At 40.9% G+C, this 115343-nt stretch carries 96 protein-coding genes and 1 riboswitch (1 of these 97 running past the window's edge); of the genes, 62 read left to right on the plus strand and 34 right to left on the minus strand.

Going from position 1 to position 115343, the window contains the following annotated elements; translation table 11 throughout:
* Window positions 1-191 precede the first annotated feature (191 nt).
* Window positions 192-416 (minus strand): tyrosine-type recombinase/integrase, encoded by a 225-nt coding sequence (locus tag IFO69_RS12280; RefSeq protein ID WP_317173459.1) that lies wholly within the window; start codon window positions 414-416, stop codon window positions 192-194.
* Window positions 417-1229: 813 nt separating this feature from the next.
* On the opposite strand from IFO69_RS12280, the gene IFO69_RS12285 reads away from it, so the two are divergent.
* Together IFO69_RS12285 and IFO69_RS12290 are read left to right on the plus strand one after the other, a co-directional pair.
* Window positions 1230-2663 carry a sulfatase gene (locus tag IFO69_RS12285; protein ID WP_192010416.1) on the plus strand — a complete coding sequence of 478 codons (1434 nt, stop codon included), beginning with the start codon at window positions 1230-1232 and terminating at the stop codon, window positions 2661-2663.
* A gap of 112 nt (window positions 2664-2775) precedes the next feature.
* The gene (locus IFO69_RS12290; protein ID WP_192010417.1) at window positions 2776-2955 is read left to right on the plus strand and encodes a hypothetical protein; all 180 of its coding nucleotides are present in this window, start codon (window positions 2776-2778) and stop codon (window positions 2953-2955) included.
* Between the two features lie 55 nt (window positions 2956-3010).
* On the opposite strand, the gene IFO69_RS12295 is transcribed toward IFO69_RS12290, so the two are convergent.
* On the minus strand, window positions 3011-3349 hold the full coding sequence (locus IFO69_RS12295; RefSeq protein WP_192010418.1) for a hypothetical protein: 339 nt from the start codon (window positions 3347-3349) through the stop codon (window positions 3011-3013).
* Window positions 3350-3588: 239 nt separating this feature from the next.
* Between IFO69_RS12295 and IFO69_RS12300 the strand changes: the two genes are divergently transcribed.
* From IFO69_RS12300 to IFO69_RS12320, 5 genes are all read left to right on the plus strand, one after another.
* Window positions 3589-4164: a uracil-DNA glycosylase family protein gene (locus tag IFO69_RS12300; protein WP_192010419.1), complete on the plus strand. Its 576-nt coding sequence runs from the start codon at window positions 3589-3591 to the stop codon at window positions 4162-4164.
* 238 nt (window positions 4165-4402) lie between these two features.
* On the plus strand, window positions 4403-5023 hold the full coding sequence (pnuC, locus tag IFO69_RS12305) for a nicotinamide riboside transporter PnuC (RefSeq protein WP_192010420.1): 621 nt from the start codon (window positions 4403-4405) through the stop codon (window positions 5021-5023).
* Complete coding sequence (locus tag IFO69_RS12310; RefSeq protein WP_192010421.1) at window positions 5007-5537, plus strand: AAA family ATPase; 531 nt, start codon at window positions 5007-5009, stop codon at window positions 5535-5537. The genes pnuC and IFO69_RS12310 overlap by 17 nt, the downstream gene beginning before the upstream one ends.
* Before the next feature lie 235 nt (window positions 5538-5772).
* Window positions 5773-6840: a fatty acid desaturase family protein gene (locus IFO69_RS12315; RefSeq protein ID WP_192010422.1), complete on the plus strand. Its 1068-nt coding sequence runs from the start codon at window positions 5773-5775 to the stop codon at window positions 6838-6840.
* A 63-nt stretch (window positions 6841-6903) separates the two neighbouring features.
* A riboswitch (TPP riboswitch) is annotated at window positions 6904-7000 on the plus strand.
* A gap of 82 nt (window positions 7001-7082) precedes the next feature.
* Window positions 7083-9470, plus strand: a complete 2388-nt coding sequence (locus tag IFO69_RS12320) for a TonB-dependent receptor (RefSeq protein ID WP_192010423.1) — start codon at window positions 7083-7085, stop codon at window positions 9468-9470.
* Window positions 9471-9539: 69 nt separating this feature from the next.
* Here the strand turns inward: IFO69_RS12320 and IFO69_RS12325 are convergent, their stop codons facing one another.
* Both IFO69_RS12325 and dxs read right to left on the minus strand, forming a co-directional pair.
* Window positions 9540-10304 (minus strand): alpha/beta fold hydrolase, encoded by a 765-nt coding sequence (locus tag IFO69_RS12325; RefSeq protein WP_192010424.1) that lies wholly within the window; start codon window positions 10302-10304, stop codon window positions 9540-9542.
* A gap of 112 nt (window positions 10305-10416) precedes the next feature.
* Window positions 10417-12339 carry a 1-deoxy-D-xylulose-5-phosphate synthase gene (gene dxs / locus IFO69_RS12330; RefSeq protein ID WP_192010425.1) on the minus strand — a complete coding sequence of 641 codons (1923 nt, stop codon included), beginning with the start codon at window positions 12337-12339 and terminating at the stop codon, window positions 10417-10419.
* Window positions 12340-12532: 193 nt separating this feature from the next.
* Between dxs and IFO69_RS12335 the strand changes: the two genes are divergently transcribed.
* The 3 genes from IFO69_RS12335 (at window position 12533) to IFO69_RS12345 (ending at window position 14674) form a co-directional block, all read left to right on the plus strand.
* Window positions 12533-13279: a segregation and condensation protein A gene (locus IFO69_RS12335; protein WP_192010426.1), complete on the plus strand. Its 747-nt coding sequence runs from the start codon at window positions 12533-12535 to the stop codon at window positions 13277-13279.
* A 5-nt stretch (window positions 13280-13284) separates the two neighbouring features.
* Window positions 13285-14334, plus strand: a complete 1050-nt coding sequence (locus IFO69_RS12340) for a lysylphosphatidylglycerol synthase transmembrane domain-containing protein (protein WP_192010427.1) — start codon at window positions 13285-13287, stop codon at window positions 14332-14334.
* A gap of 106 nt (window positions 14335-14440) precedes the next feature.
* Window positions 14441-14674: a Kazal-type serine protease inhibitor family protein gene (locus IFO69_RS12345; RefSeq protein ID WP_192010428.1), complete on the plus strand. Its 234-nt coding sequence runs from the start codon at window positions 14441-14443 to the stop codon at window positions 14672-14674.
* 36 nt (window positions 14675-14710) lie between these two features.
* Here IFO69_RS12345 and IFO69_RS12350 read toward each other — a convergent pair whose 3' ends face one another.
* Window positions 14711-15133 carry a nucleoside-diphosphate kinase gene (locus tag IFO69_RS12350; protein ID WP_192010429.1) on the minus strand — a complete coding sequence of 141 codons (423 nt, stop codon included), beginning with the start codon at window positions 15131-15133 and terminating at the stop codon, window positions 14711-14713.
* Window positions 15134-15326: 193 nt separating this feature from the next.
* Between IFO69_RS12350 and IFO69_RS12355 the strand changes: the two genes are divergently transcribed.
* Genes IFO69_RS12355 through IFO69_RS12370 form a run of 4 tightly spaced genes read left to right on the plus strand, consistent with a single transcriptional unit; the run spans window position 15327 to window position 18429 of the window.
* Window positions 15327-16367, plus strand: coding sequence for a DHH family phosphoesterase (locus IFO69_RS12355; RefSeq protein ID WP_192010430.1), 1041 nt, complete (start codon window positions 15327-15329; stop codon window positions 16365-16367).
* Complete coding sequence (locus tag IFO69_RS12360; protein ID WP_192010431.1) at window positions 16354-17298, plus strand: FKBP-type peptidyl-prolyl cis-trans isomerase; 945 nt, start codon at window positions 16354-16356, stop codon at window positions 17296-17298. The genes IFO69_RS12355 and IFO69_RS12360 overlap by 14 nt, the downstream gene beginning before the upstream one ends.
* A 4-nt stretch (window positions 17299-17302) precedes the next feature.
* Window positions 17303-17845: an FKBP-type peptidyl-prolyl cis-trans isomerase gene (locus IFO69_RS12365; protein ID WP_192010432.1), complete on the plus strand. Its 543-nt coding sequence runs from the start codon at window positions 17303-17305 to the stop codon at window positions 17843-17845.
* A 17-nt stretch (window positions 17846-17862) separates the two neighbouring features.
* Window positions 17863-18429 (plus strand): FKBP-type peptidyl-prolyl cis-trans isomerase, encoded by a 567-nt coding sequence (locus IFO69_RS12370; RefSeq protein ID WP_192010433.1) that lies wholly within the window; start codon window positions 17863-17865, stop codon window positions 18427-18429.
* 149 nt (window positions 18430-18578) lie between these two features.
* Here IFO69_RS12370 and guaB read toward each other — a convergent pair whose 3' ends face one another.
* From guaB to IFO69_RS12390, 4 genes are all read right to left on the minus strand, one after another.
* The gene (gene guaB / locus IFO69_RS12375) at window positions 18579-20057 is read right to left on the minus strand and encodes an IMP dehydrogenase (protein ID WP_192010434.1); all 1479 of its coding nucleotides are present in this window, start codon (window positions 20055-20057) and stop codon (window positions 18579-18581) included.
* 206 nt (window positions 20058-20263) lie between these two features.
* The gene (locus IFO69_RS12380) at window positions 20264-21451 is read right to left on the minus strand and encodes an RsmB/NOP family class I SAM-dependent RNA methyltransferase (protein ID WP_192010435.1); all 1188 of its coding nucleotides are present in this window, start codon (window positions 21449-21451) and stop codon (window positions 20264-20266) included.
* A gap of 97 nt (window positions 21452-21548) precedes the next feature.
* A complete protein-coding gene (locus IFO69_RS12385; protein ID WP_192010436.1) occupies window positions 21549-22709 on the minus strand; it encodes a homogentisate 1,2-dioxygenase in 1161 nt (386 codons plus the stop codon).
* A 93-nt stretch (window positions 22710-22802) separates the two neighbouring features.
* Window positions 22803-23597, minus strand: coding sequence for a formyl transferase (locus IFO69_RS12390; RefSeq protein WP_192010437.1), 795 nt, complete (start codon window positions 23595-23597; stop codon window positions 22803-22805).
* Between the two features lie 331 nt (window positions 23598-23928).
* Here IFO69_RS12390 and htpG point away from each other — a divergent pair, with 331 nt between their 5' ends.
* From htpG to IFO69_RS12470, 16 genes are all read left to right on the plus strand, one after another.
* Entirely contained in the window at window positions 23929-25812 is a 1884-nt protein-coding gene (gene htpG / locus IFO69_RS12395; RefSeq protein ID WP_192010438.1) for a molecular chaperone HtpG, read from the plus strand.
* 140 nt (window positions 25813-25952) lie between these two features.
* Window positions 25953-26369 (plus strand): RrF2 family transcriptional regulator, encoded by a 417-nt coding sequence (locus IFO69_RS12400; RefSeq protein WP_192010439.1) that lies wholly within the window; start codon window positions 25953-25955, stop codon window positions 26367-26369.
* Window positions 26370-26442: 73 nt separating this feature from the next.
* Window positions 26443-26685 (plus strand): DUF2061 domain-containing protein, encoded by a 243-nt coding sequence (locus tag IFO69_RS12405; RefSeq protein ID WP_192010440.1) that lies wholly within the window; start codon window positions 26443-26445, stop codon window positions 26683-26685.
* A 10-nt stretch (window positions 26686-26695) separates the two neighbouring features.
* Window positions 26696-27397: a phosphoadenylyl-sulfate reductase gene (locus IFO69_RS12410; protein WP_192010441.1), complete on the plus strand. Its 702-nt coding sequence runs from the start codon at window positions 26696-26698 to the stop codon at window positions 27395-27397.
* A 9-nt stretch (window positions 27398-27406) separates the two neighbouring features.
* A complete protein-coding gene (gene cysD, locus IFO69_RS12415) occupies window positions 27407-28306 on the plus strand; it encodes a sulfate adenylyltransferase subunit CysD (RefSeq protein ID WP_192010442.1) in 900 nt (299 codons plus the stop codon).
* 81 nt (window positions 28307-28387) lie between these two features.
* Complete coding sequence (locus IFO69_RS12420) at window positions 28388-29647, plus strand: sulfate adenylyltransferase subunit 1 (protein WP_192010443.1); 1260 nt, start codon at window positions 28388-28390, stop codon at window positions 29645-29647.
* A gap of 67 nt (window positions 29648-29714) precedes the next feature.
* Window positions 29715-31817 carry a HEPN domain-containing protein gene (locus IFO69_RS12425; RefSeq protein ID WP_192010444.1) on the plus strand — a complete coding sequence of 701 codons (2103 nt, stop codon included), beginning with the start codon at window positions 29715-29717 and terminating at the stop codon, window positions 31815-31817.
* The gene (cobA, locus tag IFO69_RS12430) at window positions 31814-32578 is read left to right on the plus strand and encodes a uroporphyrinogen-III C-methyltransferase (RefSeq protein ID WP_192010445.1); all 765 of its coding nucleotides are present in this window, start codon (window positions 31814-31816) and stop codon (window positions 32576-32578) included. The genes IFO69_RS12425 and cobA overlap by 4 nt, the downstream gene beginning before the upstream one ends.
* Before the next feature lie 77 nt (window positions 32579-32655).
* A complete protein-coding gene (locus IFO69_RS12435) occupies window positions 32656-33231 on the plus strand; it encodes a precorrin-2 dehydrogenase/sirohydrochlorin ferrochelatase family protein (RefSeq protein WP_192010446.1) in 576 nt (191 codons plus the stop codon).
* A gap of 472 nt (window positions 33232-33703) precedes the next feature.
* Complete coding sequence (locus IFO69_RS12440; protein WP_192010447.1) at window positions 33704-36850, plus strand: SusC/RagA family TonB-linked outer membrane protein; 3147 nt, start codon at window positions 33704-33706, stop codon at window positions 36848-36850.
* A gap of 33 nt (window positions 36851-36883) precedes the next feature.
* Window positions 36884-38356: a SusD/RagB family nutrient-binding outer membrane lipoprotein gene (locus IFO69_RS12445; protein ID WP_192010448.1), complete on the plus strand. Its 1473-nt coding sequence runs from the start codon at window positions 36884-36886 to the stop codon at window positions 38354-38356.
* 130 nt (window positions 38357-38486) lie between these two features.
* A complete protein-coding gene (locus tag IFO69_RS12450) occupies window positions 38487-41015 on the plus strand; it encodes a phosphocholine-specific phospholipase C (protein WP_192010449.1) in 2529 nt (842 codons plus the stop codon).
* Window positions 41016-41143: 128 nt separating this feature from the next.
* Complete coding sequence (locus tag IFO69_RS12455) at window positions 41144-41527, plus strand: RidA family protein (protein WP_192010450.1); 384 nt, start codon at window positions 41144-41146, stop codon at window positions 41525-41527.
* Between the two features lie 23 nt (window positions 41528-41550).
* Entirely contained in the window at window positions 41551-42042 is a 492-nt protein-coding gene (locus IFO69_RS12460; RefSeq protein WP_192010451.1) for a hypothetical protein, read from the plus strand.
* A 229-nt stretch (window positions 42043-42271) separates the two neighbouring features.
* The gene (gene fumC, locus IFO69_RS12465) at window positions 42272-43672 is read left to right on the plus strand and encodes a class II fumarate hydratase (RefSeq protein ID WP_192010452.1); all 1401 of its coding nucleotides are present in this window, start codon (window positions 42272-42274) and stop codon (window positions 43670-43672) included.
* Between the two features lie 146 nt (window positions 43673-43818).
* Complete coding sequence (locus tag IFO69_RS12470; protein ID WP_192010453.1) at window positions 43819-44442, plus strand: SPOR domain-containing protein; 624 nt, start codon at window positions 43819-43821, stop codon at window positions 44440-44442.
* 15 nt (window positions 44443-44457) lie between these two features.
* On the opposite strand, the gene IFO69_RS12475 is transcribed toward IFO69_RS12470, so the two are convergent.
* A complete protein-coding gene (locus tag IFO69_RS12475; RefSeq protein WP_192010454.1) occupies window positions 44458-45045 on the minus strand; it encodes a peptidylprolyl isomerase in 588 nt (195 codons plus the stop codon).
* 79 nt (window positions 45046-45124) lie between these two features.
* Window positions 45125-46006 carry a DUF2167 domain-containing protein gene (locus tag IFO69_RS12480; protein WP_192010455.1) on the minus strand — a complete coding sequence of 294 codons (882 nt, stop codon included), beginning with the start codon at window positions 46004-46006 and terminating at the stop codon, window positions 45125-45127.
* 280 nt (window positions 46007-46286) lie between these two features.
* On the opposite strand from IFO69_RS12480, the gene IFO69_RS12485 reads away from it, so the two are divergent.
* From IFO69_RS12485 to IFO69_RS12495, 3 genes are read left to right on the plus strand one after another with little or no spacing between them, the layout of a single operon-like run.
* Window positions 46287-48056: a single-stranded-DNA-specific exonuclease RecJ gene (locus IFO69_RS12485; protein ID WP_192010456.1), complete on the plus strand. Its 1770-nt coding sequence runs from the start codon at window positions 46287-46289 to the stop codon at window positions 48054-48056.
* A 1-nt stretch (window position 48057) separates the two neighbouring features.
* Window positions 48058-48789 carry an LPS export ABC transporter ATP-binding protein gene (lptB, locus tag IFO69_RS12490; RefSeq protein ID WP_192010457.1) on the plus strand — a complete coding sequence of 244 codons (732 nt, stop codon included), beginning with the start codon at window positions 48058-48060 and terminating at the stop codon, window positions 48787-48789.
* 4 nt (window positions 48790-48793) lie between these two features.
* Entirely contained in the window at window positions 48794-50314 is a 1521-nt protein-coding gene (locus IFO69_RS12495; protein ID WP_192010458.1) for a GH3 auxin-responsive promoter family protein, read from the plus strand.
* A 64-nt stretch (window positions 50315-50378) separates the two neighbouring features.
* Here the strand turns inward: IFO69_RS12495 and hflC are convergent, their stop codons facing one another.
* The 3 genes from hflC to IFO69_RS12510 form a co-directional block, all read right to left on the minus strand.
* Complete coding sequence (hflC, locus tag IFO69_RS12500; protein ID WP_192010459.1) at window positions 50379-51317, minus strand: protease modulator HflC; 939 nt, start codon at window positions 51315-51317, stop codon at window positions 50379-50381.
* Window positions 51314-52294 (minus strand): FtsH protease activity modulator HflK, encoded by a 981-nt coding sequence (gene hflK / locus IFO69_RS12505; RefSeq protein ID WP_192010460.1) that lies wholly within the window; start codon window positions 52292-52294, stop codon window positions 51314-51316. Before hflK ends, hflC begins: the two co-directional genes overlap by 4 nt.
* A gap of 77 nt (window positions 52295-52371) precedes the next feature.
* A complete protein-coding gene (locus IFO69_RS12510; RefSeq protein ID WP_192010461.1) occupies window positions 52372-52983 on the minus strand; it encodes a cytochrome c oxidase subunit 3 in 612 nt (203 codons plus the stop codon).
* A gap of 203 nt (window positions 52984-53186) precedes the next feature.
* On the opposite strand from IFO69_RS12510, the gene mfd reads away from it, so the two are divergent.
* From mfd to IFO69_RS12530, 4 genes are all read left to right on the plus strand, one after another.
* On the plus strand, window positions 53187-56537 hold the full coding sequence (gene mfd, locus IFO69_RS12515) for a transcription-repair coupling factor (RefSeq protein ID WP_192010462.1): 3351 nt from the start codon (window positions 53187-53189) through the stop codon (window positions 56535-56537).
* Between the two features lie 169 nt (window positions 56538-56706).
* Entirely contained in the window at window positions 56707-57936 is a 1230-nt protein-coding gene (gldJ, locus tag IFO69_RS12520) for a gliding motility lipoprotein GldJ (protein WP_192010463.1), read from the plus strand.
* Between the two features lie 207 nt (window positions 57937-58143).
* On the plus strand, window positions 58144-60531 hold the full coding sequence (locus IFO69_RS12525; protein ID WP_225444141.1) for an alpha/beta hydrolase family protein: 2388 nt from the start codon (window positions 58144-58146) through the stop codon (window positions 60529-60531).
* Window positions 60532-60722: 191 nt separating this feature from the next.
* The gene (locus IFO69_RS12530; protein ID WP_192010465.1) at window positions 60723-63524 is read left to right on the plus strand and encodes a YCF48-related protein; all 2802 of its coding nucleotides are present in this window, start codon (window positions 60723-60725) and stop codon (window positions 63522-63524) included.
* A gap of 156 nt (window positions 63525-63680) precedes the next feature.
* Here IFO69_RS12530 and pafA read toward each other — a convergent pair whose 3' ends face one another.
* A complete protein-coding gene (gene pafA, locus IFO69_RS12535) occupies window positions 63681-65306 on the minus strand; it encodes an alkaline phosphatase PafA (protein ID WP_192010466.1) in 1626 nt (541 codons plus the stop codon).
* Window positions 65307-65512: 206 nt separating this feature from the next.
* On the opposite strand from pafA, the gene IFO69_RS12540 reads away from it, so the two are divergent.
* Complete coding sequence (locus IFO69_RS12540) at window positions 65513-67117, plus strand: aminopeptidase P N-terminal domain-containing protein (protein WP_192010467.1); 1605 nt, start codon at window positions 65513-65515, stop codon at window positions 67115-67117.
* A 234-nt stretch (window positions 67118-67351) separates the two neighbouring features.
* On the opposite strand, the gene IFO69_RS12545 is transcribed toward IFO69_RS12540, so the two are convergent.
* Window positions 67352-67999: a carboxypeptidase-like regulatory domain-containing protein gene (locus IFO69_RS12545; protein ID WP_192010468.1), complete on the minus strand. Its 648-nt coding sequence runs from the start codon at window positions 67997-67999 to the stop codon at window positions 67352-67354.
* 134 nt (window positions 68000-68133) lie between these two features.
* Here IFO69_RS12545 and IFO69_RS12550 point away from each other — a divergent pair, with 134 nt between their 5' ends.
* The 4 genes from IFO69_RS12550 (at window position 68134) to IFO69_RS12565 (ending at window position 72259) form a co-directional block, all read left to right on the plus strand.
* The gene (locus tag IFO69_RS12550) at window positions 68134-68514 is read left to right on the plus strand and encodes an ArsR/SmtB family transcription factor (RefSeq protein WP_192010469.1); all 381 of its coding nucleotides are present in this window, start codon (window positions 68134-68136) and stop codon (window positions 68512-68514) included.
* 12 nt (window positions 68515-68526) lie between these two features.
* Entirely contained in the window at window positions 68527-69222 is a 696-nt protein-coding gene (locus IFO69_RS12555; protein WP_192010470.1) for a YjjG family noncanonical pyrimidine nucleotidase, read from the plus strand.
* 86 nt (window positions 69223-69308) lie between these two features.
* Entirely contained in the window at window positions 69309-70940 is a 1632-nt protein-coding gene (pruA, locus tag IFO69_RS12560; protein ID WP_192010471.1) for an L-glutamate gamma-semialdehyde dehydrogenase, read from the plus strand.
* 200 nt (window positions 70941-71140) lie between these two features.
* Complete coding sequence (locus IFO69_RS12565; protein WP_192010472.1) at window positions 71141-72259, plus strand: DUF4221 family protein; 1119 nt, start codon at window positions 71141-71143, stop codon at window positions 72257-72259.
* 167 nt (window positions 72260-72426) lie between these two features.
* Here IFO69_RS12565 and IFO69_RS12570 read toward each other — a convergent pair whose 3' ends face one another.
* From IFO69_RS12570 to IFO69_RS12590, 5 genes are all read right to left on the minus strand, one after another.
* Window positions 72427-73089 carry a porin family protein gene (locus tag IFO69_RS12570; RefSeq protein WP_192010786.1) on the minus strand — a complete coding sequence of 221 codons (663 nt, stop codon included), beginning with the start codon at window positions 73087-73089 and terminating at the stop codon, window positions 72427-72429.
* A 76-nt stretch (window positions 73090-73165) separates the two neighbouring features.
* Complete coding sequence (locus IFO69_RS12575; RefSeq protein WP_192010473.1) at window positions 73166-73369, minus strand: hypothetical protein; 204 nt, start codon at window positions 73367-73369, stop codon at window positions 73166-73168.
* Between the two features lie 51 nt (window positions 73370-73420).
* Window positions 73421-74962 carry a glutamate--tRNA ligase gene (gene gltX, locus IFO69_RS12580; RefSeq protein ID WP_192010474.1) on the minus strand — a complete coding sequence of 514 codons (1542 nt, stop codon included), beginning with the start codon at window positions 74960-74962 and terminating at the stop codon, window positions 73421-73423.
* Window positions 74963-75346: 384 nt separating this feature from the next.
* Window positions 75347-76582, minus strand: a complete 1236-nt coding sequence (lysA, locus tag IFO69_RS12585; RefSeq protein ID WP_192010475.1) for a diaminopimelate decarboxylase — start codon at window positions 76580-76582, stop codon at window positions 75347-75349.
* A gap of 102 nt (window positions 76583-76684) precedes the next feature.
* Window positions 76685-77341: a hypothetical protein gene (locus IFO69_RS12590; RefSeq protein WP_192010476.1), complete on the minus strand. Its 657-nt coding sequence runs from the start codon at window positions 77339-77341 to the stop codon at window positions 76685-76687.
* Window positions 77342-77549: 208 nt separating this feature from the next.
* Between IFO69_RS12590 and IFO69_RS12595 the strand changes: the two genes are divergently transcribed.
* Both IFO69_RS12595 and IFO69_RS12600 read left to right on the plus strand, forming a co-directional pair.
* Window positions 77550-79250, plus strand: coding sequence for a sensor histidine kinase (locus IFO69_RS12595; protein WP_192010477.1), 1701 nt, complete (start codon window positions 77550-77552; stop codon window positions 79248-79250).
* Entirely contained in the window at window positions 79247-79945 is a 699-nt protein-coding gene (locus IFO69_RS12600) for a response regulator transcription factor (RefSeq protein WP_192010478.1), read from the plus strand. Before IFO69_RS12595 ends, IFO69_RS12600 begins: the two co-directional genes overlap by 4 nt.
* A gap of 69 nt (window positions 79946-80014) precedes the next feature.
* On the opposite strand, the gene IFO69_RS12605 is transcribed toward IFO69_RS12600, so the two are convergent.
* The 3 genes from IFO69_RS12605 to ruvB form a co-directional block, all read right to left on the minus strand.
* Window positions 80015-82735 (minus strand): non-ribosomal peptide synthetase, encoded by a 2721-nt coding sequence (locus IFO69_RS12605; protein WP_192010479.1) that lies wholly within the window; start codon window positions 82733-82735, stop codon window positions 80015-80017.
* Between the two features lie 288 nt (window positions 82736-83023).
* Window positions 83024-83959, minus strand: a complete 936-nt coding sequence (gene queG / locus IFO69_RS12610; RefSeq protein ID WP_192010480.1) for a tRNA epoxyqueuosine(34) reductase QueG — start codon at window positions 83957-83959, stop codon at window positions 83024-83026.
* A gap of 55 nt (window positions 83960-84014) precedes the next feature.
* Complete coding sequence (gene ruvB, locus IFO69_RS12615; protein ID WP_192010481.1) at window positions 84015-85052, minus strand: Holliday junction branch migration DNA helicase RuvB; 1038 nt, start codon at window positions 85050-85052, stop codon at window positions 84015-84017.
* Between the two features lie 165 nt (window positions 85053-85217).
* Between ruvB and IFO69_RS12620 the strand changes: the two genes are divergently transcribed.
* Both IFO69_RS12620 and IFO69_RS12625 read left to right on the plus strand, forming a co-directional pair.
* On the plus strand, window positions 85218-86279 hold the full coding sequence (locus tag IFO69_RS12620) for an FAD:protein FMN transferase (RefSeq protein ID WP_192010482.1): 1062 nt from the start codon (window positions 85218-85220) through the stop codon (window positions 86277-86279).
* A gap of 6 nt (window positions 86280-86285) precedes the next feature.
* Window positions 86286-87017: a ZIP family metal transporter gene (locus IFO69_RS12625; protein WP_192010483.1), complete on the plus strand. Its 732-nt coding sequence runs from the start codon at window positions 86286-86288 to the stop codon at window positions 87015-87017.
* A gap of 11 nt (window positions 87018-87028) precedes the next feature.
* Here IFO69_RS12625 and IFO69_RS12630 read toward each other — a convergent pair whose 3' ends face one another.
* The gene (locus IFO69_RS12630; RefSeq protein WP_192010484.1) at window positions 87029-87415 is read right to left on the minus strand and encodes a hypothetical protein; all 387 of its coding nucleotides are present in this window, start codon (window positions 87413-87415) and stop codon (window positions 87029-87031) included.
* Between the two features lie 257 nt (window positions 87416-87672).
* Here IFO69_RS12630 and IFO69_RS12635 point away from each other — a divergent pair, with 257 nt between their 5' ends.
* The 5 genes from IFO69_RS12635 to IFO69_RS12655 all read left to right on the plus strand — a co-directional run bounded on the left by IFO69_RS12635 (window position 87673) and on the right by IFO69_RS12655 (window position 94722).
* The gene (locus tag IFO69_RS12635; protein ID WP_192010485.1) at window positions 87673-87930 is read left to right on the plus strand and encodes a DUF4212 domain-containing protein; all 258 of its coding nucleotides are present in this window, start codon (window positions 87673-87675) and stop codon (window positions 87928-87930) included.
* Between the two features lie 26 nt (window positions 87931-87956).
* Window positions 87957-89660 carry a sodium:solute symporter family protein gene (locus tag IFO69_RS12640; RefSeq protein WP_192010486.1) on the plus strand — a complete coding sequence of 568 codons (1704 nt, stop codon included), beginning with the start codon at window positions 87957-87959 and terminating at the stop codon, window positions 89658-89660.
* 271 nt (window positions 89661-89931) lie between these two features.
* Window positions 89932-91830 carry an acetate--CoA ligase gene (gene acs, locus IFO69_RS12645; RefSeq protein ID WP_192010487.1) on the plus strand — a complete coding sequence of 633 codons (1899 nt, stop codon included), beginning with the start codon at window positions 89932-89934 and terminating at the stop codon, window positions 91828-91830.
* A 270-nt stretch (window positions 91831-92100) separates the two neighbouring features.
* Window positions 92101-94047 (plus strand): DUF294 nucleotidyltransferase-like domain-containing protein, encoded by a 1947-nt coding sequence (locus tag IFO69_RS12650; protein WP_192010488.1) that lies wholly within the window; start codon window positions 92101-92103, stop codon window positions 94045-94047.
* 45 nt (window positions 94048-94092) lie between these two features.
* Window positions 94093-94722, plus strand: a complete 630-nt coding sequence (locus IFO69_RS12655) for a 3'-5' exonuclease (RefSeq protein ID WP_225444124.1) — start codon at window positions 94093-94095, stop codon at window positions 94720-94722.
* Between the two features lie 73 nt (window positions 94723-94795).
* Here IFO69_RS12655 and IFO69_RS12660 read toward each other — a convergent pair whose 3' ends face one another.
* On the minus strand, window positions 94796-96184 hold the full coding sequence (locus IFO69_RS12660; protein ID WP_192010490.1) for a DUF4403 family protein: 1389 nt from the start codon (window positions 96182-96184) through the stop codon (window positions 94796-94798).
* Between the two features lie 217 nt (window positions 96185-96401).
* Here IFO69_RS12660 and ytxJ point away from each other — a divergent pair, with 217 nt between their 5' ends.
* From ytxJ to IFO69_RS12695, 7 genes are all read left to right on the plus strand, one after another.
* Window positions 96402-96740 (plus strand): bacillithiol system redox-active protein YtxJ, encoded by a 339-nt coding sequence (gene ytxJ, locus IFO69_RS12665; protein ID WP_192010491.1) that lies wholly within the window; start codon window positions 96402-96404, stop codon window positions 96738-96740.
* 224 nt (window positions 96741-96964) lie between these two features.
* Complete coding sequence (locus IFO69_RS12670) at window positions 96965-99850, plus strand: outer membrane beta-barrel protein (protein ID WP_225444125.1); 2886 nt, start codon at window positions 96965-96967, stop codon at window positions 99848-99850.
* A 92-nt stretch (window positions 99851-99942) separates the two neighbouring features.
* Entirely contained in the window at window positions 99943-100638 is a 696-nt protein-coding gene (locus IFO69_RS12675; protein ID WP_192010492.1) for an SDR family NAD(P)-dependent oxidoreductase, read from the plus strand.
* Window positions 100639-100651: 13 nt separating this feature from the next.
* A complete protein-coding gene (locus tag IFO69_RS12680; RefSeq protein WP_192010493.1) occupies window positions 100652-101152 on the plus strand; it encodes a TspO/MBR family protein in 501 nt (166 codons plus the stop codon).
* Window positions 101153-101266: 114 nt separating this feature from the next.
* Window positions 101267-101758, plus strand: coding sequence for an SRPBCC family protein (locus IFO69_RS12685; RefSeq protein WP_192010494.1), 492 nt, complete (start codon window positions 101267-101269; stop codon window positions 101756-101758).
* Window position 101759: 1 nt separating this feature from the next.
* A complete protein-coding gene (locus IFO69_RS12690) occupies window positions 101760-102851 on the plus strand; it encodes an FAD-binding domain-containing protein (protein WP_192010495.1) in 1092 nt (363 codons plus the stop codon).
* Between the two features lie 43 nt (window positions 102852-102894).
* Window positions 102895-104370: a cryptochrome/photolyase family protein gene (locus IFO69_RS12695; protein ID WP_192010496.1), complete on the plus strand. Its 1476-nt coding sequence runs from the start codon at window positions 102895-102897 to the stop codon at window positions 104368-104370.
* Window positions 104371-104498: 128 nt separating this feature from the next.
* Here the strand turns inward: IFO69_RS12695 and IFO69_RS12700 are convergent, their stop codons facing one another.
* The 7 genes from IFO69_RS12700 to IFO69_RS12730 form a co-directional block, all read right to left on the minus strand.
* Window positions 104499-105221 carry a hypothetical protein gene (locus tag IFO69_RS12700; protein ID WP_192010497.1) on the minus strand — a complete coding sequence of 241 codons (723 nt, stop codon included), beginning with the start codon at window positions 105219-105221 and terminating at the stop codon, window positions 104499-104501.
* Window positions 105222-105278: 57 nt separating this feature from the next.
* A complete protein-coding gene (locus tag IFO69_RS12705) occupies window positions 105279-105704 on the minus strand; it encodes a hypothetical protein (protein WP_192010498.1) in 426 nt (141 codons plus the stop codon).
* A 205-nt stretch (window positions 105705-105909) separates the two neighbouring features.
* Window positions 105910-106593 (minus strand): tRNA (5-methylaminomethyl-2-thiouridine)(34)-methyltransferase MnmD, encoded by a 684-nt coding sequence (gene mnmD, locus IFO69_RS12710; protein WP_192010499.1) that lies wholly within the window; start codon window positions 106591-106593, stop codon window positions 105910-105912.
* A 1-nt stretch (window position 106594) separates the two neighbouring features.
* A complete protein-coding gene (gene ispF, locus IFO69_RS12715; protein WP_192010500.1) occupies window positions 106595-107080 on the minus strand; it encodes a 2-C-methyl-D-erythritol 2,4-cyclodiphosphate synthase in 486 nt (161 codons plus the stop codon).
* Window positions 107081-107200: 120 nt separating this feature from the next.
* Window positions 107201-108442, minus strand: coding sequence for a M16 family metallopeptidase (locus tag IFO69_RS12720; RefSeq protein ID WP_192010501.1), 1242 nt, complete (start codon window positions 108440-108442; stop codon window positions 107201-107203).
* A gap of 176 nt (window positions 108443-108618) precedes the next feature.
* Complete coding sequence (locus IFO69_RS12725) at window positions 108619-108816, minus strand: heavy-metal-associated domain-containing protein (RefSeq protein ID WP_192010502.1); 198 nt, start codon at window positions 108814-108816, stop codon at window positions 108619-108621.
* Window positions 108817-108841: 25 nt separating this feature from the next.
* Window positions 108842-111040: a heavy metal translocating P-type ATPase gene (locus tag IFO69_RS12730; RefSeq protein ID WP_192010503.1), complete on the minus strand. Its 2199-nt coding sequence runs from the start codon at window positions 111038-111040 to the stop codon at window positions 108842-108844.
* Between the two features lie 221 nt (window positions 111041-111261).
* Between IFO69_RS12730 and bshC the strand changes: the two genes are divergently transcribed.
* The 4 genes from bshC to IFO69_RS12750 all read left to right on the plus strand — a co-directional run bounded on the left by bshC (window position 111262) and on the right by IFO69_RS12750 (window position 115141).
* Window positions 111262-112827, plus strand: coding sequence for a bacillithiol biosynthesis cysteine-adding enzyme BshC (bshC, locus tag IFO69_RS12735; RefSeq protein WP_192010504.1), 1566 nt, complete (start codon window positions 111262-111264; stop codon window positions 112825-112827).
* A complete protein-coding gene (locus IFO69_RS12740) occupies window positions 112820-113392 on the plus strand; it encodes a 5-formyltetrahydrofolate cyclo-ligase (RefSeq protein WP_192010505.1) in 573 nt (190 codons plus the stop codon). Before bshC ends, IFO69_RS12740 begins: the two co-directional genes overlap by 8 nt.
* A 27-nt stretch (window positions 113393-113419) precedes the next feature.
* Window positions 113420-113905: a hypothetical protein gene (locus IFO69_RS12745; RefSeq protein WP_192010506.1), complete on the plus strand. Its 486-nt coding sequence runs from the start codon at window positions 113420-113422 to the stop codon at window positions 113903-113905.
* Window positions 113906-113992: 87 nt separating this feature from the next.
* Entirely contained in the window at window positions 113993-115141 is a 1149-nt protein-coding gene (locus IFO69_RS12750; RefSeq protein ID WP_192010507.1) for a sugar phosphate isomerase/epimerase family protein, read from the plus strand.
* A 28-nt stretch (window positions 115142-115169) separates the two neighbouring features.
* On the opposite strand, the gene IFO69_RS21650 is transcribed toward IFO69_RS12750, so the two are convergent.
* On the minus strand, window positions 115170-115343 hold the 3' portion of the coding sequence (locus tag IFO69_RS21650; RefSeq protein ID WP_225444126.1) for a hypothetical protein. The gene runs 15 nt beyond the window's last position; the window shows 174 of its 189 coding nt (coding positions 16-189); its start codon lies beyond the right edge, outside the window; the stop codon is at window positions 115170-115172.

Raw genomic sequence — 115343 nt, forward strand, 5'->3', positions numbered from 1 at the left:
AATTTAGTGTAAGCAACTGATATTAAACCTATTAAAGCTTTAAAAATCAAACAACTACCGACGTAGGAGGTTTTGTTCAACGAGTGGCTAAACGCATTGCGTTTATATCTCTTATATTTTGATCTGAAAACCTACAACTAATAATTTAAATATCCAATCCTTTTAAAGGGCTTTTAATAGAAGAAAAGCCCTTAGTCGTCACATGTATAAATTTGGGTAGTTTTCGGACTTTTATGACCTAGCAAACTTTGGATATACCTAATATCTGTCCCGTTTTCCAGTAAATGGGTAGCAAAGGAATGCCTTAGTGCATGTGCAGTTACCTGCTTCTTGATCCCCATTTTATTTACAATCTTCTTTAAAACGTGCTGAATATCCCACCAACATTTGGCATCATTAAATAGGGATAAAGTCATGACTTGCTAACAATAAGTCTCAATAAGTTATGCCGCTTCCCTACACCAGTCAGGCATTAACCTTACCCTTCCTAGGGATTGATCAGGGAACAATTCCAAATTATCTTCGGATTTCACTCGGGTATTTCCGAGCTTGATCCGAAGGTGATCCGAAGGAGATCCAAGAGTGATCCGAAGAATATTCTGTTTTCCCCCAAATGGAAGTAAGGTCAGCTTAAGGACTATAAGGGAGTTGGGGGTAATAAGACGGAAGGATAGGTAAGGATTCTGTGTCGGTATTGGTCTTTAGAAAAAAGGATCAAATTCACTCAACATTCCTCTCGTACCTAGATTTCGTGGAGTTTCACCTACCAAAGGTTAGGCTTGCCCACCTTATATGGTTTATCCATATGGTGAACTTGGCTGTTCCAGCTGTCAGAACGCTTAGTTTGTAGGTAGTTTTTTATTCAAAAAATCCATTTATTTCGTTACCCATTATTTCCCCCCCGTTCACGTACACGGTAATTGTGCCGGCCAATAACAGAAGTGTAACAGGAGTTAGAACAACAATAAGAAATAACCTTTTAAATCCACTGAAAGTCATTTCTATCTAAGTACTTAGGACAAAGAACTATTACAAAGTGCACAAAAAACTTTGAGATCTCTGTGTCCTTTTTTGGTTTAAAATTATTAGCCTCGAAGGACGCTAGGGCTTCAACATTGCCTCAAGGGTGTTTTATTTTGTTTCAGAATTGCAAGCTAGTTTTTTTGGTGGTATCATTGGTTAAGAAAATACCCTGACCTTCCTAATTTAAAATTTTCATTGTATCGAGGATGAAGTTCAAGTCTTTTTTTGGCCTGGTACTGCCATTGTTATGCTTATTTTCTTGTGAAAGTCAGCAGCCAAGTGCTCCCAATTTTGTGTTTATTTTGGTAGATGACCTGGGCTGGGCGGATTTGGCCTGCTATGGCAGTGAGTTTTATGAAACGCCGAATATCGATAAGTTGGCCGCACAAGGCATGCGTTTTACCCAGGCCTATGCAGCCTCTCCTGTTTGTTCTCCTACCAGGGCTTCCATTTTGACGGGAAAGTACCCGAGTAGGCTGAATATTACGGATTGGATTCCTGGAGATGATCCTCAGAATCGGTCTTTGCTGGGACCGAACGATCTTGATGCATTGCCTTTGGAAGAAGTGACGATGGCAGAAATGTTAAAGTCAAAAGGGTACAAGACCTTTTTTGCTGGCAAATGGCATTTGGGGGATGAGGGATTTTTCCCGGAGGACCAAGGTTTTGATATCAATATTGGTGGTTATCACAAGGGAAGCCCAGTGAGTTATTATGCCCCTTACCATAATCCCAAATTGAAGGACGGGCCGGAAGGGGAATACCTCAGCGATAGGCTGGTGGATGAATCCATCCAGTTTTTGAATGCGCACAAAGAAGCCCCTTTTCTGCTTTACCTTTCTTTTTATAATGTCCATACGCCCATTCAAGCCAACAGAAAGCATGTGGAGCACTTTAAGCAAAAAGCGGAGCGTTTGCCAGATATTGGAGAGGCTGGCTATCGGGTAGAGGGCGATGGATTGACCAAGCTAAGACAGGACAATTATGCCTATGCTTCCATGGTGGCGGCCATGGATGAGAATGTGGGCCGACTTATGGCGCACTTGGATCAGTTGGGCCTCTCTGAAAATACAGTGGTGATCTTCACTTCAGATAATGGAGGCCTTTCCACCTTGGAAAAGAACCGCAAGGCCCCTACTTCCAATGAGCCTTTGAGGGCTGGTAAAGGCTGGTGCTTTGAAGGAGGAATTAGGGTTCCTTTGATTGTCAAAGGTCCAAATATTCCTGCTAAGGCCACTTCAGAAGTTCCCGTGATAAGCATCGATTACCTGAATACCATGGCCGAATTGGCGGGAATTGATCAAGAGAAAATCCCAAGCAATGACGGGGAGTCTTTGGTTCCTTTACTGCATCAAAAGGGCAACTGGAACAGGGAGGCTGTTTATTTCCATTATCCCCATTATCATGGAAGTGCCTGGAAGCCTGGTTCGGCGGTGCGAAAAGGTGACTTGATGTATATCGATTTTTTGGATGAGCAAAAGGCAGCGCTTTATAATCTGAAAAATGATCCTTCCGAAACGAATGATTTATTGGAAGAGAATCCGGAAAAGGCCCAAGAGCTGAAAGGGATTTTGGCCAAATTCCATAAAGAAACCCATTCAAAGCTTCCCAGTGTAAATCCAAATTTTAGAAAGGAATAGGGGGCTTTTTCATAGGTGAACGTTCAATGCGATCCCGTACAATAGTCGAGAGAAGCATTTGCAAGGAAAATATGCTGAGATCACTTCGCTCGTGAGGAAGTAATTGCCTTTTTTGAAACAGCCTCTTGGCAGCAACTTCATCCTTGGTGATGTCAATGCTTTTGACATCTTACTTCTTGGTGATGGCCTCTTCTTTATTGCCAAATGTGACTACATTGAGAAATGGGATCTTTTAAGGCTACGAGAGGATCCAATGGTTTGGATGAAAAGGATGAACACAGATGTAAGATAATCTATCAATCACATCTGTGTTCATCTGTATTTAGTTTTGGGTCAATAAGTTATTGCTACAGGAACAGCCTTTTGGTAGCAACTTCATCCTCGGTGATGTCATTGCCTTTGACATCGTACATCTTGGTGATGGCTTCTTCTTCTATCCCAAATATGACTTCATAATGCACTTTGCCTTTGGTTCCGGTTACTTCGTAGGCCTTGGATATGGGGGAGGACTTGGTTTCTTCACTTTCCAAAATGGTGTCCTTCACATCTTCGGGAAGATCCATGGGTTTGATCTCTACCCGGTCCAAAACACTTTGTGTGATCACCGTATTTTCAATTGAAGTGCTAGCTTGTGCACCTGCGAAAGCGAAAATACCTAATGCGAATACTAATGCTAACTTTTTCATGGTAATTAGTTTTTGTTGGTTAAATCCTATTTTTAATGCTATCGGAAATAATTTTATATTTCGGATAGGTCTAACTAATTTCACTAACTATGCCATAGGCCCAAAAGGCTTAATCAGGCCGTTTTCAAAAGCTTATAAACTGGAAATTGCTGTTTTTATGGTCAAAATGTGGAAGGTTTGTAATAGGATTTTTGAAATGCAAGACATCATGCTACCTTATTTTGGATGTAATTTGTAACATGAAGGAGCTTTTAAAAGAAATAAGGAATTGTACCGTATGTACTGAAAGTCTTCCCTTTGGCCCTAACCCAGTGGTAAGGGCAAGTGCCAAAAGCCAAATCCTGATTATTGGCCAGGCACCGGGAAAGAAGGTTCACGAAAGCAGTATCCCTTGGAATGATCAAAGCGGTGACAACCTGAGGAGGTGGTTAGGGGTGGGCGAAGAAACTTTTTATGATGCCAGTCAAATCGCATTGGTTCCCATGGGCTTCTGCTATCCAGGGACAGGAAAATCAGGAGACTTGCCTCCCAGACCTGAATGTGCTCCACTATGGCATGAGCGATTGTTGAAGCTGATGCCCCTCTTGGAACTGACCATCCTGGTAGGTAATTATGCGCAAGCTTATTATCTAAAAGGCAACATTAGAAAAACACTGACAGAAACGGTGAAGAATTATGAAAGCTACTTGCCAGCATACTGGCCTTTGCCGCACCCTTCTCCCAGAAATAACATCTGGCAGGCGAAGAACCCCTGGTTTGCCAAGGAGGTCTTGCCCAATTTAAAAAGCAGGGTGGAGGGAATATTGAAGTTGTGAAATTTGAATCTTAGGGCATCGTGCAAAAGAATAATTCATTTATATCCGCAATTTTAACAGTAGAGATTAAAAGCGAGTAGAAACGACCCTTTTGATTAAAATGACCGCTTTGGTCTTCAGACTTCAGACTCCTGGCCATTTTAACAAAGGATTTAAGGTTACTGCCAACATTGCGGATAATCAGATAATATATTACCATACTTTTCCGATTAATTGATTTTTACCTTTATTTCGGGGCATGGATTGGCAATGGATCATGGATGGCTTTGTAGCTGGGCTCCAACAAATGAGCTGGCTGGAAGCAATAGCGGTAATTTTTGGAATATTGAGCGTGTTCTTTTCCATGCGCGAAAATATTTGGGTCTACCCCACAGGGATCATCAGCACCTTGATTTATGTTTGGATTTGCCTGGAAGTAAAACTTTACGCGGATATGGGCATCAATGCTTATTATTTCTCCATGTCGATTTTTGGCTGGTACGTTTGGACCCATCCCAAGGAAGGCAAAGCGGTGCTTCCGGTCACTTGGCTGAAATGGAAAGGCTGGGTTTATGCCATTGCCCTTTTGTTGGTTTCGTATGGCGTGCTCTATTTTGTGCTTTCCAAATTCACCGACAGTGATGTTCCTTATTGGGATTCATTTACGACTTCTTCGGCATTTGTAGGCATGTACCTGATGGCCAAAAAGAAAGTGGAAAACTGGATCGCCTGGATCATCACCGACTTGGTGTCTGTTCCGCTGTACTTTTACAAAGGTTTGGTATTGACTTCTTTTCAATTCTTTTTCTTCACCATCCTGGCCACATTGGGTTTGATTGCTTGGATAAAATCAGCAAAGAGCTATGCAGCAGGAGCCTAAGAAGGTGGTGGTCATTGGCCCCGAATCCACTGGCAAGAGCACGCTTACCGAAGCTTTGGCATCTCATTACGGGGTGCCTTGGGCGAAGGAATATGCACGTGAGTACATTGAAAACCTGAACCGTGAATATACTTATGAGGATCTGCTGGAAATTGCCAAAGGACAGGTTGAGGGGGAAGAGCAGGCAGCAAAAGAGGCCAATGAATTGCTCATTTGTGATACAGATCTTCATGTGATCCACATCTGGAGTGAGCACAAATACCGGAAGACGGATCCGTGGATTTTGGCACAGGTCCAGCAAAGAAAATATGACCTATATCTCTTACTGGATATCGATATCCCTTGGGAAGAGGATCCCCAGCGGGAATATCCGGACTTGGGCATGCGTCAGTTTTTTTATGATTGGTTTGAACGATTGCTGTCGGGTAGTGGAGTTCCGGTAGTGAAAGTATCGGGAGATTCTGCTCAGAGAAAGGCGATGTCTATTGAGGCCATAGACAGCTTGTTGTCTTAAAGAATGTTAAAATCTTATTAAGTTTTTTCTATCACTTTGAGATCAATGCTCTTCTGAGGGCAAATAGGCCTATTTATTTAGGAATAAAAAAGAAACATGACCAAATTCATATTTGGCTTGGACTGGGAGACACAGAGAATCCCCTTTAATTGTCGTACCTTTAGCAGAGGTGTCTTGAATTGTTCCGTAAGGTTCTACTCAATTTCCCCGCATATTAAACATCAAATATAACATTATGGCTACGCCAAAATTTTCAAGACCTGATATTTCGTTTCATCTTGAACTCAAAAAAAGAATCAGCGATTACTTCAAGGAAGTTGGCTATTCTCAAACAGGAAATTCACAACTATTTATAAAGGCAACTGTTCTTGTTGTTGCTTTCTTGGCATTTTATGTTCACCTCGTTTTCTTTACCCCTCACTGGGCGTTTGCACTTTTGGAGTGTGTGATTCTAGGTGCCTTGACGGCTTCTATTGGTTTTAATGTCATGCATGATGGAGCGCATGGGAGTTTTAGTCGGTACCAATGGCTCAACAAAGCGGCAGGCATGTCCATCAATTTCTTGGGTGCAAATGTATTCATGTGGAAAACCAAGCACAATGTGGTCCACCATTCCTATACCAATGTGGAAGGGGTAGATGATGATATGAATGCAAGGCCATTCCTAAGACTTTGTCCAGCACAAAAGCGCTATAAAATCCATCGATTCCAGCATTACTATTTTCTGTTAACTTACTCCTTGTTGTATTTGTACTGGGTGTTTTTTACGGATTACAAAAAGTATGTCACCCAAAGGGTTGGCTTGGTTCCAATTCAGAAAATGAAGGTGATGGACCATATTTCTTTTTGGGGTTTTAAGTTGATTCATGCTGCGTTATTTATTGTATTGCCCATTTATGTAGTAGGTTTTTTGCCATGGCTCGTGGGCTTCACCGTATATGGCTTATTTGCTGGGTTGATGTTGACAGTGGTTTTCCAGTTGGCACATAGCTTAGAGGAGACCGCTTTTCCCTTGCCGGATGTTCAAACCAATAAGTTGGAGGATGAATGGGCGATTCACCAACTGAAGACGACCGCTAATTTTGCCACCAACAATAAAGTCATTTCATGGGTTTTGGGAGGCTTAAACTTTCAAGTGGAGCATCACTTATTTCCAAAGATTTCCCATGTCCATTATCCTGCTATTAGCAAGATTATCAAAGAGGCCTGTTGTGAATACAATATTCCTTACTTGGAACATGCCAAGATGAGGTTGGCTTTTTGGTCACATGTAAAGCATCTTAAGATGCTGGGCAGGGCCTAGCTGGGACTAAATTTCAATAGTTTTTCTTTCTAAGATAATCCTTCTACATTTGCATTAGCAAAAAGATCAAATAAGGGGTGCCCTAAAGAAACGGGCTGAGATCATACCCATACTACCTGATCCGGGTAATGCCGGCGAAGGGAAATGCGATTTCCGAAAAAAGGAAAGTTACGGGTGAACAATAAACAGGGTAGTCTCCCCTAGACTACTTTGATGTTTAACCAAATTAAATTCATTGCATAATGAAACGCTTATTGATGACCGCAGTTTGTTTGTTGGTCGGTTTTGGTGCTATGGCACAAAATCAAGTTAATGGCCGCATTGAGGATGCGGAAACAGGAGAAGTACTGATTGGCGCCAATGTAATACTAGAAGGCACCGGTAGGGGAAGCACTGCTGATGTAGAGGGAAATTTCTCTATCAAAAATGTGCCGAATGGAACATTTACACTTAAAGTCTCTTTTGTGGGCTACGAAACTTTTAACCGGGAGATTCAGGTGCCTGTAGGTCAGCTGGACATTTCTTTGGAGAGGAATAGCCTGCTGACGGAAGAATTTATTGTGTCGGCTACCAGGGCCTCTGAAACCACCCCAACCACCTTCCAGACTATCACCAAAGAGGAATTGGCCAAAAATAATTTAGGCCAGGATATCCCGCTGTTGCTGAACTATACCCCGTCCGTAGTGACGCACTCTGACGCTGGAGCTGGAATTGGCTACACAGGACTTAGGATAAGAGGCTCTGACCAAACCCGCATCAATGTGACGGTGAATGGAATTCCCATGAATGATGCGGAATCCCATGGGGTATTTTGGGTAAATATGCCCGACTTTGCCAGCTCGGTGGACAATATCCAGATCCAACGGGGGGTAGGAACTTCCACTAATGGAGCAGCTACTTTTGGCGCAAGCATGAATATTCAGACTGACACCAAAAAAGAAGAATCCTATGCGGAAATAGCCAATTCTTATGGCTCTTTCAACTCATGGAAGCACACGGTAAAGGCAGGGACTGGCTTGCTCAACAATCGGTGGGCAGTAGATGCAAGGCTCTCCCAGATTAGTTCTGACGGATATGTGGACAGGGCTTTTTCTGATCTGAAGTCTTATTTTGTTTCTGGTGGATACTATGGTGATGACCATGTTTTTAAAGTAAATGTATTTTCAGGAAAAGAGCAGACTTATCAGTCTTGGTATGGCTTGCCAGAATCCAAGCTGGAGGATGACCGGACTTTCAATTATTATACCTATGATAATGAAACCGACAATTACCAGCAAGACCACTATCAGTTCATTTATACCGGTAAGTTAGGCCAAAACTGGAAAGCCAATGCAGCTTTGCACTACACCTACGGCCGGGGCTACTATGAGCAATACCGTGCGGATGATGATTTTGCCAGTTATGGTTTGGAACCAGTAGTGATTGGAGACGAGACCATCGAAAGCACTGATATCATCAGAAGAAGGTGGTTGGACAATGATTTTTTCGGTGGGGTATTCTCTTTGAACTATGTGTCCGATGATGGACGTTGGGACGCCATTTTAGGTGGTGGTGCCAATCGCTATGATGGAGATCATTTTGGAGAAATCATCTGGGCCAGGGTAGCTGGTGATACGGAAATCAGGGATCGCTATTATAATAATAATGCAGTCAAAGACGATCGAAATATTTATGCCAAGGCCACCTATGAAGTAGCAGAAAGATTGTATCTTTTTGGAGACCTCCAATTCAGACAGATTGATTACCAATTTCAAGGCGTAAATGATGATCAACGGGTAGTGGATGGTCAGCAGCACTATGATTTCTTTAATCCAAAAGTGGGCATCAGCTATGAATCAGGCAATGGAAAAACATGGTATGCCTCCTATGCGGTGGCCAACAGGGAGCCTGTCAGAAGTGATTTTACAGATAATCCTATTACAGAAATTCCTAGACCGGAAAGGCTCAATAACGTGGAGGCCGGTGTCAGGGTGAAGCAGGGTAATTTCAGCTATAATGCGAACTTCTACTACATGGGCTACCATGACCAGTTGATCCTTACAGGTCAAATCAATGATGTAGGCGCCTATATACGCGAAAATGTGGAAAACTCCTATAGAGCGGGGATTGAATTGGATGGTGCTGTAAGGTTATCCCCTATGTGGACTTTAGGGGGAAATATTGCTTTCAGTAAAAATAAGATTGACGAGTTTACGGAATATGTGGATGATTATGCGGCTGAGGAGTTTCAGCAGGAGTCTTTTAGTTATACTGATACAGATATTGCCTTTTCACCAAATATAGTTGGCTCGGCGATGATTGATTTCAGACCGATCAAAAACATGGAGATCAGCTGGATGACCAAATATGTGGATGACCAGTATTTGGACAATACCCAAAACGAGGGCCGAAAGCTGGATGCTTACATCACCAATGACGTAAGGTTCGTTTATACGCTTCGTCCAAGGTTTGTGAAAGCATTGGAGTTCAATGTTAAAGTGAACAATATATTTAATGAAATGTATGAGCCCAACGGCTATACTTTCAGCTATTTCATTCCGGGTGGCAATGGTCGAGAGTTGGTCACTGAGAACTATTACTACCCTATGGCCGGAACCAATTTTATGGCCGGGGTGAATATTAAGTTTTAGGCGTAGATACTAGAAAATCCCATGGTGAATTGCCATGGGATTTTGACTTTGAAAATATAATTCACTTGATCAAGCTTCCAGAAACTCCTTGATCATTTGTAGGGTATCTTGTTCTTGTTCGAACATCCCCATATGGCCAGCATTGGGGAGTTCATGATAATAATCCACATAAGATTGATGTTTTCGGCTGGCTTCAATTTTAACCGCCCCATCCAAAACTCCAGCAATCATCAGTTTTTTACCGCTGAAATCCCGTAGTATATTCATTCGGTCTTTCCTGTCCCGCATGGCCCGTGTAAATGAAACCAGGCCTTCGAAGGTAGTGGTTTTAGCAATTTTCACGACTTCTTGTATACTATCCTTCATGGTCTCGCGGTGTTCCTCAGTGAAAAGGGGTGGCACAAAGGAATCGATGAAAGTATTTACCCCATGTTTTTCCACAAAGGTAATGGTTCGGTTTCTGACTCCTTTTTTTTCTTCATCATCAGCAAAAGCTGTGGAATGGAATAAGCCTATTCCGCCAAGTTCCTCACCCATCAATTCTGCAAGAGCTAAACTTACATATCCTCCTAAAGAATGGCCGATGACAATAGGCTTTTCCAGGTTGAGCTTACTGATCCAATCCTTTAGTAACTCTGCCGTGTACTCCAAGCTGATATTTTCTTCAAACCATTTAGTCTCTCCACAACCTGGAAGGTCTGGACAAAGTACTCGATAATAGGGTGAAAATTCCGTTTCAAATCTTTTCCACATCTCTTTGGCTTCACAAAAACCGTGGATAAAAATAACGGGCGCACCATGACCTTGGTCGGTATATTCAATAGAAGTTGTCATGAAGTGAAGTTAACTTTTAAAAAGATTTTTGCCAAAAGGAATGGCAGAAGGAAAAAAATACAAATTCCTGACATGATGCCAAATCATGTCAGGAAAGTTTTGAATATATTAATTAAGCGTGTTGTCCTGCCGAAACTGGCTCAGCTAACTTTTTTACCGCAGCTGCGATTCCGTCTGGGTCAAAGCCACACTCTCTATGTAGTTCTAATTGCGTACCATGTTCGATAATGTCATCTGGAATACCCAAACGCCTCACCTGAGCTTGGTAATCATGGTCCATCATCCACTCCAAGACAGCGCTACCAAAGCCTCCCATCAGGCAACCATCTTCCACAGTGATTACTTTCTTGAATTTGCCAAACACTTCATGAAGTAGTGATTCATCCAATGGTTTGACAAAACGCATGTCGTAGTGAGCTGGATTTAATCCTTCTTTTTCTAATTGTTCACAGGCCTCAATGGCATAGTTACCGATGTGCCCGATGGTTAAGATGGCTACTTCATCACCTTCTTTGATGATTCTGCCCTGTCCAGTTGGGATTTCGCGCATAGGTGTTCTCCAGTCAGGCATGACACCTTGCCCTCTAGGATATCTAATGGAATATGGCCCATCAAACTTGGAAGCAGAATACATCATGTTTCGAAGTTCTTCCTCATTCATAGGGGCACTTACCACTAGGTTAGGCACACATCTGAAATAAGCCAAATCATAGGCGCCATGGTGGGTAGGTCCATCTGCACCCGCAAAACCTGCGCGGTCCAGGCAAAAGACTACAGGAAGGTTTTGCAGACATACATCATGTACTACTTGATCGTAAGCCCGCTGCATAAATGTACTGTAGATGTTACAGAATGGCTTTAGGCCTTGGGTGGCCAAACCTGCTGAGAAGGTGACCGCATGCTGTTCGGCAATGCCCACATCAAACGCCCTATGAGGCATTTCCTTCATCATGATGTTCATGGATGAACCTGAAGGCATAGCAGGCGTGATGCCCATGATGGTTTCATCCTCTTCAGCCAGTTCTACCAAAGTATGTCCGAAGACATCCTGATATTTGGGAGGCTGGGGTGTGTCATGTATCTTTTTGGCGATTTCGCCCGTGATTTTATCAAATTTACCAGGAGCGTGCCATTTGGTTTGGTCTTTTTCAGCCAAGTCATAGCCTTTCCCTTTCACAGTTAGGCAATGAAGGATTTTAGGTCCTGGGATTTTCTTTAAATCATTGAGTACTTCCACCAAGTGATTGACATCATGGCCATCTACTGGGCCGAAGTAACGAAGATTTAAAGATTGGAAAAGATTACTTTGTTTGAGCAAAGCTGATTTGACAGCTCCCTCCACTTTGGAGATGATTTCTTGGGCACTGGATCCAAATTTGCTGAACTTGCCTAATATCCTCCAAAGATCATCTTTGAACCTGTTATAAGTCTGGGAAGTGGTAATGTCCGTAAGATAATCTCTCAATGCACCCACATTAGGGTCTATGGACATGCAATTGTCATTGAGGATGATGATCATGTTGGTGTCAGATACTCCTGCATGGTTCATGGCTTCAAAAGCCATTCCCCCAGTCATGGAGCCATCCCCGATCACAGCAACATGTTGTTTTAAATCATCACCTTTATACTTTGAAGCCATGGCCATTCCCAGTGCTGCAGAAATGGAAGTGCTGGAGTGACCCACTCCAAAACTGTCATATTCACTTTCCTTTCGCTTGGGAAAACCTGAAATGCCTTTATAAAGTCTGTTTGTGTGGAATTTCTCCCTTCTTCCTGTCAAAATTTTATGGCCATATGCCTGATGGCCTACGTCCCAAATTAACTGGTCTGAAGGGGTGTTGAGTACATAATGCAATGCAACAGTTAGTTCAACTACCCCTAAGCTGGCGCCGAAATGTCCTCCATAGACAGACACACTGTCGATGATATACTGACGCAACTCTTCACATATTTGTACGAGTTGATCCTTACTGAACTTTTTCAGTTCATCTGGAGAGTTGATTTGTGCGAGTAGTTTTCCTGGTTCTATTAGCATTGCAAGTTAGTCCCGTGTGCAATTATAACTGAGACTTGATTCTATTGTTTTCAATATAGCTAAAATTTAGCCAATCTTTTTATCAATAAGAATTCTTATTGATTTTGAACGGTCTCATGTTGATTTTTGTATATATGTAATATCTTTGATATTCAATTCGATCGCAAAATTAAGAGAAATTTAATAGTATCCAGTGAGTTTCGAGATCAAATTACCGCTTTTTGAAGGACCATTCGATTTGCTCCTGTTCTTTATTGAGCGGGATGAATTGGATATTTATGATATTCCCATCTCAAAAATCACACATGATTTCCTCGATTACCTGCAGCATTTGGAGAAAATGGAGATAGAAGTGGCCAGCGAATTTATCCTTGTAGCCGCTACTTTGATGAAGATAAAATCCAAAATGTTGATCCCACGACCTGAGTTGGATGAGAATGGAGAGGAGATTGATCCAAGAGAGGAATTGATCAAGCATTTATTGGAGTATAAAAGATACAAGTCCGTCATTTCTGATTTGTCGGAAATGGAGGCGGAGAGAATGACCAAAGAAAAACGTGGCAATATTGCTGCAGAGCTTAAGGAGCTTAGCAAGATTGACAATGTGGAAAGTGAAATCCAGGATTTGGATTTGTACAAAATCCTCAAGGTTTTCCAAAAGGTGATGGCGAAGTATGCTTCGCGTACAGATGAAACCACACATACGGTCATCCAGTACCCCTACACTATCGATCAGCAAAAAAACTTTGTACTAGACAAAATTAGTTTTAAGAAACGAATGCCCTTTTCTGAGTTTATTGAATATAAACCTGATAAAATATTTGTGATCTACACCTTTTTGGCAATTTTGGAGCTCTTGCAACTTTCCATGGTGACTATCAAGTTGGGAGAAGGGTTTAATAATTTTTGGGTAGAGAAAACAGAAGAAATTCCGGCCTAGTACTTATGAAGTTAGACAACAAAGAGATTTTCAAAACACTTAACCCGAATAAGGTTTGGATTCCCGTGCTTATAGGTATTGGAATAGTCTTTTTGATGTTCTATACCGATCCTTCGATCACAAGGGAGAATTTGGAAAGTGTATTTGATGCTTCCTTGCTTAGCTTAGGGATAGCCTTTTTGGTAATAGCCATGAGAGATGCGGGCTATGTATATAGAATCCGGGAAATTACCGACAAGAAATTGACTTGGACCAGGGCGATCTATGTCATTATTCTCTGGGAGTTTGCTTCCGCGGTGACGCCATCTATTGTAGGAGGAACAGCTGTAGCGGTATTTATATTGCACAAAGAAGGGATCAAGCTAGGCAAAGCCATTGCTTATGTGATGATCACTGCTATTTTGGACAACCTGTTTTTTGTGATTGGAGCTCCTATTGTTTTGTATTTGGCCCAAGGAAGTATTTTTCCGGAAAGCAGGGTGCTGGAACTTCGGTTAGGAAAGAGTTTGAATTTGATCTTTTGGCTGAGTTATTCCTTGTATGCGGTTTATTCTTTGGTTATGGCTTTGGCTTTGTTTTATCGTCCGAGGGTTTTTAAGTGGGTGCTTTTAAAAATATTTGGCATCAAATGGATCAGGAAGTGGAAGCATAATGCGAGTGAATATGGTGATCAAATCATAGAATCAAGTAAAGAGCTTCAGGGTAAGAAATTGGGATATTGGCTGACCATTATATTTGCAACTATCTTTATTTGGTCCTCCAGGTACTTGATGCTGAATGCACTGATAACAGCTTATGTGGACCTGAGTTTGTCACAGCACATTATCGTATTTGCAAGGCAAATTATCATGTGGATCGTGATGATGATTTCTCCAACACCAGGCAGCAGTGGAACGGCAGAATTCTTCTTTGCCCAGTTCTTTTATGAGTTTTTGTCCAATTACACCTTTGTAACCAGCATCCTGTGGAGGATGTTGTCCTACTATCCCTATTTACTTTTGGGAGCGATCTTTTTGCCAAGGTGGATCAGGCAGGTTTTTTTCAAAAAGAAATAAGCAAAGGCCTTCTGTAAGGCAATCAATCAGCTGACTCCAATTGAGTTTTCATTGTATCAGTTTTTGATAGACTTGCGTCTAGGCAGTAGCAATAAAGTTCTTAAAAATGAAAAAGCTTTACTTAATAGCTGGAGTGATACTATTACTAGCCTTTCAGTGTGAAGACAATGAACCTGGTGCAGGAGATAATTGCATTGATCCGGATAAAATCAATCCTAGCGCTGCTTGCTATGAAATCTATGCGCCAGTTTGTGGATGTGATGGAAAGACTTATGCAAATGACTGTTATGCAGCTGCTGCTGGAGTGAGGTCTTGGACAGAAGGAGCCTGTGAAAAGTAAAACTCCCCTGTTTTTCCAGAGGAGTTTAGAGTGATATTATAGTACTCTTTCGAATTGGCTGAAGTAGAAGTTTCCTTCGATTTCGGCATTTTCGTCAGAATCAGAGCCGTGAACGGCATTTGCTTCGATAGACTTGGCAAACAACTTACGGATGGTTCCCTCAGCTGCATCAGCAGGGTTGGTAGCACCGATCAATTTTCTAAAGTCTTCCACTGCATTGTCTTTTTCAAGGATGGCAGCGATGATAGGGCCTGAAGACATGTAGTTGCAAAGGTCATTGTAAAAAGGACGCTCCTTATGTACAGCGTAGAATTTACCTGCTAGCTCAGCTGTAAGCTGAGTGGCTTTGATAGCTACAATTTTGAATCCTGCCTCTTCGATCATTTTAAGGATCGCACCTGAATTACCTGCGCCGAAAGCATCAGGCTTGATCATAGTGAATGTTCTGTTACTTGCCATTTGTATTTATTTAGAATATAAGGTTTATATTTCGGCTGCAAAAATAGTGTTTTTAATGGAAAGTCATGGTATATGAGGTTATTTGTAGGTTATCTTATTCATTTTTAGTGGCTTATATAAATTGGGATTTTTAAAAAATTATAATGACCTTTGCATCTTGTGTACTGTGAAAAGTGCTACTAAAATAATGTAGATGCTAGAGTTAGAGTCATTTAAAAAACTACTGTCCTCACCAAAGAAAATCGTAATCACCACACATCATAAGCCCGATGCAGATGCTTTGGGATCATCCCTTGGGATGGCCAATTACCTCAAGAAAAAAAATCATGAGGTAACTGTGATTACGCCTTCTGATTATCCTTCCTTTTTGTATTGGATGAAAGGTAATGATGAAGTACTTAACTTTGAGGAGAAGGGCCATGCAAAGGAAATCAATGATAAAATGACAGCTGCTGAAATGGTCATTTGCCTTGATTTTTCCTGTCTTAGCAGGATCAATGAACTAGGGGAGATGGTCAAACAATCCACCGCTGTCAAAGTGAATATTGATCATCACCTAGACCCGGAAGATTTTGCGGATTTTAGGTATTGGAGCACAGAGGCTGCTGCTACCTGTGAGTTGGTTTTTGACCTGATTGTTAAATTGGGGGATAAAGATCTCATTGATGCTGACATCGCAGATTGCCTGTACTCGGGTATCATGACTGATACAGGAGGTTTTCGCCATCCAAATACCACCAAGCATGTGCATATGGTCACGGCTGAGTTGATTGGCTTGGGCGCTGACAATGCAAAAATATCCCGTTTGATATACGATACCAATTCCGTAAACCGTCTAAAGTTTATAGGTTTTGCCTTAAGTAGAAGATTGATCATTCACAATGATCTTCGTACTGCATATTTTTGGATTTCTAAAAGAGATCTTAAGAAATATGATTCACGTACGGGTGATACGGAGGGATTAGTAAATTATGCCCTTTCATTGGATGGGATAAAAATAGCCGCTTTGTTTACCGAGCGTAAAGACGGTGTCAAGATTTCCTTCAGGTCTGTGGAAGATATTGCAGTAAACAAGTTTGCAGCAAAATATTTCAATGGTGGAGGGCACAAAAATGCCGCTGGTGGCAAATCAGACTTGCCACTTAAGGAGACAATTGAGAAATTTGAAAAATTAATAAAAGAAAATCAGGAAAGATTATTAAATCAACTAGAGTTAGTCAATGAAAAACATTAAAAGTTTGATGTTGTCAGCAGGTGTGTTGGCAACATGTTTCGGCGTAGTATCTTGTCAAAAGAGCAAAACCACTGAAGATGGGACAGAGTATACTTACATCGAAGAGGGTACTGAAAAGCCAGAAAATGGCCAGTTTGTAATTTATGAATTTACAGCTAAAAACAGTAAGGACTCCGTCTTTATCTCAAGTATAGAAAATGGTGCACCAGCTTATATGATGCACAATGATTCTATCAAAAGGTATGATACCACTAAGGTAAGACCAGGGATCGATGAGATTTTTTCCAATCTTTGTAAAGGCGACAGCATCCAATTCTCCTCTACTGCATCCAAAATTTTTGGTGAGATGAATACGCCGCCATTCTTAAGCGCTGATGAGACCGTGACCTTGAACATCGGGGTGACAGATATCTTGGATGAATCTGAGATGCAGGACTTCATGAGTAAGGTGCAAGAGAAGCAACGTGCCAAAATGGAGAAAAAGTCTGAAGAGCAACTGGCCACTGATATCAAAACGATTCAGGACTATATGGCAGAAAACAACCTGAATGCGACAAAGACGGAATCTGGTCTTTTCTATATCATTGAAGAGGAAGGTGATGGCGAATCGGTGGAAGATGGAAATACTGTTTCTGTAAACTATACAGGTTATGTGCTTGACGGAACAGTGTTCGATACTAGTGTAGAAGAAGTGGCCAAAGAAAATGATATCTTCAATGAGGGTCGTCCTTATGAGCCTTTCAGTGTAATGGTAGGCCAAGGAAGAGTGATTCCTGGTTGGGATGAAGGTTTGCAGTTATTGAAAGGTGGAAGTAAAGCAAAATTGTTGATCCCATCTACTTTAGCTTATGGCCCTAGACAGGCTGGAGAGGTCATTAAGCCAAACTCTATTTTGGTTTTCGACGTTGAAGTAGTGGATGTTCAGAAGTAATTGAATGAAAAATCTTATTGTGATATTTGCAGCAGCCCTTATTTCAGGGCTGTTTGCTTCTTGTATTTCTGATCAGGAAACTGCCCAAGAAATATATCAAAAAGATCTTGCTAAAATAGATACTTATTTGGAGCAGACAGACTATCAATTTGTAGATTTCTATCAGGATGAAACAACTGGCATAGTGATTTTGTGGGAGTATCTTTCTTATTCAGGTGTTCTTCCGGAAAAAGATGATAGCTTGCATGTGGATTATACCGGCATGCTATTAGATGAAACTGTTTTTGATACTTCGCTTGAAGCAGTAGCTCGAGAAAATGGCATTTACTCCTCAGAAAGGGATTATGAGCCTTTGGAATACATCTATGGTTACAATAATTTAATTTCTGGGGTGATCTTTGGGCTTTCGAAAATGGAAGAAGGCGATAAGGCAAGGGTGATTATGCCCTCTTATTATGGTTATGGTAATTCAGAGATTTCTAGTCGGATACCAGCCAATTCAGTATTGATCTTTGATTTAGATCTAAAGGAAATTGATAAAGACTAGTACAACTTTAAAGTAATATGAAGCAGTATATTTTTGGGATATTAGGTTTGATGTTGATAGCAGGGATGATTTCTTGTGAGCCCAATAATCCTTATGATTTAGGTCCGGTTTATGACGTGGCGGGGAATTTGGAGAAAGACAGTGTGAAGATTGCTGAATACTTGGAAACTGCTGAATACGATAGTCTGTACAGGATCCATGACCCTAGTGGAGTGGTAATTATTGTACAGGAGGAAGGAGCTGGCTCAAGACCTTTTAATGGTAATTTGGTTTATACCAATTTTGTAGGCAAGTTAACTGATGGGACTGTTTTTGATACCAATATTCAGTCTGTAGCGGAGGAAAATGGCCTGCATGAGGAAGGGGATGAGTACAATCCTTTTCCGTTCTATGTGGTTAGCGCTTCTAATTCAACTTCTTCTGGAGCTATTTATGGCTTCAGCTTGGGTTTCAAAAGGCTTAGAAGTGGATCCAAAGGAGTAATCATTATTCCTTCCCCTTATGCATACAGGGACGTAGATCGCGAAAAAATTCCTGCCAATTCCGTATTGGTGTTCGAGGTGGATTTTCTTGGAATGGATTGATCAGTCAAGTCAGATATAATTTTAATAAGAGCTCAATCTACGATGAGCTCTTTTTTTATTTAAGCTTAAGTTGATTTCGAAATGATTGAAAAAGCAAAGGCGATCCCATATGGGATCGCCTTTGCTTTCTTATGAAGTTATTTTCCTTCTTATCCTTTCACACTGTAGTTTGGAGCTTCCCTTGTGATGCTGATGTCATGTGGGTGGGATTCATGAACACCTGCAGCGGTTATTTTTACAAACTTTCCATTTTTCTGAAGGTCAATAACAGTTTGCGTGCCACAGTAGCCCATACCTGCTTGAAGTCCACCTACCAGTTGATACAGTACCTCTGATACTAGGCCTTTAAAAGCTACTCTTCCCACGATACCTTCTGGTACCAGTTTTTTGATATTGTCTTCCGCATCTTGGAAGTAGCGGTCTTTGGACCCTGATTCCATAGCTTCCAAAGAGCCCATGCCACGATACGTTTTGAATTTTCTGCCTTGATAGATGATCATTTCTCCAGGAGCCTCTTCTGTTCCAGCGAGTAATGAACCGATCATAATAGAACTTGCACCTGCAGCAACTGCTTTCACCAAATCTCCTGAATAGCGAATTCCTCCATCGGCGATAACTGGTACCCCAGTGTTTTCAAGTGCCTTGGCACATTCAAAAACAGCTGATAGCTGTGGAACTCCAACTCCGGCGATCACCCTAGTGGTACAGATACTACCAGGCCCAACACCTACTTTCACTGCATCTGCACCTGCTTCAGCTAGCGCTTTGGCAGCTTCAGGAGTGGCAATATTTCCTACAATAACTTCAAGGTCAGGGAAAGTTTCTTTAATTTTTTTACAGGTATCGATTACTCCTTTAGAGTGGCCATGAGCTGTATCGATCGAGACAACGTCAACTCCAGCATCTTTCAATGCCTGCACCCTATCTACAATATCTGCAGTTACACCCACAGCTGCTCCTACTCTCAGTCTGCCATATTCATCTTTACAAGCATTAGGCTTGTCTTTTCTTTTAAGGATATCCTTATAAGTGATCAAGCCAGTTAACTTATTGTCCTCGTCTATGATAGGAAGTTTTTCGATTTTATGCTCTTGAAGGATTTCTTCTGCTTGTTCCAAAGTGATTCCTGCTTTGGCAGTGATCAGGTTGGCAGAAGTCATGATTTCCTTTACTGGTCTTTGTTGGTCTTTGATAAACCTCAAGTCCCTGTTGGTGATGATGCCCATTAGACTTCTGTCTTTATCCACGACAGGAATACCTCCAATATGGAATTCCCTCATAATGGCTTCCGCATCTTTTACTTTGGCGTCAATTTGAAGGGTGATAGGATCCAGGATCATTCCACTTTGGGAACGTTTTACTTTCCTTACTTGAGCTGCTTGCTGCTCAATGGTCATATTTTTATGGATAAAGCCTAAGCCACCTTCCAAAGCAATGGCAATGGCCAATTCTGCTTCGGTAACGGTATCCATAGCCGCAGAAACCAACGGAATGTTTAGCCTGATTTTTTTAGTAAGTTGAGTGGAAGTGTCGGTGTCGCGTGGGAGTACTTCTGAGTATCCAGGCACCAAAAGCACGTCGTCATAGGTGAGTGCTTCGAAGAGGAATTTATCGGTATTTAGATTCATGGCAAACTTGGTTAAGGAACCCTATTTGCCCGTCAAAGATACAAACAAATTTGAATGTGAATCAACGATAGTTGAAAAATAATTTAAATTTTCGGCTAAAAAATAAGTCCTGAAGGAATATTCTTTGGAAAGTAAACAGGGAAGTTGTAGGTGTGTAAACTAGGGAAATGCTCGATATTGAAAGTCATTTCCCTAGCATGCCAAATTTACTTTCGTTGAAGCTTGGCGATGTAAAATCCATCAAAACCACTTTCATGAGCCAAAACTTTTTGATCTTCAAGTAGTTTGAAGTTTTGACCTTTGTCACTTTGAAGGAATTGCTCTACTTGCATTTGATTTTCTGTTGGCAAAATACTACAAGTAGCGTAGATCATTACTCCCCCAGATTTGACCATTGAGCTGTAACCTTGTAGGATGTCTTGTTGGATTAGCCGTACATTTGAAATGGATTCTGGGCTAAGTTTCCACTTGGTATCAGGGTTTCTTCTTAAAACACCCATGCCAGAACAAGGAACGTCCAATAGTAATCTATCAGCGGAATTCGCCAATCTTTTAATCGTTTTGCTGCCTTCAATCGTCTTGGTTTCAATGATGCTAATGCCGTTTCTCCTCGCTCTTAGTTTGGTGTTTTTGAGTTTCCACTCTTCTACATCCATCGAGAGGATTTTACCTTTGTTTTGCATTAGTGCGGCCAGGTGTAAGGATTTGCCTCCAGCTCCCGCGCATGCATCGATTACCCGCATTCCTGGTTGAGCGTCCAAAGCATCGGCTACCAATTGGGAAGAGGCGTCCTGCACTTCGAAGAGTCCTTCCTTAAAAGCGGGGTTTCTGAATATATTTTGTCTTTTCGCAAGGACCAGGGCATCCCGATATCCTTTGGGTGCAAACGTTTCGATATTTTCTTCTTTAAGGCGATTGGCTAAATCCTCGCGGGTTATTTTTAAAGAATTGGCTCTGATGACTACTTGGGCTTGCTCGTTGAGTGCATTGATTTCATCATCCCATTTATCACCCAACAATTCGGAGCCCATTTCGTCCATCCAATCAGGAATGGACTGTAGTACTGCTCTACTAGAAATTGCTTCGTAGCGCTGCTTTACTTTGTCGACATCTATGCCCTCAAATTCCCTCCAAGGTGGCACTTCGTTCCCCTGCATTAACCAATAAGTGGCAAAAAGATGGAACAAGTCATCTGTAGGACTGACCTCATTGATCAAACGCCACCATCTGACCATTTCATAGGCAGATTCAGCGATAAATCCTCTGTCCCTTGAGCCCCATTTAGGATTGGATTTCAGCGTTCTTTCTATCACCTTGTCAGCATATTGCTGATTGTTGAAAATTTCGTCTATGGCATTGACAACTCCGTATACGGTATTGGAATGAAGCCTCATGTGTGTTAAATTGATTTGAATCTGCAAAGATAGGGAAATTAAAAGCAAGGCTGGGGAAAGCAGCCAGAAAGATACAAGGCTTTCAAAGTTTAATGGGCTATTCAGACCAACTCATGGGGTAGTTTTTGTCCACAAATCTCAAAGCATCTTGGGTAAGGTAAAGCGATTTGAAAGTATCCAACATGACAGCTGTTTCCTCTGTTTTTTTCTTTCCAATGCTTTTTTCAACGGTTCCGGGATGCGGTCCATGGGGTAAACCTCCCATATGCAGGGTGAATGAGCCTCTATTGATACCTTTTCTGCTCATAAACTCTCCATCCACATAATATAATACCTCGTCAGAATCTATATTGGAATGATTATAAGGTGCAGGAATGGATAAAGGATGATAGTCAAACAGCCTAGGGACAAAGGAACAAATGACAAAGCCGGTTGACTGAAATGTTTGGTGGACTGGTGGTGGCTGATGGATCCTTCCCGTGATGGGTTCAAAATCATGGATGGAAAGGGCATAAGGGAATAAGTATCCGTCCCAGCCAACTATATCTAAGGGGCTGTGTTCGTAAGTATATTGATGTAATTGCTCCTGTTTTTTGATTTGAACTAGGTAGTCGCCTTTTTCTTTTTCTATTTGTAACTTGTCTGGAACTCTGATATCCCTTTCACAGTAAGGGGAGTGCTCGAGGAGCTGGCCTACTTCATTCCTATATCTTCTGACGGTTTCGATTGGGCTGGCCGATTCAATCACCAGTAACTTTACCTTACCTTTCTTCCATTCAAACTTATAAATGGTAGTTCTTGGTATCACAACATAATCACCTGGTTTTACCTGCAAGCGGCCAAATTGTGAAAGCAAAGTGCCATTCCCTTCATGGATAAATATTACTTCGTCTCCATCTGCATTTTTGAAGAAATAATCCATTTTTCGATCTTCGGGAATACAGATCCCCATCATTACATCACTGTTTTTTAGAAGTATTTTTCTGGCGTGAAGGTAGTCTTTGCCGGTGGTGCTTATATCAGAAGTGTTGAGGTGTGTTTGTTTTAACCCATATTCTTTTGCAATCTCCCAGTCAAAGGCCTTGGGTTTACCAATGGATTTCACTTGATTAGGGTTATGGATATGGTACAAAATGGAATAGATTCCCGAAAAACCTTTTGAACTTACCAGTTCTTCCTTGTACAAGCTTCCGTCAGCTTGCTTAAATTGGGTATGTCTTTTAGGCGGAATGTTGCCTAGTTTATGATAAAATGCCATTCTGTTTTTGGGTTTATATGCCATACAATTTAATAAATTATATGGCATAATCGAATGACTGTGAAACTATCTTGTTGGAAAGGCTAGGAAGGCTTAAGCAAAAATACTAATACTCTCTTCTTCAAAATGCGTGACTACTTTTTCTTGTCGATTAGGTATTTGTTGCTTGCCTGCTATTTCTCTAAATATAAGCTGGAGGCTCTGGCGAATGCCGCGGTCTACTGCTTTAAAGTTTTGGCCTTTGCTTAGCTGCTTTACTCCCGGGATTATTCTATGAGTTGTTTCCAATTTTTGCAAATACTTTACAATAGTCTCTCCAAGTAATTCTGATGTTTTGATGTCAATGGAGGTTTCTGAATCATCTTTGTTTAGGGCAGGGTAAACTTCCGCCAACAAATTTCCAGTGTCTACTCCTTTGTTAATGTGATGAAGACAGCCTCCAATATAATCGTAGTCTTTATGAAATAGCGGCCAAAATAAGGTGTCATTACCCCTGTATTTGGGTGAGATTCCGTAATGGACATTCACGGAGGCGATTGATGGTATGTTGATTACATCCTCCTTGAGTAATGGAGCTCTGCAAGTAATCAATAGGTCTGGGGATAGTCGCTTTAAGAAATTTATTCCTTCTTCAGAATTTATTTTTTGAGCCTCAAAGGGAATGCGGTTGACTATTTCCGGTAATTTTTTATTGCTATAAAGTGCTTTTTTTAGCTTTCCATACCTTGCCTTGATAAGGCCTCTTCTAAGTAGTCCTTTCCAATTTCTTCTTTTTTTGTTTTTGGAAAAAGTAGGTTGCAATACCACTGCCCTAGGGTAATGGAGGAGAATTTTCTCCAATACAAGCATTTCTCTTGCTTTGCATTCACTGATGATAACTATCTTCATACACTGTAAAAATTGACATGATAATATAAAGTCCAACTGACTTTTGCAGCGGATTAAAGTCGGAAATATTTGGGTTTTAGAAATTCAATTAGTTAAATATAATTATTTTTAATATCAAAAAAATGTTATTTGATGATAAATAAAGCCTTTTCGTAATAAACGCAGGATTTAATTAAAATGTTTCCGGCGACTTAATAGTTTTTACCAGTGGTGATTTCTTACTGTCATTGGTTGTCAAGTGGGCTGTCAATTTGACACAGAAAATGGATTGGAACGAGCCTTGATATGATGGAAATAGTTAAATCGAAAAACATTCAAAATCTATATAATTATGCAGGAGAAAGGTACAATCTCGATCCATACCGAGAACATATTTCCGATCATTAAGAAGTTTCTGTACTCAGATAATGAGATTTTTTTGAGAGAGTTGGTTTCCAATGCAGTGGATGCTACTCAGAAGATCAAAAGATTGGCGCAGCTTGGACAGTATTCAGGAGAGCTGGGAGATATTACCGTAGAGGTTAGCTTTGACAAGGAGAAGAAGACCATCACCATAGCTGACAAAGGGCTTGGTATGACGGCTGAAGAGATCAAAAAATACATCAACCAAATTGCGTTTTCCGGCGCGACTGAGTTCGTGGAGAAATTCAAGGATGCCAAAGATGCCAATGAGATCATCGGTAAATTTGGATTAGGCTTTTACTCAGCCTTTATGGTGGCCCATCGTGTTGACATTCACTCCTTGTCTTATCAAGAAGGAGCTGAGCCTGCCAAATGGACATGTGATGGAAGTACCTCATTTGAAATTTCTGCTGGGGATCGAACTGAAAGAGGTACAGAGATAACGCTCCACATCAATGAGGAGTCTGAGGAATTTTTGGACAAGTGGAAGCTACAGGAAATTCTAGACAAGTATTGTAAGTTTTTGCCGGTTCCTATCAAGTTTGAGACCAAGACGGAAAGTGTAGAAGATGGTAAAGATGATGAAGGTAAGACGAAGTACAAATCTGTAGAGGTTGATAATATTATCAATACCACTGAGCCAATTTGGACGAAGTCTCCAAGTGATTTAAAAGATGAGGATTACTTGTCTTTCTATAAGGAACTATATCCAATGAGTGAAGATCCACTTTTCTGGATTCACCTAAATGTGGATTATCCATTTAACCTGACAGGAGTGCTTTATTTTCCTAAGGTCAAGAACGAATTTGAGCTGCAGAGGAACAAGATCAAGCTATTTTCTCGTCAGGTATTCATTACTGACGAAGTAAAGGATATTGTGCCTGAATTTCTGATGTTGTTACATGGGGTAATTGATTCTCCTGATATTCCATTGAACGTATCCAGAAGCTTTTTGCAAGCGGATGGTAATGTGAAGAAAATCAATAGCTACATCACCAAAAAAGTGGCGGACAAGCTGGCTGAACTGTTTAAGAAAGACAGAACATCTTATGAATCCAAATGGAGTGATATAGGGCTATTTGTCAAGTATGGAATGATCAGTGAAGATAAATTCTACGACAAAGGGAAAGATTTTGCTTTACTGACCAATACCAAAGGAGAGCATTTTACTATTGCTGAATATCAGGAGAAGGTAAAGGCTAATCAAACCGATAAGGATGGTCAGGCTATTTTCTTGTACAGCACAGATGCTGAGAAGCAGGATGCCTTTATTCAGTCAGCTAACAAGAAGGACTATGATGTATTGGTTTTGGATTCACCTATAGATAGTCACTTTATCAATAATTTGGAACAGAAGCTAGAGAAAACATCCTTGAAGCGTGTGGATGCAGATGTAGTGGATAAGTTGATCAAAAAAGATGATGCTACCGCAAACGTGCTTACAGAAGATCAAAGTAAGGCGGTCAAGGAGATTTTTGAAAAAGCCATTGGTAACCAAAGCTATTCGGTCGAGGTGGAAGGGCTAAGTCCTGATGAACTTCCTGTCACCATTACGATGGAGGAATTTATGCGGAGAATGAAGGACATGGCGCAGACTGGTGGCGGAATGGGCTTTTATGGTGCCATGCCTGATAGCTATAAAGTGGCCATTAATGGTAATCACAAGGTGATCGATAAGATCCTTAAGGCAGAGGGTGAAGAAACGCAAGCAAAGCTAGCCAAGCAAGCTTTTGATTTGGCGATGCTTTCACAAGGAATGCTTTCTGGTAAAGATCTGACTGAGTTTGTGAAGAGAAGTGTGGATATGATTTAATCTATGGAATCATAGCTGAAAGCCTCCATGGATGTACTTCTATGGAGGTTTTTCTTTGCTAATGAATTTCTTACTGAAAAAGATTTCATGAAAAAAAATCAGAAATGGGGTGGTTTCAGGAATTATTTTATTTTTGTAAGATGTTATCCAAAAAAACCAAATATGCTTTCCATGCTTTGACCTATCTTGGAAAGCATAAAGAAGAAGGGTCCGTGTTGATACAGGATATTGCTACCGAACACGGTATATCGCATAAGTTTCTGGAAAATATTTTGCTGGAATTAAAAAAGGCAGGTTTTCTTGGAAGTAAAAAAGGAAAAGGTGGAGGTTATTATCTCATCAAAGAGCCTAAGGATATCCCATTGTCAAGAATTATCAGGCTTTTAGATGGACCGATAGCTTTGTTGCCTTGTGTCAGTTTGAACTACTATGAAGCTTGTGAAGAATGTAAAGATCAAGTAAAGTGCGGGTTAAATAAAGTGATGATTCAAGTGAGAGATGAGACACTTAATATACTGGAAAACAAGACGTTATCTGATATACTGGATAAGGAGTAAAAAAATTTTCCTACAAACCCTACTTTTTTTATAGGTTTTATATACTTTTGTATTTCAACAAATTATAAAACCTATGATTTTTGATCAATCAATCAAAAAATGGTTTGAAGATGAAGAGGGAAAAGACAGTAACATCAAAAGCGTGGTGAAGTCTATTTCCTGGAGATTGGTGGGAACCATTGACACTATGGTTATTTCTTATATCATAACCGGTCAAATAAAAACCGCCCTGTCAATAGGCTCGATAGAAGTAGTAAGTAAAATGGTACTTTATTATTTCCATGAAAGAGCTTGGGCTAAAATCTCAAACAGATAAATAATTGAAGATGAAGAAGAACCTTTTAAAAGACTTGTCTATACGTGTTGATAATCTTCCCATAGCTGAGGGTATTGCCCAGTTGTGTGAGTTGTTTCCAGGTAAAGTGGTGTTTTCCACTTCTCTTGGGCAGGAAGATCAGGTGATTACCGAAATCATCGCGAAAAATAACCTTCCGGTAAAGATATTTACATTAGATACCGGAAGACTTTTTTATGAAACGTATGACCTTCTTTCAAGGACTGAAAGTAAATACAAAATCAAAATCAAGCCTTACTACCCCAACACCACTTCTGTAGAGAAGTTGGTCATTGAGAATGGTATCAATGGCTTTTATGAGTCTACTGAGAATCGGAAAAGCTGCTGTTATGTCCGCAAGGTGGAGCCATTGAAGAGAGCCCTTGCTGGTAACAGCATCTGGATCACTGGTTTGAGAGCTGAGCAAAGTGAAAACAGAAGTGAGATGAGAAAGCTTGAATGGGATCAAGGTAATCAAATCATGAAGTTTAACCCCCTATTGGATTGGAGCATGGATGATATGCTGCAATACATCAATGACAATAAAATACCCTATAACCCACTTCATGACAAGGGTTTCATCAGCATTGGCTGTGCCCCTTGTACCCGGGCGATCGAGCCTGGAGAGGACCCACGTGCCGGCAGATGGTGGTGGGAAAGTTCAAAAAAAGAATGTGGTTTACATATAAAATAGATTTTAAGCATGAAGAATATATTTGTTCCAAATCCTAAAGAAGCCGAATCCATTCAGATTATCAGAGAAGTGGCTGCACAGTTCGAAAGACCTGTATTGTTGTTTTCTGGAGGTAAGGACTCGATCACCCTTGTAAGATTGGCTCAAAAAGCTTTTTATCCTGCAAAAATTCCTTTCCCTTTGTTGCATGTGGACACGGGACATAACTTTCCGGAAACCATCCGATTCAGAGATCAGTTGGTAGAGGAATTGGGACTGGAATTGATCGTTCGGAATGTACAAGATGCCATTGATCAAGGGAAAGTACAGGAAGAGAAAGGTCGCTATTCCAGTAGAAATTCACTTCAGACTACCACGTTGTTAGATGCTATTGAAGAGTTCAAGTTTGATGCTTGTATCGGTGGGGCAAGGAGAGATGAGGAAAAGGCGAGGGCTAAAGAGCGCGTTTTTTCCGTTCGAGATGATTTTGGGCAGTGGGATGAGAAAAACCAAAGACCAGAGCTTTTTGACATGTTAAATGGAAAGGTTCATCAGGGTCAGAATGTAAGGGCTTTCCCTATTTCCAACTGGACTGAGTTGGATGTGTGGGAATATATTAAGACAGAAAATATCCAGATTCCTTCCATCTATTTCGCACACAGGAGAGAGACTTTTGTGAGAGATGGTATGATCTGGACAGCGTCTGAACATGTTTATCGTGAGGAGCATGAAGAGGTGGAAGAAAGAATGGTTCGATTTAGAACGGTAGGGGATATGACCTGTACTGCAGCAGTGCTTTCAGAAGCGGAAACCTTGGAGGAGGTAGTGGATGAAATCAGGGCCAGTACGATCTCTGAACGTGGAGCAAGAATTGATGATAAACGCTCTGAAGCAGCGATGGAGAGCAGGAAGAAAGTGGGATATTTCTAGAATGACCAACGCTTGAACTCAGCGGCATTTCATTTAACGTTGACCCTTTTGCCACATTTCAAATTCCCTAAAAAGAAAACAATGAGTACTGAAAATAGAAAACTGATTAATATAGCTACAGCTGGTAGTGTGGATGATGGAAAGAGCACACTTATCGGTAGACTGCTTTATGATACCAAATCCTTGACAACAGATAAACTGGAAGCTATTGAGCGGAACAGTAAGCAAAAAGGATTTGATTATCTTGATTTTTCCTTGGCTACTGATGGATTGGTGGCTGAGAGGGAGCAAGGCATTACCATTGATGTAGCGCATATTTACTTCAATACCCAAAAGACAAATTACATCATCGCGGATACCCCAGGTCACGTGGAGTATACCAGAAATATGGTTACTGGAGCCTCTACTTCGCAAGTGGCTATAATCCTGATTGATGCCAGAAAAGGTGTGATAGAGCAAACTTACCGTCACTTTTTTATCAATAACCTACTTCGTGTAGGCCATGTCATTGTGGCAATTAACAAAATGGATTTGGTGGACTTTGACCAACAGGTTTTTGAAGATATCAAGGCGGATTTTGAAGGACTGATAGAAAAGAGTGATTACAATGATGACCAGGTGACATTTATTCCTGTAAGTGCACTTCATGGAGATAATATCGCTACCGGATCAGATAAAATGGATTGGTATCAAGGACCTTCCTTGTTGGATTATCTGGAAGATTTAGAGATTGACGAGTTAGAAGACCACAGTGCAGCGCGTTTTTCCGTACAATATGTAGTAAGGCCAAAGACAGATGCCCATCATGATTTCAGGGGATTTGCGGGTAAGCTTTACGGAGGAAATATTGCTGTTGGAGATGAGGTAACTGTTTTGCCAACATTTACCACAACTAAAGTCAAAGCCATTCATTTCTTTGATCAGGAGTTTGATGAAGCAGTGCCTGGAAGCTCCATTACGATTACTTTGGAAGACGAAGTAAATGTAAGCAGAGGGGACATGTTGGTAAAATCCAGCGAACTTCCGAAATCAGAAAAGCAACTATCCGCTACCATTTGTCAGGTGAACAGTAAACCTTTGAAAATTGGTGCAAAATATATTCTTCAACATGGCGTGAACCAAGTTTTAGCCAAAGTGGACAGCATAGAGGGCTTGGTACACACAGATTTCTCCGGAGGAGAAGCAGCGGATCAGTTGAAGTTAAATGATATCGGTAAAGTGAATTTTAGGTTGAGTAAGCCTATTCACTTTGACCCTTACAAAGAAAGCAAGTCTAACGGAAGCTTTATTTTGATCGATGAAAGTTCCTATGATACGACCAGTGTAGGGTTCATCCAGTAGAAAGATCCAGAGGACAAGTAAATGTCTCTTGAGATCATTCAACAACAACCAAAACACAACAACCACTATGCAAAGTTTTAGAACAGAAATTGAAAATCCACTCGTGGAAAAAGATATTATCGAACTAGAAAAGAAGATTGCACTTTTCAAGGACGGTAAGATAGATGAAGAAAAATTCAGAAGCCTAAGACTGGCAAGAGGCGTTTATGGCCAGCGTCAGCAAGGTGTGCAGATGATTCGGATCAAATTGCCATATGGTAAGGTGACAGGCAAGCAGCTGCATAGAATCTGTAAGGTATCCGATGAATATTCCACGGGAAGATTACACATCACCACGCGTCAAGATATCCAAATCCATTACGTAAGCCTTGACCGCACACCGGAACTATGGGCCGAATTGGAGAAGGATGATGTGACCTTGAGGGAAGCTTGTGGTAATACGGTTAGGAATGTAACCGCTTCAGAAACTGCAGGCGTAGATCCTAAGGAAGCGTTTGACGTAACACCTTACGCAGATGCCACATTCCGCTACATGTTGAGAAACCCAATTTCTCAAGAGATGGGAAGAAAGTTCAAAATGGCCTTTTCTTCCAGTGAGGAGGATACTGCTTTGACCTATCTTCATGACTTGGGTTTTATCCCAAAGATCAAAACCGTCAATGGTGAAGAAGTAAGAGGCTTTAAGGTAATGCTTGGAGGTGGTCTTGGTTCTCAACCAAGAAATGCAGACATCATCACTGATTTTCTAGAAACTGATCAATTAATTCCTTTTATCGAAGGCGTAGTAAGGATCTTTGACCGTCATGGAGAAAGAGCCAAAAGGATGAAAGCGAGAATGAAATTCCTTATCAAGGAAATTGGTGTGGAAGCATTCTTACAACTAGTGGAGGAGGAGCAAAAAGCACTTCAGTTCCAATCATATCCGATTGATTATAAAAGCTATGAGGAGAAACAACAATTGCCAAATCCTGAAATTCCAAGTGTAACTGCGCCTCAGGGCGAAGCCTATGAGAGATGGTTGAAAACTAACGTGATTCCTCAGAAGCAAGCAGGTTATGTGTCTATTGGTATCAAAGTTCATTTGGGAGATTTTTATACAGATAAAGCTAGAAAGCTAGCGGATTTGGTCAGCAAATATGCCAACGACGAGATTCGTTTGACGCTGCGACAAAATATCCTGATCAGGGATGTAAAAGAAGAAGCCCTGCCATTCTTCTATCAGCAATTGGAGGAATTGGATTTTGTGGCCTATGGCTACAATACACTTGCTGACCTGACTGCCTGCCCAGGTACGGATACTTGTAATTTGGGAATCGCTAGCAGCACAGGGGCTGCTCACATTTTGGAAGAGGTGATCTTCAAGGAATATCCTCAGCACTTGTTCAATAAGGATTTGACCATCAAGATTTCAGGTTGTATGAATGCATGTGGTCAGCATAATATGGCGTCTATTGGATTCCAGGGTATGTCCATAAAAGTGGGCAAATCAGTGATCCCAGCATTGCAGGTGCTTTTGGGTGGTGCTACTTTAGGTGATGGTGAAGGAAGATTTGCGGATAAAGTTATCAAAATCCCAAGTAAAAGAGCTCCCCAAGCACTGAGGGTTATTTTGGATGATTATGATAAGAATGCAGCAAGCGGAGAGGCATTTGTAGATTACTATGACCGTCAAGGACAGATGTATTTCTATGAAAATCTCAAGCCTTTGGCCAGTACAGAGGATGTGGTAGATGCAGATTTCATTGATTGGGGTAATGAACAGCCTTATGTGAAAGCCGTTGGCGTAGGAGAATGTGCCGGTGTAGTGATTGATTTGGTGGCAACTTTACTCTTAGAAGCGCGTGAGAAACTGGCCAATGCTGAAGATAGTATCAATGACCAGAAGTGGTCTGATAGTATCTATCATACCTATGCCACTTTGGTAAATACGGCAAAAGCTATTTTGGTTTCTGAAGGTAAGAAAACCAATTCCTATGCAGATATTGTCAACCAATTTGATGAGACATTTGTCGCGACAGGCAAGATAGATTTGGGAAGTAGTTTCGCGGATGTAGTTTATGAAATCCAAAGAAATGAGCCTACAGAGGAGTTTGCCAAAGCCTATTATAAAAAAGCAGAAAAAGTATATCATTTGATCAGTGATTTCAGAGCGAAGGAGGTAGAAGCATGACAGGTGGAGTCAAGCCAAAACTTACGCTTGTAGGTGCTGGTCCTGGTGATCCAGAATTGATTACCTTGAAAGGGATTTTAGCACTGGGCAAGGCAGATGTGGTATTGTATGATGCCTTGGTGGATAAATCTTTATTAAAGCATGCCACAGAAAATGCCATTAAAGTTTTTGTGGGCAAACGTCATGGGAGCAAAATGAATCCTCAAGAGGAAACCAACAAGTTGATTGTTGAATATGCTCTTAAATATGGGCATGTTGTTCGGTTAAAAGGAGGTGATCCATTTGTCTTTGGGCGTGGAGCTGAAGAAATAGACTATGTTCAACAGTTTGGGATAGAAACAGAAGTAGTTCCAGGGATAACTTCCAGTGTGGCAGTTCCTGCTTTACAAGGAATCCCCGTTACCAAGAGAGGCGTCTCGGAGAGTTTTTGGGTGATTACGGGGACCACTTCATCGGGACAGCTATCCAGAGACATCAAGATTGCTGCCCAATCCACCGCGACAGTTGTGATTTTGATGGGTACTAGAAAGCTTAGGGAAATTGTCGATGAATTTAGCCTAAATGGGAAAGAAGACACGCCTATTGCTTTGATTCAAAATGGAACGACAGATGCTGAAAGAATTGTAGCAGGCTACATCTGTAATATAGAAGAAAAAGTACATAGTTCTGGGATTGGAGCTCCAGCTGTTATCATAGTTGGGGATGTTGTGCGAGAAAGTCCTAAATTGATGGAAATTTATAGAGAAGCCATTCGTGTGTGATGCCGTGCATCCTCACTACAGATGTCAGGATAAACACGTGTCCTGACATTATTTTAACCACTAAATAGCATATAAAAATGAACGAACTTTACCCTGTGTTCCTTAAAGTGGCGCAACTGAATACGCTGATTGTAGGAGCGGGAAATGTTGGATTAGAGAAATTGTCTTTCTTGCTAAAGTCAAGTCCCAATGCGCAAGTAACGATCGTGGCTAAAGAGATTTCTCCGGAAATCAAAAAGATTGCAGATCAGAGTGATGCGATTGCCTTGGTAGAAGACAGTTATAAGGAGAAATATTTGAATGGAAGGCATATTGTGATCGGTGCTACTGATGACAAGGATGTGAACAAACAGATTCATTTGGATGCCAAGGCAAGAAACCTTTTAGTGAACATTGCCGATACCCCAGCGCTTTGTGACTTTTATTTGGGAGGAATTGTAACTAAAGGTAATGTCAAGATAGCCATCAGTACCAATGGCAAATCACCAACAACTGCGAAAAGATTAAGGCAGCTTTTGGAGGAAATCATTCCTGAGGATATTAATGAAATGGTGGAGAACATTCATTTGTACAGGGATACTCTAAAAGGTGATTTTGAATATAAAGTGGAAGCTTTGAATAAACTGACCAAAGAGTTATTGGTGAAAAACTAAGACAAAAGTCAGAGAGATTTTAAATATGCGGTTGATTTAATTTGAAAATGCAGGTGGCGGTCTACCTGCTTTTTTTATCTAGAGGCAAAAGTTTACAAATATTAATTTTTTTATTTATGCGGAATGGACTTTTTGTTGCATCCTTCCCAAATTTTAATTTTTAATTAATATAAATTTACGCTTTAATTTATTTCTATAGCGATTTAATATGTTATAAATTTAATTTTTCCAATTATTAATATTGTTTTATTTTTTGGAGAGTGACATTTCTAAAAGGACCACTGATTTACTGTTAATTTTTACTTAAGGATTTAAAATTCAATTAAAGAATTGATAATTGAGTAATTCATTCATGTGCTATTCAGATTTCTAATTTTGCGATCAAATACTCCCAAGATATCTTTTTAACTGCTGTCAAATAGCTGGATTTCAATTATTTATATTCAATAGTCTCACGCAAACGTAATAACGTATGAAACAGGTTTTTACAATTTTAATTTTACTCTTGATGAGCTGTCCCTTTATAGCTATGGGACAGGATCAGGTAAAAGGTCAAATCACGGATGTATCCGGACTTGGGCTACCTGGTGTCACGGTAATGATCAAAGGAACTACCACAGGTACTGTGGCGGATTTTGATGGTAACTATACCATTAATGCTGCTGGAAATGATGTGTTACAGTTTAGCTTTATTGGTTTTGCCGCTCAAGAAGTAGCCGTTAACGGACGTTCCGTAATCAATGTTGTATTAGAAGAAGACCAGCAGAGTCTTGATGAGGTAGTGGTAACCGCTATCGGGATTAAGCAGCAAAAGAAGAAATTGGGTTATGCCACTCAGGAAGTAAACACTGATGTTTTGGGTGAAGCTAGGACCATGAATTTGGGAAATGCCCTTTCTGGTCAGGTAGCTGGTTTGACCGTAAACAACCCAACTGGTATTTTCCAGTCCCCTTCATTTAAGTTGAGAGGTAAGACTCCTTTGATCGTATTGGACGGGATTCCCGTGGAAACAGATTTCTTTGATATCTCTCCAGAGGATATTGAAGGAATCAACGTGCTAAAAGGTGGAGCTGCTTCAGCCCTATATGGTGCAAGAGGAAAAAATGGTGCGATTTTGATTACCAGAAAAAATGCAGCCAAAGAAGGTTTGACAGTTACCGCTACAACTAGTAACATGGTTACGGCTGGTTTTACCGTTTTTCCAGAGACCCAAACCCAATACGGAAATGGATCCAATGGGAAATATGAATTTTGGGATGGTGCTGATGGTGGTATTTCAGATGGTGATATGATCTGGGGCCCTAAGTTTGAGCCAGGTGTAGAAATCGCACAATGGAACAGCCCAATCAGGGATAAGCAGACTGGTGAGGTAATAGAATGGTATGGCAATGTAGCAGGAACTGTTTATGATGATAAGTCTAGGTATGAGCGTGTACCAATTGCTTGGGAAAGACATGACAACCTGAAGGATTTCCTCAATACAGGTGTAGTAAGCAAAAATGATTTCTCTATTGCCTATCAAGGTGATAAATCAAGATTTTACCTTTCTGGAAATTACTCTTACCAGAGCGGTCAAGTCCCAAATACTTCTCTTAACACAGGTGGCTTGAATTTTAATAGCTCCACTGAATTAACAGATAAACTTCAGTTGGATGCTTCCTTGAGCTACAACAAGGTTTATTCGCCTAATTATCCTCGTTACGGATACGGCCCTAAGAATCACATGTATACCATCTTAATTTGGATGGGAGATGATGTCAATGGGCAAGACCTAAAAGACCATATGTATGTGCCTGGTTTGGAAGGCTATCGTCAGGCAAACTACAACTATGCTTGGTATAACAATGTGTACTTTGCAGCATACGAGCTAAACCAAAAGCACAATAGAAATACCTTGGATGGTAAGATGAAATTAAAGTACCAAATTACTCCAGATCTATATGTTCAAGGTAGGATTTCGGCTAGGGAAAAGCGATTGTTCGAAGATATGCAAAGTCCAAAATCTTATATGAACTATGGAGATTCCAGAAACGGTGATTATAAGATGTGGAATGACAACCAGCTGAATTTGGATACTGATTTCTTGGCTTCTTACACCAAGTCTCTTAATGAAAATGTTGGCTTGACGGTGAATGCGGGCGCTTCAAGTTTTTATAGAACTTACCAGCAAGAATATGCATCCTCGGACGGTTTGATTGTGCCTTGGGTATATAGTTTAAGTAATACCCAAGGACCGGTTCAAGCGAGTAACTACTTTGAAGAAAAAGCGATCCGAAGTGCTTATGGTTCAGCTAACTTGGATTTATGGAATTCGATTTTCCTGAACTTCTCAGCTAGAAATGACTGGTCTTCTACCCTTCCGACAAGTACAAACTCCTACTTCTACCCTTCTGCATCAGTGAGTGCCATGCTTTCTGAATTTATCAAAATGCCAAAAGCAATTGATTACTTGAAAGTATATGGATCATGGTCTCAGGTGTCCAGCGATTTAAGTCCATACAGTATTTATGCAGCCTATAATAAAGGAGTAACTTATGGCTCTACTCCTTCTGTTTATTATCCTTCAGGTTTGGTGAATTCTGAGATCATGCCAGAAAAATCGACTTCGTTTGAAGCTGGTTTCTCCACCTCATTTGTCCAGAAACGATTGACTTTTGAAGGTACTTATTATAGAATTTTGGATGAAAATCAGATTATTGACTTGAATGTATCAGAAGCTTCAGGCTTCAACTCCAGAAAAGTAAATGGAAACGAGTATACCACACATGGTTTTGAAGCCATGGTAAACTTTGCCGCCATTGACCACAATAAATTTTCTTGGGATATTGGAATGAACTGGACAAGGTACGTGAAAAAAATCACCGACATCTATGGGGACAATGAAAAATTCGGTAACCTCAAAGTAGGTGATCGTGCTGATGCCTATTATGCTACAGTTTGGCAGAAAAGTGCAGACGGACAGGTAATCCTAGATGCCAATACAGGCCTTCCAACAAGAGATCCCTATCCTACTAAAATTGGTCACTTGGACCCTTCTTGGAGACTGGGAATCCAAAATAGATTCAAAGTTGGAGACTTCAGGGTGGATATGGATGTTGATGGTGCTTGGGGAGGTTTGATCCGTTCTTTGACTATTGAAAAAATGTGGTGGGGTGGAAAGCATCCAAACTCTGTTCTCTACAGAGATGAGGAATATGCTGCAGGACAGCCTGTTTATGTACCGGATGGTGTAGTGGTGACTGGAGGTGAATTGGTAAGGGATGTAGATGGAAATGTGATCTCCGATACACGTGAATACACCCAAAACACTACAGCAGTGAGTTGGCAGACTTGGTCTCAGATCTACCCTTATCGTGCCCAAGTTACTGAAGACGAAAGTGAACTTTTCGCCAATGTATATGATAGGTCATACTTTAAGTTAAGAAGACTTTCTGTGACGTATGACTTGATGAATATCATGACTTCACAAAAGATCAAGAAGTTGGATCTATCAGTCTATGGTTACAACCTTGCTGTATGGAAGAAACTTCCTTTGCTCGATCCTGACTATGGTAATGATGATAACCTTCAGGATCCATCCTCTAGATATATTGGTTTCACGCTTCGAGCCATGTTTTAATTGATTTTCTAGCCTAAGAAAAAAGGAATAAAGATGAAAAATATATTAGGTATTCTATTATTAGTAGTTGGGTTGGCCTCTTGTCAGAACCTAGAGGAGATGAACATCAATCCCAACTTGCCTACAGAAACACACCCGCAGCTTTTGCTGACCAATATCGAATGGGATGCATTTAGGGCTTACCGCGGCACTTCTCCTTTGTATGCATTAAAAATGTTGGTGCAGACTGATGGGGAAAATGCCAACCAATATTATAAGTGGGACAGAGGTAGTTATGGTGACTATGGTGTACTCAGAAATATCACCAAGATGATAGAGGAAGGAGAGAGAATCAATGACCCTTCTTATGTGGCTTTGGGTAAATTCTTTAGAGCTTATTATTTCTATAACCTGACGTTGACCTTTGGTGATGTTCCATATTCATCTGCTCTTCAAGGTGAAATTGCTGAAAACTATTCTCCAGCGTACGATGACCAGAAAACGGTTTTTGAAGGAATATTGACTGAGTTAAAAGATGCCAATGCTATTCTGGAAGCTAGTAATAACATTATAGCCGGTGATGTTATTTACGGTGGTGATATGTTGAGCTGGAGAAAGTTGATCAACGCTTTCAGGTTGAAAGTATTGCAAACACTGTCTGAGAAGGAAGGTGAGATTAACTTAAGTGAATTTGCTTCCATCTACCAGAATCAACCCTTGATGGAGAATGTGGAAGAAAGCGGCCAGTTGGTTTTCTTGGATCAGCAAAGCAACCGTTATCCGACCTTTAACAGTAGTGGGTTTAGTTCTGGAATGTATATGGATTCCACTTTCGTCCAAAGGTTGCAAGAGAGAGAAGACCCAAGATTATTTATCTATTGTACGCAAACAAAATCAGCTAAGGAAGCTGGTAAAGCCATTGATGATTTCAGTGCTTATGAGGGCGGAGATCCAGCAGCTCCATATGCTGAGGTAAATGAAAAAGCTACCCAAGGAAATGTTTCCAAAGTTAATGATCGCTACCATAGAGATCCTGTAAATGAGCCATACATGCTTTTAGGTTATTCTGAACAGCAGTTGATCTTGGCAGAGGCAGCAGTGAAAGGGTGGATTTCAGCAGACCCGCAAGCATTATATGAGTCTTCGGTAAAAGCTTCTTTTAAGTTTTATGAGATGTATTCTGAGAACTATGGTTCTTACGTGACAGAAGAGGCAGCAAATACCTATTTGGCCAAGCCGATCAATAATTTTGCTACAGCGATGAGTGAGGAAGAGCAGGTTCAGTTGATCATTATGCAGAAGTATTTGCAGTCTTTCTTCCAGTTGGGATGGACCTCATTCTATGATCATCACAGGACAGGTGGCTATCCTAGCTTCAGAAGACCAGCAGGGGTAGACATCCCTTACAGATGGATTTACCCTCAGTCAGAATACAATTATAATGCTGAGAATGTAACTGCAGCGATTACCAGACAGTTTGGAGAAGGTAATGACCAAATTGATGAAATGACTTGGTGGCTGGAGTAACAACTACTTGACCCAATATAAAATAGTGGAATTGTTGCCGTTTAAACCGGCAATGTTCCACTATTTTTATTTAATATCGGAAGCCATTTGGAGTTGAATTATTTTAAGAGATTGGAAGTATATAGAAAATATGAAGGATTCAAGAAGAGACTTTCTTAAGAAAGCAGCACTTTTAACTGGAGGAGCAGGCATTTGGAGTGTTTTGCCAGCATCAATAGAAAAAGCCATGGCGATTTCACCTGACTCTGGCACTACTTTTTACAATGCAGAGCACGTCGTGCTTTTGATGCAGGAAAACAGGTCTTTTGACCATTGCTTTGGAACTCTCAAAGGGGTTAGGGGCTATAACGATCCTCGGGCCATTTCCTTGCCAGATAAGAACCCTGTCTGGTTGCAGCCAGATAAAAATGGCAATCGCTTTGCCCCATTTAGATTTGATATCAAAGACACCAAAGCCACATGGATGAGGGATATTCCCCACTCTTGGGAAAACCAGGTGGATGCCCGCAATGAAGGTAAATATAATGGCTGGATAGAAGCCAAAAGATCCGGCCGAAAGGAATTTAGGGATGTACCCATGACCATGGGGTATTACAGTCGAGAGGATATTCCATTTTATTATGCCTTGGCAGATGCATTTACAGTTTGTGATCAGCATTTCTGCGCTTCTTTGACGGGTACCACAACTAACAGAAATTATTTTTGGACAGGAAAAACGCACGCTAATGGTGAAAAAGCAAAAGTAAGAAATGGAGAAATGGGCTATCGAGAAGAAGTTAACTGGACTACATTTCCAGAGAGATTGGAGGATAACGGCATTTCTTGGAAAGTTTATCAAAATGAGGTGAGCGTGGGTTCAGATGTAGAGGACAGTTCATTATTGGCTAATTTTACAGATAATAACCTGGAGTGGTTTACCCAGTTTGGCGTTCGCTTTACTCCTGGCCATTATGATTACCTGAAGAAAAGGCAAAAAGCCCTTCCTAAAGAGCTAATGGAATTGGAGAGGGAATTGAAAAATCCGGAAGCCAACCAAGAGGAACTCCAGAAAAAGATTGCAGAGAAAAAGGAGGACATTATTCAGCTAAAAACCTATTTGGCCAAATGGAATCCAAAACAGTTTAAGAAGCTAACCGCAAGAGAGCAAAGTCTGCATCAGAAGGCATTTACAACCAATATAGGCGATCCTAATTACCATAAAGTAGAAACTTTGGCTTACATCGATAATGGGGAATCCAGAGAAACCAAAATACCTAAGGGAGATATTCTCCATCAGTTCAGAAGGGATGTGCAGGAAGGTAAATTGCCTGCAGTCTCTTGGGTTGTGGCACCGCAGAAATTTTCTGATCATCCAAGTGCTCCTTGGTACGGCGCATGGTATGTCTCGGAAGTGATGGATATTTTAACTCAAAATCCTGAGGTTTGGAAGAAGACCATTTTCATTTTAAACTATGATGAAAATGACGGTTATTTTGATCATGTTCCTCCTTTTGTAGCTCCAAATCCCAATGATCCTGACGACGGAAAGGTTTCGTCTGGCCTCGATGTAACCGGCGAATTTGTAAACAAAGAAGAGGAGTTGAAGGTTGGTTTTAAAGAACGAGATGCCAGAACCAGTCCAGTGGGCTTAGGGTACAGGGTACCTTTAGTGATTGCTTCTCCATGGAGCAGAGGAGGTTGGGTAAACTCACAAGTTTGTGATATTACTTCTACCATCAAATTCATGGAAAAATGGTTGTTCCATAAGACAGGAAAAAATATTCATGAGCCTAATATCAGTGCTTGGAGAAGAGAAATAAGTGGTGATTTGACTTCTGCATTTCGACCTTATAATGGTGAGGAGATTGATTTACCGGAATGGGTAGATCGTAATCAGCATGTTCAGCAGATTTATAATGCGCAGTTCAAAGAATTGCCAACCAACTTTAAGGCCCTTTCTGCGGATGAGGCCAAAGATATTGGTTTGAACCCTATGAGTTCAAATGTCCTTCCCCAGCAAGAACCAGGTACCAAGCCTTCGAATGCATTAAAGTATGAGTTGTATGCCGATGGTCATGTCAGTGCTAACGGAAAATATTTTACAGTCAAGTTCAAGGCTGGCCAAGATATTTTTGGTGAAGAAGCTTATGGCGCACCATTTAATGTGTATGCACCTGGCAATTATTGGAATAAGGAGAAATCGATTTTCGAACCGGTGAAAACCTGGGCTTTTGCGGTCAAATCAGGAGATGAGTTGGAGTATCAATGGCCATTAGAGGCCTTTGAAGATGAGCAATATCATTTGAGGGTATATGGGCCGAATGGATATTTTAGGGAATTTATGGGCAATGCCCAGGGGCCAAGGGTTGAGGTCAGTACCGAACCAATAAAGAAGAAAGGTGACTTTACCAACAGTCTGAAAATTACCATTTCTAATTCCAGTAATTTACAGGCAGTGAATTTACGCTTGGCCGATGATACATATCAGCAATTGGAGAAGACGTTTACCGTTCAGTCTGGTTCCTCAGAAAACTTCACTTTGGATGTGAGCAAGAATCATGGCTGGTATGACTTTAAGTTGCAATCTCCTGGGGTAGAAAATTTTGAAGTACGTTATGCTGGAAGGTTGGAAATTGGGAAAGACAGTATTTCTGATCCGTTTATGGGAAGAGAAATATAGATTTGGGTAATAGGAATTATTATTGAGTAGTGAGGATGAGGTGTTTGTCAAAGCACTCCACACGCACTACTCAATACTTACTACTTCAAGTGAGCAAAATTCCCTACATTTGGATAAAATTTTAGAAAATGGCAAACAGTATTATTTATTCAAAGGATGCACCAGCTCCTATTGGTCCTTATAGCCAAGCAGTGAAAGCTGGAAATACACTTTTCGTTTCGGGTCAGATAGCATTGGATTCCGAAAGTGGTGAGTTGATCAATGAAAACATTACGGAAGAAACCCATGCTGTAATGAAAAATTTGGATGCAATTTTGACAGAAGCAGGATATAGTTTTGGTGATGTCGTAAAATGTTCTATTTTTATTAAAAACATGGATGATTTCGGGACCATTAACGAAGCTTATGGTCAATACTTCAAGTCTAACCCACCTGCTAGGGAGACTGTGGAGGTAAGCAGATTACCTAAAGATGTACAGGTAGAAATTTCCTGCATCGCAATAAAAGCCTAATTAGCCTGTGGAGGCAGGATTAAATGGTCAAGTACTTGCCCCATCATACTGAAGTGTTGGTTTCCTCGATGACTTGCGAGGAAGTCATCACTCGTCTATATCATGTCACTCAGGAAGTGGATTACCTGTCCCATCCCTCTAGTCAATCTGACAATGAACAACTTTTCAATGGCAAGGTGGAAGAAACTACTTTTAGGCTTTCCAAAGTAGTTACTCGTGCCGACAGTTTTTTACCATTGATCAAGGGGAATATTGAGCCTACCCGAACTGGCTGTATCATATTTTTGGACTATAGCCTTTTTCCAGGATCTGCATTTTTTATGATCTTTTGGTCGGTAATAACATTGGCCATGGGGATATTTTTCTTTTTTGCAGCAGGTCAGCCTGTTTTTGGAATTGTGAGTTTAGCGGTAGGAGTTGGAAATGTACTCTTTGCGTGGTCTCATTTCAAGCGTAAAGTCAAGCAGTCCCAGCAAATTTTTCATGAAATGTTAAGTCTTCAAAAAAACCGTTGATTTTAAAGGACAAAATTACCCTTCATTTATGGATTGTGCCCCTCAGGTAGTAATTTAGTGCCGCTGTTGATAGCCAGTGCCTTGATGCAGGGATCGGTTGGCTATCAGTTGAATTTCGATTAAATCAATATTAATTGTACGATGAAACCGAGCATTAAAAGAATGTAATTCATAAGGATAATTATGAAGTGGGAGGTTTCATGTGACAGTTGAAACAAATTATTAACACATGAAATATAGAATAGAAAAAGACACCATGGGTCCGGTGGAAGTCCCTGCGGACAAATACTGGGGTGCCCAGACCCAAAGATCCATCAACAACTTTAAGATTGGTGGTGAACGTAACCGAATGCCTTTGGAGATCACGCATGCTTTTGCCATTTTGAAAAAATCAGCGGCCTTAACCAATGCTGCCTTGGGAGTTCTGGCACAAGAAAAAGCCGATACCATTGCCAAAGTTTGTGATGAGATTTTGGAAGGTAAGCTGGATGATCAATTCCCATTGGTGATCTGGCAGACGGGTTCTGGTACCCAATCCAATATGAATGCCAATGAAGTGATTGCTTACAGAGGCCATGTGCTGAATGGCGGTACTTTGGAAGACGAGAAGAAAACCATCCACCCAAATGATGATGTGAACAAATCTCAATCTTCTAATGATACTTTCCCTACTGCCATGCATATCGCTGCCTATAAGATGGTGGTGGAGACTACCATTCCGGGAGTGGAAAAGTTGAGAGATACCTTGAAGAGTAAATCAGTGCAATTCATGGATGTGGTGAAAATTGGTAGGACTCATTTTATGGATGCCACTCCTTTAACCTTAGGGCAAGAGTTCTCCGGGTATGTTGCTCAACTTGATCATGGGGTGAGAGCCTTGAAAAATACTTTGGCCCACCTTTCTGAGTTGGCTTTGGGGGGTACTGCTGTAGGTACCGGTCTGAATACTCCAAAGGGCTATGCAGAGTTGGTCGCTGAAAAAATTGCAGAGTTTTCAGGTCAACCATTTATCACTGCTCCAAACAAATTTGAATCATTGGCAGCGCATGATGCCATTGTGGAAACTCACGGAGCCTTGAAGCAATTGGCCGTTAGCTTGATGAAGATAGCTAATGACATTAGAATGCTTTCTTCTGGCCCTAGGTCTGGAATTGGTGAAATTCTTATTCCAGAAAATGAGCCAGGTTCTTCCATCATGCCGGGCAAGGTAAATCCTACCCAAGCGGAAGCTATGACCATGGTTTGTGCCCAAGTGATAGGGAACGATACGGCAGTTTCTGTCGGTGGTTCTAACGGTCATTTTGAACTAAATGTGTTCAAACCGATGATGATCCACAACCTACTGACATCTGCTAGATTGTTGGGTGATGCATGTGTTTCTTTCCATGATAATTGTGTGATTGGTATTGAGCCAAACAGGCCATTTATCAAGAAGCATTTGGAGAATTCTTTGATGTTGGTGACCGCCTTGAATACACACATCGGTTATGAAAATGCTGCGGCAATTGCCAAGAAGGCGCATAAAGAGGGGACAAGCCTTCGTGAAGCAGCCATTGCATTGGGTTTGTTGACTGATGAGCAGTTTGATGAATGGGTGAAGCCGGAAGATATGATTGGGAGTTTAAAGTAATCCTAAAGTTTTAGGATTGAATATTATCTCCAAAGACGGATGTTTTAACTTTATTTTATCCAAATTTTAAAAGGGGAAGTATATTTCGTATTTTACACGGGATATGCTTCTCTTTTTTTGTTTAAACTAAAATATAACTGGAGAATATGATTTCGAAATACTTTGTAGGATCATGCTTGATGGTGGCATTGATGGTGTCTGGAATGAATGCAGCTTGGGCACAACTTTCCAAAGATGAAAAGAAGGCCTTGAAAAAGGAACTTAAACGCATGACTCCAGAGCAGTTGCGTCAAATGCAGGAAATGCAGCAATCTCAAAAAGTGAGCATCATGGAACTTGAAAAGGAAAACAAGCAGCTCCAGGAGGAAGTGATCAGCAAGTCGGAAGATTTGGAAATTCTTCAAAAACGTCATGAGGAGTTAGAAGAAAAATATACCGGCGCCATGATGGAAGATGCCCATGAAGAATTGCATGGCGAAGCTCCTGCCAAGCTTACGGGCAAATGGAGTGAAGGAGTCGTTTTTCGGGTTCAGATAGGTGCTTTGACGAAGGAGGAATATGGTCAGGAAATACCCTCGGGATTTAGCATGGACGTAGAGGAAAAGGATAATCTGAAACGAATGCTTTTGGGATATTATCGTGACTATGACGAGGCAAATACTTTTAAAAAACTAATGAGAAAACTTGGAATCCGAACCGCATGGATTGTCCCTTATAAAGATGGTAAAAGGGTGCCGCTCAAAGAAGTTTTGGGTACCGTAGTGGATTGATTTTCCTGCTTTTATTTATTCTTTTACTTCATAGCCGTTTTCTTTCAATTCTTGGGCTGTCATTTCGATCAGGTTCACCTGCATGGTGACATCTTCGTAAGGCGTGTCCGTAGAGTCGGTTGGGACATGGGCGATGGCATCCAACACATCCAGTCCCTTAAAAACCTGCCCGAAAATAGTGTAATTCCCATCAAGCCTTTCAATGCCGTTTTTGTCATGGACAATATATAGCTGACAACCGGCAGATAGTTTTTCAGGGTTATCATCACGACCAGCCCCCACTGCTCCATAAACGTGCTTGATGTTATTGTCAAATTCAGGATTCAACAAATAAGGAGAGTCGCTAAAACCTTCAGGTGTATCTGGGCAACCTCCCTGGATAACAAATCCTTCGATTACCCGATTAAAAGTCAAGGAGTCCCAATAATGGGCTTTGGCCAATTCGATAAAGCTTTCTTTGTGAATAGGAGTTTCTTCATAAAGCCAAAAAAGCATCTCACCCTTAGGCGTGATGATCTGTCCAATGGGGTAGGTTTTGTCTGTCCTAGTATGACAAGAAGCCACAGAAAAGACCAACGTGAGAAGGATGAGAAGCTTTTTCATAGAATAAAGAGTTTGTTAACTTAATGGTAAATTAATCACTCTTAAAGAAATAAAAACAATTAGTTAATGGTATATCTCATTATTCGCCAGAACCGAAGATTTTTTTCCTAAATGCTGTAAAAAAGCCTCCGACAGCCAAAGCAATTACTTTCCAGAATTTTAGCAATAGGACAAAAAAACCAGTTTTTGCCAACATTTTTCCAGCGATGAGCCCACCGATGCCATAAGCTGCAATTTCATCCACTTCTGGATTGAAATCACCATAACGATAACCATCGTTAAATTCCACGCTTGCCAAAATATCATTGATGTCTTGCTTCACGATGGGGAGAGCCTCCATATTACTGATAGCATTCATATTTAGGTATCCTTTTCTGCCTAAGATCCTGATGTTATAATTGAGTGTATTTATTTCTTGCTCACCAAACTTCAGTTCTTTTGCCCAATGAAGCTTTTTTGATTTATAATCATAAAATGGCTCGGAAGCCCATCCCACCAGTTCAATTTTTTCATATCCTTCTTCAATTCTGTAAGAATTGGCTTCATCAGTGTCCGATTGCATTTCTTCCAGCAAGTCATCGTAATCAATTTCTTGGGCATCTTCATCATCAATATAACCTTCTTCGGCATAATTGATCTCTACGGCATAGGTAAAATCGTCACTCATTGGATCAATATCTTCAGGAAATAATAGGCCTAAAACTTCTTCTGGTGGATTTCCCCACAGCTCTGTCAATACGTAGCTACTTTGTTCCGTATCAAGATATTTGTATCCCTTAGGAACCTGCAAAGTGGCAATATTATCGCCCAATATAATTGTGCCGTATTGGTAGGTAAATGAACTGTTTATGCTGTCAACCAAGGCGAAGTATTCTTCATCACTAAGTTCCTCTTCTTGAGCGTGTATTTGGCCAATAATACCAATAAGAAATAAATGGAAAACGAGTAATTTCTTAATCATAATAAGTAGTGTGAAATAAAAATTTGTAAAAATGAACAGGCAATTATATGAAAAATTAGGTTGATAAATAGTGACAAACAGTAAAATTATGGCATAAAGTAACGATAATGAAGAGTATTTGATGTGGGTAATGCCCTTTAATGTATAAATCTTTACATCATTTTAAGATGTTGAGTTCATAGCCTTAAACACAACCACTTAGAGCTTTTGGGTAAGTAAGGGTTAAATAATTGCAAATTTTTTTAATAAAGAAGCGGTTTAGTTTAGTAATTTAGGCGGCATGGAGTTTAGGTGGGAAATAAAAAGTAAAGCAGATCAAGAAACCGTTCAATCCCTTAGCAGCGAAATCAATGTAAATCCGACATTGGCTAATTTATTGGCCAATCGAGAAGTGGGTGATTTTCAGCAGGCCAAAGATTTTTTTAGGCCGGATTTAGATAAGATCCATTCGCCATTCCTGATGAAGGACATGGACAAGGCGGTTGATAGGCTTGTGGAGGCAGTGAATAAAGAGGAGAAAATCTTGGTCTACGGAGATTATGATGTTGATGGAACCACTTCTGTGGCACTTTTTTATGGGTTTTTAAAGGAGTTTTATCCCCATGTGGATTTTTATATTCCTGATCGATACCAAGAAGGATATGGTGTGTCGGAGAAAGGAGTACTCTTTGCTGCTGAAAATGATTTTAAGTTGATCGTTTCCTTGGATTGTGGTATTAAGGCCTTGGAAAAAATTGATTTGGCCAATAGCCTTGGACTGGATTTTATCATTTGTGATCACCATACTCCGGGAGAGGTGCTTCCAGCGGCTTTGGCTGTTTTGGATCCCAAAAGACTGGATTGTGAGTATCCTTATAAAGAACTCAGTGGATGTGGTGTAGGTTTCAAATTGATTCAAGCTTTTACAGAGCGTACAGGTAAAAATGCCAGTCACCTTTTTGGCTTGTTGGATTTGGTGGCGGTAAGTATAGCGGCAGATATTGTTCCCATCACTGGTGAAAATAGAATTTTGGCGCATTATGGTCTGGAGCGTTTGAACAATAATCCAAGACCAGGCTTGATGGCATTGATACTCGCAGGCAAAGGCCAAAGAAGTCTTAATGAATTACAGGAAAACCGACAATTGCTCCAAAGGGAAATGTTGCAGCTGAAGTCGGATAAGGACATTGAAATTTCTGATATTGTTTTCCGGATAGGCCCTAGGATCAATGCTTCTGGAAGACTGGAACATGCAAAAGCCTCTGTGGAGCTGTTGATTTCCAAAGACATCATGGATGCCCTTCAGCGGGCAGAGCTGGTGGAAGATGTCAATGCAGCCAGAAAAAACTTTGATGAGAATATCACTAAAGAAGCCATTCAGATGATTGAGGACCGTGAGCAGTTGAAGCCTTATAAAAGTACGGTGCTGTACAAGGAAGATTGGCACAAAGGGGTCATCGGGATTGTGGCATCGCGCTGTATTGAGCAGTTTTATCGGCCCACGATCATTTTGACCGAATCTAACAATAAAGCAACTGGCAGTGCAAGGTCAGTTTATGATTTTGACATCTATGAAGCGATAAGCGAATGCAGCGACTTGCTTGAACAATTTGGGGGACATAAGTATGCTGCGGGCCTGACCATGGAGCTGGATAAAGTGCCAGCCTTTCAGGATAAATTTGAAGAAGTGGTGAGTCGGAGAATTTCTGAGATCCATACCAAGCCCGTGTTGGAGATTGACGATGAGTTGGAGCTGGATCAGATTAATTATAAATTCTATAATATTTTGCGTCAAATGGCACCTTTTGGCCCTGGGAATCCAGAGCCTATATTTTGTGCCAATCAAGTTTATGCACAAAATATCAAAGTACTAAAAGATAAACACCTGAAGTTTGAAATCGTACAAGATGGTCAAGTGACTACTCCAGTATGTATTGCTTTTGGCTTTGCTACTTACTATGAAATGTTGAGAAGCAAAATGCGTTTCAATATTGCGTTTGAAGTAAGGGAAAATACCTTTCGCAATACTAGTAGTTTACAGTTGTACGTAAAGGATATAAAATTCGATTGAGATGAAACTTAGAGGAGAAAACCTGATCAAGATATACAAAGGCCGAAAAGTAGTTAATAATATTTCTGTAGAGGTGGAGCAGGGGGAGATTGTAGGGCTCTTGGGACCCAATGGAGCGGGAAAGACAACTTCATTTTATATGATCGTAGGTTTGATCAAACCCAACAGTGGAACGGTATTTTTAGATCAGGAGGACATTACTCCTTTGCCAATGTATCGAAGGGCAAAGCGTGGAATTGGTTATTTGGCCCAGGAAGCTTCCGTGTTCAGGAAATTGTCTGTGGAAGAAAACATCATGGCTGTGCTGGAGATGACCAAGCTTTCCAAAGTTGCCCAAAGGGAAAAAATGGAAGAGCTTCTGGAGGAATTTAGCCTTACGCATGTTCGTAAAAATCTTGGCATGGTTCTTTCTGGTGGAGAAAGAAGGAGAACTGAAATAGCTCGGGCTTTGGCAGTGGATCCCAAGTTTGTGTTATTGGATGAACCCTTTGCAGGGGTAGATCCCATTGCAGTGGAAGAAATCCAATCCATTGTAGCGAAATTAAAAAATAAAAATATTGGTATCTTGATTACCGACCACAACGTAAACGAAACCCTTTCAATAACCGACCGTGCTTACCTGATGTTTGAGGGTAAGTTGCTCAAAGCGGGAACTGCTGAAGAACTAGCAGCCGATGAGCAGGTTCGGAAGGTTTACCTTGGTAAACATTTTGAGCTGAAACGTAAGATTTAAATTTATGGATGTACTGAATACTTTTATGACCTGGATTTTCAAAATCCGGATCGGTCAGATTGATAACTTCAAGGAAAACCCGATTGAAGTTCAACAAGACATTTTTTTTGACCTTATAAAAACAGCAAGAAAAACCCAGTTTGGAAAGAAGTATGGGTTTTCTGATGTCAAATCTCATAGGGATTTTATTAATCAAGTTCCCATTCATGATTATGAACAAATGCAGCCTTATATCGAACAGACGATGAGAGGTGAGCAGAATGTAATATGGCCCACAGACATCAATTGGTTTTCCAAGTCTTCAGGTACCACGGGCAGCAGGAGTAAATTCATCCCTGTTTCTCAAGAATCACTAGAAGATTGCCACTTCAAAGGAGGCAAGGATATGCTCTCACTTTATGTAAATAATTATCCCGATAGTAAGCTCTTTACAGGAAAAAGTCTGGCCATAGGGGGGAGTAGTGAGGTAAATAAGTTGGATGTCAACCAGAATAGTTATTATGGAGATGTGTCGGCGGTGATTATGCGGAATTTGCCCATGTGGGCCCAACTGGCAAAAACACCAAGCTTGGAGACAGCGCTGATGAGTGAGTGGGAAGAAAAAATCGAAAAGATGGCCCATGAAACAATGGAGGAAAATGTGGTCAGTATCTCGGGCGTTCCCACTTGGACCATTGTTTTGTTGCAGCGAATCATGGAATTGACGAATTCGAAGAACATTCTTGAGGTGTGGCCGAATTTGGAGGTTTTCTTCCATGGCGCAGTGGCTTTTGGTCCTTACAGGAAATTGTTTCAGGAGCTGATTCCTTCTGATAAGATGCATTACATGGAAACGTATAATGCCTCAGAGGGATTTTTCGGGATTCAGGATCAAAAGAATTCTGATGAGCTTTTGTTGATGTTGGATTATGGGATTTATTATGAGTTTATCCCCATGGAAGAATGGGACCGGGAAGATCCCAAAGTGATTCCTTTGGAAGACGTTGAGTTGGGCAAAAACTATGCGTTGTTGATCAGCACCAATGGAGGGCTGTGGCGCTATAAGATTGGCGATACGGTAAAATTCACTTCTATCAGGCCATATCGCATCAAAATATCTGGAAGGACAAAACACTTTATCAATGCATTTGGGGAAGAAGTGATTGTGGAGAATGCCGAAAAAGCGATTGAGGTAGCTGCTGATGCCACAAACTCCATCATTGTCAACTTTACAGCTGCTCCCGTTTATTTTGATAGCTCGGATAGCAAAGGTGCACATGAATGGGTGATTGAATTCAGCAAGCAACCTGATGACAAGTCGCTATTTATAGAAAAGCTGGATGCAACCTTGCGCGAGATCAATTCCGATTATGATGCCAAACGCTATAAAGACATGGCTTTGGACAAGCCCAGGATTCATTTTGCCCAAGAAGGGCTTTTTGAACAATGGATGAAATCCAGGGGCAAACTGGGCGGACAAAATAAGGTCCCTAGGTTGGCCAACAACCGGGAATACATTGATGGAATTATTGAAATGATAGGGTGATTTAAAAGTAAAAAGGAGACAGAAATAATATTCTGCCTCCTTTTTTTGTCCCATGTGCTGAATTTTACTTTAATCTATTTAAGTAGCGGAAAAACTCACTATCCGTGGAAAGGATAATGCTGGTGTTTTCATCCATGGACTTCTCAAAACTCTCCATGGTTCTTAGGAACTTATAAAGCTCTACTGCCTGTCGATTCTGATTATATGCCTCTGCATAGATAGCCGTTGCTTCAGCATCAGCGCGGCCTTTGATTTCTTCTGCTTCTCTAAAGGCTTCCGATTGTATTTGGGCGAGATCTCTTTCCTTGTCCCCTTGGATTTTACGTGCCTCCCCTTGACCTTCCGAACGGAATTGATCTGCAATTCTATTTCTTTCAGAAATCATTCGATCATATACTCTATCCCGAACTTCATTTACATAGTTCATGCGTTTGAACTTAAAATCCAAAACCCTCACTCCGAGGTCAGCTGTTCTTTCATTGGCCTTGGCCAAGACAATTTCTTCTATTTTAGCCCTGCCTACGGAAATTTCCTCCAGCACTTCCAATTCTTCCATAAAATCTTCTGTTACCTCCGGATCACGGTTGGTTGACCTTACCACATCCAAAAGGTTGTGACTGGCAATGGCGTTGCGGGTTTCTCCATCCAAAATGTCATCCAGTCTGGATTGGGCAGATCTCTCATCCCGAAGTCGGATAAAAAACTGCAGTGGATTGGTAATTTCCCACCTGGCATAAGTATCCACAAAGATGAATTTTTTGTCTTTGGTAGGTACTTGGTTTCTGTCTCCGTCCCATTCCAAATAACGCTTGTCAAAGAATTGTACCTTGTGCAGAAATGGTATTTTAAAATTTAGTCCTGGCGTAGTTCTTGGTTCCCCCACAGGCTTTCCAAATTGGGTGACAATGGCTTGTTGTGTCTCATCCAAAATATACACGGAGCCATTGATCGCGATGATAAGAACCAGTCCTAAAACGATATATAAAATTAACTTTCTGTTCATTTTTCAGTCCCTCCTTTCTTAGTGTCCAGATTTAAAAGAGGCAAAACATTATTGCCTTGTTCATCCACTATGACCTTATTGCCCAGCTTAGGAAGAATCTTTTCCATGGTTTCCAAATAGATCCTTTGCTTGGTGACCTCCGGTGCTTTGATGTACTCTTTGAAAAGTGAGTTGAATCGATCCGCTTCACCTTTGGCTCTGTTTACCCTGTTGAGGGCAAATGCTTCGGCGAGTTCAATGGTTTCTTGGGCCTCCCCCCTCGCGCGCGGGATGATTCGGTTGTAGTCTGCTTCAGCTTTATTGATAAGCGTTTCACGTTCCTGTTGTGCTTCATTTACGGCATTGAATGATGGTTTGACAGGATCTGGTGGATTGACATCCTGCAATACCACTTGATCGATCCGGATACCATTTTCATATTCATCACAATATTGCTGAAGTAAAGTTTCCACGCTGGAAGCAATTTCCTGCCTTCCCACTGTGATGACTTCGTTGACCGTTCGGTCTCCTACGATTTGCCGCATAGCCGCCTCAGCCATATCATGAAGTGTTTTGTCAGCGTTTCTTACTTTAAAAAGATATTTGTAGGAGTCACTGATTCGATATTGGACTACCCATTCCACATCCGTGAGGTTGAGGTCACCTGTAAGCATGGTGGATTCATCCCGATAGCCATCTTTGACATAATCAGAGCGAGTACCTGCCGAGGAAGTTCTAAATCCAAATTCCTGCTTCAGCTGCCTTTGGACAGGGATTTTGTATATCTTTTCAATTCCGAAAGGAAGAATGAAATTAAGGCCCGGTTGTACGGTTCTATTGTATTTTCCCATTTGGACTACTACACCTTCTTCTTCTGGCCCCACCGTATATATCGCACTGAATGCCGCATAGAGTATGATAAGTCCCAAGATTATTTTCCTGAGGTATTTTTTAATCCAACTAGGATCTATATTGACATCAAAGTTTCTATTTGCCATAGAATTAAAAGTTTGGTTGTTTAAGAATTGAAGTTTGAAAAAAATATTGGAATAAGCACAGTAAATGGTAAAAAATGCTAGAATGCTATGGAAAAGAGGATGAAAAGCAACAGCCAAATGAAGTCCACAAAATGCCAGTAAGTAATAAACAGTTTTAGCTTCATCTTTACAAAAGGGTTGGTGATGAAAACCAAGTCTTTGACGGGGTCTAAGACGGATTGATGCACTTCCCAAAGTAGTACGATCACAAAGATCAAAACACCCAAAAGGTGTAAAATATGAATGCCTGTCAATACAAATAAATAACTACCACTGGGAATCCCTGCAAAATCAATCCCTTGTTGGTTCAGGTCACTCCAGCCCCAGAATTGTAGGGCAGTGAATAGAAGCCCCAAGCTGAATATCACCCAAAGAAAGCGCTCAAGGTGATAGGGTCTTCCTTTGTGATAGAAATGAATCAATCTATTGATCAAAAAGCTGGAGGCTACTAAAACAAAAGTGCTGAGCCAAAATGGTGTGGGCAATTGATATCCCTCAAGGTTATTTTGAGGATAAAAAGAGGAGAGAAAAGCTATGGTAAGAAATAGGAAAATCAATCCACTTCCTACCATACCCAAGTAAACAATGGTCTGATAAGGGTGCATTTTTTCCATTTTCTGGACCCAGCCATGATCTGTCTTTGTTTTCATATATACCATACTATCTCCAACGCTCTTATGGTTTTCATTACTATGGCTTAATAACCTTATTTGGGTGTTTTTGGTTGCAAGATCTGGAAGAATGAAAGTATTATCTTATTTGCCTAGTGACTTCAGGTGTTACATTTCCATAAAGAGGCTTCTTTTTCCTAACTTGCGGAAGTTAAAGCATTACTCAAGAAGAAAGTAAGATTTTGGATAAAAAAGCATTTCTCACTCTTTACGAACAAGATTCTTATATAAAGACTGTTGCAACCACCATCCTAGGTGGCAAGGAAAAAAGGTTTCAGTTAAAAGGAATTTCAGGAAGTATGGATATGGTGCTGGTGGCCACTTTTGCAAAGCTGCAAAAAGGCACCCAGCTGATCATTGCGCACGACAAGGAAGAGGCGGCTTATCTTGCCAGTGACTTGCAGGCTTTATTGGGTGGGAAAGAAGTTTTGTTGTTCCCCTCCAGTTATAAGCGGCCATATCATTACGATGAAGTGGAAAATGCCAATGTGCTGATGAGGGCTGAAATCCTGAACAAAGTATTGTCCAAGGAAAAGGAGCAGGAGATCATTGTTACCTATCCTGAGGCACTTTATGAAAAGGTAATCAATAAGAAATCCCTTAAGGACAATACCTTCACGGCCAAGGTGGGAGAAAAGGTCGATACGGAATTTATTGCAGAACTGCTGGCTACCTATGATTTTGAAAAGACAGATTTTGTTTATGAACCCGGTCAATTTGCCATCAGGGGAGGGATTATAGATGTATTTTCCTATTCCAATGAACAGCCGTACAGGATAGAACTTTTCGGGAAAGAAATTGAGAGCATCAGGACTTTTGATGCTGAAACACAGCTATCGGTGGAGCAGCTTTCCCAGATCAGTATCATCCCCAATGTCCAGACTAAGCTGATGCAGGAGGTGAGGCAGCCCTTTGTGGAATTCCTTCCTGAAAGTGCCTTGATTTGGTTCAAGGACACCCAACTTACTTATGATGTGCTGGACGATAACTTTGACAAGGCCAGTCAGAAATTTGATCAGATAGTTGGGCAAACCGGCAATAAAGAATTGCTTCTGAAGCCCGAGGGTTTATTTGATAATGGAGCCAGCTTCTCGAAGTCAGCTGAAAAATTCACACAACTAGAATTTGGCAATCAGTTTCACTTAAAGGGTGCCCAAAGTTTTGAGTTTGACATCAAACCACAGCCTTCTTTCAATAAGAAGTTTGATATGCTGGTGGAAAACTTGGTCGATAATGAGCGCAAAGGTTTATTAAACATTATCTGTTCAGAGAGTGAAAAACAGGTAGAGCGACTTCAAAATATTTTTCAAGAGCTAGATCCTACGCTGAAAGTCCAGTCAATGCCCATCAGTTTGAGAGAAGGTTTTTTGGATCACTCTGTGAGGATAGCCTGCTATACAGATCATCAAATATTTGAACGTTTTCACCGCTATAAATCGAACCAAAAGGCCAGCAAAACCAAGGCCCTTACTTTAAAAGAACTGAAAACCCTTCAGCCTGGAGATTACGTTGTTCACGTGGATTATGGAGTGGGTCGTTTTGCGGGATTAGAGAAAGTGGAAGTCAATGACAACCTTCAGGAAGCGGTTAGGTTGGTGTTTAGGGACGATGATTTGCTTTATGTGAACATCCATTCCTTGCATAAGATTTCCAAGTATTCTGGACAAGAGGGTACTATGCCGTCTATGTCTAAGTTGGGCTCTCCTGAGTGGGAAAACAAAAAGAAGAAGGTAAAGCGGAAGGTCAAGGATATTGCCAAAGACCTGATTTCATTGTATGCCAAAAGGAAGAATGCTCCAGGCTATAAATATTCCCCGGACAGTGTTCTTCAAGTGGAGCTAGAAAGTTCATTTATTTATGAAGACACCCCAGATCAAGCTTCTGCTACTGGTGATGTGAAAGATGATATGGAAAAGCCCTATCCAATGGACAGGTTGGTTTGTGGTGATGTTGGTTTTGGAAAAACCGAAGTGGCCATTCGGGCAGCATTCAAGGCTATCAATGACAGGAAGCAGGTGGCAGTTTTGGTGCCTACTACCATTTTGGCCATGCAGCATTACCAGACATTTAAAGAGCGGTTGGGTGATTTTCCTGTAAAAGTGGACTATATCAACCGTTTCAGAACGACCAAACAAGTCAAAGAAATTACGCAACAGGTAACTTCTGGTGAGATAGATATTTTGGTTGGCACGCATAGGATTGTGAATAAAGATATCAAGTTCAAGGATCTAGGTTTATTGATCATTGATGAAGAGCAAAAGTTCGGGGTAAAAGTAAAGGACCAACTGAAAGAACTTCGGGTCAATGTGGATGTATTGACTTTAACTGCGACGCCTATTCCGAGGACCCTTCACTTTTCTCTCATGGGAGCGAGAGACCTTTCGGTGATTGCTACCCCGCCACCCAACCGCCAGCCAGTAACCACAGAGATTCACAGCTTCGAAGAAGAAGTGATCAGGGATGCTGTTTCTAATGAACTAAGACGCGGGGGACAGGTTTTCTTCGTACATAATAGAGTGGGGGAAATTGACAGCATTGCTAACTTAATAATGAGACTGGTACCAGATGCAAAAGTCATTGGGGCTCATGGCCAGATGGACGGGCGGCAATTGGAGAAAGTGATGGTCAGCTTTATTGAAGGTGAATATGATGTGTTGGTTTCGACCAATATCATTGAGTCAGGTTTGGATATACCCAATGCCAACACGATCATCATCAACAGGGCCCATATGTTTGGTTTGAGTGATTTGCACCAGATGCGCGGAAGAGTGGGAAGGAGCAATAAAAAAGCTTATTGCTATCTATTGACATCTCCTATGTCTGGTCTAACAGCAGAGGCAAGAAAGAGGTTACAAACTTTGGAGGAATTTTCTGATCTGGGAGATGGTTTTAAAGTGGCCATGCGGGATTTGGATATCAGAGGAGCGGGGAATCTATTGGGCGCAGAGCAAAGCGGATTTATAACTGATCTGGGTTTTGAGATGTATCATAAAATTCTGGATGAGGCGGTTCAGGAGTTAAAGGAAAATGAATTTGCAGCCCTGTTTGAGGAAGACCTGAAGGAAAAGGTAGAGATTTTGGTACAGGATTGTGTTATTGAAACTGATATGGAATTGTTGATTCCTGAAGATTATGTGACCAATATTTCGGAAAGGTTGAGTTTGTATTCCAAGCTAGACAATATTAAGACAGAAGAAGAGCTTGAGAAATTTGCTGCGTCAGTACTGGATCGATTTGGACCGATACCAGAGGTAGTTACAGCTTTGTTTGAAACGGTTCGGTTACGTTGGTTGGCGGAGAAGCTAGGTTTTGAAAAGTTGGTTTTGAAAAGCGGATTGATGAAATGTTACTTTGTACCGAGCACAAGGGAAAGTTATTTTAGATCGCCAATTTTCGGAAATATCATTAAGTTTATTCAGGTGCATGGTAAATATTGCAAAATAAAAGAACACAAAAATCGTTTAATTCTTACGATAAGTGGTGTCAAATCAGTGGATAAGGCGAAGTCTTGGTTGGGAGATATGAGTAAATAGAATTTGCTTTTATCTTTTCAAATACTTTATTTGTTGTGCTTTTTCAGATGTTCTTTTATATTGAAAGGGAATGGCTTAAAGTAGTCATGGAGTATAAAAAGTATTGTGATAAGTCATTATTGATTATATATTAGCATTATATTTAGGTAGGGTAAAAACAAACCATAGCATGGTGAAAATCAATAAAAATCTAAATTCTGTAGTTGGTGCATTTTTGGTGTTATCAATGGCATTTATGGCCTCTTGTGCGAAAAACAGTGGGCCAACGTACGGAAGAAGGACTGCCGGTGATCCCGGTAAAGTCAGTGCTTCCACTGGGGCGGAATTCAATTTTGACCTTGAAGACACGACTCAGTTTACTGTGGTCAAGTTAAAAGATCAGGTGGTTGGTCCTAAATTAAAATACATACAAGGTGGACGTGCTGTCTTGGGAACCCAAGAGCAGGATGTGATGGCTTTTCGGGATAATGTCGAAAGGACTGTTACTGTGGCTTCGTTCTATATGGATGAGACAGAAGTGACCAATGTGGATTACAAAGAATTCCTTTTCAATATGAGAAGTCGCGTAAGTGCGGATTCTATCAGAAAATTGGAGCCAAGGGAGGATGTATGGAAAGAGGCTCTTTCTTATAATGATGTTTATTCCACTTATTATTTCAGACACCCAGGGTTTAACTTTTACCCTGTAGCTGGAGTGACTTGGAATCAAGCTAACGCTTATGCCACATGGAGAACTATCTATGTCAATGAGCTTTATAGAAAAGAGAATGAACTGGACTCCACCATGAGCAAAAACATGCTGATAGAGCGTGGTGTTGTTTTGCCCAATTATCGTTTACCGAATGAGGCAGAATGGGAATATGCAGCCAAGGCAATGATTGGAACCCAGTATTTGGATGAAAATCAAGAAAATGGCCGTATTTACCCTTGGGACGGCAGAGGTGTTAGAAATCCTTACGATGTAAAAAGAAAATCCCGTCAAGGAGATTATTTGTCCAACTTTAAGCGTGGACGCGGTGATTATGCAGGTATTGCTGGAGGTATCTCCAATGATGGAGAGATCATTCCTGCCAACGTATACGAATTTCCTCCAAATGATTTCGGTTTGTACAACATGTCTGGTAACATGAATGAGTGGGTTGAAGATGTTTATCGTCCACTTTCATATCAGGACTTTGAGGACTTGAACCCTGTTAGAAGAGACGGTACCAATGATGAAGCTGAATCTTATGGTACTACTTTGATTGATGACAATTACCGCGTGTATAAAGGTGGTTCTTGGAAAGATGTAGCCTATTGGTTATCTCCGGGAACCAGAAGGTTTATGCATCAGGATTCTGCTACTAACAGCATTGGATTTAGATGTGCCATGATCTCCGTAGGGGCAGATGATAGATAATCAATAAGATATTTTAACGTCATAAAGGCCAGATTTCTCTGGCCTTTTCTTTTTTGAAATCATTTTGCCGTTTATCATTTTTTAGAGAGGCTTATCTACTTGAAAGTAGATCGAAAATTGAATTTTTGTAATTTCAGGAGGTAAACAACTAAGAATATGATCCAAAAATTTTACTTATTTCAGAGAGCTTCGTGTCTATTGGTGACAATGTTGCTTTCCGTGGGCTGCTTGAAAGCTCAAGAGCATTCTGGTTATAAATTACCGCCAAAGGAGATACTGGAGCTGGTGGATGCGCCTACTACCCCTTCTGTTTATTTTAGCAAGAAAGGCGACTTGATGCTGATTCTAGAGCGACCGGGTTACAAATCCATCGAAGAAGTTTCACAGCCAGAATTGAGGATTGGTGGAATCCGTATCAATCCAGTGACCAATGGACCAAGCAGGTCGTCGAGTTACAGTGGCATAAAGGTAAAAGCAGTTGGAAAGGGTACAGAGACTGCTATAAAAGGCTTACCAGAAAATGTAAAGATAGACGGTGTTAGTTGGTCTGATGATGAAAAGTATTTGGCCATTAGTGTTGTGGGCAAGGCAGGTATTAGCCTTTGGATAGCTGATTTGGAAACAATGGAAGCCAAGCCGCTTACAGGTGAGATGCTAAATGAAGTATATGGCAATTCTTATACTTGGTTGCCGAACAATAGCTTATTGATCAAAGCAGTGAACCCGAACAGAGGCTCTCAGCCTAAAAAGCCAATTGTTCCTGCTGGGCCTATAATTCAAGAAACTTCAGGCAATGCGGCGCCAAGCAGAACCTATCAGGATCTTTTGGAAAATGAATATGATGAAAGACTCTTTGCTTACTTTATGGATTCGCAGTTGATGATCGTGGATTTAGAAGGAGGAATGAAGCCTTTGGGTACGCCCAATATGATTAAATCCATGGAATTGTCACCGGACGGGAGCTATGTATTGGTAGAGATGATCCAAAAACCTTTTTCATATTTAGTACCAGCCTCTAGGTTTCCTTATGATGTGGAGACTTGGAGTATTGATGGAAGTAGTAAAAAGACGATCGCAGAAATACCTTTAGATGAAGAAAGGCCAACAGGTTTTGATGCCACGGTTACCGGACCAAGGAATATTTCATGGAGAAGGGACGAGCCGGCCACATTATATTGGGCGGAAGCTCAAGATGGTGGAGATCCAAAAATGGAAATGGAGGAAAGAGATGTCGTTTATACTTTGAAAGCGCCATTTACTGGTGAAAAAAAGAAACTAGCTTCTACCAGCCTAAGGTTTGGTGGAATCAGTTGGTCTGATGATGATTTTGCGATATTGAATGAAAGATGGTTTGCAAGTAGACAAGAGAAACGTTCTTTGATCAATCCTAGTAATCCGGATACAGGGCAGAAAGTGATCATTGAAAGGAGTTATTCAGACATTTATAATGATCCGGGAGATCCTGTTTACACCACCAATGAATTCGGTGAATATGTTTTGCTTAGAAAGGGCGATAAGATTTTTATGACCAGCGAAGGTGGTTCACCAGAAGGAAGCATGCCTTTCCTCTCCACTTTTGATGTAAAAAATAAGGAGCAGGAGATTCTTTGGAGATGTCAAGCTCCTTATTATGAGCAAGTAGTGAAAGTGTTGGATGATAAGGGTCAAACTTTTGTTACCAGTAAGCAAAGCACTGATATCCAACCAAACTATTGGCTGGTCAATACCAAAAAGAGAATAGCTCCTATTCAGCTGACTTATTTTGAAGACCCTTATCCTTCTCTGAAGGGTATCCAGAAAGAGTTGGTGACTTATGAGCGTAATGATGGCTTGAATCTCTCTGCCACCATTTATACACCTAAGGGCTATGATCCTGAAAAGGATGGTCCTTTACCGGTATTGATGTGGGCCTATCCGAGAGAATATAAATCCAAAGAAGTAGCCGCGCAGGTAAGAGGTTCAAAATATGAGTTTACCCGCTTATATTGGGGAACACCACTATATTGGGTGACTCAGGGGTATGCGATCATGGACCGTACAGAGATGCCCATTGTGGGAGAAGGTGACCAAGAACCCAATGACTTCTTTATTGAACAGTTGGTGGCGAATGCGGAAGCGGCCATAGATTATATTGTAGAACGAGGAATTGGTGATCGAGAACGAATTGCGGTGGGAGGACATTCATATGGAGCTTTTATGACTGCCAACTTACTTTCTCACAGCGACTTGTTTGCGGCAGGAATTGCCCGAAGTGGGGCTTATAACCGAACTTTGACACCTTTTGGTTTCCAATATGAGCAGCGTACTTATTGGGAAGCGCCAGATGTGTATTTTAATATGTCTCCGTTTATGCATGCTGATAAAGTCAAAACACCAATTCTTTTGATCCATGGGGTAGCGGACAATAATTCCGGTACTTTTCCAATCCAGTCAGAGCGTTACTATAATGCCTTGAAAGGTCACGGGGCAACGGCAAGATTGGTTTTCTTGCCTAATGAGAGCCATGGCTATGCTGGTCGGGAGTCGATATTGCACACACTTTATGAGATGAACGAATGGTTGGATAAATGGGTGAAAAATAAAGATTCTGAATAAGTTATCGCCAGTTTTGAGCATTAATTAAATTATAGAAATAAATATGTTGAAAATCCCACAAGATGGTATCTGTGGGATTTTTTTGTAAATTACTTGTAATGAATGGATAGCAAACTTCATGGTACTTGGTGGATTATGAAGAATTTAAATTTATTTTTGCAAGTGATTCGCTTTAAACACTTAAGTGTGGTATGAAAAAAACTCTACTGTTATTTTTGACACTGATAATTTGCCATTGTTCTTTTTCACAAAGTTGGAGACGCGTTGGAAGTTGGGGAAATGAGCTCACTGATATCCATTGGGTCAATGATGACGTGGCTTATATTTCAGGAGATCAGATTATTCTTAAGACCGTGGATGGAGGGGAGAATTGGGTAGAGCAAGAAGCACCTCTTGATGCAAAGATTCTGACCTTGGACTTTTTTGATCACAACAATGGGATAATGGTTGGAGAAGGAGGCTTGATTTTCAAGACCAACAATGGTGGAGATTCATGGAATATTGTAAACTCAGGTATTTCAGAGGACCTTTATTCTGTTAAATTTATTAGTCAAAATAAAGTATGGGTTGCAGGAGAAGCTGGGCAGTTATTGGTTTCAGAAAATGGTGGAAATACATGGACAAAGCAAAATGTAGGAACAACTGCTTCTTTGAATTCCATTTGTTTTGTGAATGCAGACTCCGGGTATATCGCAACTTCAGCTGCCAAAATCCTAAAAACCACCAATGGTGGAAAAAGCTGGCAAAGCATAAGCACCCCTGTGAGCTTTCCGCTAAATGACGTGCATTTTTCTAATGATACGACAGGATACACTGTCGGTGATAAGGGAACGATCTTAAAAACTATTGATGCGGGACTGTCCTGGGCATATATCCAAAGCGGAACCAACTATGATTATCACCGAGTAGCTTTTAATGAAAGTAATGCCAATATCGGTATAATTGGTGGAGAAGGAGGAATTGTTTTATATACCAATAATGCTGGGCTAACTTTTGTGGAGAGGACCAGCCGAACCACTGAAGATATAGCTGGGATTGATTATAAGTTAAGTTCCAATACAGTTTTTGCCGTGGCCAATAGTGGTGTGCTGATTTCTTCCACTAATTCTGGCAGCTCTTGGTCCCTTCGGATGTCTGGTCGAAATAATCATTTTTCAGCTATTGATTTTGTCACAGATGTCAGAGGCTATATAGCTGGCGAGGAAGCCCTGATCCTATTGACAACCAATGGAGGTACTTCCTTTACGGACCGCTCAAGACCCTTGGATGTGGATTTTTACGATATTGAGTTTGAAACTGCAGCATTTGGTTATGTGGTGGGTGATGGAGGTACTATTTTAAACACAACCAATTCAGGCGGCTCTTGGACAGCTTTAAACCCTAATACAGAAAAGAACTTGTATGGTCTCCACTTTTTTGATACAGATGTAGGCTATATAGTCGGTGAGGGTGGTTACATTGCTAAAACGGAAAATAGAGGTGTAAATTGGGAGACCATTCAGGAAGGAACAGGAAGTGTCAATTTTAAGGATGTCAATTTTTTTAACGACCAAATAGGTTTGATCATCGGGGAGCAGGGTAAGCTTTTTAGAACCACTGGTAATGATGTTTGGGAAGAGATTTCTTTAGCTGAATCCAATGATTTAAATAGCTTGGTGGTTTTGGATGAGGGAACTGCCCTGGTAGTTGGAAATTCAGGCGTTCTTTACAAGACTTCTGATGCAGGGGTTAATTGGGAAAAGCTGAATACCATTTTTAACAGTGATTTTAAAGACATTGACTTTTTGGATGGTGAGGTTGGTTTTATTGTGGGAGATAAGGGCTTGATTATTCAGACCATGGATCAAGGCCTTTCGTGGGAGCAGGTTTCTACCAACACTTTTCAGGATTTTATGGCCATCAGCTTTGGAGATATCAATACAGGATATGCAGTTGGCGAAAATGGTATTTTCTATCAATATAGCTGTTTATTGCCAGAGGCTACCAGTGGTATTTTTGGCTTGGATAATATTTGCATGAGCCAGCAAATCTACACTATCCAAGATGAAGCAGTAGGTGATTTGAGTTTTGAGTGGCGAGTAGATGGTGGACGGATCATTCAAGGGCAAGGCAGCAATAGGATTATCGTGGAGTGGAATACTCCTGGGAGAAATGCGGTTCTGGTACAGGGACAAAATGTTTGTGGCAAAGGTCCTACCACTGCTTTGGAGGTATTAGTTTCAGAAGAGCCTATGCAGCTTGTGGAGGTAATTGGTGATGGAGTGGCCTGTTATGGGAGTACACAGCTTTTTGAAGTGGATTCTGTTGCTGGAACAGAATACGTTTGGGAGGTTACTGGAGGAGCGATTCAATCTGGACAAGGTACCGCACATATCATGGTGGATTGGACAGAGTTGGGAGAACAACATCTTACCGTGTTTGCTAGAAACGCTTGTGGACAAGGACCTGATTTAAACAAATCCATTACCGTGATCCAATCCCCTGAGCAGCCTGGGGTAATACAAGGGGCAGTTCAAGTGGGGCTGGTGGAAGAAACTTATGAGGTGCCAGCTGTATCAGGTATCAACTACCAGTGGGAAACTGGAGGTGGAGGAAATATCATCAGTGGTCAAGGCACCAGTAGCGTTGTAGTGAGTTGGGAGAAAGAAGGTGATTTTGAACTGAAAGTGACTCCTATGAATGCCTGTAATGAAGGACAAGGTCAGAGCCTAAATGTAAATGTCAATTTAATCACTGCGATAGAAAATGAAGAGGGAAATCCCAATGTAAAAATCTATCCGAATCCATCAGAAGGAGATATCCACATTTCGGTGAAAGGAATAGGTGATGTCAAGGAAATCAGGGTGTTGAACTCTCTTGGTCAAAATTTACAGAAAATTAGTCCTGGTTTCGGAATATTTGATTTTGATATACAGAATTTGCCAAAAGGAGTGCTGTTTGTTGTGGTTGAATCAAGCGTGGGAAAAACAGTGGATAAAGTGTGGATAAAATAATGTTTTTCTGATCAAAATATGCGCGTAAGTATATTTTAAATCACCATGGAATATTCAGTCTAAGAAGACTATTTTAAAATAAATAGTAAATCAGTTCCACCTCAAACAAAAGCCCCAAACCATTTATGGTTTGGGGCTTTTGTAATGGATTAATTCTTACTTAGTGATTTCCTGAATAGGCTGGCCAGAGGCGCCGTTAGGAATCCTGATATTCAATAGCATAGAAACCGTTGGAGCAATGTCTGTGATTGTACAGTACCTGGTGCTGGTTCCAGCTTCCACATTCCAACCGTAAAATAAAATAGGAACATGCGTGTCATAAATGTAACCAGTACCATGGGTAGTACCTCGGGAAGAGTTGGTCAGCCAAGCTGGTTCCATAACCAATAGTACATCTCCTGAAGCTTTATGGTTAAAACCCATTTGAAGCAAATGCTTTCTGCCTTCAGTATATTCATTGCTTTTCATATCGGCAGCGGTGTACGCTTCTTTGATACCATCGAATTTTAGCATGAAGTCAGCAATTTCACGTTGAACTTTTGAGAGCTCAAACCCTTTTTCTTCTAGTAACTCTCTATTTAGAAAGATTTGCTCATTGGAAGTGTTTAATATCCAATTGCCTTCACCATAATGCTCTCTAGTGAATCCTTTCAATTGGGTCAAAGCAAACCTGGTGTCAAAGCTACCTGTAGGAACCTCAATGCTTTTCATATAATTGACCACTTCGGCCACTGCATGGTCAGCGGTTAGGAAAACCAAGTATCCTCCTTTACCATACTCCTTATCCAAATAGTCAAAGAATTTTTCGAGGCCTTGATCGAGTCTTAAATAGGTGTCTTCCAATTCGATAGAAGTAGGTCCAAATCGATGTCCCACATAATCGGTAGAAGAGAAACTTACAGCCAAGAAGTCAGTATCGTCACCTTTGCCTAGTTTTTCTCCCTCAATAGCGGCCATGGCCATGTCCAAAGTAAGGTCATTGCCAAATGGTGTGGATGCAATCATTCCAAGACCGTCATTGTCTTCCATAAGTTCTTTTAAGTCGTATGGGAAGTCAGTGGTTTCCCTACCAATAAATGGAGATTCAAAATCATTGTTGTCCTCAACGCTTTGGATATAGGTTTTGATATTGTAAAGAGGCTTCCATGGTTTGGACAAGTATTTTTGAGCTAGTTTTTTATTGTTGAACTTTTTCACCCAGTCAGGTAGCTCTTCCTTGTAATAAGTAGAGGTCATAAACCCACCAGTTTCCTTATCATACCAATAGGCATCTCCTAGGTGGCCTGCAGGAAGCGCTGCACCACGATCTTTGATCGCTACACCCACTACTTTTGAGCGTTGGTTAGTGGAGAACTTAAGCTCATCGGTAATGGTGGTGGTCAAAAGGTTCCTTGGGGAAACATTGCCGTTTTTTTCGGCTCCACCTACGGCTGTCACGGTGCTGTCACCGGCGCAGTATATGGATTTTCCCAATTTTCTGACATACCAGTTGTTGCTAATGATTCCATGTGTAGCAGGTGTGGTGCCGGTATAAACTGATGAGTGGCCCGGTCCTGTATAAGTAGGGATGTAGTTATAATGACCATTTTTCATCATAAAGCCTTCATGCATCAAACGCTTGAACCCGCCTTCCGTGTATCGGTCGTGAAATTTGTGCAGGTATTCATAACGCATTTGATCAACTACAATGCCTACCACCAATTTTGGTTTATTGGAATTTTGAGCAATGCTGGTACTGAGTGAGGCCAGCAATATCAAGCTGGCGAGAAAAATCTTTTTCATTATAATAGGTCCATTTTTATTGACAAATATAGGGATTACCGTCATTTTGAATGTAATCTTATTATGAAGTATCTAAATGAAAGGCCCAGAGCGAGATAACTGGTGGAAATCATTGAAGAACGGTTGTCTAAGGTAAAGAAATTTACATTTATGTAAAAACGATTGTAAATTCCCTCTTCAATAATCAAATTGAAAAAAATCAAAACATGAAATATTATAAAATTATAATGGTGCTACTGGTTTTCGGAGTGATTTCACAGTGGACAAATGCCCAATCCTATTTTGATGATGGGTTAGGAAAAGATTTTCACCAGGCTAGAAGGGAGGCAGTCAGAAACATGATGCCGGAGAATTCCGTGGCGGTTTTTTTTACCTCTCCCGTAAAAAACCGATCGAATGATGTGGATTTTGAATATCATCCGAATACTGATTTTTTTTACTTGACAGGTTATAGGGAGCCTAATTCGGTATTGCTGATTTTTAGTGAGGAAGTTGAAATGGGCGCTGAGATGGTTGATGAGGTGATTTATGTGCAGCCAAGGGATGAAAATGCCGAGATGTGGAATGGGAAGCGCTTAGGTACCGAAGGAGTGAAAGAAAAATTGGGTTTTGACCATGTTTATTTAAATGAAGATTTTGTATCTGATCCTAAGGTAGACTTTGACAGATTTGATAAAATCCTATCCTTTAGTCTTTCTGATGGAATAGAGGAAAGTTCTACCAATAAAAGCATGATGGCTATGCGTGAAAGCTTCAAAGCCATGACGCAGTATCCAGCACAAATGTCCGAGGTAACCAATAAGATGTATGAATTGATCAGGGCAACTGATTTGGAAAATTCAGCCAATGTTGCCCAAGTGATAGGCAGGTACAGAAAGTATTACCCTGAGGTTGAAAACGATAATGTGTTGATGGAGTTTGCCAATGCAGAATCTCCAGAAAAGCGTATGGAAGTGGTGGAAAAGCTGCCAAGCAGTAAACTGAATATTTCAGCTTTACCAGAAATGATGAATGCATTGAGGGGAGTTAAAACAGTAGAGGAAATAGAGATGCTAAGAAAGGCTATTAGGATTTCTGCCATTGGACAAATAGAAGTGATGAAAGCACTTCAGCCTGGAATTTCAGAGAGAGAGGTACAAGGGATTCATGAGTTTGTGTATAAGAGGTATGGTGCAGAAGCGGTAGGATATCCTTCTATAGTAGGTGCTGGGAAGAATGGTTGTATTCTTCATTATATTTCCAATGATTTGAGAAACCCTGATAAGCGTTTGATGCTTATGGATCTTGGGGCAGAGTGGAGAGGTTACACGGCCGATGTGACGCGTACGATTCCTATCAATGGAAAGTTTACTGAGGAGGAAAGAGCGATTTATGATTTGGTATACAAGGCACAGGATGAGGCCATAAAAATGTGCAAGCCAGGAACTGAGTTTGGTGAAGTAGGAAAGGTTGCCCAAAGGATCATTAACGAAGGTTTGGCTGAATTGGGAATCATAGTGCGTGGTCAGCGTCACCGTTATTTTCCGCACGGAACCAGTCATCATTTAGGACTTGATGTGCATGATCGCGGTGGGTACGGAAAATTGGAAGCAGGTATGGTGATTACCGTGGAACCTGGTATCTATATTCCAGAAGGAAGTGACTGTGACCCTAAGTGGTGGAACATTGCTGTAAGAATAGAAGATGATGTCTTGATCACTGAAAGTGGATTTGAAAACCTATCTGCTGAAGCTCCTAGAAGTAGCGACGATGTGGAGGCAATGATGGCCAAGCCAAGTGTATTGGAAAATTGGGTTTTACCAGAATTATAAAAAAGCTATCTGATTATCCGCAATGATGCCAGTAACCATAAATCCTTTGCTTAAGTGGTCGGAAGCCTGTCTAACTGCCAGATAGAACTGAAGCCTGAAGCAGTGGATACATTAATCAAAAGGGTCGTTTCTACTCGCTTTTAATCTTTATTGGTAAAATTGCGGATATACATACGACAAAAAACCCAAGCGAAAATTTTCGCTTGGGTTTTTTGTTTACTAATTCAATACCTTTTAATCTTTGCTTTTTAGATCTCCTCTTTTGATGGATTTAATAAATTCAGCCCAAGCAAATGGATTCAGGAGAGGGAAAGAACGAGGACCATAGCGATCTTGGATTTGTTGCATCTGGCCACTTTGGAAAGCTCTGAAGTTTTCATTTCCTGAGGCCGGCATTTGTTCTGCCCATCTCAACAACATTTGTGGACTCAGGTTGCCCCTATCCAGTGGAATATCTTCAATGTTCATTGCCAAAACGGCCTGCTTAAACTCTTCCTCAGTAGGGTATGGCATTACTTCTATTTCTCCTAGGGCAATTTCGTCCTGAACCATGGTAAGTACAAGACTGATTTTATCACCTTCAACAGTTTGAGGTACTTTGAAGGTTTGGTTTTTCAAGCCAACAAAACTAAATACTACACTATCTCCTTCAGCCACAGGCATAGAGAAGTACCCAAAGTGATTGGAGCTGGTTCCCCTGCCTTTGGTGGGGACATACACGTTTACACCAGCAACAGCAGTGGTACTATCAGCATTCAAAATGATCCCGGAAAGCTGAATAACCTTCTTTTCTTGGGTATTTTGTGCATTGGTATTTTGTGTCCCTACAGCTAAGAGGGCAAAAAATAAAAAGATGGAGAGATATGGAATAGAAACTTTCAAAATGACTCTTTTTATGAGAAACGTCCTGTAGGCTAAATGGTTCACACATTGGCCTTCATTTTCAACCGCTATAATAGGTTATTTTCGGGGTATTTTCTTAATTTCAAGCAGGTTTCTTCGTTAAAAGTTATTAAATGAGACTTAAAAATATCAGTTTAAATTACGGAATGCGGGTCTTTAAGGCTCTTTCTGAAGAACCCAGGGTGAGGATCATTCATCTGTTGATCCAGAACAAGGAGATGTGTATTTCTGACTTGGAACATATTCTGGATTTTACCCAAACCAAAACAAGCAGACACCTGGCTTATCTGAGAAATTCCGGTTTGGTGGGAAGCAAAAGGATTGATCAGTGGACTTTTTATTACATCTTGGATGAAGCAATTGACATCATTAATCAGATATTTAAGTTTATTCAAAAAGATGCTAAATTGATCAGGGATCAAGAAATTTGTGAGATCTTGCGTTCCAATCGAGAATTGGCCATCAATAAAATAGAAAACAACCCTTACCGGTAAACCAACTTGATTTTGAAAAAGTACCGCCATTTGTTTTTCGATCTAGACCATACCTTGTGGGATTATGATCGGAATGTACAGGAATCCCTTTCTGAACTCTATGAAATTTATGCCTTAGAAAATTTCGGGGTTCCCTCAAACCACGATTTTTACAAAGCTTTTTTAAAAGTCAATATGGGCTTATGGGATCACTACAATGTGGGTAAAATAGATAAGGATACATTACGCAAAGTTCGGTTCAGAAGAATCTTTGACCATTTTGGTGCCCATGATGTTTTGGTGCCTGAGTCGATGGAGTCTGATTTTATGCAAAGGACATCTTCCAAACCTCATTTGTTTCCTTACTCGAAAGAGATATTGACTTACCTGAAAGGGAAGTATGAGTTGCATGTCATTACCAATGGTTTCAATGAAAGTCAAGCGTTGAAAATGACTTCATCGGGCATTCATGCTTATTTTGATTTGGTGGTGACCTCGGAAACTACAGGTCATAAAAAGCCAGATAAGCGGATATTTGAATATGCTATGGGGCGACTTGGAGCTGATGCGGAGGAGTGCTTGATGATTGGTGATAATCCAGTCTCTGATATTCAGGGAGCAAGAAATGCAGCTATAGACCAAGTGTTTTTTAACCCTCATGCGGTGGACTGCCAGCCAAATGCAACCTATACCATTGCCAAATTGAAAGATTTGGAGAGTATTTTGTAGACTGTCAATCATCGGCTTATAGGCATTGAATTCCGTCCTGAATTTATATATTTGTGCCAAACAGAATATATAAAACTCAAATCATTATGCTTAAAGGTTTTTTCAATGTACCGGAACCGAAAAATGAACCGGTATTTGACTACGCCCCAGGCTCAAAGGAAAGAGCTGCGCTGCAAGCAGCGTTGAAAGAAGCTCGTTCCCAAGAGGTGGATGTTCCTATGTACATAGGAAGTGAAGAAGTGAGAACTGGTAATAAACTGCCTCTTTCTCCTCCTCATGATCACCAACATATCCTTGGTTATTTTCACGAAGGTGATAAGTCTCATGTGGAGCAAGCGATCAATGCTGCTTTGGGTGCCAAAGAAGCATGGGAGACTATGGAGTGGGAACAACGCGCTGCCATCTTCTTAAAAGCTGCGGATCTTATTGCAGGCCCTTATAGATATAAAATGAATGCTGCCACCATGTTGGGGCAGTCGAAAAATGCCTTCCAGGCAGAAATTGATTCGGCTTGTGAAATCGTGGACTTCCTAAGGTTCAATGTGAAGTACATGACTGAGATTTATTCCCAACAGCCACCAGTTTCAGGAAATGGTGTTTGGAATAGATTGGAACAGCGCCCATTGGAAGGTTTTATCTTTGCATTGACACCGTTTAACTTCACGGCCATTGCTGGTAACTTGCCTACTGCCCCGGCGATGATGGGAAATACAGTGGTTTGGAAGCCTGCCTATACCCAGATCTATTCTGCTAAGGTGTTGATGGAGGTGTTCAAGGAAGCTGGTGTGCCTGATGGTGTGATCAACTTGATCTATGTGGATGGCCCGGCTACTGGTGAGGTTGTATTTAATCACCCTGACTTTGCTGGTATTCACTTTACAGGTTCTACAGCTGTTTTCCAAACCATTTGGAAGACAATAGGTGAAAATATTACCAAGTACAAATCTTATCCAAGAATCGTAGGAGAGACTGGTGGTAAGGACTTTATGATTGCTCATAAGTCTGCCGATGCCAAGCAGTTTGCAACTGGGTTGGTTAGAGGAGCTTTTGAATTCCAAGGACAGAAATGTTCTGCTGCTTCCCGCGCTTATGTTCCATCCAACATTTGGGAAGATGTGAAAAAGTACATTCAGGAGGACTTGTCCACCATCAAGGTGGGTGGAACAGAAGACTTTACCAACTTTGTCAATGCGGTGATCGACGAAAAGTCATTTGATAAAATCGCCAAATACATTGACAATGCCAAGGCAGATGGTCTAGAAGTAATTGCAGGTGGTAAATATGATAAATCAAAAGGGTACTTTGTAGAGCCAACTGTGCTCTTGACAAAAGATCCAATGTATACAACCATGTGTGAGGAAATTTTTGGACCTGTATTGACGGTTTATGTGTATGAGGAAAACAACTTTGAAGCTACTTTGGAGTTGGTAGATCAAACCTCTCCATATGCCCTTACTGGAGCCATCTTCTCTACAGACAGGTATGCAGCTCAATTGGCCACGCAGAAATTGAGAAATGCTGCTGGTAATTTCTACATCAATGACAAATGTACCGGAGCAGTGGTGGGTCAGCAGCCATTTGGTGGAGCCAGGGCTTCTGGTACCAATGATAAGGCTGGTGCCATGATCAATATGTTAAGGTGGGTTTCTCCAAGAACCATCAAAGAGACTTTTGTTCCGGCTACAGATTATAGGTATCCTTTCTTAGGAGAGGATTGATAGATTTTAGAATAGAATTCAGAGGCTGTTTTATAAGTTGTCATTTGGGCGAAAAGAGAAATTTCGACTCTTTGTATTTTTGTACAATGAGTATTTGAGATTCTTCCTCACGTCAGAATGTAAATCATAACGACTTATAAGACAGCTTTTTTAGATACTTGTCTCAATACTATGTTTTTATTGTTTTTTAAAGTGCTATCATGCTTCACCTATTTTCCAGATTAATCTTCTGTTTTTTTATAGCCAGCGTCCTTAGCAGCTGCAATAACCAATCTGAAAATAATAGTATATTTATTTCAGGGGCGCTGACTGATTTAGTAAAGGATACCTTATGGCTTGAGAAAGATTTAAATACACAGTCGCTGGGTACTGATTTTACCTATATTAAAAAAAATGGGAAAGAACTGCTCTGCCAGTTTAATGGCCTAAGGCTATTAAAGTACGATTATAGTACAGGTGACCTTTTTTCTATTCAGGGTTTCGAAAAGGAAGGCCCCAATGGCATTGGGAGTTTTATTTCTGGAAGTTTGATTAGCGAAGATAGTATGTTGTTTCTTTCGGGTGGTAAGCAGCTAATAGTGGCTGAACATGACGGAAAGGTTCTTAGTAGACACGATTTACCTGCGCAAGAAAACACTTTGAGGGGAAGTTCTCATTATGCCACTTTTGTACATAATCCGATTTATCTAAAAGGTAATATAGTCACTGTTACCGATGTTCCTTTTGTGCTGAAAGAACCAATGCTTGAATATGAAAATTGGCTCTTAAGGTATGATTTGGAGTCAGAAGATGATAGCTACGTGAATTTTACTTTTCCAAAGAAGTATAGAGAATTTTTAGATGATTCAGAATTTAGCCGTTATTCCCACGCCTATTCGACTAGCAAAGAGGAACACTACATTTCTTTTCCTGCCGATGATAAGCTGCTGTGCATAATAGCAGGAAAAACTACTTGGGTGGATGCTGGAAGTAATGAGCCCATGTCATTTATTAGGGGGACAACAGAAAAAAGCGGTGAATATATAGTGTTCAATCCCAATCATGAATCCAGCCAATATGGTACGCTGCAGTACAGCCCTTCGCATGGGGTGATAGTAAGATCGGCTAAGCTAGGAGTAGACTTAGAGCAGGGAATCGAAAACCGCAGCTTTATTGTTCTGGATGATCGTTTAACAAAAATCGCTGAGTTGACATTTACATCTAACGAGTTTTCTTCCTTGGGTTTTTTTACGCCCAATGGCTTTTACCTGAAACTTGGTATTCAGGAAAGTGATGACAAAATAGGGTACGCTAAAATTAATTTACCCGGGATGGAGTAGTCAAAAACCTTGGTTTCAATATCCTAAGTTTCTGAATTTTTTTAAATATCAATATTAAGTGTGTTAATGTACTTCTCTCTAAAAGGTTGATCTGATCAAAAATCAATGCTCATTTTATTGATTCTAAGATTTTTTAAAGCTACTTTTTTGAATCTTATCAATAAGTCTTATTTTCTCTCCAAAACCTGGAACAGATAAGAAACGGTAAATTCTAGGTTGGAGCCTGACATATCAAAAATTCTGTCTTGGCTTTCTGGTCGGCCAAATTCGTAGGAGGCCCTCACTTCAGCGACAATAGTACTTTTGCCGAATACTTTAGAGATTCCTGCACCGGCAGTCAGGCCATACATAAAACGGTTGGGATCATCATCCTCTTGGCCATAGGTGGGCAGAATGGGTACATCAGGATTATTTGTTTCAAACTCCCTTCTTACGTCAGTAGCCTTCATCAGTCTGCCAAAGTGTGGCCCCATTTTGATATGAAACCGGCCAGATCTTCCAAAATAGAAGTTGGAAAGCAAGGGGATTTTCAGGTAGTCAAATTGGGTCTCATTGGAAAGGGTTTCTTCTTCATTGTATTCGATATAACCAGTAGTTACATATTGAATGTCAAGCTCTATTCCTGCATGATCCTTATAATAATGTTCCAAGGCAAGACCAAAAACAGGTTGGCTTTTGACTCCATGTACTTTTTGGTTGGGAATGGAAGGGATTGGGCGATAAGACATTCCAGAGTAGGACAGTCCGCCACGAATCCCAATGCTGGTTTGAGCTTGGATCAGTGCAGTGGATGCAATGACCAATAAAAATATGAAGGAGGCTTTAATAATTATATTCAAGGCGAATGGATTAAGCTAATCTGGCATTAAAGGTGTAAAAAAGTAAAAAATAGTCCACTTATGTGGACTATTTTTTCTTGTCATTTTTGATCTCGTCCAGGTCTTCCCGGTCTTTGAGTTTTTTATCTTCCACATTTTTGTTCAGAAACTCATTGATCTTGTCAATGGAAAAAGAACTGGAAATTTCCCCAAAGGAATTGATGTTCATTTTGAATCCATCCAATTCAGGATTCACTTTCGGGTTTTCCTCTTTTTTGTTTTTTTTAGCCATGACTTTCCTTTCTTCATTGGCCACTTTCACCATCGAAAATGGCTGATTTGATTAATTTGCTTTTACCTCTAAGGTATTTAACGCAAAATCTATCCTTTTGATTAGTTCATCTTTGCCGATAATGACAAAAACTTCCATTAAATCTGGGCCTGCACCTACTCCGGTGATGGCCAATCGAACAGCTTGCATTACCTTACCGAGTTTGATTTCATTGGATTCTGCAGCTTGTTCCAGCATCGATTTGGCGGTTTCAGGGGTGAATTCTCCCTGGAATTTTTCAAGTAATTCTTTGTAGGAACCGAGCACTTTTACGGCGTCGTCATTCCATTTTTTGCCAGCTACCTTTTCATCAAACTCTGTTGGTGCGATCAAAAGAAACCTGCCTTCTTTCCAAAGGTCAGCAGGGAATGTAGCTCTTTCCTTCATGATGGAGACAATTTTCTCTGCCTTGGCTTGAAGAATTTCAATCCCCTCTTTTTCCAAGTCTTCCATAAGATATATGGCAAGATCATGGTTTGATTTGGCTTTTAGGTATTGTTCGTTAAACCACTTGGCCTTATTGATATCAAATTTTGTTCCTGATTTGCCAATTCTTTCTACAGAAAAAGCTTCAATCAATTCTTCCAAGCTGAAGATTTCCCGGTGATCGCCTGGGTTCCAACCAAGGAAAGCCAGGAAGTTTACGAAAGCATCAGGCAAATAGCCTGCATCTTTAAAGCCTTGTGAGAAATCACCGGTACGTGGATCGGTCCAATTCATTGGGAAAATCGGGAATCCATTTTTGTCTGCGTCTCGCTTAGATAGTTTTCCGTTTCCATCAGGCTTTAAAAGCAATGGCAGGTGGGCAAATTGAGGCATGCTGTCCTCCCAGCCCAAGTAACGGTAAAGCAAGACGTGAATAGGTGCAGAGGGTAACCATTCTTCACCTCGGATGACATGGGTGATGCCCATCAGGTGGTCATCCACAATATTGGCCAAATGGTAGGTAGGCATTCCGTCAGATTTCATCAATACCTTGTCGTCAAGGGTATTGGAGTGAACCATCACCCATCCACGAATCATGTCATTTAGCCTGATTTCTTCTTTTCTTGGTACCTTTAGTCTGATGACATAAGGTTCTCCCGAAGCCAAACGTTCCTTAACCTCGTCCTCAGGAAGGGTTAGGGAGTTTTTCATTTGGGTTCTGGTGATGGAGTTATATTGCGGAGAAACCACTCTTGCAGCCGTAAGTCTTTCTCTCATGGCATCCAATTCTTCAGCAGTATCAAACGCATAGTACGCAAAGCCTTTTTCCACTAGGTCCATGGCATATTGCATGTACAGTGGCTTTCTTTCAGATTGTCTGTAAGGACCATGAGGGCCTTCAGTCCAAGGGCTTTCGTCAGGGGTAATCCCAATCCATTCCAATGCTTCTTTGATATAATCCTCAGCGCCAGGAACAAATCTGGTCTGATCTGTATCTTCTATTCTAAGCAAGAATTTACCTTGCTGTTTTTTGGCAAAGAGATAGTTATACAAGGCAGTGCGGACACCGCCGATATGCAAAGCTCCTGTAGGAGATGGGGCAAAACGAACGCGTACTTCTTTAGTCATCTTTATTGATATTTTTCCTTTAGTAAGGTAAATCACACCGGGGAAATTCCCCTCGAAATTCAATTGGCAAAGATACAAAAAAGATGGGGAAGGAATGATAAATTACCTTTTTCAATATGGAAATATGGCAATTTTGAGCGCATTTGTGCTTTCAATACTTGATGCACGGTATCGAACTGGTTTTTCCTATTTTTATAAATCTCTGATAAGTGGTATTTATACAAAAAATAAAGCTCGGAGAGTTGGCTCCGAGCTTTGGTGAATTAATTATTACTACCAGGACTTGTGCTTGGTTTTATACTTATGCTAATTTAAATATATACCATTAATGCTCAAAGTTTTATCCCTGATAAATCTGTTTTTTTGTATCTAAAATCTTCATGTTTAGCTGATTCCAATGTCCACCTGATGTCGTAAAATATCATCAAAGGTTTCTCTTTTGCGGATCAATTGCGCTTTTCCGTCAAGGACTAAAATTTCAGCTGGTCTTAATCTTGAATTGTAATTGGAAGCCATGCTGAAGCCATAGGCTCCGGCATTCTTGATCGCCAAAATATCACCTTCCTTCACTTCTTTCAGTTTTCTATCTGCCGCAATAGTGTCGGTTTCACAGATATAACCAACGATGGTGTAAACTCTTTCTGGACCTGAAAGTCTTGAGATATTTTCCACGCCATGATATGCATCATACATCATAGGTCGGATCAAGTGGTTCAAGCCTGAATCAACGCCTATAAATGTTGAAGCTGGAGTAGATTTAATGACATTGGCACTAACCAACAAATAACCACATTCACTGACCAGGAATTTGCCAGGCTCAAACCATATTTCAAGATCTCTTCCATATTCTTGGCAGAACTCCTTGAAGGCAGCAGAAACTTTCTTGCCTACATCCTGAATGTCTGTTGTGATATCAGCCTCTTTATAGCCTACTTTAAATCCACCTCCAAAATCCAAGAATTTAAGGTCTTTGAATTCCCTAGCAGCATCGAAAAGAATTTCAGCTCCTTTTAGGAATACCTCTGCATCCAAAATATCTGAACCAGTGTGTACATGAAGCCCAATTACCTGAAGGTTGTGGACTTCTACTATTTTGAGTACATGTTTCAATTGCAGGATGGAGATGCCAAACTTACTGTCAATATGCCCAACAGATATTTTGGCATTTCCTCCAGCCAGGATATGCGGATTAAGGCGGATACAAATAGGGACACTAGTGCCATAATGTGTGCCAAAATGCTCCAACATTGGAATGTTGTCGATATTGATCATTACACCAAAATCAACCGCTTCCTGGATCTCCTCAAATGAAACACAGTTGGGCGTATACATGATCTCTGAAGCTTCATAGCCAACATGAAGGCATAACTTGACCTCCTCTATCGAAACTGCATCTACTCCAGTACCAGCTTTCTTCATCAACTTCAGGATATTGATGTTAGAAAGAGCCTTTGTAGCGTATTTTATCTTTAGGTTTACTGTAGAAAATGCGCTTTTCAAAGCGGCTACTTGATCCAGTATTTTCTGTCCGTCATAGACATATACCGGAGTGCCGTATTCTTTGGTGATGTCCAAAAGAGGAACACCTTGAATCTGATACTGTTCGTTCTCGATAGTCATGATACATCAATAATTAAGTGGGCAAAGATAGAAAAGGCGAGGCAACAAAAAAAGGAAGGCAGGGCCTTCCTCTTTAAGATATAGCTTATTTTAAGATGAGCCTTAGTTATTCTTTTTGGCGGATTTCAATTCCTTGATCATTTCTTCCAAGCGTTTGATGGTTTTGTCAACCTCTTGGTCGGACATTTTGATGTTTCCCTCATCATCTTTCTCAAAGGAAAAAACTTCAACTTGTTTGTTTTTACTGAAAACCATTGCGTTTCCACCTTCTACTTCTTCAGTGTGAAATTCGAAATTACCATGACCTGGAGGAAGGGGATAACCCACCCTAAATTGATGATCGGGGTTTTCTATTCTTCTTTCTATGATTTTTACTTGCTGTCCGTCCTTATCCAAAATTTCCACATTGACATCTTCATCCCGATTTACCCAAGCTACGTGCTTTCCGATGGCAAATTTGGGAGAGTTAAATTTCATAGTGGACAAACTGATCTTTTTGTCGTTTACAGTGGTTTCCAATACCAATTTGTCATGCTGTCCATCAGGAAAGTCAATACCTAAATCTTTGAAAAAAGGGTCTTTTTCCATTGTTTGGCGATCGTCATAAGTCTTGGATATATTTTCTTTGACACCGTCCTTTTCAGAGGATACATTAAGATAGTATTTGGTTTCACTTTTGTTTTCTTCTTGGGCGAATGAGGTGGAGGAAATGGCAAAGCAGCAAATTACAGCCATTAGCCAATTGAATTTCGTTTTCATAGTGATACGGGTTTAGAGAAACAAACTAATAAAGTGATGGATCAAATGAATCTGGTGACATGCAACAGTTTGTATATGTTGATCGTGATAAAATTACCTTATTTCAAAATAAAATTCTACAGGTGTGATGTTAAGCCTTGTTAAAAATTGTTAAGCTTCGGCGATACTTCAGGATAACCTATAAATTTGTAAAATGTCTAAGACAAAAATGAAAATAATTATTCTCCTCATGTCCCTGGCTTGTGTGGGCTTGGTGGCCTTCCAGTATTATTGGGTGGCCAATGCCATCAAGATCAATCAGGAAAGGTTTGAGCAGAACGTGTACCAGTCTTTGGCGGCAAGTATTATGAAGTTGGAGAAAGGGGAAACCAGTGATATCATCTTAAATGCTGTAGCTAAGGACACTTCTTTCCAGCATGAGCTTTTTCAAAAGATAGAGCCTATCCAATTCAATATTAGAAGGCAAGTGTCTATTGAAAGGAGGCCTTCCATGGTTGATTCTATTTTTAGGGATCGTGTGCCACAGGTTTCACAGACATTCATGCGGATGATTGCTGCCCGTGGAGGTAAGCCGCAAAATCAGTTTGAACTGCAGAAATATTTTGAGATGCCTCCTTCCATTGCCCGCCAGTTATTTACACCTGATGAAATGGCCATTTACCTTCAGGAGAAAGAAAAATACCTGGATTTTGTGGCCAAGCAAGATAGCTTTAAGCAAGTGCAGGACTATGCAATGAATCGGGAAGCGTTGATCATAGAGGAATACAATGTTTCGGAAAATGTAGCAGAGAATATTGTCAAAGCCAATAAGAAAATTGAACTCGTGGAGGTGGTGATGACTCAATTGTTTGCAGATTCTGAGCAAAATATCCTGAGAAGAATTGATACAGCAGATCTGCATAAGGATATCCGTTCCCAATTAAAGAAAAGGGGTATTACTGGAAATTTTGAATTGGCTATTTTGGATAGTGATGATTCATTGATCCGAATCAATCATGTAGAGGATATTCAATTTATAAAAAAGAATGGAATCAAAGCTGAGCTATTTCCTGGAGACTTAGTGGGAGAAGAAAATTACATGTTGATTAACTTTCCTTCAAAACAAGCTTATCTGCTTCAACAAATTTGGTTGCCTCTGTCAAGTTCCTTGCTGTTTTTACTGATTATCATTTTGTGTTTTGTTTATGCGATTCAGGTCATTATCCGACAGAAAAAGCTGTCAGAAACCAAAAATGACTTTATCAATAACATGACCCATGAGTTTAAGACGCCCATTGCCACTGTGAGTTTGGCGGTAGAAGCCTTACAGGATCCAGAACTGGTCAATCAGGATGCTTTCAGAAATCGCTATCTTGGGATAATAAAGGATGAGAATAAGAGATTGGGTACTCAGGTGGAGAAAGTACTTCAGGCGGCCGCGCTGGATAAAAAGGACTTCAAGCTAAAGTTTGAACAGGTAGATTTGGTGAATTTGATTAAGGATGCAAAGCGTCATTTTGACTTGCAGGTGGAGAAAAAGGGAGGAGCTATTCATCTGGATATGGATGTGAGGAATCCTTATTTGGAAGCTGATGCCTTTCATCTTACCAATATCATCAATAACTTATTGGATAATGCCAATAAATACACCAAGGAAGAACCCAATATTGGATTAAAAATAGTGGAGAGTTTGGAGGGTTTTACCATTACCATCAGTGATAATGGAATGGGGATGTCCAAAGAGTCTGTGAAAAAGATTTTTGAAAAATTCTATCGTGTGCCGACAGGCAATGTTCATGATGTAAAAGGCTTTGGCTTAGGCTTGGCCTATGTAAAAACCATGGTGGAAGAGCATCATGGAACAATTGCTGTAGAGAGCGAGATCAATAAAGGAAGTACATTTACCATCACTTTACCTAGGAAAAAATGAGCAAAGCAAGACTTTTGGTCGTGGAGGACGACCCAAATTTGGGAGATATTTTACAGGAGTACCTGACTATGAAAGGTTATGAAACCACCTTGTGCAGGGATGGTGAAGAGGGGTGGTCTAAATTCAAGAAAGATAAGTATGACCTCTGTATCTTGGATATCATGATGCCTAAAAAGGATGGTTTTACCCTGGGCAAGGACATTAAAAAAATAGAAGAAGATATTCCGATCATTTACCTTACGGCCAAAAACATGAAGGATGATGTGATCGAAGGATTGAAAATAGGAGCTGACGATTATATTACCAAGCCTTTCAGTATGGAGGAACTCTTGCTTCGGATTGGGGCAATCCTGAAAAGAACCCAGAAAGGCGCTGAAGGGCCAGCTGCGCTCAAAAATTACAGCATGGGAGATTTGGTGCTTCATTACGATGAACAAATCTTGGAAAGTCCAGAAGGTAAACATAAGTTGACTTCCAAAGAAAATGAATTGATCAGATTGTTAGCTGCTGAGCTGAATAAACCGGTAAACAGAAGCTATGCCCTGAAGCAAATTTGGGGAGATGACAGCTACTTCAATGCCAGGAGCATGGATGTCTATTTGAGTAAGATCAGAAAATTATTGAAGACCGATCCAAAGGTTCAGATCATTACCTTGCATGGGGAAGGGTTCAAAATGGTAGTAAGCGAGGATTGATGCTTGTCAAGTCAAAAAAAATCCCCTGGGTTCACAGAGGAACTAGGGGATTTTAAAATGAAAAATTAACTAAACAGGTTCTTCTAAAAAGTGGTTAAGTTTTTTACCGAGGTCAAAAATAAAGGGTTCTTCAAAAAGTGTAAAATGATCTCCATTTACAGGAATCACTTTAACTCCTTTCGCATAATCACTCCAGCCATTGGTTTTGTGGTCCAATGATTTGTTAGGGATGATTTTGGCCTTAAATAATACAATGTTTACTTCTTGAGGAGAGGGACTGTAGTTTAACATTGCCTGATGGTTGATAGACCTGATTTTTTTGATTATGGAAGTGCGGTCGTTAGCTTCAGGTTTAGGTATCAGCCCAAGCTTTTGTAAAAGCTTTTGCTTTTTGCGTTTGACAACCCTGGATTTGATTTTTTGAAAAGTCTTAGGGGCTTGGAACATAACCTGAAATTCAACCTTCCTTTTACTCAATGTTTTGCCAATTTGGCTCAACTTGGAGTCGTTTTCTTGGTCTAAGGGTGAAATTGAAGTGGCCTGGGTGTCAAAAAGTAATATGTGATCCACCCCTTTTCCCATTTTCCTCAAAATAGCCGCCATTTCATAAGCAATAAAACCGCCAAATGAATACCCTCCCAATATGTAAGGGCCATCAGGGTTTTGATTTATGATTTCATTCACATAATGTTCAGCCATTTCTTCAATGGTATAATTGGGAGTTTCCTGACCGCTCAGCCCTTTGGACTGAAAACCATAAATTGGTTGATTTTTATCTAAGAGATTGAGTAGCTTAAAGAAAGTGGAGGCGTTTGCTGCCATGCCATGAACCAAGTAAATGGGTGTTTTGGTCCCGCTTGTTCTGATCGGGACCAATGATCGCCACTGGTCTTCTTGATGACTCTCTGTATTCCAAGTATCCAAATACGACGCAAATTTCCTTATGGTAGGGTGTTGGAATAAAGCAGTCAAGGGAAGGTTTTTGCCAGTAGCTATATCCAGTTTGGTCATGACATCCACTGTTAATAGTGAATGTCCTCCAAGGTCAAAAAAGTCATCATCAATATTAATGGCAGCGATTCCAAGACTTTTGCTCCATATATTATGAATCAGCTCTTGGGTATCAGAGACGGGCTTTTGACCCTCTTTAAGTTGTATGATTTTGGCAGTGTTTGGGGAAGGAAGAGCCTTGCGGTCAATCTTATTATTGGCAGTTAAGGGAAGTCTTTCTAGCTTTACCCAATCTGTAGGGATCATATAAGAAGGCAGTTTGGTGGAAAGTAATTCTTTCCAGGGACCAATATGTTGATCAAAGCTTGAGTCCGAATTTCCTTTTTCTGAAAGGACAATGTAGGCAACCAGTCTTTTGTTTCCTGGGATGTCTTCCCAGACTTCTACCGCTACTTCTGATATTTCTTCCTCCCGAAGAAGTTGTTGCTCTATTTCTCCCAGTTCAATTCTGTATCCTCTGATTTTAACTTGATGATCTATTCTTCCCAAGCATTCAATTTCCCCATTGGGTAAGGTTTTACCAAGGTCTCCTGTTTGATAAAGAACGGGATGCTGATCGTCAAAAGGGTTTACAACAAAACGTTCTTGGGTCAAGTCTTTTCTACCTAAGTAACCTAGGGAAACTCCCTCTCCACTGATATAAATTTCACCTACTTCCCCGTCCTCTACCTGTTGCATGTTCTCATCCAAAATATAGACTTGGGTATGGTCAATTGGTACTCCAATACTGATCTTTTCTTCGCCAATCTCCAATTTTTTCATGGTGGAGTATATGGTGGTTTCAGTTGGTCCGTAACCATTCCATACCTCTTGTGAAAGAGACAAAAGTTTGTTAGCCAAGTCTTTGGGGAAGGCTTCTCCCCCACTGAGTACTCTTAATGGAAGTGACTTGTCCCAGCCCGCCATAGAAAGCATCCGCCAAGTTGCAGGAGTGGCCTGCATAAAAGTGATTCCCTTTTCGATCAAGAGTTTGAGCAGGGTTCTTCCATCTTTAATGGCCAAGGAATCAGCTAATACTATTGTTGCCCCGCTGATAAGAGGGAGAAACATTTCCAAACAAGCTATGTCAAATGAAATGGTGGTAATGGCCAAGAGTTTATCACTTGGATACATTCCTGGCTTTTTCCGCACGCTTAACAGAAAGTTACTCAGATTTCTGTGTGAGATTTGGACACCTTTAGGTTTGCCTGTAGAACCAGAAGTATATAAAATATAGGCTAAGCTGCTTGGGGATTGTTTGCGCTGGAAATACCAGGATTGATAGGCGAATAGCATGTCGCTAATCTTCTTAAAAGAAAGCTGCTCTATGCCTTGCATCGCTGCGCTTTCAAATGTATTGGAAGTGATAATTAACTTTGCTCCTGCATCTTCAAGCATGTAGTTTAATCTGTTTGTGGGGAAGTTTGGATCAAGAGGCAGGTAGGCACATCCTGATTTGGCTACACCCAATATAGCCACGATCATGTCTATAGATCGGTCCATTGCAATACCAATGATATTCCCCTCTGAGAGCCCCTTGTCCAGAAGTAATGCTGCTAGCTGGTTGGACCTGGTTTCCAACTCTTGGTAGGTCATGGTTTGATCAAAAAACTCTATGGCGGATTTTTCAGGATATTTTGATGCCATTTCATGGATCATCTCCATAAAAGGTACATCTAATAGGCCGTTCTGAGGTTCAATACTTTTGGTAGTCAAAAATTCATCCGAACAAGGAGTTAAAAAGTTTGATGTTAAAAAAGCTGCCTTGTTCGGATAATGTTGGTTGTCAACTGTACTCATGTTAAAAGATCGTTAGTAATTAAAAGTGAGCTAAAAAAGCTTAATGTTTTACCAATTTCCCTATTCTTGATTAGCCAGACTAGGTTATTTCAATAATTAGGAATTATTGGATTTTAATTAATAATTAGCCGTAAATAATTTTTTCTTATTACTTGTTTGTAAATATAAAAATGAATTTCATAAACAAAAAAATGTTATACATATTTTTTTAAACTTTTTCATTTCAATGGAAAATATTTGGGACAAAAGGGGGAAGAATTAATGATCAGCAGGACTGGAGTTGGTTATTTAATCCTTCTTTAAAAATGCAATATTTCTTTTAAGTCCGGAAAGCTTTGTTCGCTTAACGGCTGATTTTTGGAAGACCTTGCTGAAAGTTTCTTGGGTGATCTCTTCCCAGTCTTTTTGACTAAATTCTTTTAAATCGGGGTGTGGATGAAAAGCTGGTTCATGATGTGATTGGGAAAATCTGTTCCAAGGGCATACATCTTGGCAGATGTCACATCCAAACATCCAATTTTCAAATTTTCCTTTCACTTCAGCAGGGATTTCCTCTTTCAGTTCAATAGTGAAATAGGAAATGCATTTGGACCCATCCACTACTCCGGGCTGGACAATTGCATCAGTTGGACAGGCATCAATGCATCGGGTACAGCTCCCGCAAAAATCCTTGGCAATGGGTAGGTCAGGAGTTGCTTTTAGGTCAATGATCAATTCGGCCAGGAAGAAAAAACTGCCCATTTTTCGGTTTAACAATAAACTGTTCTTGCCCTGCCATCCAAGACCAGCTTTTTGGGCCCATTGTCTTTCCATGACGGGCGCTGAGTCCACAAAAGCCCGGCCTCCTATTTCCCCTATTTCTTCCTTTAGGCGATTTAGGAAATCTTTTAATTTATCTTTGATCACAAAATGATAGTCTTTGCCATAGGCATATTTGGCTATTTTGTAATCTTCCTTGCCTTCTGGAAGTTTCTCTTCTGGAAAATAATTGTAAATGAGACTAACCACTGTTTTAGCTCCTTCCACCAACTGGGTTGGGTCAAGTCTTTTGTCAAAATGATTGGCCATATAGGCCATCTCACCATGATAGTTTTGGTTCAGCCATGCTTCCAATTTGGGAGCTTCTTCTTCCAGAAAGCCAGCTTCAGCAATTCCGCAGAACTCAAAACCCAGTTCTTTGGCAATTTTTTTTAGAGTAGCTGCATTTTGATCCTGACGGCTCATGGATGATATTTTACTATAAAAGAAATTACTGGACTAATAAGGGAGGAATGACTGATTAATCCCCAAATAAAGGTCCTGTTTGACCACCAAAGTTAGGGCGGATATTGAGGTGCTTGTAGGCAAGTTCTGTGGCAACCCTTCCCCTAGAGGTCCTTTTGAGATAGCCTTCTTGAATCAAAAAGGGCTCATAAACTTCCTCAATGGTTTCCCCTTCCTCACCACAGGCAGTGGCAATGGTAGAGATTCCCACAGGCCCCCCTTTGAATTTGTCAATAATGGTCATCAGGATGCGGTTGTCCATTTCATCCAGGCCGTTCTCATCCACGTCCAAGGCATCCAAGCCCATTTTGGCAATGTCCAAGGTTATGGTGCCATTGCCTTTGATATCCGCAAAGTCGCGGGTTCTGCGCAAAAGGGTATTGGCAATCCTAGGCGTACCGCGACTCCTTCTAGCAATTTCATATGCTGCCACTTCATCAATGGGAGCTCCTAGGATATTGGCTGATCTGGTGACAATTGTCGTCAACAACTTGGAATCATAATATTCCAGTCTTGCATTGATCCCGAACCTTGCGCGGAGAGGAGAGGTCAACAGCCCCGACCGGGTAGTTGCTCCAATCAAGGTGAAAGGGTTAAGGGAAATTTGTACGGAACGGGCATTGGGACCAGAATCTAACATGATATCGATACGAAAATCCTCCATGGCTGAATACAGGTATTCTTCCACGACTGCATTGAGTCGATGAATTTCATCGATAAAGAGAACGTCCCCCTGCTCTAAGTTGGTTAGCAAGCCAGCCAAGTCAGAAGGCTTATCCAAAACGGGACCCGAAGTGATTTTTAAGCTTGATTCTAGCTCATTGGCAATGATATGACTGAGGGTGGTCTTTCCCAATCCTGGAGGGCCATGGAGCAGGACATGATCCAATGGTTCACCCCTTTTTTTTGCTGCAAGCACAAAGACCTGGATATTATCAACAATTTTTTGTTGGCCTGTAAAATCATCAAAGCTTAAGGGTCTGAGAGCTTTCTCAATTTCCCTGTCCGTTTGACTAAAGTGTTCGTTCTCTCCGCTTAGATAGTCTTCTCTCATATTGTGCACATTCCTTGAATACAAATATAGGAATTCTTCAATTGGGAGCGGGAGAAAGTAGGGGGACTAAATTTAATCGAGATGCAATTTCATTGCGTCTTTCGATCTTTTATTTTTTCAATATTTAAAATTAAAGGTAACTTTCGGAAAAATTTGCCCGATTCCATGCAAAAAAACGCCAGAAAGAATATTATTTACTCCATCATCCTACTTTTGGTGGTTTTTCTCGTCTTTCTCTACAGACAAAATCAAAGTGCTCCTAAAGCGCCTGAGCCAGAAAAAGAGGGCAAAATGGTCATTACTGGAAAGACGATGGGAACAACATATCGTATTGTTTATTTGGACTTGGAGAACCGGGATTTTACTAATTCTGTGGACTCTCTATTGATGCGGTTTAATGAATCTCTTTCTACCTACATATCAGATTCTGAACTTAGTAGGTTTAATCAAAGGGACACTTTGGTTTTTGAATCAACTTATTTGCCTACCATTATAAAAAGAAGTAAAACCATTAACCAAGCAACTTCAGGGGCATTTGATCCAACAGTAGGTCCTTTGGTCAATGTTTGGGGGTTTGGTCCTGAAGGAGCCCAGCTAAAGGATAGTGTGCAGGTAGGCCAAATTCTGAGATTGGTGGGCTATGATAAAATCCAATTCGATGAAGAAAAGACTTGGAAGACCCAAAAAGGGGTTTATCTTGATTTTAGCGCCATTGCCAAAGGATATGGCGTGGATGTGGTGGCTGATTTCCTGGAGTCAAAAGGTGTTGAAGACATGCTGGTGGAGATTGGAGGGGAATTGGTGGCCAAAGGAACGAATGAGAATGATGAGCTCTGGAAGGTGGGTGTAAACCAGCCCAGTGATGATATCAGTTCGAATGATATATTTAGCATTATTGCTTTGGATAATCGTGGCATGGCCACTTCTGGAAATTACCGAAACTACTATTATAAAGATAGCATGAGGTATTCCCATACCATAGATCCAAAAACTGGATATCCAGTGAGTCACGGTTTATTGAGTGCGACGGTATTGGCAAAAGACTGTATGACTGCGGATGCCTTTGCCACAGCAATGATGGTATTAGGCACAGAAAGGGCCATTGAACTGGAGAAAAAACAGCCTAACTTGGATGTGTTTTTAATTTATAATGACAGTTTGGGCATGCAAACCTATGTGAGCGAAAAACTGAAGCCGTTCGTTTCTTACATCAAAGGGCAAAATTAATAAGCTATGGTCGTCAAAATTCTGGTACTTTTTTTATCTGCCTTTTTGGCGGGAATGTTAGCCTTATTTATGCCCCAATGGAAGGAAAAAAACTTCAAGATGATCCTGATCTTTGCGGGGTCATATCTCTTTTCCATTACAGTCTTACATATTCTTCCTGAGCTTTTTGCCAATAGGGATTCTGCCTATTATATGGGGCTCTATGTGTTGATAGGTTTCTTGTTGCAGCAGGTTTTGGAGTTTCTTTCTTCAGGAATAGAACATGGGCATATCCATCATCACGGTGGAGGAAGGAATACTGTTTGGATGGTGATGATTGGACTTTCCTTGCATGCTTTTTTGGAGGGAACTCTGCTCAGTCAGCAGCCTTCTTTGACGGGACATCATCATGGAAGCGAAACATTGATGTTTGGCATTATCATGCACAAGGCACCAGCGGCATTTGCTTTAGTGGCCGTTTTATTGAGTAGTTTAAAAAAGAATCTTGTTATAGTGCTTCTACTGGTATTTGCTTTGGCTTCACCCTTGGGAATGATAAGCAGTGCTTTGCTTCAAGAGCAAAGCATCCTCACCACTGAGGCTATGGATGTGCTTTTTGGATTAGTGGCAGGAGGTTTTTTGCATATTTCTACCACCATTTTCTTTGAAAGTAGTCCCCATCATAAATTCCATTTCAAGCGTTTGTTGATAAGTTTACTGGCAGCATTGGTGGCTATTGCATCGGAGTATTTGCTATAATGAAAGGTGGTTTAGGGGCAGCTTGTTTCTGAAAATGCCTTTCCTACCATTGCTGGTACGGCAAATGGCGCATAAAGCGTTTGGCATATGACCAGTTCGTGCAAGTCTGCATCTTTCTCTGGATCATAAATTCTTACCCTATAAAATCCATCTTGGGTTATTTGGACTCCGTTTTTTGGCACTATTTTAATCACTCTAGAATAAGAAGTGCCATCATAATAGGTAATGGATTCTCCGACATTTGATGGGGATAATACTTCGATCAAGATAAAATCGGAACATTGCTCCTTTCCAATTATTTTTCCTTGGACGCATTCGGGGATCAGTTCGACCTCGTCACACCCCAAAAATAAAAAGGCAAAAAGATATAAAACGTAAAGACTTTTTTTCATCATCATTTCTGTTTGTAACCTATACGCTTATAGATTCTCTTTCGCTACATCAAGTTTTTTTAGTTTTTGATAGATGTACTGTAGTGTACTGGCAGGGTGATAAATTATTTGGCGATTTTAAGGATAATCCCTCTTTTTGTTGTTAATTGATAAGTTATAATAAAAGGTAAGGTAAATAAGGAAGCCCTTTGGTGAATCTTTGTTTGGACCGCTTAAACCTAGTAGCTTTAATTTGATAATACCCATCATAGCAAAATAGAATTATGAATCATCAAGAAAAAATGAAAGCTTATTGGAGAAAGAATGTTAAAATTCTGCTTTCACTGTTGGCTGTTTGGTTTACAGTCTCCTTTGGCTTTGGCATCATCCTAGTAGATACATTTAACAAGATTCAGGTAGGAGGTTTTAAACTTGGATTTTGGTTTGCCCAGCAAGGATCTATTTATGTTTTTGTAGTGCTGGTCTTTGTCTATGTCTGGTTGCTCAATAGATTGGATCGGGAATTTGATGTACACGAATAATTTTTCAAACCCAAAAGAAACCTAAAATGGATATTTTAACCTGGACTTATATTTTGGTTGGGCTTTCATTTGCCCTTTATATTGGTATTGCAATTTGGAGCCGGGCTGGTTCCACCAAAGAATTTTATGTAGCGGGAGGAGGAGTGTCTCCCTTAGCCAATGGTATGGCGACTGCTGCCGATTGGATGTCCGCTGCTTCTTTTATCTCTATGGCAGGATTGATTTCCTTTGCAGGATACGATGGATCCGTATATTTAATGGGCTGGACTGGAGGTTATGTTTTGTTGGCCTTGCTATTAGCTCCTTATCTGAGAAAGTTTGGGAAATTTACCGTGCCTGACTTTGTGGGTGATCGGTACTATTCCAATAAAGCCCGAGTGGTTGCCGTGATCTGTGCTTTGTTTATTTCATTTACCTATGTAGCTGGTCAAATGCGGGGAGTGGGGATTGTTTTTTCTCGATACTTGGAAGTTGACATCAATACTGGGGTGATCATAGGGATGTGTATAGTGTTTTTCTATGCAGTTTTGGGAGGTATGAAAGGGATTACCTATACGCAGGTTGCGCAATATTGCGTGTTGATTTTTGCCTTTATGGTTCCTGCTATTTTTGTTTCCATGCAACTGACTGGCAATCCTTTTCCACAACTAGGCTTGGGAGGTACTGTGGAAGATGGTACTTATTTGCTGGATAAACTGGACGGTGTATTGACAGAGTTGGGCTTCACCGCTTATACCAGTGGCCAAAAGCCCATGATTGATATGTTTGCGATTACTTTGGCTTTGATGGTGGGGACGGCTGGATTACCTCATGTGATTGTTCGTTTCTTTACGGTTCCAAGAGTAAAAGATGCCCGGCTATCTGCTGGTTTTGCCTTGGTATTTATTGCGATTTTGTACACCACAGCACCGGCAGTAGCTGCTTTTGGCATTTACAATGCCATAGATTCTGTCGCTGAGAAGCCTGTTGATGACTTGCCAAAATGGGTGGAGAACTGGAAACAAACGGAGCTGATTAAAATTGATGACAAAAATGGAGATGGTGTGGTGCAATACGTGGCAGATCCTGAAATCAATGAACTGGATATTGACAAAGACATCATGGTGCTGGCCAATCCAGAGATTGCGGAATTGCCCAACTGGGTAGTGGGCTTGGTGGCTGCCGGAGGAATGGCAGCAGCCCTTTCCACGGCTGCTGGGTTGCTTTTGGTGATTTCTACTTCTGTGTCAAGGGATTTGGTGAAAAACTTCAACCCTGGCATTTCTGACAAAAAAGAATTGATGATTGCTCGGGGAGCGGCCGCTGTAGCGGTGGTTGTAGCAGGTTATTTTGGAGTAAATCCCCCTGGCTTTGTGGCACAGGTGGTAGCTTTTGCTTTTGGCTTGGCAGCGGCGTCTTTTTTTCCGGTGATCATTATGGGGATCTTCTCCAAACGGATGAACAAAGAGGGGGCAATCGCCGGTATGCTGACTGGCTTGGTTTTTACCCTGTCCTATATTGTTTATTTCAAATTCGGTACAGAGCTTTTTGGTGTGGCACCGGAGAGTTTAGCTGCAGAGAATTGGTTGTTTGGGATTTCTCCGGAAGGAATAGGTTCATTTGGGATGTTGTTGAACTTTATAGTGAGTTTTGCGGTGTCTTTGTTTACCCCACCACCACCAGCTGAAGTGCAGGAAATGGTGGAAGAAATCAGAATTCCTCGGGGAGCTGGAGCTGCACAGGATCATTGATGGATTAAATCGCCTAATGTCTTGTTTCTAGGTTGAGACTAAAAATTATTTATTCCAATCTTCAATTTCTTGATGATACTTAATTGATAAAATATAGAAAAAATCAATTAATTGATTAGATTTAAGACCTCGTAAAAATTAAAAAGCTACAGCGTCTTTCTAAAAATATTTTCCTAACTATAAGATAGTTGTTTGAAATAATTGATTTGCTTAGGCGTTTTAGTTAGAGGCAAAATAAATTAATAATACAACCTAAAATTATAATTGCACCATGAGTGATAGAATCCACACCCTGAGTGGTTATTTTCATGAATATCAAAAAAGTGTCACCGAGCCAGAGCAATTTTGGGCGAGAGTTGCTGATTCATTTCACTGGAAGAAGAGATGGGACAAAGTGCTGGAGTGGGACTTTGAGGGTCCAGACGTGAAATGGTTCGTCAATGGAAAACTGAATATCACCGAAAATATATTAGAGCGACATTTGTTCATAATGGGAGATCGTCCGGCAATCATTTGGGAACCCAATGATCCTGAAGAAGAAGGTCGTACCTTGACTTATAAACAACTTTATCATGCCGTTTGCCAATTCTCCAATGCTTTAAAATCAAAGGGAATCGGAAAAGGGGATAAGGTCATCATTTATATGCCTATGGTGCCTGAGGCAGCTGTAGCGATGTTGGCATGTGCTAGAATTGGCGCAGTACACTCGGTTGTTTTTGCTGGTTTTTCCAGTAATGCACTTTCCGATAGAATTAATGATTGTGAAGCTAAAGCTGTCTTGACCTCTGATGGTAATTTCAGAGGGTCGAAGAAAATAGCAGTTAAAGCAGTGGTGGATGAGGCTTTGGAAAAAACCAGTACGGTAGAATCCGTCATTGTTTATCAGCGTACGAAGCAAGAGGTGACGATGAAGGAAGGCCGGGATTATTGGTGGCATGATGTCATCGACGGACAGCCTGATACCAATGAGGCAGAGGTGATGGATAGTGAGGACATGCTCTTTATCCTTTATACTTCTGGTTCCACTGGTAAGCCAAAGGGCGTGGTACATACCACGGGTGGATACATGGTATACACGAAGTATTCATTCGAGAATGTCTTCCAATACTCTCCTGGAGATGTGTATTGGTGTACAGCAGACATTGGCTGGATTACAGGCCACTCTTATATTGTTTATGGGCCACTATTGGCAGGAGCTACTTCCATCATGTTTGAGGGGGTGCCGACCTATCCTGATGCAGGAAGGTTTTGGGCAGTAGTGGACAAATATCAAGTCAATCAATTTTATACAGCTCCGACAGCCATCAGGGCTTTGGAAGCTCATGGTACAGGGCCTATTGAACCTTACAAATTGGATTCCCTAAAAGTGTTGGGATCAGTGGGTGAACCGATCAATGAAGAAGCATGGCACTGGTACCATACCCATATTGGGAAAAACCGTTGCCCAATCGTGGATACTTGGTGGCAGACTGAGACTGGAGGAATTATGGTTTCTCCATTGGCTGGGGTAACGCCTACTAAACCTGCTTATGCCACCTTGCCGCTTCCTGGTGTACAATTAGCCATTGTGGATCCAGAAGGTAAGGTGTTAAAAGGTAACTCTGTGGAAGGAAACCTTTGCATTAAATTCCCTTGGCCAGGTATGATCAGAACCACCTATGGTGATCATGAAAGATGTAAGCAGACCTATTTCTCCACTTACAAAGGCATGTATTTTACGGGTGATGGGGTGAAGCGGGATCATGATGGATACTACAGAATTTTGGGTAGGGTTGATGATGTGATCAATGTATCCGGTCACAGAATGGGTACTGCTGAAGTAGAGAACGCTATTAATGAGCACCCAAAAGTCATTGAGTCTGCCGTAGTAGGTTATCCGCATGAGGTTAAAGGTCAGGGCATCTATGCTTATGTCATCTGTGACATGAAAAACAGAACTGAGGAAAACCTCAAAGGGGAAATCAAAGATACCATCAGTAAGATCATTGGCCCAATTGCTAAGCCTGATAAAATTCAAATTGTCCCAGGATTACCAAAGACAAGGTCAGGTAAGATCATGAGAAGGATTCTGAGAAAAGTAGCCGAAGGTAGCATGGACAATATGGGAGACACTTCTACCCTTTTGGATCCAGGCGTGGTAGAAGAAATCATCAAGGGAAGAGTAGAGTAAGCTTCCTTAAAAAAATATGATTTAAGAGGCTGTCTCATAACTAGTGACAGCCTCTGTTTTATTCGGGTCGGTATCTGAGCCAATTTTCATACAGCCAAATCTCAGGCTCTTGGATTGACTTTTGAGACAGCCTCTTTTTTATGCTCAGAAGCTCATCATCCCGTTTCTGCAAAAGATGCTTTTACCTTTCCAAGCTTTTTGAGTAGATTGCCTATCTAATTGGCCACAAGGTGTACCCCATATCATGGAGTGTGCCCAAACCAAATAACCATGCCAAATGTCATTGTCAATCGGGTAAAGGAATTTCTCCATCGATTTCCTCCTTTTAGCTTTCTTTCAGACCAATTGCTGGAAAGTGTCTCCAGAGAAGTGGAGTTGATGTATTTCTCCAAAGGAGAATATATCTTCAAAAAGGGTAACCCTGCCAGCCCTCATTTTTTTGTGCTCAAAGAGGGTTCAGTGTATTTGACAGATGAGGATTCCGGGAAGATGGTTGTCAAGGATTACTGTGATGAAGGAGAGGTTTTTGGCGCATTGGCACTTTTGGGTCAACGTCCTTACGTCCTCAATAGTTATGTGGCAGAAGATACCTTACTCTATGCGGTACCCGTGGCCGTCTTTGATAAAGTACTGAAGGAGAACAGTGAGGTGAGTTTATATTTTGCGGCGGGATTTGCTGCAGGGCAAGTGGTCGTCAGGACAGACCTTTCCCAATCGCAAAAAGCCAGAAAACTGCTTAGAGATGCCTCTTCAGATCATGGTTTGTCTCTTTTTATGGAAGAGGGAAAGCTAAACTTTCCTACTGAGGTGCTCAGTTGTCAATTGGGAGTTACTGTAGGGGATGCCGCCAAGTTGATGTATGAAAAGGGAGTAGGGTCCATTGCTATTTTAAACCAACGGGGATATCCTGTCGGTATTATTACAGACAAGGACTTGCGCAACAGGTTGGTGGCAGCTGGCTTGCCCTATACCACGAAGGTAGAGGAAATCATGACCAGTCCAGTAATAACCCTGCATCATCAAAGTGATTTTCCTAGTATTTATCTGATGATGATCAAGCACCGCTTGCACCACCTCATCTTGACTGAAGATGGGACAACTGATAGTAAGATTACAGGAATAGTTTCCGATCATGATGTGTTTTTATCTCATGGGAATAGTCCTGCTGTGTTGATCCATGCTTTGATGAATACTTGGAATGTCCAAGAAATGAGGGGAATTCGAGACAGAGCGGAATCTTTGCTAGGCTATTTTCTTGAAAATGAAGTGGCCATAGATTTTGTGGCCAGCATCATGTCAGAAATCAATGATGTGATCATCAAAAGAGCGATACTATTGGCCAAGAAAAAGCTGGACAAGGATTTCGAAGAAGAAAGCAAAGTTCCATTTTGCTTCTTGTCTTTGGGTAGTGAAGGGAGGCAAGAGCAGTTGTTGCGTACCGATTTGGACAATGCCATTGTTTTTCAAGATGTACCAATAGACCAATTACCAAGGACGAAGTTATATTTTGAGACTTTGGCCCAAGAGGTGATTGAGACATTGATAGCTTGTGGATACCATCCCTGTCCAAGTGAAGTCATGGCCAATAACCCTGATTGGTGTCAACCCTTATCGGTATGGAAAAGCTATTTTCACGATTGGGTCAATTTGCCCCAAGAGGAAGCTTTGATGAAAGCCACCATATTTTTTGATTTTAGACCTGTCCATGGTCATAAGCAACTTTCGGAGGAAATGACGGCTGCTATTTATCGGATGGTGGATCAAAAGCCCTCTTTCTTAAGTTTCTTAGCCAAGAATGCTTTGCTCAATCCCCCTCCTATGGGATTTTTTAAAAATTTCATTGTAGAAAAATCCGGAGAACACCAGGACCAGTTTGATATCAAGCTCCGTGCTATGATGCCATTGGCCGATGCGGCGAGAATTTTGGCTCTGAGCCATTCAGTCTCGAGGGTGAACAATACCTTTGAGCGTTTTGAGAAGCTGGCGGAATTGGAACCTCAAAATGCTTCCTTGTACCAAGAAGCTAGAAGTGCGTATGAGATATTTTTACGCTTGAGGGCTTTGGAAGGAATAGCCTCAGGAACTTCGGGAAGGTACATCACTCCTCGTTCTTTGGGCAAGCTTCAGCGTCAATTGCTCAAAAATGCCTTCAGTCCTATACATAAGATACAGGAATTATTGACAGTTCGATTTCAAACGGATTATATTCGAAGTTAGATGACTTGGTGGGAAAGACTTTTTAAGCGGCCAATAAAGACCACAATGGTCAAACGCTACGAGGAAAAATTTGAGCAAAAAATCTCAAAGAAACTACCGATCAGCGAACTGAATTTTGTGGTTTTGGATACGGAGACTACGGGTCTGGATATTAAGAAGGATCATATTTTAGCTTTTGGAGCCATAAAAATTATTGGTAATCGTATCAAAGTAGATACCGCAAGGGAGCATTTTCTAAAGTCTTCCAAAAAAAGTGCTTCCAGCATCAAAATCCATGAAATCATTCAACCTGCCAACGCCTTGCCTTTGCGGGAATTTGTTCGAAGTTTATTGCCCTACTTGGGAAATGATATTTTGGTGGCTCATCATGCAGGGTTTGATTTGGCCATGCTTGAGAAGGCCACTCTTCCTTTTGGTTTAAGAAAAATATTAAATCCTGTAGTGGATACAGGGGACTTGGCGATAAGGCTTGAGCATGGCATTCGTTATGACCCTAGCCGAATTAATTTGAAGGATTACAGTTTGGATGCTTTATGTGATCGCTACAAGATTCCCATTCATGATCGCCACAATGCGGCAGGAGATGCATTCTTGACGGCCCAATTACTATTGAAGCTTCTAAAAGAAGCTGAAAAGAAAGGGATCAACACCTTTGGAGACTTAATGAGGTGGTGAAGTAAGGATCAAGACATTTTGAGTAAAGACAATGAAGAATTTTCAATTCTATTACAAATCAGTGGCCCAATAATCAGTCCTTTAGTTTTACGTCCACCTCACCGGTAGACCTGAGGTAAAGTCTAATATCTTCTTCTGTCGTATAAATACCTTCTACATCTAGGGCAGGCCTTTTAACACGAAATGAAGCATAATCTGTCTCAATATAACCTTGCTGCTGCAGTTCTAAGCGAGCTTCCCTGATCATGTCACCAATGGGGTAGCTAGCATATTTTTTGATTTCTTCCAAGACGGCACCTTGCTTCATCCAGCTGGCACTGCTGGCCAGTATGTTTTTAGTGTTCAGGTCAAAGTCAATTTCTTCAAAAACAATGGCTTCTCTCAAAGGGTCATAGGTAGGTTTGCCCACCAAATAAACATTTCCTGCAATGTTTTTCTTCCCATTTCGTGTGACCAAAAAGTCCACTTTTACCAATGCCTTTTCACCAAAACTCTGGGTTTGGAAGGATTTGGGTGTCAAGTCGGTTTTATTGTCCATTTTGAAGGTTTGGTTGGCCAACATTTCATTCAAGTATTTATCCAAATCCTTGTAGGGAATAGATAATGGCAAGGTTATATCAATGAAATTTCGGCTATCATCATTATAATATAGATTGGGCAAGTTGCTTAAAGTAATGTCTGGTTCACTTCCAATTTGGGTAAAGACTTCTCCTTCTATGCCAATGATCAATTGGAGCTTTTGGTCCGTGGTAAACCTTTCTTTCACTTTTATCTTATGCGGAACGGTGTAAACATAAGCGTCAAAGCCATCTTGTTCAAACTTCACCGGACGCCCATAAGCTTCCCAAGTTTTTTGCATCATATCCTTAAAACTGATGCGGCTCAGGTTATTGCCGGTAAGTTGCTCGTCCAACATTTTTTCTACATGTTCTTTAAGCATCGGCCCAAGATCAACTTCATAGCCTAATAGATTGTATTTTAAGGATCTTCCCCAACTTTCGATATTGACATTAGAAATGCCAATGTCCCAATTTCTGCCGATTTCTGGAATAAAGCTGACTCTAGGTATAATGCCTTCATCAAAAGGCACTGCAGTAGAAATCCGTTGCCCAAAGATTTTTTTTTCTATGTTGATTTTGCCTTGTAGCTTTAAAGGGAGCTCTATTTCCAATTTGTTTTGCCCAGCCGCGATCAAGGAGATATCGCCTGTTCTATTGACTTCAAGGTCAGCCAAAAGGCCATTTCCTATATTTAGCCCCTTTTCAGCATAAAGCATCTGAGCAAGCTCACTATTGAGGTTTTTCTCGATGTAGTCAAGAGGAATTTCTAATGGGATATTTACCTTGGAGATGGCATCGGGAAGGACTGTGGGCTCACCATCATATTTTGGCTTTTCAGGGTTAATGCCTTTACAGGAAAAGATCAGCAACAATAGGCTGAGCACAAATAAGTTGGTCTTCATAATTTACTTTTCAAGCTTACAAGATTAACAAATCCTTGGGAAAATGTGGAAATCTCAAGAGGGCTTTTACAATAATCATGCGTTAAATTTTATTAATAAGCTAGGATTGGGTTTGTGTGAGCTGTTTTTTGTCGATTTCCATTATCTTCGAACCAAATTAGCCCATTTTGGTGTTAAAGAGAGTTTAAAGTGAAAGATTAATCAAAGAGGAATTTATATGGCTTGGAAAGTAATTGATAAAGTAGAGCAACTCAGACATATTAAGGAAGAAAGCAAAGTGCAGCCAGTGTTGATCTTCAAACACTCTACCAGTTGCTCTATTAGTGGAATGGCCTGGAACCGCTTGCAAAGAAATTGGAAGGAAGATGACTTTAGTAAAGTCTCTCCCTATGTGTTGGACTTGTTGAGTTTCAGAGAGATTTCAAATGCCATCGCAGAGGAATTTGCTGTCGAACATGAGTCTCCACAGGTCATCTTGGTGAAAGATGGAATGGCTTATTATGATACCAGTCATATGGGAATCAACTATCAGGAAATTATCGGTCAGTTGGGATAAATCCAATTGAAATTTATCATGATGGAGGAGCTTTGGTCAAGGTATGGCGAATGCTCCTTTTTTTTGTTATTAGAGGTAAAGGCTACCTGTAAAGATTTTTTGATTGATTTTTAAATCAATTTTTTACCATTTATCCTTAAAAACCTTCAGTAGAGCAAAATAATGATCTTGCCATTAAACGTCTAATCGCTATTTCGGTCTAAAGAGCATCTAAAATTTGATGCATGAAGACAATACTTACAACATTCATTTTTGGCCTTCTGATGCTAGCTTGGACAGCATCAGGCTTGGCCCAGCAGACCAATGGAAGGCAAGGAGGAAGATCCCCTCAGGCCGGCAATTCTATTAAGATTACCGGAACCATTATTGATGCCGAAACGGAAGAACCATTGGTTGGGGCCAATGTTATCGTAAAGAATCCAGCTGACTCATTGATGGCAGCCACTGTCACCAATAATAAAGGCATTTTTGAGTTGGTAAGGCCACGTCTCCAAAATCTCATTATTGAGGTGTCTTACATTGGATATACCAAAATTAAGCAAAATATTGATCAGCGTGGACCTATTGATTTGGGCACAGTAAAATTGATGCAGGACAGCAATGAATTGGGTGAGGTTTTAGTGGAAGGACAAGTGCCTGTTGGTGAAATGAAAGGCGATACCGCAGTGTTCAATGCAGCGGCCTTTAAGACCAAAGAAAATGGTTATGCCGAGGATCTCATCAAGAAAATTCCGGGTGTGGTTATCGAAAATGGTAAAATCCAAGCGCAAGGAGAGGATGTACAAAAAGTACTGGTGGATGGTCGGGAATTTTTCGGAAGCGATCCCAACATTGCCCTGAAAAACCTGCCGGCCAATATGATTGACCAAGTAGAAGTTTTGGATCAAAGGTCAGATCAGTCACGCTTGACCGGTTTGGATGATGGAAATTATGCCAAGACCATCAATATTATCACCAAGGGAGATATGCGTAATGGCTATTTTGGAAGGATATATGGTGGCTATGGCACCGATGACCGTTATGCTGGTGGTGGAAATATCAACTTTTTTAAAGGCGATAAAAGGATCTCTATCATTGGTCTATCCAATAACATCAATCAGCAAAATTTCTCATCAGAAGATTTGTTGGGGGTTTCCAGTGGAGGTGGTGGCGGAAGAAGAAGAGGCCCGGGAGGAGGTGGAAATGATAATTTCCTCACAGGGAATAATAACGGTATTTCCAAAACCAATTCTATGGGGCTGAACTACAGTGACCGATGGGGGGATAAAATCAATTTTTCTGGAAGTTATTTTTTCAATAATTCGATTACGAATCTGATTCAAAGTACCAATACGGAGACAGTAGTTTCAGAGGAGCTGAAACAGTTCTATCAGGAAAATTTGATCAGCAATACCAACAACAAGAACCACCGTGTCAATGCAAAAATTGAATATGATATCAATGAAAAGAATTCTTTGATCATTAGCCCAAGTTTAAGTTTTCAGCAGAATGACCGTATCAGTGATCAATATGGTCTGAACCTGAATGGAGACTTGGACTCACTCAGTGCGGCCAAGACCTTAAATGACCGGGTGAGTGAGGGCTTTAACATCGCCAATAACCTGACTTATCGCTATAAGTTTGACAAAAAAGGCAGAACGATTTCCACGAATTTATATACAGGATTTAGAAAGAATGACCAGTTCACCAATTTACTAAGTGCGAATAGGGATTTTGTGCGAAATGTAGTGGATACCGTCCTCCAGGAAACCGATGCGCTGTCAAATGGCTTTAACTATCGGGCCAATGTCACCTATACTGAACCGATCGGTGAAAAATCCATTTTGTCTTTGGATTACCAGATAGGAAATAATAAGAGTGCTGCAGACCAGAAGACTTATGTGTTAGCGCAAGAACAGAACTTGATGGTATTGGACACCGCCTTGAGTAATGAATTTGATAATAAATTTACCACTCAAAAAGTAGGTTTGGGTTATCGCTTCAGTGACAATGGCTTTAATGTCAACCTGAATGTGGATTATCAAAATGCTCAGTTGAACAATGAGGCTATTTTTCCTAAAGAGGCGACGTTTGAAAGGAGTTTTAACAACATTCTGCCCAATGCCAGCATCAATTACCGTAATCGGGAAACAGGCCATAACATGCGATTCAGATACCGAACCAGCACGAATGAACCGAGTGTCAACCAATTGCAAAATGTGATTGACAATAGTAATCCTTTACAGATGAGTGTGGGTAACCCGACTTTAGGACAAAGTTATAATCATAATTTCTTTATAAACTTTGGGAAGTTTGACATGGAAAAGTCCAAAACACTCTTTGTGTTTGCCAATGCCTCTTTTACCCATGATTATATCGGAACACATACTTATGTGGCCAGTCAGGATACTTTGATCAATGGGGATGTTTTGCTACGCCAAGGGGGACAAATTACCCAGCCGGTCAACTTAAAGGGTAATTGGAATGCGAGGATTTTCTTGAATTATGGATCTCCAATTGAAAAAATTAAATCTAATTTCAATATGAATTCCAGTGTGAGTTATAGCAAATCTCCGGGTATGATCAACAACCAGATTAACTATAATGAAACTTTGGGCTTCACGCAGCGTTTATCTTTGACCAGTAATATCAGCAAGGACATCGACTTCACGATAGGTACTAGCGGAACATACAATATCGTCAATAGTAGCTTGCAGACTTCTTTGGAAAACAACTACTACCAGCAGAATTCCAATATTCAGCTTTATTTCTCTCCCAATGATGGAAAACTCTTTGTGAATACCACCATGAACAATACGCTTTATGCTGGTTTATCGGAGGGGTATGACCAATCCATCTGGTTATGGAATGTAGAGGCTGGTTACCGATTCCTAAAGGACAATAAAGGAGAGTTAAAACTTAGCATTTTTGACCTTTTGGGCGAGAACAATACCATTAGCAGAACAGTATCTGATGTATCTGTTTCTGATGTGTACTCCAATGCGTTGACCAGTTATGGTCTGGTAACCTTTACGTACATCATCGGTAAATTCAAAAAATCTGAAGAGGACAATAGCGGCAATAGGTTCAGAAGGTTCGGCCCACCTCCAGGGGGAGCTAGAAGTTGGTAAAAAGACATGAGCCAAAGAGGCTGTCTCAATAAAAAAGAGACTGCCTCTTTTTTTATGCGGGAACAATTTTGATCAGACATAGTTTTTTAATTATGGAAAACTATCTGATAATTGGTGCTTCTTCAGGGATTGGCCGAGAGCTTGCCCTTATGCTAAAATTCCAAGGACATGAAGTCTATGGTACCTACTACAAAAATAGACCAGATGCAGCGGAAGGGATTCACTATTTTCCTTTTGCGGCCTTGGATAGTAGTCTGGACGATGAGCAACTTCCAGATCACCTAAATGGTCTGGCCTATTGTCCGGGAAGTATTTCATTGAAACCATTTTCAAGATTAAAACAGGAAGGCCTTTTGGAAGACATGAAGCTCAATGTATTCGGAGCAGTGAATGTAATCCAAAAAGTGTTGCCTAAGTTGAAGCAAGCAGACCAATCGTCCATCGTATTGTTTTCTACCGTAGCGGTACAATTAGGACTGCCCTTTCACACAACTGTGTCCATGGTGAAAGGAGCATTGGAGGGCCTGACCAGGTCATTGGCTGCCGAGCTGGCTCCTAAAGTGAGAGTGAATGCCATTGCCCCTTCTTTGACAGATACCCCTTTAGCAAAATCCCTGCTCAGTAATGAAGAAAAGAAAAATGCCAATGCCCAGCGACACCCCTTGCGGCGTGTGGGAGAGTCCCGCGATATTGCTAATATGGCGGCTTTTTTGCTTACAGATCAGTCAAGTTGGATCAGCGGACAAATTCTTCCCGTGGATGGTGGCATGTCCTCTATGAGAATCTAAACCAAAAAACAATATGGAAACCACAGTAAATTTTCAAAATCGAAAAATCAATTGGATTAAGTTGATCATGTGTGTCCTAGGTGTTATCATCATAGGCAGTATTTCAGGTTTGGCGAACATAGGTAATATAGAAACTTGGTATGCAGGATTGGAGAAGCCCTCATTTAACCCGCCCAACAGTATCTTTGCTCCTGTTTGGACTACTTTGTATGGTTTGATGGGAGTTGGACTGTATTTGATATGGTACGCGCCTCAAAGTAAGGCAAGAAGCCAAGGAGTAAAAGTGTTTTTTATCCAGCTCTCTTTCAATTTTTGCTGGAGCTTTATCTTCTTTTACTTCCACCAACCAGGGCTGGCGGCGATAGAGATAGTCTTACTATGGGGGTTGATTGTTTATATGATCAATAGGTTTTATCAGGTGAGTAAAGTAGCCGCTTATTTACAGGTTCCTTATCTCCTATGGGTGAGTTTTGCTACCGTATTGAATATCAGTATTTGGTGGTTGAACCATTGAAACATTCAAACCATAAACAATTCTTAATTATTCGGGTTGATTACTTATAATAAAAGATTGATCATTTAGCCTGAAGTGCTTTTATGCTTGGGCTATAAACAGCATATTTTGATAATGGCACATTACCAACTCTTTACCGAACAGAAAATCCCAGCCTCAGTTGATGAAGTTTGGGAATTTATTTCTTCGCCAGCCAATTTGAAGGAGATCACCCCAGATCATATGGGTTTTGACATTACTTCCAAGAACTTGCCTCAAAAAATGCATCCGGGGATGATTATTTCCTATAAAGTCAGCCCATTATTGGGGATTAAAATGACCTGGGTAACAGAAATAACCCAAGTACAGGAGAAAGAATTTTTTGTGGATGAGCAGCGAATTGGGCCTTATGCTATGTGGCATCACCAACACAGATTGATCCCCTTGGAGGAAGGAGGAGTATTGATGCAGGACATTGTCACTTATCAGCCACCAATGGGCCCTTTGGGAGCGATAGCCAATGCGGTTTTTATTCGAAAACAACTACAGGGAATTTTCGATTATCGGTTCAAGGCGGTAGAAGAAAAATTCGGGAAATATCAAGTCCAAGAAGTAATGGAAATGTAGGATGAATTTTCCAACCTGTTATGATGAAATCATAAAGCGCGTGGAACAGGTGAACCCTGTAAACTATGGACGTAACCGCAATTTTATTGATGGGGATGTGACTTACCTTTCTCCCTATATTTCTAGGGGAGTGATTTCCACGCGTCAAGTCATGCAAATGACCCTTGCTCAAGGATATAATCCTAAAAATATCATTAAGTTTTTACAAGAGCTGGCTTGGCGGGATTACTGGCAGCAAGTATGGATCGCTAAAGGGAATGAGATCGATCGAGATCTCAAGCAAGCCCAAGTGCAAGTGGAAAATCATGCCATGTCCAAGGCTATTATAGAAGCTTCCACGGGTTTGGAAGCTATTGATAAAGCGATTGAGTCATTTTACCAAACTGGTTATTTGCATAACCACGTACGTATGTATTTGGCGGCCATAGCCTGCAACATGGGGAAAAGCCATTGGTGGGTGCCAGCCAGGTGGATGTATTATCATCTGTTGGATGCAGACTGGGCAAGCAATGCCTTGAGTTGGCAATGGGTGGCGGGAAGCAATAGCCACAAAAAATACCTGACGAACCAAGAAAACATTAATAAGTACTGTCATTCCGAACAGCGGGGGACTTTTTTGGACAAGACTTATGAAGAACTGGCCCAAATGGACATCCCAAAGGAGTTGAAAGAGACGGCTTTACCTGATTTTAAAGTAGTGCTTCCTGAAAATGAAAGCCTGGAAGTAAATACCTCCAAACCAACCCTGGTGTACAACTTTTATAACCTTGATCCACTTTGGCGGAGAGAGGAAGAAGCCAACAGGATTTTACTCTTGGAGCCAAGCCATTTTGAGCAGCACCCTGTTTCTCCTAAAACCATAGGTTTTGTGCAAAAGCTGGCTGAAAATATTCCGGGAGTTCAGGTTTTTGTAGGAGAGTTTTCAGAGTTGGAAAAAAAGATTGAAATGCAAGAGGTTTATTACAAAGAACATCCGCTTAATCATCATTACAAAGGCAAAGAAGATCAGCGGGACTGGATGCTTCCCGTGACGGGCTATTATCCTTCATTTTTTGCATTTTGGAAAAAGTGCCAAAAGGAGTTAAAAGTTTGAGATTTACTTTATGAATTTTTGATGCCGGAAGCCCAAGATTTCTATGAAAACTGTTAACCTTATTTTTCCTCATCAGCTCCACCCAGATAGTCCATTATTAGATAATGGGAATCCGGTGTATTTGGTAGAGGAATATTTGTTTTTTAAGCAATACAAGTTCCATAAGCAAAAACTGATTTTTCATCGGGCCAGTATGAAAGCCTATGAAGATTACCTAAAGAATAAGAAAGTCAAGGTAGACTACCTATCAAGTACATCAGAAACCTCAGATATCAGAAAGCTGATTCCGCAATTGGCCGAGGATAAAGTAAAGAAGATTTTCCTGATCGACCCAACGGATAACTGGTTGGAAAAGCGAATAAAAAATGCTTGTGCTGATGTTGGGATCGAATTGGAGATGCATGAAAGCTTATTGTTTTTGAATACCAAAGCAGATTTGGAGGAGTATTTCGGCAAGAAGAAAAGGTACTTTCAGGCGGATTTTTATGAGCAGCAGAGAAAAAATCGAGGCATACTAATGGAGGGTAAAAAGCCCTATGGCGGAAAATGGAGCTTTGATTCGGAAAACCGTAAAAAATATCCCAGAAAGAAAAAGCCTCCAAAAGTTCAATGGCCTAAGGAGAACAAATATGTAGCGGAAGCTAAAAGATATGTGGACATGCATTTCCATGAAAATTATGGCTTTCTTGATAATTCACCCCACTATCCAATGACCTTCAGAGCGGCAGAGGTCTGGTTTGAGGAATTTCTGGAAGAGCGATTTTTAGAATTTGGTCCCTATGAAGATGCCATGGTACAGGAGGAGAACATACTCCATCACAGTGTATTGACCCCCCTTCTAAATGTCGGATTGCTATCTCCCCAGCAAGTATTGAACCGTGCAATTGCCTATGCAGCAAAGCACGATGTGCCCTTGAATTCTCTAGAAGGATTTGTAAGGCAGATCATGGGTTGGCGGGAGTTTATCCGCGGAGTGTATGAATGGGATGGATCTGCAGAACGTACAAGAAATTTCTGGGGTTTTCAACGGAAGATACCCAAGGCCTTTTGGGAGGGCAAGACAGGTGTTGTACCTATTGACAATACGGTTCAGAAAACTTTAAAAGCAGCATATAACCATCATATTGAAAGATTGATGGTCTTAGGCAATTTTATGTTGCTTTGTGAGTTTGACCCAGATGAGGTATACCGTTGGTTTATGGAAATGTATATCGATGCCTACGATTGGGTGATGGTCCCCAATGTGTATGGCATGAGCCAGTTTGCCGATGGTGGGCTGATGGCCACCAAGCCCTATATCAGCGGTAGCAATTACCTGAAGAAAATGAGTGATTTTCCCAAGGGTGATTGGGAAGAAATCTGGGATGCTCTATTTTGGCGCTTTATGCATGTACACCGAGACTTTTTGGGGCAAAACCACCGACTAAAGATGCTTCTCAGCACTTTGGATAGAATGAGTAAGGAAAAGCGAGAAAAGTTACTATCCAGGGCGGAGAGCTTTTTGAAGGGATTCGGGTGAAAGGTTTGTGTGAATCAATTTCAGCATATAAATAGCGTTTAAGCGCTCTAATATTTTTATGGAATTTTGGTGCCTAGTTTAATATTATACCCTTGGAACCTTAAATTTTTTTAAGGTGTTGCGTTTGGCTATTGTGCTGGGGGTTTCATAAAGTCCCATCTTTTGAAATTCGTGTCCTTAGGGAAAAAATGGAGGATACCATCATAGGCATAGTCCAATTGAAACCTGTAATCCGAATTACTAAAGACAATAGTATTATTGGTTAAAGTATAATCGAAGGCCTCATTGGTGTTATTGGGATGTTTTAAAAGGAATTGAGTCACCTTCGGACTTATATTGACGGTGTTGTTATCCTTGAAATCAAAGGCTATTCCCTCGGTTAATTCATCTCTGTATTTATTGATCGTATCCAGATTGGCTTGCGGGTATCTTTCATAACTGAGAATGCTGTATTTTCCCTCCAGCTCAAGTTGCAGCTTTTTGAAATATAATTGGGTATTGTCATGGATATCAATCCTCAACAAACTGTCTTTGTCAAAGCTAAGCTGAAGTTTTTCCTTTTGGCCTTTATTAAATAGGCTTAGCTTATTTCCTGTCAGTTGGTACTTAAAATGATCATTATCAAAATAGTGTAGGCCTATATTCATATTCCCCTCAAAAATGAGGGAATCTTGGCCTTTTACCTGTAGTACTCCATTACGGATATCCAAATCTTTGAGCGTGGTATTCCCTTCTTTGACTATTTTTTCCAAAATATAATAGCCTTCATCCAACTGTTGGTTCTTTTCAGTCTGGCAAGAGAAAATCAATAGTGAAGAGATGATAAGAACTGTGGTTTTTAGAGAGGTCATGTTTGGGTTTAATATAATGAAAAGAGTGGTTTTGTATTTAGCTTATAGACATCAAGATTAATTCAAAGTCCATCGACCCTTATCCTTCTCCAAGGATAGGGTCACCAATTCTAGTTGATTATTAAGGGTCAAATAATATAAAAGATCAATCTTGCTCTTGGATTCGTTGACGGCGAAGGAGATACAGTCAATTCGAAATGACGCTGTTCTGTTTAGATCTATCTTATTTTCGAATTCAGATCTGTCAATGACTTTGTGAATATCATCCTCTAATCCAAAAAAAGAAATTTTATTTTCAAGCATCAAACCCTTGGTAAAAGGAAATTGAACCCTTTTGAATTTGAGCCGATTGAAGAGGCGGTATTTGGTGCCATCGATCGTTTTTTCTTTGGTCTTTATTGATTTTTTCTCGGAGTAGGAGACGCCACATGAGGTAAAAACTAAAGTGATCAGGCCTAAAAAATATACTTTGCTCTTGGTCATGGTTATTTATTATTGGTCAATCCTTTAAATAGCATTGCCTTAGGATCATTTCTTAAAAGAATAGATAGTCAATGGTTTAAGTCATGTCTGTTCAAAGGAATAAAAACTAAAACTAAGGGTTTGGTATAAATAAAAAAATACCCAACAAATGGGGTATTTTTAGCTTAATTGGAAAAGTGTTGTCTTTTTTGCTGAGTGCTAAGTGTCAGATTTTTGTGGCCCTGACCATTTCTTTTTTACCAGGAGGGCCTGGAAGGGTTTCTACATGGAGCCCTAGATTGGTCAAATCTCTTTTGAGTTGCCCTTTGGCGCAATAGGTGACAAATACCCCTCCGGGGTTCAAGGCATCTACCACTTTTTTGAGCAGTTCCTTGGACCAAAGCTCAGGCTGCTTGCTAGGCGCAAAGGCATCAAAGAAAACCACATCTGTTGGATACAACTGGACTTCTTCCAAAGTGGCTTGGTCCTTTTTCATATTGAAGTATTCTGTCAAAGCACCACCCTGATTCCAAGGTGCCTTATGAAGTCTGTGGAATTGTCCCTGAAAATGGCTCAAATCCTCATCAATGGAGGTGTAATTCAATTGGGTGTAGATGTCTTCAGGAACAGGAAAAGGTTCAATGGTATGGTATAACAAAGGCAGTTTATTCTGCTCTGCCCAAACCAAGGCCAGCCAAGCATTGAGGCCAGTCCCAAAGCCCACTTCAAACACCCGAACGGGCTGCTGATGTGGGTGGTGGGTGAACCAGTGATCTAGACCATATAAGAAAAATACATGGATTGATTCCCGATATGCCCCATGAAAGGAATGGTAAGTTTCATTCAAGTCCGGCACATAAAGGGAGTGTGAACCATCTTCTGTTTCGATGAGTTTGATTTCTCTTTTCATCTTAATTGACTTTATAGATCAAAGCGACACAATAAGCAGAAACACCCTCTTGTCTGCCCACAAAGCCGAGCTTTTCGGTAGTAGTGGCTTTGATGGAAATGCTCTGTTCTGGAATTTTCATGACCTCTGCCAAGCAAGCTTTCATGGTGTCGATATGGGGATTTACCTTTGGTTTTTGGAGACAAATGGTGGTATCTAGGTTACCGATTTCATAGCCATGCTCACGGATCATGATCATTACATCTCTGAGGAGGATTTTGCTGTCGATGCCTTTGTATTCGGGGTCTTGGTCTGAAAAATGATAGCCAATATCCCGTAAGTTAGCAGCTCCTAGCAGCGCATCACAGATCACATGAATAAGCACATCAGCATCAGAATGTCCTACAGCGCCTTTGGTATGTTCCAGTTTAATGCCACCCAGCCAGAAGTCATAACCTTCCTGCAACTGATGCACATCATATCCAAATCCAATTCTAAAATTATTCATGCGGTGAAGATAATAGATTTGATTGGGATTTTTATAAAGGGAAAGGAGGGATGATTAGTAGGAAATAGATGAAATGTTCGTGGCTTGGAGGAGTAAAACTAGCACTTAGCTTTAATTCACTTAATTCTTATTGCTTTTGTAAAAGAGGGTGGAAGCATTTTTTTCTACGATGGTTTGTTTGGCAAAGGCAGAAATCTGATCAGTAGTGATCCTCGTTTTCTTGTCATACTCCATTTGATAAAGATCAGGGGTTCCCAACTGGGTGTAATAAGCCAGGTTCATGGCACGATTGATCAGTTGAATAGATTCATAGGTCTTCATGGCTTCCGCCTGATTTTTGACCTTGTCGATAATTTCTGAAGAAATGTCGGTTTCGATAAATTCTTGAACCACTTCATCCAGTATTTTTTCAGCCTCTTCAGCGGATTTGCCTTTTTCCATTTTTCCTGAAAAGATCATGAGCCCTGGATCAACTGAGCCGGAGACATAAGCGTTGCAAGACGCAAAAATATCCGTGTTTTTAACCAGCTTTTGTTCGAGCAGTGAAGACCGTCCGAAACCGAGAATGTCTGTGATGAGGTCACATTCCAAGTATCCAGCCTGTAATCTACCAGGAACATGGTAGGCTTTGTACAAGGCATCTGTAGGAACATCTGTTAAGCAGGTATGAGTCCTTTTACCCTGCTGTGGAGTCTCTTGGATAATCTTCGCACCATTCCTTTTAGCACTAGGAATAGGTCCAAACCATTTTTGGGTCATTTCCAAGATATCTTCACTGTTCACATCCCCGGCAACGACCAAGATGGCGTTGTTTGGGGAATAATGGGTTTGGTAAAAAGACCGGATATCCATTTCTGTAAAACCCTCAATATCGGCAATCTCCCTACCAATGGTCGGCCACTGATAAGGATGTTCATGGTAGCAAAGCTGTCGTAATTGGTGCATGGCATCACCATAAGGTTGGTTGAGGTAGCGCTGCTTGAACTCCTCTATCACCACCTTGCGTTGTGTCTCGATGGTTTTATTGCTGAGGTTGAGCTGTAGCATCCTGTCAGACTCCAACCAAAATGCTGTTTCGATATTGGTGGCAGGTAAAGTGACGTAATAATTGGTGATATCCGTACTGGTAAATGCATTGCACTCACCTCCTACCCGCTCCAAGGCACTGTCAAAACTGGGCGCGTTTTTGGATCCTCCAAACATCAGGTGCTCAAAATAGTGGGCAAGGCCTGTTTTGCCTGGAACTTCATTCCTAGAACCAACTTTATAAATAATATTGGTCACAGCCATTTTGGTACTATGGTCCTCATGGATCACTAGCTGTAGGCCATTTTCTAGAATATGTCGCTCGTAGTTTATCATAGGTCAAACTTCCCAATCCAAAAATACCTACGGACTTAAATCCTGGGCTGGACTGCTATCGGAATACACTTGTAAATAAAATCAATTAAATAGTAAAACAACTGTTAATCAGCTAGTATTAACAGTTGTCCCCTGCAAAGCTAATAAAATCTGGCAAAACCTGCGGGAAGAATTTTTCAAATAGGTTCCCCTTTGTAGCCAGCATCCTCTAGCGCAGAAATGATTTCCCGAACATTTGCCTCTCCTTCTGCTGTCAAGATCCTGTCGGGGCTTGTCAGGTCTACTTTCCATTTAGTATGGGGTAGTTTATCAAGTTTTGGCTTGACTGTGGCCACACAGGCTTCACATTTGATATTTGTTTTCAACTGTATCATACTTTTTATTTTTATCAATAAACTATCATTTTAATCTTAAACTATTGCCCACCACTGATATGGAGCTGAGTGCCATGGCTGCCCCGGCAATCATCGGGTTCAATAAAAAGCCAAATGCCGGATAAAGTACTCCTGCGGCCAGTGGAATTCCGATAAGGTTGTAAATAAACGCCCAAAAGAGGTTCTGGCGAATAGTCTTGACGGTTTTTTTGGTCAATTTTAGCATTTCATGAACTTGCGCCAAATCTGAATGAATCAGAGTAACTTTGGCCACATCCATTGCAATGTCTGTGCCTTTTCCCATGGCGATGCTCAGATCAGCCAAAGCCAAGGCTTCACTGTCATTGATACCATCGCCAATCATGGCTACCGTTTTACCTCGACTTTGGAGCTCCTTGATGTAGTCAGCCTTGTCGGAAGGAAGCATGGCTGAGCGGTAATGTTGGATACCTACTTTTCTGGCCAAAGCCTCGGCTGTTTTTTCCTGATCTCCGGTGAGCATATGGATTTCCAGGCCCATTCTTTTCAGCTCCTGAATGGCAGTTTGGGAATTATTTTTTAAAGCATCCGTTATGGCAATGATGCCAATAATGGTTTTGTTCTTTGCGAAATAGATAACAATATGACCTTGATCCAAGTGATGCGTTTCAAAGTCTTTCATCCAATTGTCCTCTCTAATGCCTTGAGCAATTAACCAGTCTTTTTTTCCGATGGCATAGTGGTCGTTGACCAAATCGGCAGAAACCCCATTGGAAGTATGGGATTGGAAGTCAGTTAATTTGGTGCCTTTAAAATTCGGTTTTAGATGCTCTACCACGGCTTCTGCCAATGGATGCTCACTTTGAGATTCCAATGTGAGTAGGATGTCCATTTCTATTTCTTTATTTCCTATTTCTGGCGCTAGAAGAATTTCTTCCACAGAAGGATTTCCTGAAGTAATGGTTCCTGTTTTGTCCAAGATAATGGTGTCTACCTTATGGCCTGTTTCCAGACTCTCTGCATCCTTGATCAAAATGCCCAGTGAGGCGCCTTTACCAATTCCGGCCATGATGGCGGTAGGGGTAGCTAGTCCCAAGGCGCAGGGACAGGCTATCACCAGCACGGTCACAAAAGCCAGCATGCCATGAAGCCAAGCATCAGCTATTCCACTAATCCCCCACACGAGAAAGGCTAAAATGCCCAAACTGATGACCACCGGAACAAAGATGGCGGTGATTTTATCCACCAGTTTTTGTACTGGAGCCTTGGAGCCTTGAGCTTCTTTGATTTTTTGAATGATTTGGGCCAAAAGGGTAGCATCTCCAGCTTGCTCCACCTGAAACTGAATGTTTCCATTTTGATTGATGGTGCCGGCAAAGACCTTATCGTCGATTTGTTTTTCGACTGGAATGGGTTCGCCTGTAAGCATGCTCTCATTGATAAAGGAATGACCAGCGATGATCTTTCCGTCCAGAGGAACCTTTTGACCAGGTTTGACCATAATGGTCTCACCCTTTGAGACCTTTTTGGTTTTTTTGAGTTTTTCTTCACCATTCTCCAAAACAATAACATCATCCGGCTGGAGTCCCATCAGTTTTTTCAAAGCCTCTCCAGTTCCGGCTTTGGCACCGGACTCCAACATTCTTCCTAAAAGGATGAAAAATATAATCACCGAGGCAGCTTCAAAATACACATGGGCTTCCATGCCTCTTTGGGTCAACCATTCCGGGAAAAAGGTGGTGAAAGTACTGTAAAAATAGGCTACACCTGTGCTAATGGCTACCAAGCTATCCATGTTGGCCTGGCCATGTTTGGCTTGACGGGCAGCATTGACAAAGAATTGCTGACCAAAGATAAACAAGACCGGAGTAGTCAAGACCCACATGATTAAATTGGCGTAGGGAATGTTCATCAAAAACATGCCAATAACAAATACCGGTGTGGCTAAAATACCAGCAGCAATGGTGTTTCTTCTCAGTTTTTGATAGGCCTTGTACTGGTTTTCTTCCAATTCTGAAGCCTCCACCTCATCAATGATGAGATCATACCCTGTGGCTCTAATCGCTTTTTGGATAGCATAGGGATCAGCTTCTTTGTCCAGTTGGAGCAAGGCTGAATGGGAGGCGAAGTTCACGCTGGCAGCTTGCACACCATTTTGTTTTTTTAAGGTACGCTCCACGCTGCTTGCACAAGCTGCACAACTCATTCCTGTGACGGGCCATTCTTTTTTGCGGTTATTGCTCATTTTTTATTCGCTTTTAGGGGAAACAAGGTCCTTGCTAGGAACCTGATCATCATGGTTACAAATTTAATTCACAAGCGTTTAGGCGAGTTACATAATTTTTGAAATGATTAAACAGAAGCGGGTATATTCCCTTATTCCCAAAAAATCACGAACTTTAAGTGCCTGTTTCTAGTTTAATCACACATAGCTTATTCAGCGCAGCATAAAAACCTTTTAGACTCATGATGAAATCCACCATTGAGCCGGAGTGTACCGGGCAATTTTCACCTTTGTTTATTGATTATATTCGGAAAAGAGAGGAACTAAAACCTTTCTATCATCATTATCCCTCACTGGAGAATTTTAAGGCAATAATCGAAGGGAGAAGTTTTGGAGCTGAAAAACGAAAAGTGCTCGCTGAGTCAATACACAGACAATACGAAGGATTTGAATTGAGTGAGCCTTCAATCAAAAATCTAGAAGGATTGGGGGAAGAAAAAACCTTCACCGTTACGACAGGGCATCAGCTCAATTTGTTTACAGGTCCTTTATACTTTATTTATAAGATTGTTTCGACCATTAATTTGGCGGAAAAGCTACAAGCCACCTATCCGGATTATCGTTTTGTTCCGGTGTATTGGATGGCTTCGGAAGATCATGATTTTGAGGAGATCAATCACTTTAGTTACGAAGGTAAAAAATACAGTTGGAACACTGATCAAAAAGGGGCTGTAGGTGATTTTGAGTTAAATGATAGCATGGAGGCTTTTATCAAAGAAATTGGCTTTGCTCCATCATTTTTCAAGGATGCTTACCGTCTGCAAAAGACCCTTGCTGGTGCGGTGCGGTATTATGTCAATTATCTTTTTGGTGAAAAGGGATTGTTAATTGTGGATGGTCATGATGCTCGTCTCAAAGGGCTTTTTAGTGAAGTGATCAAAGATGACTTACTGACAAATAAGGGTAATGAATTGGTCAATAGGCAAACAGAGAGGCTTGAAAAATTGGGTTATAAAAGCCAGATTTTCCCAAGAGAGATCAACTTTTTCTATTTGGACAAAGGTATCCGTTCACGCATTGTCAAGACAAAAGATGGATATGAAATATTAGATACCGGTAGACATTTCTCCGAGGAAGAAATACTCAGCTTGGTGGATACAAATCCTGAGCTATTCAGTCCAAATGTTGTGTTAAGGCCCCTTTATCAAGAGTATATACTCCCCAATATTGCTTATTTAGGTGGTCCTGCAGAGGTGGCTTATTGGTTGCAGTTAAAGTTAGTGTTCGACCATTATCAAACTGACTATCCCTTGGTTATGCCCAGAAACTTTGCGATGATCAAGGGGGTGAGGGCTGTTCGTAAAGCTAGAGCTTTGGGTTTAAGCAATGAGCAGCTTTTTGTCTCTTTTGAAGCATGGAAGAAAACTTACGTCAAAGAGCATGCAGCCTCTGATCTCAGCCTGGAGAAAGAGAAAAAAGCCCTTTCAGCAATCTTTGAGCAGATGGGAGAAGAAGCAGAAAGAGTGGATCCTACTTTACAGCATGCTGCGGAGGCAGCTAAGACAAGGGCACTGAAAATCCTGAACCATTTTGGGAAGAAACTCAGACAGGGAGAGGAAAGGAACCTCGCTACTGATTTGCAAAGGATGCAGGCATTAAAAGAGATTTTGTTTCCGGGGGGCACTCCGCAAGAGCGGAAAAATAACTTTCTGGAGTTTTACCTTAAGGATGAACGTTTCATAGAAAAACTCTATACTCATTTCGATCCTTTGGATTTTAATTATATAATACTTGAGGACAATGGATGAGAAGGCGCGACTTCGGAGCCTATATAAATCAAAGCGAAAGGATTTGGGGGCGGAAAAAGTAGCTGAGCAGTCCCTACAAATCAAGGAGGAGCTGATGAAGTTCCTAAAAGCGCATGATCGCTTCCATCATTTTCATATATTTTTGCCCATTGCTAGACTTCATGAGATCGATACTTTTCCGATTGTAGAAGCGCTTCTGTCAGAGGAAAAGCAGGTTTATACTTCAGTGTCAGATTTTTTAACAGGAGAGCTTAAGACAGTCAAGATTGATAAAAATACTACTTACTCTATGGATAAGTGGGGAATTCCCATACCAGAATCCATTGTTGAAGTACCGAATGAAGTAATCGAGGTAGTGTTTTTACCACTTTTGGCATATGATTTGGACGGAAACCGTATAGGATACGGAAAGGGATTTTATGACCGCTTTTTATTTGGATTAAAACCCGAGGTTTTTAAAGTAGGTTTGTCGTATTTTGTACCTGAAGTATCCATTCCGGTGGAAGAACATGATATTCGCATGGATATTTGTATTTTGCCCGGTGGAATTATTGAGTTCAATTAAACCATCTATTACACTAAATTTTATTTTATGTTGAAAAAAGCAATTGTAGCTGTTTTTGCAGTAGCCATCATGGTGATCAGCCATCAGGCTGAGGCGCAGACTTATAGTACAGGAGTTGGCTTGAGGGCGGGGGTAACCAATGGGTTGACCGTGAAGCATTTCTTAGGATATGATGCTGCCATAGAAGGGATTTTGCATACCCGTTGGAAAGGACTGGTAATTACAGGTCTATATGAAGTTCACAAGGATGTTAGAGAGATCAGAGGCCTAAAATGGTTTTATGGTGGTGGTGCCCACTTAGGAACTTGGGGAGATAAAAGTGATCCTCCTTTTGATGACCCAAAAGACGATTACACGGTCTTTGGTATTGATGGTATCATAGGCTTGGATTATAAATTTGTCGATGCACCGGTAAACCTTTCCTTGGATTATAAGCCAGCCTTTAACTTGACGGACAATGTCGGCTGGTGGGGGGATGAGATCGCACTGTCTATCCGCTTTACCTTCCATTGATCAAAAGATATACTGGAACAAAGGCAAATGTCGCAAGGCATTTGCCTTTGTTTTTTTAACTTGAAACAGCATAAAAAATCAAGTAATATGACAAACCCTATTTGGATCATGACCTCAGCTTTTGACCAGCTGAGCTTGGATGATGTGATTGAAAAAGCAAAAGAAACTGGTGTACAAGGCTTAGATGTTTGTGTGTTTAGAAAGGATGGCACAAGGGACGATTTTGTGGCCACCCACATGGATTATGACAATTTTTCTCTAGAAACAGCCAAAGAAACCTTAACTAAATTCAATGCAGCCCAGCTTAGGATGTCTTTGGGAGCCTTTGATAATTTGATTGGTGGAGATCCTGCTCAAAAGGTCAAAAACCAGAACCATTTGCTGAAGTTGATTCGGATGGCACACTTAATGGGTGGTGATGCCAATGATATTAAAGTGGGAACTTTTGTAGGTTACAATCACGAGTTGGGAAATGAGGAGAACGGATTTGAAAAGAACTTAGAGGAGTACGCTAAGATTTTTGGTCCCATCATAAAATATGCGGAAGATTTGGGGGTGACGGTACTCTATGAAAATTGTCCAATGGAGGGCTGGAGACCTGCGGGTTATACCGGTACATATAATAATTTACCAGGAGTCTTGGCTGCCAGAAAGCTGATGTATGCCATGATTCCAAGCCAATCCCATGGAGAAATTTATGATCCTTCGCATGATATTTGGCAGCATACAGATCCTGTAGAAGTGATCAAACACACAGATATGGATAGACTGAAGCGGATCCATGTTAAGTCCACCAGAAACCATTCCGATCCTTTTTGGGGGAATATGTATCCGACACAGCTCGTCAGTGAAGAATGGGCCACTAAGGCTGGTGTACCGAGGGTGCAAAATGAGTGGGACAGGCACCATTATGAAGCCACTTTGCCGGGGTTTGGTGTGGGAGACAGCATGGATTGGAGAAAGTTTATCAATACTCTTCAGGAAAAAGGTTTTTCTGGCCCTTTTGAGATAGAAAATGAAGCAGGTCTATCCAAAGGAACAGGAAATATGGCCGCCATCATGCAGGGCTATAAAGCGACAGTGCTCAACCTTAGTCCTATCCTTTGGTCTTTGACGGAAGAAGGATACCAATATCCAAAAGCCAATTTTAAAGAGATGAAGGCGTTGGCCGCCAAGGATATTCCTGTGGTGACGATGGAAGATTTAAATAAAAGTTCTTATAAAAAATATCATTAAAAAAGCCCCGCTAAGCGGGGCTCTATACCTAGGCGAGTTTAACAAAGTATTTATTCAGTACTCCTAAATAAATCTTTGCAAACGTCTTATAACACCAAACTTTAAACTCCTGAACCTCAGCGGGCGTCAACATGTTGAGACCCTTTCTTAACTCTTTCTCGAAAAGCTTCTTGTCAAAACTCACCTTCAACAAAATGGTTTT

The sequence above is a fragment of the Echinicola arenosa genome, from assembly GCF_014841125.1.
Taxonomy (GTDB): Bacteria; Bacteroidota; Bacteroidia; order Cytophagales; family Cyclobacteriaceae; genus Echinicola; species Echinicola arenosa.

Excerpts from the sequence above, each read along its gene's own strand:
- IFO69_RS12700 (WP_192010497.1), bottom strand. The coding sequence starts at position 105,221 with ATGACCTCTCTAAAAACCACAGTTCTTATCATCTCTTCACTATTGATT.
- IFO69_RS12595 (WP_192010477.1), top strand. The coding sequence starts at position 77,550 with ATGAAAATAATTATTCTCCTCATGTCCCTGGCTTGTGTGGGCTTGGTG.
- IFO69_RS12385 (WP_192010436.1), bottom strand. The coding sequence starts at position 22,709 with ATGGCATTTTATCATAAACTAGGCAACATTCCGCCTAAAAGACATACC.
- IFO69_RS12470 (WP_192010453.1), top strand. The coding sequence starts at position 43,819 with ATGATTTCGAAATACTTTGTAGGATCATGCTTGATGGTGGCATTGATG.
- IFO69_RS12440 (WP_192010447.1), top strand. The coding sequence starts at position 33,704 with ATGAAACAGGTTTTTACAATTTTAATTTTACTCTTGATGAGCTGTCCC.
- IFO69_RS12285 (WP_192010416.1), top strand. The coding sequence starts at position 1,230 with ATGAAGTTCAAGTCTTTTTTTGGCCTGGTACTGCCATTGTTATGCTTA.
- IFO69_RS12355 (WP_192010430.1), top strand. The coding sequence starts at position 15,327 with ATGCTAGAGTTAGAGTCATTTAAAAAACTACTGTCCTCACCAAAGAAA.
- IFO69_RS12605 (WP_192010479.1), bottom strand. The coding sequence starts at position 82,735 with ATGAGTACAGTTGACAACCAACATTATCCGAACAAGGCAGCTTTTTTA.
- queG (WP_192010480.1), bottom strand. The coding sequence starts at position 83,959 with ATGAGCCGTCAGGATCAAAATGCAGCTACTCTAAAAAAAATTGCCAAA.
- IFO69_RS12655 (WP_225444124.1), top strand. The coding sequence starts at position 94,093 with ATGGTCAAACGCTACGAGGAAAAATTTGAGCAAAAAATCTCAAAGAAA.
- IFO69_RS12625 (WP_192010483.1), top strand. The coding sequence starts at position 86,286 with ATGGTCGTCAAAATTCTGGTACTTTTTTTATCTGCCTTTTTGGCGGGA.
- IFO69_RS12475 (WP_192010454.1), bottom strand. The coding sequence starts at position 45,045 with ATGAAAAAGCTTCTCATCCTTCTCACGTTGGTCTTTTCTGTGGCTTCT.
- mnmD (WP_192010499.1), bottom strand. The coding sequence starts at position 106,593 with ATGAAAAGAGAAATCAAACTCATCGAAACAGAAGATGGTTCACACTCC.
- IFO69_RS12675 (WP_192010492.1), top strand. The coding sequence starts at position 99,943 with ATGGAAAACTATCTGATAATTGGTGCTTCTTCAGGGATTGGCCGAGAG.
- IFO69_RS12340 (WP_192010427.1), top strand. The coding sequence starts at position 13,285 with ATGAAGTTAGACAACAAAGAGATTTTCAAAACACTTAACCCGAATAAG.
- cysD (WP_192010442.1), top strand. The coding sequence starts at position 27,407 with ATGAAGAATATATTTGTTCCAAATCCTAAAGAAGCCGAATCCATTCAG.
- ruvB (WP_192010481.1), bottom strand. The coding sequence starts at position 85,052 with ATGAGAGAAGACTATCTAAGCGGAGAGAACGAACACTTTAGTCAAACG.
- IFO69_RS12310 (WP_192010421.1), top strand. The coding sequence starts at position 5,007 with ATGCAGCAGGAGCCTAAGAAGGTGGTGGTCATTGGCCCCGAATCCACT.
- IFO69_RS12280 (WP_317173459.1), bottom strand. The coding sequence starts at position 416 with ATGACTTTATCCCTATTTAATGATGCCAAATGTTGGTGGGATATTCAG.
- ispF (WP_192010500.1), bottom strand. The coding sequence starts at position 107,080 with ATGAATAATTTTAGAATTGGATTTGGATATGATGTGCATCAGTTGCAG.
- gldJ (WP_192010463.1), top strand. The coding sequence starts at position 56,707 with ATGGTGAAAATCAATAAAAATCTAAATTCTGTAGTTGGTGCATTTTTG.
- IFO69_RS12590 (WP_192010476.1), bottom strand. The coding sequence starts at position 77,341 with ATGAAAACGAAATTCAATTGGCTAATGGCTGTAATTTGCTGCTTTGCC.
- IFO69_RS12410 (WP_192010441.1), top strand. The coding sequence starts at position 26,696 with ATGAAGAAGAACCTTTTAAAAGACTTGTCTATACGTGTTGATAATCTT.
- IFO69_RS12680 (WP_192010493.1), top strand. The coding sequence starts at position 100,652 with ATGGAAACCACAGTAAATTTTCAAAATCGAAAAATCAATTGGATTAAG.
- IFO69_RS12480 (WP_192010455.1), bottom strand. The coding sequence starts at position 46,006 with ATGATTAAGAAATTACTCGTTTTCCATTTATTTCTTATTGGTATTATT.
- IFO69_RS12525 (WP_225444141.1), top strand. The coding sequence starts at position 58,144 with ATGTTGCTTTCCGTGGGCTGCTTGAAAGCTCAAGAGCATTCTGGTTAT.
- IFO69_RS12720 (WP_192010501.1), bottom strand. The coding sequence starts at position 108,442 with ATGATAAACTACGAGCGACATATTCTAGAAAATGGCCTACAGCTAGTG.
- IFO69_RS12620 (WP_192010482.1), top strand. The coding sequence starts at position 85,218 with ATGCAAAAAAACGCCAGAAAGAATATTATTTACTCCATCATCCTACTT.
- cobA (WP_192010445.1), top strand. The coding sequence starts at position 31,814 with ATGACAGGTGGAGTCAAGCCAAAACTTACGCTTGTAGGTGCTGGTCCT.
- htpG (WP_192010438.1), top strand. The coding sequence starts at position 23,929 with ATGCAGGAGAAAGGTACAATCTCGATCCATACCGAGAACATATTTCCG.
- IFO69_RS12725 (WP_192010502.1), bottom strand. The coding sequence starts at position 108,816 with ATGATACAGTTGAAAACAAATATCAAATGTGAAGCCTGTGTGGCCACA.
- IFO69_RS12650 (WP_192010488.1), top strand. The coding sequence starts at position 92,101 with ATGCCAAATGTCATTGTCAATCGGGTAAAGGAATTTCTCCATCGATTT.
- lptB (WP_192010457.1), top strand. The coding sequence starts at position 48,058 with ATGAAACTTAGAGGAGAAAACCTGATCAAGATATACAAAGGCCGAAAA.
- IFO69_RS12405 (WP_192010440.1), top strand. The coding sequence starts at position 26,443 with ATGATTTTTGATCAATCAATCAAAAAATGGTTTGAAGATGAAGAGGGA.
- IFO69_RS12345 (WP_192010428.1), top strand. The coding sequence starts at position 14,441 with ATGAAAAAGCTTTACTTAATAGCTGGAGTGATACTATTACTAGCCTTT.
- IFO69_RS12450 (WP_192010449.1), top strand. The coding sequence starts at position 38,487 with ATGAAGGATTCAAGAAGAGACTTTCTTAAGAAAGCAGCACTTTTAACT.
- IFO69_RS12365 (WP_192010432.1), top strand. The coding sequence starts at position 17,303 with ATGAAAAATCTTATTGTGATATTTGCAGCAGCCCTTATTTCAGGGCTG.
- IFO69_RS12660 (WP_192010490.1), bottom strand. The coding sequence starts at position 96,184 with ATGAAGACCAACTTATTTGTGCTCAGCCTATTGTTGCTGATCTTTTCC.
- IFO69_RS12540 (WP_192010467.1), top strand. The coding sequence starts at position 65,513 with ATGAAATATTATAAAATTATAATGGTGCTACTGGTTTTCGGAGTGATT.
- IFO69_RS12320 (WP_192010423.1), top strand. The coding sequence starts at position 7,083 with ATGAAACGCTTATTGATGACCGCAGTTTGTTTGTTGGTCGGTTTTGGT.
- IFO69_RS12360 (WP_192010431.1), top strand. The coding sequence starts at position 16,354 with ATGAAAAACATTAAAAGTTTGATGTTGTCAGCAGGTGTGTTGGCAACA.
- IFO69_RS12425 (WP_192010444.1), top strand. The coding sequence starts at position 29,715 with ATGCAAAGTTTTAGAACAGAAATTGAAAATCCACTCGTGGAAAAAGAT.
- IFO69_RS12575 (WP_192010473.1), bottom strand. The coding sequence starts at position 73,369 with ATGGCTAAAAAAAACAAAAAAGAGGAAAACCCGAAAGTGAATCCTGAA.
- IFO69_RS12740 (WP_192010505.1), top strand. The coding sequence starts at position 112,820 with ATGGATGAGAAGGCGCGACTTCGGAGCCTATATAAATCAAAGCGAAAG.
- IFO69_RS12630 (WP_192010484.1), bottom strand. The coding sequence starts at position 87,415 with ATGATGATGAAAAAAAGTCTTTACGTTTTATATCTTTTTGCCTTTTTA.
- lysA (WP_192010475.1), bottom strand. The coding sequence starts at position 76,582 with ATGACTATCGAGAACGAACAGTATCAGATTCAAGGTGTTCCTCTTTTG.
- IFO69_RS12495 (WP_192010458.1), top strand. The coding sequence starts at position 48,794 with ATGGATGTACTGAATACTTTTATGACCTGGATTTTCAAAATCCGGATC.
- IFO69_RS12685 (WP_192010494.1), top strand. The coding sequence starts at position 101,267 with ATGGCACATTACCAACTCTTTACCGAACAGAAAATCCCAGCCTCAGTT.
- IFO69_RS12670 (WP_225444125.1), top strand. The coding sequence starts at position 96,965 with ATGAAGACAATACTTACAACATTCATTTTTGGCCTTCTGATGCTAGCT.
- acs (WP_192010487.1), top strand. The coding sequence starts at position 89,932 with ATGAGTGATAGAATCCACACCCTGAGTGGTTATTTTCATGAATATCAA.
- IFO69_RS12635 (WP_192010485.1), top strand. The coding sequence starts at position 87,673 with ATGAATCATCAAGAAAAAATGAAAGCTTATTGGAGAAAGAATGTTAAA.
- fumC (WP_192010452.1), top strand. The coding sequence starts at position 42,272 with ATGAAATATAGAATAGAAAAAGACACCATGGGTCCGGTGGAAGTCCCT.
- IFO69_RS12550 (WP_192010469.1), top strand. The coding sequence starts at position 68,134 with ATGAGACTTAAAAATATCAGTTTAAATTACGGAATGCGGGTCTTTAAG.
- IFO69_RS12325 (WP_192010424.1), bottom strand. The coding sequence starts at position 10,304 with ATGACAACTTCTATTGAATATACCGACCAAGGTCATGGTGCGCCCGTT.
- IFO69_RS12295 (WP_192010418.1), bottom strand. The coding sequence starts at position 3,349 with ATGAAAAAGTTAGCATTAGTATTCGCATTAGGTATTTTCGCTTTCGCA.
- IFO69_RS12435 (WP_192010446.1), top strand. The coding sequence starts at position 32,656 with ATGAACGAACTTTACCCTGTGTTCCTTAAAGTGGCGCAACTGAATACG.
- hflC (WP_192010459.1), bottom strand. The coding sequence starts at position 51,317 with ATGAACAGAAAGTTAATTTTATATATCGTTTTAGGACTGGTTCTTATC.
- bshC (WP_192010504.1), top strand. The coding sequence starts at position 111,262 with ATGATGAAATCCACCATTGAGCCGGAGTGTACCGGGCAATTTTCACCT.
- IFO69_RS12695 (WP_192010496.1), top strand. The coding sequence starts at position 102,895 with ATGAAAACTGTTAACCTTATTTTTCCTCATCAGCTCCACCCAGATAGT.
- hflK (WP_192010460.1), bottom strand. The coding sequence starts at position 52,294 with ATGGCAAATAGAAACTTTGATGTCAATATAGATCCTAGTTGGATTAAA.
- IFO69_RS12315 (WP_192010422.1), top strand. The coding sequence starts at position 5,773 with ATGGCTACGCCAAAATTTTCAAGACCTGATATTTCGTTTCATCTTGAA.
- pafA (WP_192010466.1), bottom strand. The coding sequence starts at position 65,306 with ATGAAAAAGATTTTTCTCGCCAGCTTGATATTGCTGGCCTCACTCAGT.
- IFO69_RS12485 (WP_192010456.1), top strand. The coding sequence starts at position 46,287 with ATGGAGTTTAGGTGGGAAATAAAAAGTAAAGCAGATCAAGAAACCGTT.
- IFO69_RS12640 (WP_192010486.1), top strand. The coding sequence starts at position 87,957 with ATGGATATTTTAACCTGGACTTATATTTTGGTTGGGCTTTCATTTGCC.
- IFO69_RS12300 (WP_192010419.1), top strand. The coding sequence starts at position 3,589 with ATGAAGGAGCTTTTAAAAGAAATAAGGAATTGTACCGTATGTACTGAA.
- IFO69_RS12390 (WP_192010437.1), bottom strand. The coding sequence starts at position 23,597 with ATGAAGATAGTTATCATCAGTGAATGCAAAGCAAGAGAAATGCTTGTA.
- IFO69_RS12370 (WP_192010433.1), top strand. The coding sequence starts at position 17,863 with ATGAAGCAGTATATTTTTGGGATATTAGGTTTGATGTTGATAGCAGGG.
- IFO69_RS12745 (WP_192010506.1), top strand. The coding sequence starts at position 113,420 with ATGTTGAAAAAAGCAATTGTAGCTGTTTTTGCAGTAGCCATCATGGTG.
- pnuC (WP_192010420.1), top strand. The coding sequence starts at position 4,403 with ATGGATTGGCAATGGATCATGGATGGCTTTGTAGCTGGGCTCCAACAA.
- IFO69_RS12530 (WP_192010465.1), top strand. The coding sequence starts at position 60,723 with ATGAAAAAAACTCTACTGTTATTTTTGACACTGATAATTTGCCATTGT.
- IFO69_RS12460 (WP_192010451.1), top strand. The coding sequence starts at position 41,551 with ATGGTCAAGTACTTGCCCCATCATACTGAAGTGTTGGTTTCCTCGATG.
- IFO69_RS12400 (WP_192010439.1), top strand. The coding sequence starts at position 25,953 with ATGTTATCCAAAAAAACCAAATATGCTTTCCATGCTTTGACCTATCTT.
- IFO69_RS12445 (WP_192010448.1), top strand. The coding sequence starts at position 36,884 with ATGAAAAATATATTAGGTATTCTATTATTAGTAGTTGGGTTGGCCTCT.
- IFO69_RS12565 (WP_192010472.1), top strand. The coding sequence starts at position 71,141 with ATGCTTCACCTATTTTCCAGATTAATCTTCTGTTTTTTTATAGCCAGC.
- guaB (WP_192010434.1), bottom strand. The coding sequence starts at position 20,057 with ATGAATCTAAATACCGATAAATTCCTCTTCGAAGCACTCACCTATGAC.
- IFO69_RS12510 (WP_192010461.1), bottom strand. The coding sequence starts at position 52,983 with ATGAAAACAAAGACAGATCATGGCTGGGTCCAGAAAATGGAAAAAATG.
- IFO69_RS12420 (WP_192010443.1), top strand. The coding sequence starts at position 28,388 with ATGAGTACTGAAAATAGAAAACTGATTAATATAGCTACAGCTGGTAGT.
- IFO69_RS12750 (WP_192010507.1), top strand. The coding sequence starts at position 113,993 with ATGACAAACCCTATTTGGATCATGACCTCAGCTTTTGACCAGCTGAGC.
- IFO69_RS12730 (WP_192010503.1), bottom strand. The coding sequence starts at position 111,040 with ATGAGCAATAACCGCAAAAAAGAATGGCCCGTCACAGGAATGAGTTGT.
- dxs (WP_192010425.1), bottom strand. The coding sequence starts at position 12,339 with ATGCTAATAGAACCAGGAAAACTACTCGCACAAATCAACTCTCCAGAT.
- gltX (WP_192010474.1), bottom strand. The coding sequence starts at position 74,962 with ATGACTAAAGAAGTACGCGTTCGTTTTGCCCCATCTCCTACAGGAGCT.
- ytxJ (WP_192010491.1), top strand. The coding sequence starts at position 96,402 with ATGGCTTGGAAAGTAATTGATAAAGTAGAGCAACTCAGACATATTAAG.
- IFO69_RS12380 (WP_192010435.1), bottom strand. The coding sequence starts at position 21,451 with ATGAGGCTTCATTCCAATACCGTATACGGAGTTGTCAATGCCATAGAC.
- IFO69_RS12600 (WP_192010478.1), top strand. The coding sequence starts at position 79,247 with ATGAGCAAAGCAAGACTTTTGGTCGTGGAGGACGACCCAAATTTGGGA.
- IFO69_RS12705 (WP_192010498.1), bottom strand. The coding sequence starts at position 105,704 with ATGACCAAGAGCAAAGTATATTTTTTAGGCCTGATCACTTTAGTTTTT.
- IFO69_RS12350 (WP_192010429.1), bottom strand. The coding sequence starts at position 15,133 with ATGGCAAGTAACAGAACATTCACTATGATCAAGCCTGATGCTTTCGGC.
- pruA (WP_192010471.1), top strand. The coding sequence starts at position 69,309 with ATGCTTAAAGGTTTTTTCAATGTACCGGAACCGAAAAATGAACCGGTA.
- IFO69_RS12455 (WP_192010450.1), top strand. The coding sequence starts at position 41,144 with ATGGCAAACAGTATTATTTATTCAAAGGATGCACCAGCTCCTATTGGT.
- IFO69_RS12690 (WP_192010495.1), top strand. The coding sequence starts at position 101,760 with ATGAATTTTCCAACCTGTTATGATGAAATCATAAAGCGCGTGGAACAG.